Below are 115343 nucleotides of genomic sequence, written 5' to 3' on the forward strand. Positions count from 1 at the left end.
CACCCGCACCATAACCAACTCAACCCCCGCTAATGCACGTAACCCGCTTGCTGATCACGAATATCCGTTTGTTTGGCGGCCGTTTGCCGTGTTTACCCGAAAACTTTAGTTTACTATTAGCCAACTTTCATTCTCTATCCCCGTTTCCACCATTCTTCCGCCTTGAAGACGGATTCCTTGTCAACCTGACCCCAGTCCCCGAACGGCATAACTGCTGGATGCAGTCCGAAAAAGTCGGACTGCAAGGCCGCTTATAGGCGGAGTATGCTCCCTAGTCCGAAAAAGTCGGACTCCCGCGCGCCTATTCGCCTGGAAAAGCTCTGTAGTCCGAATCGGCCGAATTAGAGCGGCGTTTTCCAGAGGGAGCGTGCGGAAACAGCTCCGCAAATGGGAAAATTCGGACTAGAGACCGCTTCCCCCTCCGCTCCCGACACACAGTCCGAAAAAGTCGGACTAGAGCGTATACTGCCTTTTCATGTGCTCTATAAGAAACCCGGATCGGAACAATCACCGGTCCATTAATGTTACGGAACCACCCGCCGAGCCCTACCTGCCTTCACATGCTTCAGCTGAGCGACGATGATGACGCTGATGATGATCAATAAGAACCAAGAGCTGATTTTCCCGAAGCTCACCCAATGCCACGTTTGGTTCTGGTTCGGGTATTGCCAGGCGTTGAAGAACGTCGCGATATTTTCGGCCAGCCAAATAAAAAATCCTACGAGAAAAAAGGCAAGCGTAAGCGGCATCCGATATGTGACTCCCCGCACCCGATAAAGGATCCATGTTTTCCAGAACACCGCCAGAACAAGAGCCTTCAGCCACCAGCGAAAATCCGGAATAAAATGATGGGTGAAGAAGTTCAAATAAATCGCGCCTCCGAGCATCCACACGAAAGCGGGTCCCGGCCAGCCCGTCATATCCATCTTCAGCCGCCGCCATACTTGACACATGTAGCTGGCCACACTGGCATACATGAACCCGCTGTAGAGCGGAACGCCGAACAGCTTCGTCCACCCGGGCTCCGGATACGACCAGGACCCCATGTGCACCTTATACATCTCCAGCAGCAGTCCGATGAGGTGGAATACGCCGATGACCTTGAGCTCATCTGTCGTTTCCAGCCCGCTGCGGTACATCATAAGCTGGACAATGAGCAGGATCAGCAAAATGGCGTCATACCGATGGAGGAACGGGAAATCGAATAGATTCGAAAGCGCCAGCGTCCCGAATATCGCAACAGGGAAAATGCAGCTCATCGCCTGATGGCAGCCGAAATGCAGCAGCTGTACGAGCGGTTTCCTCACGGATCGCTTCATGACCGCACTAGGACGCCACATCTCGGCGCGTGAACATGAGCCAAGAAACAAGGTTGAAGGCCACGAAGTAAACCGCAAGCACGCAGATCGAGAAGGTTAGCGTCATTCCCTCCTGATACGGGGTCCCCCTCAAGTACTGTGTAAGATCCGTATTCGTGAACCAGAGATACTTGCTCCAGCTGAACCGATGCAGCGCCTCCTGCAGCATAAAGCCCCCGAACAGCGCAACGATCGAAAGCGCAATGGCCATCGTGCTGCTGCGGAACGCGGATGAGATCATAAACGCCATGGTGACATACAAAACCGTGGATACCCCGTTCAGCAAATACGTTTTCCATAGATTGAGCGCCATGCTCTTCTCCACGATAAATCCGTCATTCGTCACTTCGATTAAAGGCAAATTCAAATCCCCAAACCCATGTAATATCCCATTTATGATAACCGATACGAGGAAAAGCGCAATCAACAGAAGAGCGCTGAAAATCAACGTAGAGATGTATTTGGCGATCAGAATCTTAAGCCTACTAGCCGGCCTGATGAGCAGCAGCTTGATCGTACCGGCCGAAAATTCGCCAGCCATAATATCGCCCGCAACAATAATGGTGAGAATCGTAATCAAGGGCACCATACCGGCCGAATCGTTGATCCCATCCCACATCGTGCCGTCTTCCGTCGGAATGTTCCGCTCCATGTGATAATCGATGAGGGCGATGCGTTGGATGAGATATGTACGCGTCTCCTCGCTTAAATCGGTTCTTTTCAAAGTTTCGATTCGTTCGGCCTTCTCCTGCCGCAGCTCCGCCTGCCAGCCTTCGCTTTGCTGGTTTCTGTCGCTATTCCAATCCACGATATTGATGAATAACACCAAGGCGACCAGAAATCCGACCAGAAACAACGTTCTCGCCCGCCGGTATATTTTCATGTTTTCATTCAGCACCAAGTTAACCAATCTGCTTCCCTCCCGACCCCGTTATCTCCAAGAAACGATCCTCGAGCGACAGCCGAACCGTTTCAACGCCATAAAGTCGAACCCGATTGTGCATTAACTGCTCCAATATGTCCGGTACACGCTCTCGATCGGTAGTGAACTGGATTCGGCCGTCCTCGACAGCCTGGAGCTCTTGGATGCCTTCCATTTGACTCAGAATCCCCAGTGCCTGTGCTGCAGGCTGCGCTTCAATACGATAGGTCGGAGCCTGCTCGCTTCCTTGGGTGAAATGCTGGATCGGCTTCACGTCTACCAGCTTGCCTTGCTGCAGGATGGCGACCCGGTCGCACATGAGCTCCATCTCGGACAACAAGTGGCTTGACACGATAACCGTGATGCCCTCCGTTCGAGTCAACAGCCGCAAATAGTCGCGCAGCTCGCGGATCCCGGCGGGATCGAGACCGTTCGTCGGCTCATCCAGGATCAAGAGAGACGGCCGGTGCAGCAACGCTTGGGCCACTCCGAGCCTCTGACGCATGCCGAGCGAATACTTCTTTACTTTATCGTGAATGCGGTTCTCCAGCTTGACCAACTTCACCACTTCGTCGATCCGTTCCTTACTCACACCTGGCACCATGCGCGCGTAATGAACGAGATTCAAGTAGCCGCTCAAAAACTTGTACATTTCCGGATTTTCCACGATAGCGCCAACATGTCGGATGGCTTGCTCGAATTCGGTTTTGATGTTTTTCCCTTTGATAACAATTTGTCCTCGGGTCATCGCCATTAAGCCGACGATCATGCGGATCGTAGTTGTTTTCCCGGCCCCGTTCGGTCCGAGGAAGCCGAATATTTCGCCCTGCGGCACATCGAACGTGAGATCGTCGATAATCGTGTTCCGGCCGATTCGTTTCGTCACATTTTGCAAACGGATGATGGGTTCGCTGTTCATGATCGGACTCCTCTCATTTAGGTCAGATTGAATTTAGCATAATATTTATCGAATTACAATAAGTTTGTATTGAATTCACTTGCATATACGTTGTTTTGGTGATGGCCCGCCGGCCAATCGAAGTATACCCCCGGACCTAGCCAAGTGAAGCTGCGAGGAGACCAAAGAGAAGTACAGAACGACGACCCGCATCTACGTCGTTGCTATGACTTGACTTCGGAAACATTTTTCAGGATACTGCTATAAAACCGGTTCGGCATCCGTCTTATAGGCGAAAGGAGGACGGCGGCACTATGGAGGTAAACGCACCAGTACCTGAGCTGTTCCAGCAATTGTTCCGGGAGCATTATCCCGGGGTGGCGCGGAAGCTCTATGCGTTGACCGGCGATTATGCGGCGGCGGAAGATTTGGCCCAGGAAGTGTTCCTGAGGCTCTATCGGAGTCCTCCGGACCGTCTGGAGGCGGTTGGCGCTTGGCTACACCGGGTGTTGATCCGAGTGGGCTACGATTATTTGAGACAACGGTCTTCGAGCAAGACCTTGTTGGAGAAAGAATCCGCTCGAGTGGCGGCATGGTCGGATAGCGCAGCCCCATCGGGTGAGACCGAAGTGATTCGCGAATGGGAAATCGACGTAGTCCGGAAGGTGCTTCAGAAGCTGTCGGACCGCGACCGGACCGCCCTCCTGCTTCGGGAGGAAGGGTACAGCTACGAAGAGATCGCTCACAAGCTTGAGGTGAATCCGAAAATTGTCGGTACGCTGCTGGCCCGGGCGGAGGAACGGCTCAAGAAGAAATACGGGCAGGAGGAGGAGCAGCATGGCGGACGAACAGAAACGGACCGGAAAGGAACCGGTTTTTGATACGGATCGAGCATGGAAACGATTCGAAAAAATGACTGCCGGCGAGCCGGTGGCGGATTATTGGAAGCAGTCGGCGGAAGGCAAGCAGGTGAGCGAACATTTAGAAGAGACAAGCTTGACTGTTGATGTGAAATACCAAAATGAGAATGGCGGGATGGAAATGAAACAACCGGTTGCAGCCCAAGAAACTGGGAAAACCGCTGAAGTCATAACGAAAGACTTCGGGGAGGACGGCGTATGGCGCACCGAACGTCCGGTTAGTCGCAGGATCCGGAGGCTGACAACCGGTATCGCGGCCGCCGTCATCGTGGTCAGTCTGTTCACCACTTCCCTCGGGGACCGGGTAATGGCGGCCATGCAGCAAACGTTCCGCATCCAGCATATGGTTGGAGTTGAGATAACGGCGGACGACTTGGCGACGATCTCAAGCTTGCTGGATCGCGGCTCTCCTGAAGGAAGCCGAAGCTTCAGTCTAGCCCAATACGGATCTTTGACCCAATCCGAAGGAGGGCCCGCTCGGACGCTCACTTGGAATGAAGCGGAGAAGAGAATGGGCGGTTCGCTGCTCCAGCTGGGGAACTCTTCGGAGCCTTCCTATCAGCCGGCTACCTCCCTTACGCTTCAATTGAATGTGGGTGCGGTCAATAAGCTGCTCACCCGTCTAGGCGGAGCCACTACTCTCCCTTCCGAAGCGGATGGCAAAGCGATCCAGCTGCAAATCCCCGATGCCATCGCGAGCGTGGGAACGTTGGCGGGCAAGCCGGCAAGACTGCTCCAATTCGGCAAGCCCGAGCTGACCGTCGACGGCGGCATCGATGTGGCAAAAGTCCGCGACGCTATCCTGGGATTGCCCGTGCTGCCGGACAGCCTGCGCACCAAGCTCGCCGCCATAGCCGATTGGCAGAGCACGCTGCCGATCCCGACACGAGACGGCGTAACGACCAACCTCCGGCTGAATGGCCATGACGCGATCATGACGAGAGACGGCAAACATCGCCTCCTCATGTGGCTGAACGGAAACCGGATGGGTCTGCTACGCGTGGATCTGAAAGATTTCCCGACGGAAGCCGCCTTCCGACAGGCAGCGGAGGAGCTTGTTCGGCCATGATGATGATTGACACCGAACAGTTGACGAAAACTTTCAATGGCCGCGGCGGTTGCCGCGGCATTACGCTGCAAGTGCCGAAGGGCTCCATCTTCGGCCTGCTCGGTCCGAACGGCGCCGGCAAAAGCACGTTCGTGAAAATGCTGGCCGGCCTCCACCGTCCCGACTTCGGTCGGGCCACGATGCTGGGGCTGCCTCTAGGCCGGCCGGAAGCAAGGCGCAAGCTCGGGTATTTGCCCGAGCTGTTCCGCTTCCAGGAGTGGCTGACCCCGACGGAGGTGCTCCGTTTCCATGGTCAGCTCGGCGGTCTGGGACCTCAGGAAACGCGGTCCCCCGCCTTTCGCAGCCGGGTCCGGGACACGCTGGAGCTGGTCGGCTTGTCCGCGGCGGCGGATCGCCGGATCGCCGGCTTCTCCAAGGGCATGCAGCAGCGGCTCGGCCTCGCATCGGCCCTGCTCCTGGAGCCGGAGCTCCTGATCCTGGACGAACCGGCTTCCGCGCTCGATCCCGTCGGCCGCTACGAAATCCGCATGCTGATGAAGCGCCTCCAGAGCAAGGGCGTAACGATCTTCCTCAACACCCATCTGTTGGAGGATGTGGAGGAGCTGTGCGATGAAGCCGCCTTCCTGTTCGAAGGCAAGCTTCTCGCTTCGGGGCCGTTGCACCGGCTGCTCGGCGCAAGCGGGGGCAGCAACGCCAATTGGCGCTTCCGGCTCGGCGGCTGGCTCCCGGAGACGTGGTCGGAGCTGCTCGAGGTCGAGGGCGATTCCCTCTCCTCCCTCTTGCACCTCGTCGAGACGGACGAGAGCGGGAACGCCTTGCTGTCCGCCCAAGTAACCGACCGCGAGCAAGCCGGTTATTTGGCCGCGCTGTTTGTCCGCAGCGGCTTGACGCTCTACGAGTCCGCCCCGGAGTCGAACAGCCTGGAGGCGTGGTTTCTGGAGATGGCCGGCTCCCGCCAAGGAGGGTTGTCCCGATGAGTATGTATATAGCCGCTACTTTCAAGGAGCTGACCCGCAAAAGGGTATTCCTCGTCACCTTGATCGTAACGCTCGCGTTCTTGATTTTGTTCGCGTTCGGTGTCCATGCCATGGCTCTAATGTCCGAACGGAGCGGGAGCTCCCCTGCCGAATGGCTGCTGAGCAGCATGGTCATGATGGTGTTGGCCTTGTTCTTCGCTCAGTTCCTGACGTCGTTCTTCGTGCTGTTCTCCGCGATGGGGACCGTTACAGGCGAGCAGGAAAGCGGACTGCTGCTCGCCGTCGCCGCCCGTCCGATCCCGCGATGGAAGCTTTACCTGGCCAAGTGGCTCGGCCATGCCGTCTGGATCGCCGTGTACGGGGCCGTCTTGTATGCGTCCATCAGCTGGATCATTCATTCGCAAGCCGGTCTTCCCCTGCTGCTGGATGAGTTTCTGCGAGGACTGGTGCTGTTTCTATGGATGCCCCTCGTCTTGCTTTCGCTTACGATGTTAGGCTCCATCTATTTGCCTATGCTGGGCAACGGCATTTGCTCCGCCCTGCTGTACGGGTTTTCGCTCTTCTGCGGGCTGGTGGAAGGAATTGCAAGCTATGGGAACGTACCTCCCTCAATCGAAAAATTCTTCTTCCTGATCGGGTTGCTCATCCCGACGGACTCGATTTACAAGCGAAGCCTCTACGAAGTGATGGGCGGTGCGGACTGGGCGGGCATGTCGATCTCGGATATGGGGCCTTTCTCCGTCTCGGCGGTCCCTTCGAATGCGTTTCTTTTGTACACGGTGGTCTATGCAGCCATTGTGCTCTGGCTCGGATGCTGGGCGTTTAGCCGAAAAGATCTTTAGCTTCATAAACGAGCAGCGGCAGGAGGGTTGCTTCTCCGTCCTTAGTTGCCGCTGCGTACGCTTGGCAACAAAAACCTGACCGGAAGCTCTCCCTCCAGTCAGGTCACCCGCCAAATCCGCCATCACTACCTTCAAATCCCCCTGCGTTTCCGCACGACTCGGCGTTTCTTCACCACTCGGCACGTCCGGGTCCGCTTGGTCTTCCGCACAACCTTGCACTTCCGAATCACCTTGCAGCTTGCAATTGTTTTGCACACGATTTTTCCGCGCCGTTTCACGATTTTCCGCTTCTTCTTGCAGATGAAGTGAGGTTTGCCGCAGCGGCTGCAGTCCACTACATGCGCAATGAACGTAGAGCGGTTGTTCGTACCCGCAGGATCCGATGTCGTCGAAGCGACCGTTGCCGTGTTCACGATGTCGCCGCTGGCGGAAGGTTGAACAGTGCCTCGGATAAAGATCGTAAGCGAAGAGCCTACGGTTACGGTTCCCAAACTCGTGGAACCGGTCCACGGCTTGAACGTTACGCCCCCATCCGTTGAAAATTGCACGTCGGTCAATTGGCCGGGAGCCGGGTCGGTGATCGATACATTTTCAGCTGAGGACGGCCCGGCATTGGTCACCACAATCGTATACGTGAGCGATTCTCCAGGCAGCGGATGAGCGGGATTTCCCGTCTTCACAATCGAGAGATCGGCCGAAGGCTGTACCGGTGTGGTTGTGGTAGAAGTATTGTTGGACGGATCGGGATCCGGCGTGGTGGATACGACCGTCGCCGTATTCGAAAGGGTCCCGGTTGCCGACGGAATAACCGATCCGCGCAGCAAAACGATCTGCGATGCGCCAGCCCCGAGCGTGCCCAAGGAAAGCATTCCGGTCCAGGGGCTAAAGGTGACGCCGCCATCCGTCGAGTACTCTACCTCTGTCAACGCGCTTGGAACTATATCCGTAAGCATGATGTTCTCGGCATCGTTCGGCCCTTCATTCGTTACCACCACCATATACGTGAGCGGCTGGCCCGGGGAAGCCGGATTCGGGCTGCTCGTTTTGACAACGGAGATATCGGCCGAAACCTGAACCGGTGTCGTCGTGGTGGAGGTGTTGTTGTTAGGGTCCGGATCCGAAGTTGTGGAGGTCACAATCGCCGTGTTGATGATCGAGCCAGTTGCCGATGCGCTTACCGTACCCCGCAGCAGCACGGTTTGCGACTCCCCATCCTCCAATCTGCCAATATTGACGGTACCGGTCCACGGGTTGAACGTAACGCCGCCGTCTGTAGAAAACTCCACTTCGATCAGTTGACTGGGAACCGGATCCGTAATCGTAACATTTTCCGCATCGTCAGGCCCGTCATTGGTGACTTCAATCGTATAGGTGACCTGCCCGCCCGGGGCGGTTGGATTCGGACTGCCCGTTTTCACAATCGAGAGATCGGCGGAATCCCCTACCGGAGTCGTGATGGTGGAGGTGTTGTTGGACGGATCCGGATCCGGTGTGCTCGAGCTGACGCTAGCCGTGTTCGTAATCGGTCCTACGGCGGAAGGATTCAATACTCCCCGCACCAACAGGAGACGAGTGGCGCCGTTAGCCAATGTTCCAAGATTGATGGAGCCGGTCCAAGGCCGATAAGTGTCTCCGTCGTCCGTAGAATATTCCGCTTCGATCAGTTGGTCGGGAATGAGATCGGTGAGCGTCACATCTACCGCTTCGGTCGGACCGGCATTGGATACGACGATCGTATAAGTGAGCAATTGGCCGAGGAGCGCAGGATTCGGACTCGCTAATTTGACAACCGACACATCGGCAGACTTCTCAAGTGGCGTCTCGATGGAAGATTCGTTGTTCTCCAGGTTCGGATCCGGTATTGACGATTGCACGACCGCGGTGTTGGCAATGGACCCTACTGCGGATGCACTCACTGTACCGCGGATCAGCAGCGTGATGGAGTCTCCGCTGGAGATCGTGCCGGCATTGTAAGGGTTCACCCATGGGTTGAACGTGCTTCCCCCATCCGTCGAGAGCTGTACATTCGTCAACGAGCTTGGAACAGCGTCGACTACGGTCACATCCAAGGCATCGGACGGCCCGTTGTTCGTGATCACGAGCGAGTATGTCAATTGTTCACCCGGGTTCGCCGGGTCCGGGCTGGCCAATTTCACAATCGACAAATCGGCGGTCGTCTCAATCGGCGTTTCTACCGTGGAAGTATTGTTATCGGGATCCGGATCGGGAGTTGAGGAGCCTACGGTTGCAGTATTCGTGATCTCCTCCGTTGCGGAAGAATCCACGGTTCCTCGAATGAGTACAATCTCCGAGACGCCGTCCGCCAATGTGCCCAGATTCAGCGTGCCGGTCCAAGGACTGTAGGTTACTCCCCCATCAGTGGAAAATTCCGCATTAAGCAACTCGCCCGGCACCGCATCGGTCAACGTAACGTTTTGCGCCGTATCAGGTCCTGCATTCGAGACTACGATCGTATAGGTCAGTGTCGCCCCTGCGGTAACAGGCGTGGGGATCGAGATTTTCACAATCGATAGATCCGCCGACGTATTGATCGGGGTGAGCACGGTCGAAGAATTGTTGGACGGATCCGGATCGGGAGTTTCGGAAGCAACGGTCGCCGTATTCGAGATGACCCCGCTCGCCCCCGCATCGACCGTTCCTCGAATCAGGACCGTTTGTGTCGCGCCACTAAGCAGAGTCCCTAAACCAAGCGATCCGGTCCATGGACTATACGTCACTCCGCCATTCGTAGAGTACTCCACTCCCGTCAACGAATTCGGTACCGCATCCGTTAGGGTCACATTCAAAGCGGAGTCAGGTCCGGCATTGGCAACAACTACCGAATAAGTCAACATACCTCCAGAGGCAACCGGACTTGGACTCGCCGTCTTGATAACGGAAAGATCGGCGGATGTGTTGATCGGGGTAATCTCGGTAGAGGTATTGTTCGTTGGATCCGGATCGGGAGTCGTGCTTGTTACGACGGCGGTATTCGTGATGATACCCGTAGCGGAGGGATTAACCGTGCCCCTGATAAGGACCGTTTCGGAATTGCTAGCCGCAATTGTACCCAACGAAAGAGAGCCGGTCCATGGGGCGAATGTAGAGCCGCCGTCCGTCGAGAATTCAACAGCAGAGAGCACACTTGGAACTGTATCGATCAACGTCACATTTTGCGCGTCCGCCGGACCCGCATTGCTCACCAGGATGGTGAAGGTCAGCAAGCCGCCGGCCGGCACAGGGCTAGGTGCCCCCACTTTGACGACGGAGACGTCGGCCGATGTGTCGAGAGGAATGATGGACGTAGACGTATTGTTCGACGGATCCGGGTCAGGTGTGGTCGAGATGGCAGTTGCTTGATTCGTGATGCTTCCGGTTGCGGAGACGCTTATGGTGCCTCGTAAAAGGATCGAAACCGACTCGGCAACGTCCAAGGTGCCTAACCCAAGGAGGCCGAGCCATGGCGAGAAGCTTGTGCCGCCGTTCGTCGAATACTCCACCCCGGTCAGCGTGCTCGGCACAACATCCGTCAATGTTACATTGTCGGCAGTCGATGGCCCTGCATTGGACACTGTAATGGTGTATGTTAGCTCTTGGCCGACTTCGGCAGGATCGGGGCTTCCTGTTTTGACCACTGAGATATCCGCCGACTCTTCGACAGGCGTTACCGTTGTGGAGGTGTTGTTGTCCGGATCGGGATCCGGGGTCGAGGAGTTGACGATAGCCGTATTCGTAATTGAGCCTGTGACTGCTGCGCCTACTATCCCTCGAATCAAGATCGTTTGCGTGGCGCCGTCGGCCAGTGTCCCCAAGTTCAGAGATCCCGTCCACGGTTGAAACGTTACGCCTCCGTTTGTCGAATACTCCGCAGCATTCAACTCGCTAGGGACCGAATCGATCAACGTGACATTGCTTGCAGGAGACGGTCCTCCATTGAAGACGGTAAGGGAATAAGTCAGCGATTCTCCCGCTACTGCAGGCGATGGAATCGCGGTTTTGACGATCGCTACGTCTGCGGCTTCATTGATCGGAGCGATGGACGTCGAGGTATTATTCGATGGATCCGGATCTGCAGTCGAGCTGCTTACGGTTGCCGTGTTCGTGATCGTCTCTGTAGCGGACACACTGACTAATCCCCGGATGAGTATCGTTGCCGTCTCGCCTTGAAGAAATGTGCCCAGCTCCAAGCTTCCCGTCCAAGGTTGAAAAGTACCGCCACCATCCAAGCTATACGCCGGATTCAATACCTCTTGCGGGATGCTGTCCTCCAGCACGACTTCTTGAGCGGCGTCCGGCCCGTTGTTCACAACTACGATCGTGTAGGTGAGCTGTTGTCCGACCATGACAGGAGTAGGTGCGTTCGTTTTCTCAACTTGCAAGTCAGCTATAGCATTCACTTGCAAAATATAGTCCTCGACCTCGCCGTCCGACGCCGCCCCCAGACTCCTCGTATCCACGGCGGTCGGGCTTGCATTCTGGTTGACCAGATTGTCGGTCGTCAGTCTAAGTCTTACAAACGTTTGACCTGGCGTTAACATTACCCCGGCTGGTACTGTGAAATTCAGTGTAACCGTCTGCGTCCCTAACTGGGAAGCCACTACCCGAACAGGCGCCGCCTCGTTGCCTTGGAACACTCCGTTCTCATTGAAGTCGATCCATCCGTACAGGTTGGCCGGATCGCCGGTTTCGTTCGTGACCGACACATTCAAGGAGTACGTCGCGGCACTGATGGACAAAATCGGCAGAGGCACAGCAAGACCGTCATCCTGAATCCCTTTTGTGAGATCATCGCCTGTTGCGGTCGGATTCTGGTAGGCGTCCTCCTCGGCCGTCACTTGAGTGCCCAGCATCAGCTCGCTGATCAATTGATGCCGGGGGCCGTTTTTGGCAAGCGTAGTGGAGTAGTTGTTCGGACCATTGCCGATCGCGCTATCGGGAGCATCGCCGAAATCCACCTCGATGAAGGCATTCGGGCACATGGTGGCATCATTGAACGAGGTCGTGACCGTATTCGAGAACAACGAAGCGGTAGCCGTGTTGCCGGAGACGGTGTACCGGTAGATGTTGCCGCTGCTGTTGGATATGGCGTAAATGTTGTCGGATGCGTCGATAGCGATCGCGCCGAACGGTCCCGTATGCATGGGAGTCGTCGTCAAGTTGGTGATCGTCCCGGTTGTAGGTGCAATTCTCCTCATTGTGCCGGTCGGATTAATCCCGTATAAATAGGAATCGGCGCTCCGGAACACCCAGTCGCTGACATTCAAAGTATTGCTTAGTGGCACGCCAAAGTTGCTCGTCTGCTCCGAATAACCGGTTGCCGGATTCACGAGCTTCAGGAAGGTGGCTGAATTGGGTCGCACATCCACAACATAGAAGCGGCTGGCATCATTGACCGCCATATAGAAGAAGCCGTTCAAGTCAAATGTACCGACATTATACCCGGCAACAGGCAAACCCGGAGGCAACGGAAACAGGAATGTTAAATTCCCGTTCGGATCGACACGGACAATGCGGTTGTTTACCTGATCGTACCCATAAATATAGTTATCCAGTATATTATAAGCGATTGCATTGACCTCGACGGGCGGAGAGAGATTGCCTTGAGTAGATGTCGCTCCCGTGACAACATTGATGTTGTACCAGACGGTAGGCGCTCCAGCGAATTGAATCATTGTAGTGTTGCAGCTAAACGGGTTGTCCGTCGTGTCATGGCTAAAGTTTTGGTTCGAAATAGTAGCGTTGTTGTTGATCTGGGTTTGCGTTACCGTGACGGTTAGCTTCCGGGGACCATTCGACATCGTAAACCCTTCCGGCTGCGTGAAAACGGTCGGAGGACATGCTGCAGGACTAGCTACTGTCTCATAAATGGAATAGGTTCCCGCTACCGTGACGGAGAAGCTGTAGATACCGCTTGCATTCGTTTGAGTCGAGACGCAAGTTGCCCCTGCATGGCTGAATAGAACTACATATACATTGGCTATTCCCGGATCGCCGGGAGACAATTGACCGTCATGATTGAGATCTTGAAACACCGTCCCTGTTATTGTGGCTGGCATGCTGCAGTTAAACGCTCCCTTCTGGTGATGGCTTCGATCGAATGGAGATGGCTTTCCCTTGGCGCCGAAATAGCTCTCTTCAATTCCCTCCCTTCCTCGCAAAGCTGTATGATGACTCAAAGTCAGGCTATTGTATGATTGTTATTCGCCCTTGGTGAGGGTGGTTGTCTATGAAACTAGGTGCTTATCCCATCTGAGCTCAGAAATAGTCCTCTATTCCCGCCTATTGCGGCTTCCGGGTAATTTAGTTACAATTTATACATCCCCGGCCAAGCTCGCCGCGAACGGAGGAGAACCGAAGGTGAAACCGGAATATTGCACGTCCTCCCAGCACCCGAAGTGGTTCGGTCTGGCCGTACAAGCATTGATCCTGTTGTCCCAAGAAAAGATGAACACCACTTGCCCCAGCAACGAGCTCGCGGGGTATTTGCAATCCGAGCCCTCTCTTCTGCGTCGCATTCTTGCCGTTCTGGCCAAGGAAGGGTTTATCGGCACACGCGAAGGCCGTGACGGCGGCTACCATTTGAAGAAACCGGCCGAGTCGATTCGGTTGGTTGAGATATATGATGCATTCCGGGCAGGCAGCAAGCTGTGTTTCGGCATTAATGAATCAGCAGGCACCCACCCCCTCGGGCAACGATTGAAGTCGACCCTCGAGGATATTACGGGCGAGATGGACGCCAGCATGCGTGAAGTGTTGAGCAAATACACGATCGCCGATCTAGTCCTGCAGGTCGAAACAAATGTATAATCTGAGCTTCAAAAGTTAACAGTTGACAGCCGTTTTTGATCGGATTATACTGTGCAATATACGTAACAGTTAACAGTCGCGGAGACGGCGTTTATTGTCCGATATACTGTGGTTCTATTCGCACAGTAAGCGGAGGTCGGCGTTTACCTTTTCTTTTTTTGCGCCTTTAACTGTGCGATTCATTCAACAGTAACCATTTTAAGGAGGACTATCATGTCTACTCTAATCCAAACCGAAACACAATCTCCCCTCTTCTCCGAGGTCATCCGTGGACGCCGCTCCGTGCGTCAATATGACAAGTCGGTTCGACTGTCCCGCGAGCAGATCAAGGAGCTGCTGAGTGAAGCGACGCTGGCGCCTTCCTCCTCCAATATCCAGCCGTGGCGTTTCCTTATCATCGACACCGAGGAGCTCAAGGAGCAATTGCAGCCGATCGCCTACAACCAAAGTCAGATCTCGGAAGCGGCGGCGGTGATCGTTGTACTCGGCGATACCGAAGGGTATTATAAAGCGGATCAGATCTACGGCGAAGCGGCGGTGCGCGGCTATATGCCGGAGGAGACAGCCAAGACGTTTGCCGAACGGACAAAGAGCATTTACGGCTCCCTCCCGAAAGAAGCGCTGCACAAAATCATTTATACGGACGGAGGTCTCGTCTCCCAACAGCTTATGCTGGTAGCACGAGCTCACGGCTACGACACAGTCCCCATGGGCGGCTATGACGCGGCCAAGTTGCAAGCGGCTTTCGAGATTTCCGAGCGGTATATTCCAATTATGCTCATCGCCCTTGGCAAAGCAGCAAAGCCGGGCCATCCGACCACGCGTTTGCCGATCGACGATATTGCCTATTTCAATGAAATGCCGGCTGCCGAGTAAAAATAATTAGACCTCCGGATCGAAACTCGACAGTCGATGACGGAGGTCTTGCTACATTCTCTCCTTCCTTCCACATAATTCATGAGCCGACAACCCATATTAGGTAAAGGTATCGGCACATCATGTTATTGGGCAAAGGGGGAGCCACTTGCGAACGAAATTGGTTTGGGTACTGCTTTTTTCACTGACCGGCTGTATGCTATTGACCGCATTTTCCAGTCCGCAGAAGCACGATCGACGTTATTACGAAAGCCGCGGCGAAGTCGTATGGGACGTTCCGATGTCGGAGAAATTAATCGCCTTCACGTTCGATGACGGCCCGAATCCGGAAACTACGCCGCAGGTATTGGAATTGCTGAAGCAGTATGAGGCGAAGGCTACTTTTTTCGTCATCGGCTATCGCATCGACAAGTATCCGGATATCGTGAGGCGCGAAATCGCCGAAGGCCACGAAGTCGCGAACCATACGGACAACCACATCTACTTTACCCGCAACGTTTCCGAGAAAACGATCGCACAGGAAATCGGGAACGTCCAGCAAAAGCTCAAACAGGTAACAGGGCAAGCTTGTCCTTGGTTTCGTCCGCCGGGCGGCTTTTATAACGACAAGGTCATCCGGATCGCCAAACAGTACGGCTATAAGGTCATTCTCTGGTCGTGGCACCAGGATTCGAAGGATTGGAAATCTCCGGGTGTCAACCATATCGCGAACAAAGTGTTGAAAAACGCGCGCAATGGCGACATCGTCCTGCTGCATGATCATGTGGAAGGCTCGAGCCAGACGGTTGAAGCTCTGAAAATCATTCTGCCTGAGTTGATAGAGCGGGGCTTCCGCATCGTGACGGTGTCGGAACTGATGGCGCATAAGGTCGGTCAGACCGGACATAATCCGAATTCTTTTTTGTACCAGGAGAAGTAAAAGTACATAATCATCGGCATACGCAGCCAGCTTCAGGTGTACATTTAGCAATGACTACATCTTGACGATCGATCGGGGAGGGCGTTTCATGGGAGCGAAGCGTTTATCCAGGTTTAACGATGGGCTGGAATGGGGCATGTTCGGGCTGGCGGCCCTTTGTTTGGTCTACTACTCCTTTGAGCAGGAATGGGCCAAAATATTGGAGGCTGTCTTGATCTTGGCTGTGCTGCTCGGGATTCGACTTGTTGTTAAAGTGACGAAAGCCGTTCTGTTCCCGTTGCTGCGCCTCTCCATCCTGCTGTTCATTACGCTGACGATGTTTATCGCCAACATGTTCGGCATGTACGGGGTTATCCCGCATTTGGACGACGTCGAGCATCTGGCTTCGGGCATCATCCTTGGATTCGTCGGGCTTCTGGTGTTCCGGCAGGTGTCCAAAGAGGCGTCGCCCTTGAATGGTCGTTTCGGGCTATTGCCGGTCTGGTTCTCCTGGTTTTTCGCCATTGCCATGGCGGGTTTCTGGGAAATATACGAATTTACGACGGACGCTCTGCTCGGGATGAACTCCCAAGGCGGCGGTCTGGACGATACGATGATCGATATGATTTGCGGATCGATCGGGGCCTCTATTGCTGCGGTTTACTTGAGAACACAAGCGAAACGCGACAAGCTGCCGCCTCGCTCCTGACCCGTGGATTCAGGCTATAACATCGCTTATCTGCTACAACGGGGATATGGCTCCCTCCCGTATATCCGCTTCCCTTCCCTCATATGCTGAAACGACACATTAGGCGTAGGAGGCGAAGCTTGGCATGGATAAAGATTTGCAAGCGGCGAACGCCGCCCAAGGGATCCCGCAGCCAATCCGGAAAAGCGACGGCATGGGAGCGACAGACTTAGGACCGAGGGATGTGATGCGGGACATTGAAAATCCCGATATGCTCGTCCCCCCGGTTACGGACAACGGGCTCGTACCGAATTTGAGATTTTCTTACTCCGACACGCACATGACGCTGAGCCACGGAGGCTGGTCGCGAGAGATCACCGTCCGGGAGCTGCCGATTGCGACAACTTTGGCCGGTGTGAACATGCGGCTGACGCCAGGCGGCGTGCGAGAACTGCACTGGCATCAACAAGCCGAATGGGCGTTCATGATCTACGGGCATGCGCGCATCTCGGCGGTCGATCAAGACGGACGCAACTTCATCGCCGACTTGGGACAAGGCGATCTATGGTACTTTCCTCCCGGCATCCCGCATTCGATTCAAGGGCTGGAGGACGGCTGCGAGTTTCTGCTTGTATTCGATGACGGCAGCTTCTCCGACCTGAACACGCTCTCGATCTCGGATTGGTTCGCGCACACGCCCAAGGAAGTGCTATCCGCCAATTTCGGCGTACCGGTCGATGCGTTCGCCGATGTCCCGCACAAGCAGCGCTACATTTTCCAAGACGAGCTCCCAGGCTCCCTCGCCTCTCAAACCGTCCCCGATCCGAACGGTACCGTTCCGCTCAGCATGACGCATCGACTGCTCGCGCAGACGCCGATCAAGACGCCGGGCGGTTCGGTGCGCATCGTGGACTCCCTCAACTTCCCGATCTCCGTCCGCATCGCCGCCGCCCTGGTCGAAGTTGAACCGGGCGCCATGCGGGAGCTGCACTGGCATCCGAATAACGACGAATGGCAATACTATTTGACCGGCCAAGGCCGCATGACCGTGTTCACAGGCAATGGAAACGCACGCACATTCGATGTCCGGGCAGGCGATGTCGGCTATGTGCCGTTCGCAACCGGCCACTACGTGCAGAACACCGGCACCGAGACGCTATGGTTCCTCGAGATGTTCCAGAGCGACCGATTCGCAGACGTGTCGCTCAACCAGTGGATGGCCCTTTCGCCGCAGCAGCTGGTCAAGGACAACATCCATGCAACCGATCAATTGATGGACGCCCTCCGGAAAGAAAAATGGCCCGTTGTCCGTTATCCGGGCATTCCTCCTGTAATCGAAGACACCGACTAACCCCGTTTCCATTTTTTGTGTCCGATTTTGTTTATTTTTACCGGGAATAGCAAACGATAAGTCTATCCTGTCTTAAGCATCGAGGTGACTTATCGTGAATTCATCGCCGCAGCCTACAAAAGAGCCGACGAAACTGCATCTCGACTTGGAGTCGAACATCCAGACGATTCTCCTTGCGCTCGGGTACAGCCGCGATATCTTCGTGCGCCGCATCCATATCGAAACGCTCGAAGCGGGGATTGACGGTGCACTTCTGCATGTGGAAGGGTTGTCAAACCTGCATTTCGTGCTGGAATCTTTGCTCAGCGACCGTGCGGTGGCCGAGAAACCATTCGAATCGATCGGGCAGCTGCTCGACCACTTCAAGACATCCGTCATCACGGAAGGTGCCGTATACGATGTCGAGAAGATGGAACAGCTGCTCGGTTTGTTGCTGACCGGAAACGGCATCCTGCTGCTCGACGGCAGCGACCGCAGCTTGGCGATCGGCACCCAAGAGCTGAAGGCTCGGGCGGTAGAAGAGCCAAACGTCCAGTCAGTCGTACGAGGCCCCCGCGAAGGATTCACGGAAGTGATTAGCTGGAACACCGCAATGGTTCGCCGCAAAATAACGAGTCCGCATTTGTGGATGGAACAAATGAAAATCGGGGAATCGACTAAAACCGATGTGGCGATAGTCTATATGCAAAATATAGTGGCGCCAGAGCTGTTGAACGAGGTACGGGAGCGATTATCGAAAATCGAGATCGATGCGATTCTGGAGAGCAACTACATCGAGGAGCATATCCAGGACAAACAAATCACCTTGTTCCCGACAACATTCAACTCTGAGAGACCCGATGTGGTTGCCGCGGCACTGCTCGAAGGTCGGATCGCCATTCTGGTGGACGGAACGCCGTTCGTGCTGATTGTTCCTACGGTATTCATGCAATTTTTCCAATCCAGCGAGGATTACTATCAGCGCTTCGATTTCGCGACGCTCATCCGCCTGCTGCGGTTTTTCTCGTTTTTCCTGGCCACGTTGACACCGTCCTTCTATGTAGCGATTTCTACGTTCCATCAAGAGATGCTGCCTACGACACTGCTGTACAATCTGGCAGCCCAACGAGAAGGCGTCCCTTTCCCTGCGTTTATCGAGGCGTTCATCATGGAAGTGATGTTCGAGATCTTGCGCGAAGCCAGTGTGCGCATGCCGCGAACCGTCGGCCAATCCATCTCGATCGTGGGCACGCTCGTTATCGGACAAGCCGCTGTAGAAGCGGGGCTCGTCAGCGCAGCTATGGTCATCGTAGTCTCGATCACCGCGATCTCCAACTTCGTCATCCCGGCCTTCAATCTCGGAATCGCCGCGCGGATCGTGAGGTTTTCCCTAATGATAATGGCAGCTACATTCGGATTGTTCGGCATCTTCGTCGGTATTATTCTGATCGTGCTGCACCTGTGCAGCCTCACCTCGTTCGGAATAAGCTATATGTCGCCACTGGCGCCGTTCAACATGGACGATCAGAAGGACAACCTGGTCCGAATTCCGATTCCCAAATGGATCACCCGCCCTAACTTCATGAGACCCAAAGATCTCGTGCGGCAAAAACGGCGATGAAGGCAGGGACATGAAGCCTATGCGAAACTATTTAACTCCATTAATCAAAATTACAGCATTGATTTTTCTCGCCTCCTTCCTGCTGGCCGGCTGCTGGAGCCGCAAAGAATTGAATGAGCTGAGCATTGTAGTTGGACTCGGCCTCGAAAAGACGGAAGAGGGGTTTACCGTTTCCGTTCAAATTGTGAATCCGGGCCAGGTTTTGACGAAGCGTTCCGCCGGCAGTGCCCAGAGCCCTGTAGTCGTGTTTAAGGAAAAAGGCGCTACAATCCCGGAAGCTCTTGCGCGAATGACTACCCAAGTGCCCCGTCGATTGTACTTCGCCCATTTGCGGATCGTGATCTTTGGCGAGAAGCTGGCCCATTCGGGCCTCAGCCATGCAATCGACTATATGTCCCGGAATCGCGAGATGCGATCGGATTTTTATTTGGTGGTGACGCATGGAACAACTCCTTTCGAGGTTCTCACGATGTTTAGCGCCATCGACCCGATTCCAGCCAACAACATGTTCTCGAAGCTGCAGACGTCCGACGAGCAGTGGGCGGCGACCGGCAAGCTTACTGTCGACCAGTTGATGAAGGGTTTGACGAGCTCGGGTAAAAACCCGGCAATGACCGGAATAGAGATTATAGGTAATGCGGGTAAAGGGGACAAGCCGATTGATTCGACAGCTCCGGCGGCCATCATGCGATATTACGGTATGGCTGCCTTCAATCGTGACCGGATGGTCGGTTGGTTGGATGAAAATGAGACAAAAGCGCTCAACTATATCCAAAATTCCACTCATCAGACCATTGGTTTTATCGAATGCCCCAGAGGAAAAGAAAAAGCAAATGAAAAAGCACATGAAAAATCAAATGAAAAATCAAATGAAAAAGCAAATGGAAAAACAAATGGAAATGGAAAAATATCGGTTCAAGTAATGAAATCACATACCACTATCAAAGCCCATCTGAAGGGCGACGTTCCATCGTTCGATGTATACACTCGGCTGGAGCAAGACATAGCGGATATCGAATGCGATGCCGATGTGCTGGATCCCTCCTTCCTGGAGGAGCTGAATCGGAAATCGGAGCAAAAAGTAGAAGAGCTTCTCGCTAAAGCCATTCATAAAGCTCAGCATCAACTGCACTCCGATATATTCGGCTTTGGCCAAGTGCTGCATAGGCGTTACCCCAAGTTCTGGAAGACTGTCGAGGAATGGGACAATTTATTCGCGCAATCTGAAATCCGGGTTCATGTCGAATTCAATACTCATCGCTTCGGCACCATCATGCAGTCCATCAATCACGAAACGAGGTGAATTCGATGTGGATTTTAGTTGGCGTAGCCGGCACGCTTATTTGGGTAAGCATCGTGGATATTCCTTCTTTATTAAAGACCAAGCGGAGAACACCGGTTTGGGCTGTAGGATGTTTAACCCTGTTCATATGCTCCCTATGCCTGATGTACGCTCTGCATATCCCGATGCCGAACCCGCTTGACTGGGTAACTGCCGCGATGCGACCCATTCAATTCAACAAATTTGGCTAACACCGAAGGAGACCAGGGAATGAACGATTCAAGTCCGATCATCAGCAGCCGTTCGTTTGCCGTTCTTGTCACTTTTTTCATGGTTGGCACATCGATTCTGATTGCCCCGGCACCCATCGCCGCAGATGCGAAGCAGGATGCATGGTTGGCCTGCTTTTTCGGAGTGTTGCTCAATTTGGTACTAGTCCTGATGTATATCTGGCTAGGCGGAAGACAAGGGCGAAATACATTGACCGGCTATTGCGAGCAAGTGCTCGGACGATGGTTCGGCAAAGCGGTCGCTCTTCTCTTTGTGGCGTTTTTTTTCCTGCTTGCCGCTCTGATGATTGGGGATTTGGGCCAGTTTTTGACCAGTCAAAGCTACCCGGAAACGCCTATAGAAGTGCTGATGTTGTTTTTCGCCTCCGCTATTGTGATAGCGGTACGAGCGGGACTACCGGTATTTACGCGTGCTTCCGAGGTCTTTTTCCCTTGGATGATTATATTATTTTTACTCCTGGTGATCCCTATATTCCCGAAAATCGACACAGACTATTTGAGACCGATGTTGGAGAACGGCTTCCTCCCTGTATTGGGAGGAGCTTATAATTTCTACGGATTGCAGGAGCTTGTCGTCATGCTGATGATCTACCCGCATGTCCGTGAGGCTCATAAGAAGGGGAAAGCATTTGTGGTTGGCGTACTAGTCGGAGGAACCATGCTGCTATTGACTACGATTGGGAGTATAGTCTTGATCGGACCTGCTCTCTCCGCCAACGAAATGTTTCCAGCCTACTCCATGGCGAAAAATACGAACATCGGTCATTTCTTCCAGCGAATCGAAGGCATCATGATGATGATCTGGGTATTGTCGATTTTCTTTAAGGTTTCGATCACCTTCTACGCCGCCATGACCGGATTCGCCCAAGCATTCGATATAAAGGACAATAAGTCCTACGTCGTGCCTATGGGGCTTGGTTTGGTCATTCTGGCGCTGCTGTGCTACCCGAATCCGATCTACGTACAGTTGTTTTTGGACCGCACCTGGCCTCCTCTGGCGCTGGTGTTCTCACTGCTTTTGCCGGCGTTCTTGCTAGGCGCTTCCTACATGCCTTGGGTGAGGAAAAAGCAAAAAGCCAATCGGCAGAAGGCCAATTGACCTGGATGGGACGCGCAAATGGATTGGAACGAGGTTTTGTTTATGCTTCTTCGATGGCCAGGCAGTCAAGGGCTTGTTTGGAGCGTGTACGAGCTTCTTCGACTGTCGAAGCCGAGGACAGCGCGACCGCCATGCGACGGCCTACCTTCGTCACCGGCTTGCCGAAGACGCGCACTTGCGTGTAAGGCACGGCCAACGCATCCGCGACGCCGGCGATCTTGTACGTCTCGAGTTCCTGATCCGCCTTAAGAGGACGACTCGCTCCCGGTGTGATCAGCGCGATTTCCGGAATCGGAAAGCCCAATATGGCGCGCACATGCAAGGCGAATTCGGACAAGTTCTGCGTGACGAGCGTGACCAAACCGGTGTCATGCGGTCTGGGAGAAACTTCGCTGAAATACACTCTATCCTTCGCCAGGAATAGCTCTACGCCAAACAAACCATAGCCGCCGAGCTCATCCGTAATCGTCTTCGCGATATGCTTCGCTTCCTCGAGCTGCTGCTCCGACATCGCATGCGGCTGCCACGACTCGATATAGTCGCCGCTCTCCTGGATATGCCCGATCGGAGCGCAGAAGCTTGTCCCATTAACCGAACGAATGGTGAGCAGCGTAATCTCGGACTCGAAGCGGATGAACTCCTCAATAATGACCCGACCGTTCTGAACGCGTCCGCCTTCCATCGCGATCGTCCAGCATTTCTCGATGTCGGCAGCGCTGCGGCAGACGCTTTGGCCTTTGCCCGAGGAGCTCATTAGCGGCTTGATCACGCATGGATAGCCGGTTTCCTGGACTGCTTGGGTGAATTCCTCGTACGTATCGGCAAACTTGTAGCCGGCCGTAGGCAATTCCAGCGTCTCGGAAGCGAGCCGGCGAATGCCCTCGCGGTCCATCGTCAGCTTAGCTGCTCTAGCGGTTGGGATGACCCGGAATCCTTCCTCCTCCAGCTTCACCAGCTCCGCTGTCGCGAGCGCTTCGATCTCGGGCACGATCAGATCCGGCTTCTCCCGTTCGATCAGCTCGCGCAGCTTCTCCGCATCGAGCATGTTGATCACATAGCTGCGATCCGCCACATGCATCGCAGGAGCATCCGCATAGCGGTCAACGGCGATCGTCTCTACACCCAGGCGCTGCGCCTCAATGATCACTTCCTTGCCGAGCTCGCCGGAGCCGAGCAGCATCAACTTCTTAGTTACGTACATTTTGTTCTCCCTCCGTCAGGTTCATTCGCTTTTCGCCGCGATTTCGCCCACTTGTCAGCACGATCATACAGGTTTCGTCGGCGAATTGCAATGGGCTCCAAGTCGATTGTTCCGGAAAAGCGGCTCGTACTATTCTACTATGGAAGCTGTACCCACTGATGCGGGGTCAGACCGGCACGATGGCCGTACTCGAGAATCGTCATAATCGCGATCGTCTCCGCGGAATCGACCTTGATTTTCTTGGTTTCGAAGAATGATGCCAGATCGCGAATAAACAGCTGGAAAAAGTTCGATTCCGGCTTCAACACCGCCGCTTGACCGGCCTGATAGTTCACGGTGAGCCCGAACGGACATTCCCAGCCGAAATGGTTGACAGTCGCTTGACGTCCGTCGGCGAATCCGATCAGCAGGGCAGGCGAGTGAGACGTTCCCGTGAACATGACGCGCTTCACATCCGTCCCCATCAGCGACACAATCGGCTCGACCTGATGAATCGCATAGTTGTCGAAGCGCCCCGGCCCTACGCTGAGGATCGTCTCGATGCCCTCGCGATTCGCCTCCCTATACTCGCTTGCGAAACGCAGCGCAGAGGATGAGAACATCGGCGTCGCGTGTTTGTCGGCGAGCTCGAACAGACGCAGCGCAGTCGCCCGGTCCGGCGCGAACGTTTTATCGATGTAAGTCGGTTTCCCGGATTTCAGAGGCAGCTGCGCCAGCCGCTCATGGTATTCCGGATGATCCGGCGACAGCACGATCAAGTAATCGCTTCGCTCCACCACATCCTCGATGGTCGTCAGCAGCTCGATGCCCTTTTCCCCGCACCAAGCGGCGTTCGTCTTGCCGGTCGGCGAGTCGCTCAACCCGTAGGCATATGCTACCTTCATTGCGCCGTTTGTCGCTTCTTCGATCCAGCCGGGATATTTTAGCGCGTGCCATTCGTCCAAATAATAATCGATGAATCCAATTTTCTTCATGCAGGTCCCTTCCGTTCCGGAGATATGTGTGTCCACTCATTCCCTCAGCCACATTGTAACATCGGAGAAGCGGAGCGGGTACCCGATTCTCAAGTCCAAAGCTATAAATTTGATTGCTTTATGGTAAAATGGAGAACGGAAGCGACAGATCGGAGGATTGTGCGAGTTGGATTATATTATATTGGATATCGAGTTCAACGGGCGGAAGTTTGCCAGTGAATTGCCCATGGAAGTGCTGGAGATCGGCGCCGTCCGGCTGGACGAACAGCTGCGTGTTGTCGACGAGTTTTCTTGTCTGATCCGCCCCCTTTATTTTGCCAAGCTGAACAGCTTCATTAAGAAAAAGACCGGCATCCCCCAAGAAGGCATCGACCGGGCCGAACGTTTCCCGAAGGTCATCCAGGCATTCATCGACTGGCTCTCTCGCAGCGACAAGTACATGCTCGTCACTTGGGGCGGCGAGGATATGAAACGGATCGTGCAGGACACGCGGCTGCATAAGCTCGACGATACCCTCTGGCTGCAGGCCGACTATTACGATTTGTTGAAAGGCTATCTGCGGTTCAAGCAGTTGAAAAACGACGTCAGCGTCGAAGCCGCGATGCTCGAGCTTGGCATTGAGTCCGACGGCACCGCCCATCGGGCGCTCGAGGATGCGAAGATGACGGCGGAGGTGTTCCGGCGCGTCTTCCCTTCACTCCACTTCGAGGAGGCGCAGCGTTATAGGGACGTGTTCTCGAACGCCAAGGAACGGCGCCTGGTCAAGATGGCGATCCGCACCCTCACGATGCACAAAAAAACACCGACCTGGGAGCTGGTGTACGAGAAATATTTGAAGGACAAAATTCCTCTGGACGATCCGCGTAAGGTAGAGGAGCTGCGTCAATATTGCGAGGAGGCGCTGGCGAAGCCGGTTCGGATTGGCGGCAATGTGCTGAACGGGGATGCAGCCGGGGGCGGATCGGAAGACTTGAGCGCGGACGACGCTGGCGATGAGGAGTAAATTGCAGAAAGTGCGGGGCAGCGAACGGCTCCGCACTTTTTTTTGAGCACATAACGCCTGGGGCTATACGGATCTAATCCATCTCATAAATCGACCCCGGCCGGCTGGCATAAAACTCCGTGTACACTTTCTCCGCATACGCATCCGTCATCCCGGCGATATAGTCGGCCACCATACGCTGCCACGTCCACTTGCCCTTCTGCTGCTCGTAGGTGTCGATCCAGTCCCGGGGCAAAATAAGTCGGCCATGCGCTTCGTCCTTGAAGCTGTCCCACAGCCGATGAATCATGATCTCGCTTCGTTTATGCAGCCGTTGCACCCGGAAGTCCTTAATCAGAGTAACCCACGCCAGCTTTTTCAGAATCTCCATCGTGCGCAGCAAATCCAGGTCCTGCTGGCCGTCGCGCGTCAGCGTCACTCGTTTCCACCCCGTGCTCGGATCGTCGATGATGCCGACTTGGTTGGCGAACCGCCGCACCCAGCGGGCTTTCAGCTCGCGGCGCGTACGGGAAGGCTCGCGGTTGCACTCCATGTAGATCGCTTCCCACTCTTGGAGAAATTGCACGAGCACCTGTTTAACCATAAGCGGCAAATCGATGGCGCCCCATTGCATTTTATCGTGGCCGGGATCCTCCTCGATCTCCTTAACCACGTCGTCCACCATCCGGTCGTCCTCGAACAGCGTGCGGTTCATCTGAATTTTGCCGGCGCGAATCCCGTCCTCGATGTCGTGCGTGGAGTAAGCGATGTCGTCGCACAGGTCCATAAGCTGGGCTTCCAGCGTGGCGCAGCCTTCCGGCATCCCCCATTGCTGGCGCAGCTGATGGATCGACTCCCACTCGCTCCGGTACATCCCTTTCACGCGCCCCGGCTCATCGATGCAATAAGGATACTTATTGATCGCGAGCAGCACCGCCGCCGTCAGATCTAGCCCGCTGTCGCTGCCGGCCCGTTTCTCGAGAAACATCAGAATCCGGTAATTTTGCGCGTTGCCCTCGTACTTCAGGCCGTGTTCCTGGGTCAGCAGCTCATTCAGCACCTCTTCCCCCTTGTGGCCGAACGGCGGATGCCCAAGATCATGAGCGAGCGATGCACACTCCACAACCTCCGGCTCGATGAGCAGCCCGGGATGTTCTCGTTTGGCGAGAAACGGATAGCTGTTCCCGAGTCTGCGCGCCACCTCCCGAGCAATTTGCGACACTTCTATCGAATGAGTGAGCCTTGTCCGGTAATAATCCCCCGTGCCAGCGCCGAAAACCTGCGATTTCCCCTGCAGCCTGCGGAACGCCGGCGATTGGATTAACCGCGCGTAATCCTTCTCATACTCGTCCCGGTTTTCGCTGGAATGGAGATGGTCGAAATCGTGAAGCCTTAGCTTTCTGATGTTCATCTAGTACACCCTCCGAACTTTCACGTACGATCCTACTGCTAACATATGATAGCAAACGTGACATTGCGAAAACAAGCGGGAGCCGGCTTGTATCCGCATTTTGATCCTCTGCCCTGTAACACTCGAGCTTTTCGGAAGACGCAGGGTATTTTTACCGGCAGCCAAGCTTTATAATGGAAAGGGATCCAGATCGGACAGATTTGCCTTTGGAGGTGTATCGCCGTATGAACGTTATCAAGCTGAAAGACCGGCAGGAGCTGGACAAGAAGGTGCCTTCCATGCCGTGGTACGTCGAGAAATTTATCAATTACAAGCTGCCCGACCTCTCTCCTTCCTCCCTTCTGGAATATGTGCGCGACTACGAAACGTTTTTCTCCTGGCTGCTGGCCGAAGGGTTAAGCGACGCCCAGGCGATTCGCGCCATACCGATCGAGGTGCTGGAGCGGCTCCGGATGGACGAGATCGATCACTATAAGATGTTCCTCGCCACGCGCAAAGAGCAAGCCAACTCGAGAACGACGATTTCACGGAAGCTCTCTTCGTTGCGGTCCCTCTTCCACTACTTGAGTCAAATCGCCGAGGATGAGAATTATTATCCGCTGCTCAAGCGCAACATTATGGCGAAGGTGGAAATCAAACGCACGCACAAGCCGAAGGATACAGCCGCCAAACTCGAGGGCAAGCTGTTGCAGGAAGCTGAGATTCTGGAGTTTATCGAATATGTGAAACAAGGCTACCCAGGCGCCGTCGCGAACAATAAGCAAGCTGCTTATTCCTATGAACGCAATCGGGTTCGGGATATTTGTATCATCAGTCTCATCCTGAACTCGGGGCTACGGGTGTCGGAGCTGGTCAATTTGAACGTGGACGATCTGGATTTGAAAAAAAAGCTGGTGCATGTGTACCGAAAAGGGAAAAACGACGAGACGTTCAAAACGCCTGTGTACTTCCGCCAGGATGCGATAGAGGAGCTGCAAGCCTATCTGGAGCTAAGAGCGTTGCGCTACACCCCGGAGAAACGTGAAAAAGCCTTGTTCCTGGCCGTAGCGAACGGCTCGAAGCAAGGCAAACGAATGACGAAACGCGCCATCCAGGAGCTTGTAATCAAGTACGCAAAGTATTTCGGCAAGCCGTTCCTGTCCGTCCACAAGCTGCGCCACTCGTTCGCGACCGACTATTACTTGCGGAACGACTTGTACAAAACCCAGGAGCAGCTCGGCCACGCCTCGCCGGAGACGACGCAAATCTATGCGCATCTGACGGACAAGACGATGGCCGAAGCAATTGACAAGCGCGGGGAGTGAGCGTGTGAGCTGACTCGCGTGTCGGTTAACCTTCCAGCAGCAGCGACTCCGGATCCTCCAGCAGCTGCTTGAGCGTGACGAGGAACCGCACCGCTTCCGCACCGTCGACGATTCGATGGTCATAAGAGAGCGCCACGTACATCATTTGGCGGTTCTCCATACGTTCCGCGTCGATCGCGACTGGCCGCAGTTGAATTTTGTGCATCCCGAGGATGCCGACCTGCGGCGCGTTCAAGATCGGTGTCGACAAGAGCGAGCCGAATACGCCGCCGTTCGTAATCGTGAACGTGCCGCCTTGCAGATCGGCGAGCCCAAGCGAATTCGAGCGCGCTTTCTCGGCGAGCTCGGCGATCCGCTTCTCGATGCCGGCGAAGCTCAGCCGGTCCGCGTCGCGCACGACCGGTACGACGAGCCCTTCCTTGGCGGAGACGGCGATGCCGATGTCGTAGTAGTTTTTCACGACGATCTCGTCCCCTTGGATTTCCGCGTTAAGCAGCGGGAATGCTTTCAAGGCGCCGATGACGGCCTTCGTGAAGAACGACATGAAGCCCAGGCCGATGTCGTGTTTCTCGAGGAACGACTGCTTGCGTCGTTTGCGGATGTCGAGAATCGCGGTCATGTCGATCTCGTTGAAGGTTGTCAGCATCGCCGCCGTGCGCTGCGCCTCGACGAGGCGCGTGGCGATCGTTTGGCGGCGGCGGGTCATTTTGCGCCGCTCCTCCGGCTTGCCGGATGGAGCGACTATTGGTGCGGCGGCGGCAGGCGTTGCTGCAGCCGCGCGGGGTTGGGCCGGCGGCGGCGCGATGGACGGCGCCGCGAAGGTGTTGATCTCGCCCTGGCGGATGCGACCCATCGGGTCGTTCGGCTGCACGGCGGCCAGGTCGATGCCTTTCTCCCGAGCGAGCTTGCGAGCGCCGGGAGAGGCCAGCACGCTGCCGCCGGCAGTGGCGGCGGCAGCCGCGGCCGGAGCTGACGGCGCAGGAGGCGCGTCGCTCGGCGGCTCCGGCTGTATCGCCTCACTTGCCGTGGCGGAGTTGCCGGCCGCTACTGCAGTGCCGTTGGCCGACGTAGCCGGGCTCGCCGCACCGCCGGCGTTAGCGCCGGCCTCAGCTACAGCTACAGCTCCTGCGCCGATTCGGCCGATCGTTTCACCTACTTGCACGGTGTCGCCTTCCTGGCGCAGGATTTGATCAATCGTCCCCGCTACCTCGGCGTTGATCTCTATGTTCACTTTATCCGTCTCCAGTTCTGCGAGCATGGCCCCTACTTGAACGGAGTCGCCTTCCTTCACCAGCCACTTCGTGATCGTGCCTTCGACGATCGATTCGCCCATCTCGGGTACTCGAATGTCACTCATGGTCGTGATCCCCCTTCTCCTTCTCAATCGTCATTCCGTCGCTACGGCTCAATGCAGTTGTAACGATCCGCTTCTGCTCCGCATTATGCACATGCTGGAAGCCGCTGGCCGGGCTCGACCGTTTCGGACGGCCGACGTACCGCACTTCCACATGCTCGCCGACCCGGGAGAGTATACGAGGCTCGACATAGTTCCACGCCCCCATGTTCTGAGGCTCTTCTTGAACCCAGTACACTTCCTTCAAGTTCGGGAATCGGCTGATCAGCCGTTCGATATCGCTTTTCGGGAACGGGTACAACTGCTCTATCCGAGCGATATGCAGCCAGCTCCAATCCGGCTTGTCCGCGGATTCGTCCAGCGCAGTCGCCAGATCGATCGCCACTTTGCCCGTGCACAGCACCAACCGTTCCACTAGCTCCGGCTCATCGCCAAGCCCTGGCTGCTCCAGCACCATCTGAAATACGCCCTCGCTCAGCTCAACCGGGTCGGACGCTACATAGGCGTTGCGGATCAAGCTCTTCGGCGACATGACAATCAGCGGGCGCAGTTCTTCCCCCGGAGGGATCGCTGCCTGACGGCGCAGCAGATGAAAGTACTGTGCCGCCGACGTCAAGTTGGCGATCGTCATGTTGTCCTCGGCAGCCAAGGTGAGGAATCGTTCCAGCCTGGCGCTGGAGTGCTCCGGTCCTTGTCCCTCATAACCGTGAGGGAGCAGCATGACGACACCCGAATGCTGCTGCCATTTGCCGCGTCCCGCCGAGATGAACTGATCGATGATGACTTGCGCCGCGTTGGCGAAATCGCCGTACTGCGCTTCCCAGATGACGAGCGTCTCCGGGGCGTACACATTATAGCCGTAGTCGAAGCCTAGCACGGACGCCTCAGCAAGGGGGCTGTTATAGATCGCGAACGAAGCTCGCGCTTCCGGAAGGGTGTGCAGCGGACAGAAGCCTTCGCCCGTCACCGCATCGTGCAGCACTAGATTCCGGTGAGCGAACGTCGCTCGTTCGGTGTCCTGCCCGCTAAGCCGGATCGGCTTGCCGTCCGCCAGAATCGTTGCGAACGCCAGCGTCTCCGCCAAGCCCCAATCCACCTTGCCGCCCGGCTGCAGCGCTTCGGCCCGTCGCTTTAAGATGCGCTCAAGCTTGTTGTAGATGGTGAACGGTTCCGGCCATTTCAACAAATTGGCGTTGATCGTCTGAAGCCGATCGAGCGGTACGGACGTGACATGCTCCTCCATCGGACTTCTTCTAGCTCCAGCCTTTTCCTCCGTATGCGGTTGATGCTCCTTTTTCTCGTCCTCCTTGACCGTATCCAGGGCACTTTGCAGAACTGCAAGATTGTCATTCCGCATCGTTTGTAGCCGATCCGCCGTTACAAGCCCTTTACCCTGAAGCGAATCGGCATAAAGCGTTGCGACACGAGGGTGTTTGTTAATCGTCATATATTGAAGCGGCTGGGTCGTTCCCGGATCATCCGTCTCGTTGTGGCCGAATCGCCGGTAGCCGATCAGATCGATCAAGAAGTCTTTGCGGAAACGGGTCCGGTACTCGCAAGCGATTCGAACGGCGGCAATACAGGCTTCAGGATCGTCGGCATTAACATGGACGATCGGGATTTCGTATCCTTTCGCCAAATCACTTGCATAATGCGTGGAACGCGAATCGTCGCTGTCGGTCGTAAAGCCGATCCGATTGTTCACGATGATGTGGATCGTCCCTCCGCTCTCATAGCCGATCAGCTTCTTGAAGTTCAACGTTTCGGCGACGATGCCCTCTCCGGCAAAAGCGGCGTCGCCATGCATCAGCACAGCCGCTGCGCTGCCGAAATCCGCCTTCGGATAACCTGCCTTCGTGCGGTCGTCCTGGGCTGCGCGGGCGAAGCCTTGCACAACCGGGTTCACGTACTCCAGGTGGCTAGGGTTGTTCGCCAGCGTCAATCTCGTCTCTACTGTCTCTCCCGATTTGACCGAACGATGCGCCCCCAAATGGTATTTCACGTCGCCTGTCCACCCGAAGTTGATGCCGAGCGAACCTTCGGACGGAAACAAATCTTTATTAGGCGCGTGGTGGAACTCGGAGAAAATATGGCTGTACGGCTTGCCCAGCACATGCGCGAGCACGTTGAGCCGCCCCCGATGGGCCATCCCCATCAGAATGTTGTTGGCGCCGTCATGCGCCAGCTCACGGACGATCTCGTCCAGCATCGGCACGAGCATATCCGTTCCTTCGATGGAGAAGCGCTTTTGCCCGACGAAAGCCCGCTGCAAAAACGTCTCGAACTGCTCGACCTCGATCAGTCGATTCAGCAAGACAGTGCGCTCCTTCGTCTGCAGCGGCTTCGCCGCCATCCCCGACTCGACTTGACGAAGCAGCCACAACCGCTCGTCCTCCGCATGGATATGCGCGAACTCGAAGCCGATCGATTGCGTATAAATGTCGCGCAGCCTGCCGATCACCTCCCACCCGTTGCGAACCGTTTCCGGCGCCTCCTCCCAGATGAGGGAGGCCGGGATCGCCTTCAAGTCGGCTTCGCTGAGCCTATACATCTCGGGCTCCATGTAGCGGGAATCCGTCGAGACAGAGATGCCAAGCGTATCGGTTCGTGCGGCCAAGTGGCCGTAAGTTCTGATATTACGGACGAGCTTGCCGGCGTCTACGATTTTTTTCAAATAGACGGGGTCGTTCGCTTGTGGACCTGTCGACAGGATAGTCGTCTCGGGAGCCCCTCCCTTCCTTTCCGGAAGAGAGAAGGCAGTAGGGACACTCGGCGGCCCCCATTGCTCGAACAGCTCGCGGAACGCGGCATCGACCGTTTCCGGCTGCTCGAGGTAGCGGTCATACATATCCAGGACATAGCCCAGATTCGGTCCATAATAATGCTGCCAGGGAGAAGAAATGGACGACTGTTCAGTCGGCATGAAACATACCTCCGAATCGTTCTGTATAATAATAGGAGCTTATCAGTTACTTACCCTTTCCATCCTTAGCCATCCCAATGCGCGCCGAGGAAAAATAGGGTTCTTGCTCCCATATTACCCCAATCAATCGTTCTCGAATAATATTTGTTTCGTAATGGAATGATCTATTTTCGAGAACGATAAGACGCAAACAACCGTTTCGCCGCAACAGTGCCGGAACGGCGAACTAGCGTTATGCGGGAGACTGTCGATTAATTGGTAAATCAAGGCGCCAAACGATACTCAACGACTAATGACCTGACCGGGAACTTCCGGTCAGGTTATTCTTATGCTCGGCAGGCTGACGATGAGATCTGATGGTTACTTGGAGTTCCCTACCGCGTTGTGCATTTTGCGTAACTCTCAGCTCAAACCTTTGCGTTAGCAGCACACCCTCCCGTTCCCGACCAAGTAACCTTGCCTTTCTAGTCCGGTCTGAACCAAACTTCGCTCCGTATGAACCATTTTTCGCAAGCCTGCTCCGAAATTCCCCAACTATGAACTCAAGTACATAACTCGAGAAGCCAGCTTCCCGAGTTATGTACTTAGGTTCATAGAACGCCCTGCTGCACGCTGGAGTCGGAAATCGGTTCACAGCCTCTGAACCTGGATTCATAAGGGCCGCTCCGGTTGGGGCGAGATATAGTTTGACTTGATTGCGGAGTGGTCGGTTGGGTAGGGAAAGCGCTCCGCGTTCGGATCAGATGTACAACCATTCTACATCTGAAGCTCAAAATGCCCCCAATTCGGCTGCAGTTGTAGAGGATTTGTACAACTGCACCCAAAAGCGGGCTGTTTTCGCAGTCCAAGTATAATAAATAGACATCTGAATCGCTTAAATCAGTGTCAGCTGTACAAATCTTGTACATCTGAGTCCTGAGAAAGCCAATTTCGGTTCCTAGTTGTACAAATCTTCTACACCTAGGAGGTGGGACGCTCGCCCTGCGGGCGACGTAGGGAATGGTTCCCTGGAGAGCGGAGATTAGGGAATAGAGCAAGACCTTATCCCCAATCCTCAGCGCGCTCGATCTTGACGGCGCACAGCTTGAACTCCGGCATCCGGCTCGTCGGGTCGAGCGCGTCGCTCGTGAGCTGATTCACCGACAGCTGCTCGCCCAGTGGAACGGCATGAACACGGTCTCTCATTTTCGATGAGTCGATAGCCCGGGAGCTGATCCGCCTACTGTCTATGCTCGCAGCCGCCTTGGCTGTTCGCTTGCCCGGTAACGGCGCCGTAGCTGCAGCCCGCCCGGCCGATTTTCCCCGTCACCAGAGAAAGGTTAATGTAGTTAAGTGATTTCTCGACGCCGTTTACTTGCTACACCAACAGTTCCCGACTGCCGCCGCCGAAACCGACGCAGACGATGAAGCCGGGCTCATGACGAGCGCCCGACCGGCCGAAGCATACGACATTTTGCGGAAGCAGGCGATGAATGAGCGCAAACGGATGGCCGATGTCGCCACCTCGATCGTCAAAGTGTATCAGCTGCTGCAAGAAGAAAACAAAGGGGCCGCAAACGATGATCGCTTTGTTGAAGGAAGTGGGACGGGGAACGGGGAGCGCGGGATTTGACTTACGAGGAAGCGAGGTTTGCGGCGGACAGCATCTTGAACGGTACCGCGACTCCGGTGTAAATCGGCGCCATTCTCGTCGCGGAACGAATTAAGATGGAATCGCCGGAGGAGATCCTGGCGTTCATCGATTCACTGAAGCCTCATCGGCGAAGCTATCCGATGCCGGACAGCCTCGATTGCGCGGGACCTTATGACGGACGGCTCCGCTCCTTCTTCGCCACCTTGCCCTGCGCGTTCGTTCTATCGGCTTGCGACTTGCCGCCGCCGAGCAAAGCGGATTCCTCTTCGTTCCGACCGAGAGCTGGTGTCCTCCTCTTGGCGCTCTTCGCGAAACGAGACGCCAGCTTGGGCTTCGCACCGTGTACAACACCGTAGAGAAGCTGCTTCGTTTCGGCGAGTCGCCCTACATGGCTTGGATGTCTAAAAGCGATGGCGATACGGGCTGGCTGATCCTCCTTCACACATCAACCCCCAGGCAGCAATTCTACACGGAGCGTTTTTTCAACGCAGCCAATAGCGCCCATCGCCGCTCCGATTTGCGCTTATACTTCGGGAGGCTGCGGTAGATGTTCCCCGTCTCGCGGAACGCTTCCGCCGCCTCTTGTTTGCGTCCGAGCCGCTCGTACAAGACGCCGATCCGGAAGTAAGCCTCGCATGAGGAAGATTGCACGCTGCGGAATTGCTGCAGATCCTGTACCGCTTGCTCCGGCTTCGAAGTGGCGAACGCCTCGCCCAGCTTCAAGTATGGCTCCCCATATTTCAATCTGGGGTTACGCTCCAGACTGTCGCGGATCAGCTTCTCCCCTTCTGCCGTCTCTCCGAGCATTAGCTTGCACAAGCCCAGCTCATATCGAATTTCTGCGGAATCCTCCATGATCGGCAGCACTTGCTCCAACATCCCGTGCGCTTCGGCGAACTTCTTTTTCTCGATCAGCAGTCGAGCAGCCTCCACCTTGCTCCTGGAATCATGCGGATTAGCGGCTAATTCGTTTCTAAGCTGCGACAGTCGGCGATTTCGGCGGAACGGCTTCGTGAGACTCGGCGTCAGCCCGATAAATCGGCGATCGATCAAATACAACACGACCAACAAAACTAGCAGCGCAAGAAACGGATTGCCCAAAAAACGCCAGAGCAAAAAGAACACCAATATTTTCCCCATAGGTTCCCCTCCTGCTAATGGGTGCGATGCCGCTCCACTTTCAAGTAAGCCTTTTGAATAATTATTAACGAGGTAAACTATTTAGTGAAGCCTGCACCAATTGATCAAATGCTTCGTCATCTTCCTCCAGCCAATCTTCTACGGCTGTAATCTGCTCCTCGTTGCCGGATTCGTTCAGGAACAGAAGAGCATATTCCCACTCTTGCCCTTTTTTGCTGAACAAAGTAATCTCGTAGGGCTTGGCATGGGTTTCCACAGTGAAATGAACCCGTCCCAAATACCCTTCTCCCTTCGAATACGTCATTGCCGCTTGCACGATCGATAGCTTCATCGCCTACGCCTCAATTCATTAATGTCATTAAATATTTCCAAACTGCATCCATCGTCCGTTCCAGATTCGTCTGCCCTGCCGAGCTCCTAAACCGCTCGCCGCTGCGAAAGTAGTCCGGATGTCCTCCCATCAACCGGAGCTCCTCAACTACGCTTGGTGCATGAAGCTGTGGATCCCATACCGGTATCCCCGATCTCAACCGGCGCCATCCGCCCCAATGGCCGATTCTCGTGACGGGATCTCTCGATTTACTTGTGGAATCAACCCCATAGTAATAGGCGGTTGTCGCCTTCAAGTGCGGTGGAACGGCCAGCTTAGGCGCTCCGATCTGGATAATAATCGGCGGCCTGATTACCCTTCTGTTCAACACCGCTGCCGTATGGATCGCAGCCAGAGCACCCGCACTATGGCCGATCAACACCAGCACACGATCCTGGTCCCCGGTTTGCTCTTGCCCTTCAAGCAGCTGATCCGCCAGAGCTCGGCCTCGAACGGATGCCCCCGCATGAAGCGCACGGCGAGACATGTCTCGCCGTGCCTCCGCCACCTGGCGCCAGAGCGGGCGATTCCAATCTCCATACGGATGCAGCAATTGAACGCGAGTCTCCAGGCCAGCGTCGCGGAATCGAGCTTCTAGGACTTCCTTCAGCGGCAACATGAAGCTCCACTCTGTCGCCACGCCTGACAACAAAACGACCTCCACCCTGGACAAGCTCATTGGTGTGTAGGTAGTGTCAGCCCCAGCTGCCGCAGCATTCGACCGAATTGACCCGGAGGCAACGATTCAAACTTGCGGCCGTCCGGCATGACGATTTTCCAAGCATGCAGCAGTTGATGATTTACATCCGCCACCTCTCGGCCGCCGTATTTGATATCGCCTAACAACGGGTGGCCGATGCTCTGGAAATGCGTCCGAATTTGGTGCGTGCGACCGCTGATCAGCTCGACCTCGACAAGCGTGTACCCGTTCGCTGTATGGAGCGGCCGGAATTTCGTCACCGCTTCCTTCTCCGTTTCCTTCTCTTCTGCGGTCGTGGCGATCGCCGTTCGGTTTTCTTTCTCTATCCGCGTTAGGGGCTTCGCAATCGTCGATTCTCTCGCAAGCTTGCCTTCCACGATCGTCACATAATATTTCTCCATCTCGCGGCGTTGAATCCACTGGTTCAGCTGATGCAGCATGCCGGCCGTTTTGCCGATCAAGACCAACCCGCTCGTATTGCGGTCCAACCGGTTAGCCGTCGCCGGCAGGAAGTAGGCGCTGTCCAGCTCGCCTTTTTTGTACAAATACGCATGCACCCGATTGATCAGCGTGTCGCGCTGTTCGGCTTGATCCGGATGGGTCAGCAGCCCGACAGGTTTGTTCGCGACCAGCAGCTCCGTGTCCTCGTATACTACGTCGATCTGCGTGCTGATTCCTGCAAATTTCGGCTTTTTGACCGCCTTGTCGCCTCCGCCGCTTGCTTGCTGATACGACTCTTCCTCCATATAAATGTGGAGCTCGTCGCCGGCCGCCATTTCGTAGTTTTGATTTTTGCGCTTGCCGTTCACCCGCACCTTGCCTTGATCGATCATCTTATAGATTTGTCCGAGCGGGATGTTCGGCAATAGATTGCGCAAATACCGGTGCAGCCGCTTGCCTCCCTCGGAATGGGTCACCGTACGGGTTATCATGCTTGGAACACTCCTGTCTCTACCTTCGCTTATCAGCATGATCATACCTTACCGGGTGCTCCGATTCAAGCCAAGCCTATGCATATTATGGAGGAAACAGAAGATACTGACGGTAATATCAACCAGAATTCCATATTAGACCAGAAAGGCGGATTACGCCATGTTCACCAGACTCTCCTTGCAAGCCGAGCCGCAGCAGCTCGCCGATCGTTTCTCCATTGATCCAGTTGTGCTGAGTTACGCCAAAGGCGATCTGCAATCCCGACAACCGATTCCCGTCCTGTTCGCCGATGAGAACCAGCTGAAGCTTGACCGCTACACATGGGGCATCTTCCCGTTCTGGGCCAAAGACTCGATCAATGCGGCCAGCGAGACGATTCACGAGAAACGAGGCTACAAACGGAATTTGGCCAAATGCCGCTGCGTCATCCCGAGCGATGCTTTCTACAGCGAGGTGCAGGAAGGCAAAACAAGCAAGACGATCGAGTACAAATTTCCGGATCAGCGGCTGTTCGGGATTGCCGGCTTGTATGATGTGTGGGATTTCCCGGACGGCAGCGAGTACCGCAGCGCGACGATTCTGACCACTTGGTCGAGCAGGTCCGTCTCGCCCTACTCCGAGCGGATGCCGGCCATTCTGGACGAATCCGGAATCAACCGTTGGCTGGATGGAAAGGTGACCGATACCGAAGAGCTGCTGCCGCTGCTGCGCGCCTATGAATCGGAATCACTGGCGGTTGTTGTGCATTAGCAGGAGCTTGACAAGCCTGGAGGCATCCTTATACGCTACTCCTATAAAGGTTGATGGGGGTAACGGTGCAGATGCTGTTCAAACAACGGATCGCGGAAGGCATTGCGGAAGGCCGAATCACACTGGCGTTTCGCAGGTGGGAGCAACTGCGAGTGAAACCGGGCAGTCGCGTTATGACGGTTGCAGGTGTTGTTGAGATCGTGATGGTGGCGCGGGTTGAGGCGGGGGAAATACGCGTCGAGGAAGCCGAGCTGGCGGGATATTCGTCGGTGGAAGCGCTGATGAAAGAAGTCGACTCCTTCAGCACCGAAGGGACGATCTATCGAATGGCGGTGCGGCTAGTCGGCGCCGATCCCCGCGAGCGGCTTCGCGAGCAAGACCGGTTGGATCTCGGCGAAGGAGACGAGCTAGTCCGCAAGCTGGATCGGCTCGACCGGGCGAGCCCGCGCGGCGCCTGGACCCGTGAGACGCTGCTCGTCGTGAGCCGGAATCCCGGCGTCCGGGCGGCGGAGCTCGCCGAGCAGGTAGGGATGGAGACGGAGCCGTTCAAGCTGAACGTACGCAAGCTCAAGAACTTGGGCTTGACGATCAGCCTCGGAACCGGCTACCGCATTTCGCCGCGCGGCGAAGCGATGATGAAGCTGCTCGGCTTGAGCTAGAGCGGCTCTTTGGCTTGCACGGACTGAGCTAACTCAACTCACTTCCACCGGCCAATTGTATTCGAATATCCGTATTCAATTGGAGATCAAACCGGCTTCACCAGCCAGTTCGTGCTAAGCCATGCGTGGCGCACCAAAAGCAGGGACGCTGGATATTCAGCGTCCCCTTCTTGGCGTGCGACCCTGACGAGCGCCGCGGCTTGGCTTGGAGGAAGAGGAGGGCTGATGCCGTGATCCTCCCGTCCCGCCGCTCGTGCCTCTCTTTGCTCCTTCATCGGTTCGTCCAACTTCCGCTCGGCGATCCCGACCAACTCGAGCTCTGCTATCCGCAGCTCCTGTGTACCCGGCATCAGATCGCCGGTTCCTGCCGCTCCCGTCTTTGTTTCCACCAGCACCCGAGTAACCCGTCGCCGAGAGGCCGCGGTCCCTGCTTCGGTTCCCGGGTCCCTGACTGCCTTCCCGTTTGCCGCCGTTTCCCTCGCGTGCAATAGGCGGCCTGCCTTGCTCAGTCTTGGCGACGCCGAGCCGCCTGGCGTCGCCGGACGTTTGCCGCGGCTGCCGCCTCTCGCCCGGATAGCCGCCACGCCCGGCATTTCGCCCGGTACCGCCAGCGCCACCTGCCTCCCGATTCTCGCCGTTGCCAGCCCCGGTTCCCCGCTCGCGCTCCAGTGCAAACCCAAGCTCCTTCTCGATCTGCGTGAGGTACATCGCATCCCGCGGCGCCGCGAGCGTGATAGCCGTCCCCTTCTGCCCCGCCCTCGCGGTCCGGCCGATGCGATGAATGTAGCTCTCCGCGTCATGCGGGATGTCGTAATTGAACACATGCGTGACGCCTTCCACGTCGAGTCCCCGCGCGGCAACATCGGTCGCCACCAGGATCTGCAGCTCCGCTTCCCGAAATCGCTTCATCACTTGCTCCCGCTTTGCTTGCGTCAGATCGCCGTGCAGCTCATCCACATTGAGCCCATACCCGAGCAGCGCCTCGGCCAGCTTTTTCGCGCGAATCTTCGTCCGACAGAAGACGACGGCCAAATAAGGCCGGCACTTCTCAATCATACTCACCAATGTGGATTGTTTCGCCCGGTCGGTCGTTTCAACCACCACCTGCCGAATCCCTTCTACGGTAATCCGCTTCCCAAGCACGCGTATATCCTGCGGGTTCCTCATGTAGTCGGCGGCCAGTTGGCGCACATGATCCGGCATCGTAGCCGAGAACAGCATCGTCTGCCGTACGACCGGAGTCTGCTCGATTATCGCCTCTACTTCGGGCAAATAGCCGATATGAAGCATCTGATCCGCTTCATCCAGCACCAGCATCGACAGCCGATCCAGTCGAATCGACTCCCGGCGAAGATGGTCGAGCAGCCGACCCGGCGTCGCTACGATCAGATGCGGCGCCTCCTTCAGCTTCAACAGCTGCGCCGTCACATCTTGCCCGCCGTACGCGGCCAACACCGTCACCCCGACGGCACCGCTCAGCTTCTTCACTTCATCCGTAATCTGGATCGCCAGCTCCCGCGTCGGGGTTACGATCAGCCCTTGCACATGCGGCAGCTCGGGGTTCACTCGCTCCAGCAGCGGAAGCACGAAAGCGAGCGTCTTGCCGGTTCCGGTCTGCGCCTGGACGATAACATCGTTCCCTGCCAACGCTACCGGCAATGTACGCTCTTGCACCGGCGTCGGCTGGACAAGTCCGTTTCGCCGCAGCGCCTCCGTCAGTTCATGCCGCAAGCCAAGCTTGGAAAATGCAGTAGTGGTCATACGTTCGGCTCCTTCATGCAGGTCAAACTTCTTGCCTGCTCTCAGTAACCCAGTGTACCCTACTTTCCCCCGAAACGTAAACAGCCGCTTCTACGATCAATCTTCTTCCTTCAAAACGTACTTCTTATAATAGCGCCCCCAGTGCGGTCTCGTCCCATCGCGATCGACGAAATCGTATTCCTCGGACAGTCCCCATGTGCTGAGCACCCTCCCCGTTTTTTCCCCGACATTAGGGTCCGCAGCCAGTGCGGCAACTGCCCGCCCGATATATCCCGGCGTCTCCGACGCAATGAAATGCGGATCCCGGAGCGCGCCGTCCCGCCAATTGTCCTCGGTCACGCCGAACAGCTCCAGCATCATCTCCGACCGTAAAAATCCCGGGGTTAGCGCAACGACCGTCACATGATGCTCTCGCAAATCGGCCGCCATCGCTTCCGCCAAATGGATATTCGAAATTTTCACCAAGCTGTAAAACAAATTGCCGCGATACGCGTAATCCGTGCCATCCGTTATCTCGATAACTAAGCCTTGGTTGCGCTCCACCATGAGCGGGACGCCGTAATGGCTCGTTATAATATGAGAATGTATGCAATTCCGCTGCATAAGCAGCCCGTTTTCAAGCGAATGCTCCCAGAACTTCTGGCCCCACACCGTCAGCGGATCGCCGCCCCATACGTCGTTGACCAAAATGTCCAGTCGACCGCCCTGCTCCTCGCGCACCCGCTCGAACAATCGCTTGACATCCTCCTCCACGGTATGATCGACACGTATAGGAATGCCTACACCCCCGGCTTGCGTCACCAGCTCCGCCGTCTCGTCGATCGTCTCCGCGCGCCCTTCTATCGCCGGCTTGCCGCCGCGAACGCTTCGCCCCGTCACATATACCGTCGCGCCTTCAGCTCCCAAGGCAACGGCGATACCCCGCCCGGCTCCCCGTGTAGCTCCCGCAACTACGGCCACTTTTCCTTTCAACCTTCCGCTCATCCCTAGCACCCTCCATCCAATCTCAACTTCTTTCCCTTACAAACTTAGAGTATCCTAGATATACGACAACCCCTGTCATATTCATCTGCTAAACTAGAAATACTGAGCGGAGGAGGCATACCAAGGATGAGAGCGGATCGTTTGTTGTCAATTTTGATGCTGCTGGAGGTTCACCGGAAAATGACGGCGGACGAATTGGCCCGCCGGCTGGAAGTGTCCGAGCGGACCATTCATCGCGACATGGAGGCGTTAAGCGCCGCCGGCATTCCGGTTTATGCGGAACGAGGCGCGCATGGAGGCTGGGTGCTGCAGGAACATTATCATTTCCGGCTCAATGGCTTGAAGCAGGACGAGCTGTTCAGCTTGTTCGTCCCATTGTCGGCACGGATGCTCGGCGAGCTTGGTATGGAGCCGGCATCGGAGGCTGCGCTGCGCAAGCTGTCCGCTGCACTGTCGCCTTCGCTGCGACGAGACGCCGATTTCGCAAGGGAGCGGCTGCATATTGACGGTGCCGGCTGGAGCGGCCGCCGCGAAGAGGTTCCTTCCCTGCAGCTGCTGCATACGGCGGTTTGGGAGGAGCGTCAAGTCGCCTTCCATTATCGCAAACCCGGCGAAGCCGGCCACGCCGCTCCAGCCGGCAACACGAACAAGACCAAACGGATCGTTCATCCGCTTGGCCTTGTTGCGAAAGGACAAACCTGGTACCTGGTCGCCGCAGAACCAGACAGCGCGACGATCAAATCGTTCCGAATATCCAGGATCGAAGCGGCGGAGCTCCTTCCCCAGCCGATTCATCGGCCGGAAGGATTCGAGCTCGCCCACTACTGGGAGCAATTCAAGCAAGAGCTGCAATCGTCTCTGCCTAAATATATGACGACCTTGCGAATCAACCAACCGGCACTAAACAAACTGAAACACACGATGTTCGTACGGATAGAGAACGAGACCGCCGACAACGATTATTTCCTGGTCACCGCCGACTTCCAATCGCTCTCCTACGCCATCCAGTTTCTCGCCGGTTATGGCGCCGGGATTCAGGTTTTGGAGCCGGAAGAGCTCCGTCTCGCGGTAATTCGCCACACATCAGCGATACTTGCCATGTACGAAAGTCCTGCTTCCGCCCCTCTCCCCCGACCGGAGCCGCAGTAACCGTCCAGGCCCGCCGCACTAGCGCTCGCGCCAATCGACAGCACCTGGCACGGCCTGCCAGTAACATGGCGGTTCTTAGCGATTAGTGCGCTTGCCTGGGAAATAAACACGGTGCCGAGTGTTATTTCCCGCTTTTCTTCGCTCTAACCACAGCTGTTTCAATTGACTGAACTTTCTAATTTCACTTTCTATGTGTTCACGATTATCCTGTGTTTCGGCCAACGGTTCGCAGAGAAGCCAGCTGTCCCCGTTTCTTATGTATAGCTTCATTTCCGGCAGCTCCACATAAATCGGAATTTGCCAGCTGCCTTCGCCTTCTCGTCCAGCCTGTTCAAACCATTGTTCCCGAACCGCGAGCGCCAGCGAATAGCGCCTTCCCCAGCATACGATGCCGGACGCCGTCACCGTCGCCGTACCGGCTTGCACTCTAGATCCCAACCGACTCCCTCCCCTTCCGCTCGATGGGCTACTAGTGCATCTTACCAGTTCCAGTCGATGTTGCAAGAGGGAATATTTGGGCTTTCCGGTTCATATGAATTTATGAAATATCCTTGGACAAGGAGGGGCTCGAATGCGCAGGCTTCAGCGTTTGGCGGCGATCGTCGCAGGCAGCATGCTGCTGGCGATCGGAATCAATTTTTTCCTCGTCCCCTTCGAGGTGCTCGATGGCGGGATCATCGGCATGGCGCTGATGGTCAGCTATTTGACGGACATGAAAGTCGGTCTCGCCAGCGTCATATGCAGCATCCCGTTTTTCATCCTTAGCTGGTTCAAGCACCGGGCTTTGTTCTTCAGCAGCCTGCAGGGACTGATCATCTCCTGGCTACTGATCGATCTAGCCCAGCCCTTCCAATATTACTTCATCTATTTGGTGGAGCTGTCTCCTCCTGTAAGCTCGATGATCGGCGGCGGTTTGATCGGCACCGGCTTCGGCATTATGCTCCGCTACAACCTGAGCACCGGCGGGACGGACTTGCTCGCTCATTTCGTTTCCCGTTCGTCACGCTTCAACGTTGGATTTATATTGTTCGGACTCGATGTCGTCATCGTGACGATCGGGGGCTTTCTTTTCTCCGCAGAAACGTTCCTGCTCTCGGTCATGTCAATCTCCGCAGGCGGAATGGCCACCGGCTTGTGCACCTGGAAGCCTCCGTCCCAATACGCCCGCTATCATCGATAACGTCAGTTTTTCACGTCGGGTTTAGGCTTGTCCAGCTTATCGTCATAGAGGTCGAAATGAATTTTACCGCTGCCATCGACTTGCGCGAGATACACTTGCTCCTGTCGGAGCCCTTTTTTCTCCAGCTGAACGGTTAGCCACTTCCGGTTCTTCCCAGCCGTTGCAAGAGCATCGTCCAGTACATCTCCGTCGCTGATCACCACAAGCGGTTCTCGCTGAGCACGCGGTCTTTTGCCCAGATCCTTCAATGTGATCGGCTGGTGCTCATCCTTAAGCAACACATTGATCTCCCCGCTCGTCTCCATGATGGCGAATTCTACATCGGCGATCTTGAACGCGCTTTTAAGTCGCAGCTGTTCCATCAGCTCATCGGCCGTAAGCCGCTCTTTCTTCAAATTGTCCTCCAGCACTTTGCCGTTCCGAATCAGCACGGTCGCCCGACTGTCCACGAAGTCCCGGACCCGCTTGCTCTTCAGCTGCAGCCATTCGATGCCGAACGATACCCCCGACCAAACGATAAGCGAGACAAGCCCAAGATGCCACTCCGATTCCAAATCGAGCGAAATATACGCCGCCAAGCTGCCGATCGTAATCCCCGTGATGTACTCGAACAAGGACAACTGCGACACTTGCCGTTTGCCGAGCAACTTCGTCAGGAAGAACAGTACCGACACCGCTACCAACGTGCGTACTGCGACTTCCAACCAATCCGCCATACGAACCAACCTCCGTTTAAACATTTCATCAAAAGTCTATAAAAGGAGGGTTGGCAAAAACTGAAAGGAATATGTATCGAAAAAAGAACCCGAAAGCATATCCGCGGCCGGACAGCTCCGAGTTCTTGTTTGAACTACTTCAACATGCCTTTGTAGATGCCGGGCACCGAACCTTCGATCGGAATCGCACCTAACGTCTTGCGGTAAAATTCGACCGGGCCTGCTCCGCCAATAATGCCGTACGCGTACCCAAGCTCCCGAAGACCGTGCATGCTCGCGATCAGCAGAGCGCCGCCGACGCCTTTGCCGCGAGCTTCGACACCAACGCCGGTTGGGCCGAAATAAGCTTTGCAGGTCGATTCGTAGCAGGCGAAGCCTATCAGCTTGTCCTCTTCGATTGCAATATAGCACGACACCGGATGGTTGGAAAATGCAACTTCCGTCTCGCTCGCCCACCCTTCGCCAAAATGCTCCCGCACCCAGTTTACGACCACATGCTTCTCTGGCGCGATCGGACGGCGAATTTCCACGCCTCTATCCGCCACTTGTTTCAACGCAGGCGCTGCCTCAGGCAGCTCGTACAGCTTGACCAACATATCCGGCATTTTCCGGTGCCTCCTTCATCTCTCTGACTCTGATCTGTACCACGGAACCAAATGTTTCAAATCTTGCGCCGTTCCGATTGCGATAGCCGTCCGACAGTCCGGATCCATCCATTGCAGCAGCTCCCGGACGACTTCCATCGGCACGGTCACGCAGCCAGCCGACGAAGAGTCGGGGCCGCCCCATACGTGAAGGAAGATCGCGCTGCCTTGTCCCGCAACGATCGGATGCTCGTTGTATCGAATGACGGCAGCATAAGCATACGGTTCGATTGCCAATCGCTCGTACGAGCTCCACCTCTGTGTCGGCTCACTCTCGCAGCGCACCCATTGATTATAATCCGACGATTCCGGATCGTCCACCCAATAATCGTGCTCGTCCACAACGGTATAGGGCAAGCCTCTCGACGGCATTGGGGCAGGTAAAGTCCCGAACCCTTCCCCCATGGAGAACAGGCCGATTGGCGTACAGTCGTCTCCTTCCCGCTTGTTCGCAGTGATGCCCCGCCTCCCCAGCGCCGCAGCGGACCTCCCGGCCTCCCGCCATTTACCGATGCGAGTGTCCCATTGATACCACCGGAGCACGGCTCGAGCTAATCGAGCGTCTGCGCTATCCACGATCAGCAGCTGCGACCGATCTTCAACTTTGTTCTCGTTCATGCAGCATCTCTCCAGAGGTTCTTGCGATTAGTATACAATAGTGGATGGGGCTTGCTTGGCCTTACGGCTCAATTAGCACAATGGAACTATGCGAATCCCGCACCCCAGCTTCGGTCGCTCGCGACCCAATCACATCCAAGGAGGATCTAACGACAATGACCCGACACATGAAAGCCGATATCGTCATTCTTGGCGGAGGCACCGGAGGCTGCTCCGCTGCGCTGGCGGCGGCCAAACGCGGCAAACGCGTGATCCTGACGGAAGAAACCGACTGGATCGGCGGTCAGCTCACGAGTCAAGCCGTCCCGCCGGACGAGCACAAATGGATCGAGCAGTTCGGCTGCACGCGCAGCTACCGTCAGTTCCGCGACGGAGTGCGCGCCTATTACCGCGACCACTTCCCGCTGACTGCCGAAGCGAGAGCCAATGCGAGGCTGAACCCGGGCGGCGGCGGCGTCAGCCGTCTGTGCCACGAGCCGCGCACGGCGCTAGCCGTGCTGCAGCAAATGCTCGCGCCTTATATTCATAGCGGCCGATTGACTGTGCTCACTCGCCATCTGCTGGTCGATGCGCGCTCCGAAGGCGACACCGTCGTCTCCGCCACGGTGCGTAGCCTGGATTCGGGCGAGCTCGTCGAGTTCGCCGCCCTATACTTCATCGACGCCACCGAATGCGGCGACGTCCTCCCGATGGCCGGCGTCGAATACGTCACCGGCGCGGAATCCAAGGCGCAGACCGGCGAGCCTAACGCATTGGACGGCGAAGCCGATCCGAATGATATGCAAGGCTTCACCTACTGCTTCGCGATGGATTACATCGAGGGCGAAGATCACACGATTGAGAAGCCGGAGCGGTACGACTTCTGGCGTGAGTACAAAGCAAGCTTCTGGCCGGACAAGCTGCTCAGCTGGACCGGTGTTCGTCCGCATACGCTCGAGGAAGTGAAGTACGAGTTGTTTCCCGGCACCGATCGCTATTCTTTATTTTATTACCGGCAAATCGTCGATAAGAACCATTTCGTCCCCGGTACATTACACAGCAGCGTGACGCTCGTCAACTGGCCGCAAAACGATTATTGGCTGGAATCGATCATTGACGTGACGCCGGAGGAGCGCCAAACACGCCTGCAAGACGCCAAGCAGCTCAGCTTCTCCCTGCTCTACTGGCTGCAGACGGAAGCGCCGCGTCCGGACGGAGGCTTCGGCTATCCGGGCCTTCGCTTGCGCAAGGATATCGTCGGCACTGAGGACGGCATGGCGAAATACCCATACATCCGCGAGTCGCGCCGGATCAAGGCGGAATTCACCGTGCTGGAGCAGCATGTCGCGGCGGCGAGCCGACCAAGCGGGGTAGCGGAAGACTTCTTCGATTCCGTAGGCATCGGCTGTTACCGGATCGACTTGCATCCGAGCACGGCGAACCGGCACTATATCGACGTCTCTTCCCTGCCGTTCCAAATTCCGCTCGGCAGCTTGATTCCGATCCGTGTGAACAATCTGCTGCCAGCCTGTAAAAATTTAGGGGTCACCCATATTACGAACGGGTGTTATCGCCTCCATCCGGTCGAGTGGAATATCGGCGAAGCGGCCGGTTATCTTGCCGCTTATTGCCTCGAACACGGCCTCCAGCCGCGGGAGGTTCGCCATACGCCGGAGCATCTTCAGCATTTTCAAAAAATGCTTACGGACGAAGGAATAGAACTAGCTTGGCCTTCCGTACATGCGGTATAATGGTCCCTGATACAAGGAAGCTCTAATTAAAACAATCGGATGAGGTGCTGGACAAATGAGTACATCTATCGTACGTATCGGCGTTGTAGGAGCCGGATCGATCTCCGAAAGCCACCTGAACGCTTACAAAAACAACAATGATGTGCAGCTCGTAGCGATCTGTGATCTGAATGAAGAACGCGCTAAAGCGAAAGCCGAGAAATACGGCATCGCGAACGTGTACACCGACTATCAGGAGATGCTCGCTAATCCGGACATCGACGCGATCAGTGTCTGTACCTGGAACAACTCTCACGCCGCCATCAGCATCGCCGCCCTCCGCGCAGGCAAAAACGTGCTATGCGAGAAGCCGCTCTGCAAGACGGTTGAAGAGGCATACGAAGTGGAGAAAGCGGTTCGTGAATCCGGCAAACAGCTGCAAGTCGGCTTCGTCCGCCGCTATGCATCCAACACTCGCATCGTGAAGCAATTCCTCGACAATGGCGATCTGGGCGAAATCTATTATGCCAAAGCATCCTGCATCCGAAAGCTCGGCAATCCGGGCGGCTGGTTCTCCGACATTGAGCGCTCCGGCGGCGGTCCACTGATCGACGTTGGCGTTCACGTCATCGACCTGTGCTGGTACTTGATGGGCCGTCCGAAGGTGAAATCCGTCAGCGGCAACGCCTACTACAAGCTCGGCAACCGCTCCAACGTGCAAAATCTGAAGTTCTACAAAGCCGCCGACTACAATGCGGAAATTAACACCGTTGAAGATATGGCGAATGCGCTCATCCGTTTCGAGAACGGCGCTTCCATTCTGGTCGATGTGAGCTTCACCCTGCATGCCAAGAAGGATGAGCTGACCGTCAAGCTATACGGCGACAAGGGCGGCGTCGAGCTCGAGCCCGAGCTGGCGCTCGTAACGGAGAAGTACGATACGATCTTGAACTGCACGCCTCAAATCAACAACCTCTCCTTCGACTTCGTAGCCGGCTTCCAGGATGAAGTGGATCATTTCATCGGCGTTTGCCAAGGCGTCAAGGAAACGCTCAGCCCGGTCGAAGACGGCGTAGAAATGATGAAAATCCTTTGCGGCATTTACGAGTCTGCGGCTTCGGGCAAAGAAATTCAGTTCTAATTCGAGATCAACTCTCTCTCCCCTCCTGCACCTGTTTTCAGGGCGGAGGGGTTTTAATTGATTGCGTCTAAATTGGCCTTACCCCTGCGGATTCGGTATACTGGTAGAGTTGGCAAGGAAGTTCTCCGAGATGAGAGGAGCGGATCGGACATATGTTGAGAATTCCTTTCGAAGATGTGAAACACCGTCTGGAGACGGTATTGCTGCAAGAAGGCTTTACTCCCGAGCGGGCGGCCCGCTGTGCGCTTATGTTCACCCAAACGAGCTGCGACGGCGTTTATTCGCACGGCTTGAATCGGTTTCCGGCCTTCGTCGGGTTCATCCGCAAAGGCATTATCGAAGTGAACGCGGAGCCGGTGCTGACGGATGCGCTGGGGGCTATCGAGCGGTGGGACGGGCAGTGCGGACCCGGAAACTTGAACGCGACCTTCGCCATGGACCGTGCGATCGCCCTGTCCAAGCAGTACGGCCTGGGAGCCGTAGCGTTGCGTCGAACGAACCACTGGATGCGAGCCGGCACCTATGGCTGGCAAGCGGCGGAGGCTGGCTGCATCGGAATATGCTGGACGAATACGATGCCTAATATGCCGCCTTGGGGAGGCCGCGAGAGCAAGCTTGGCAACAATCCTCTCGTACTCGCCGTACCCCGTGAAGAAGGCCCGGTTGTGCTCGATATCGCAATGACGCAATATTCCTATGGCAAGCTGAGTACATACGTATTGAGCGGGGACTCCCTCCCTTACGACGGGGGATACGACGAGGACGGGCAATTGACGCGCGACCCGGCGGCTATCGCCAAATCGAGACGTCCGCTGCCGATCGGCTATTGGAAAGGCTCAGGCCTTGCGCTGATGCTCGATCTAATCGCCGTTATGTTAAGCGGCGGCCTCTCCACCCAAGACATCGGCAAGCTGGAGAACGAGCATTCCGTCTCGCAAATTTTCTTAGCCTTTGATTACGAAAAACTGCCGGAGCACAGTGCGCTCCAGCAGCGGGTAAACGGTATATTGAACGATATGAAGTCCAGCTTGCCCATCGAGGAAAGCGGACGCATCCGCTATCCGGGTGAGTCGATCCTCACGACTCGCGAGACGAATCGACGCCTGGGCATCCCGGTTGACGAGACAATCTGGGACAAAATCGCGGCGCTCTAATTACAGGAACGACTTCGCTACTTTGCTTACGGCCTCTGCAACATCGTCGATCGCTTGGCTGTCCGAGAGCAGGACGTTCTGGGTCAGCCACAGCACTTCGTCGGCACACATGCTCTCGCATACCGGGCACTCGTATACAGTTCTGGTGCCGGTCCAGGCTTCCGTTGCATCGAGCACGGCAACGTTGCGATTGAGCGGCACATAGCCGGCCGAGACCGGGATACCTTCCGCTTGGATACGCTTGATGAACTCGTCCTTCACATTCCGCTTCGCGAGCTCAGGGCCGAGCTTGAACATATACAGATGGTAAGCATGTCGGGACACGCGGGCATCCTGCTTCAACAGCTTGACCCCTTCGATTTGTGCGAGAGCTGCCTCGAGTCGAGCCGCGTTTTGCTCCCTCAGCTGCATCTGTTGCTCCAGCCGCGTCATCTGGGCGAGCACGAGCGCTGCTTGGAATTCGGTCATCCGGTAGTTTTGCCCGAGCTTCTCATGCTGGTACCAGCCGCCGTTCGGGATGCGGCCTACGTTACAGATCGACCAGGCGTTTTGCCATAAATCCGTATTGTTCGTCGTGATGATGCCGCCTTCGCCGGCGTTCAGGTTTTTGCTGGATTGCAGGCTGAACGTGCCTAGATCGCCGATAGAGCCGACGCCTTGGCCGTCCCAGGAAGCGCCTACCGCTTGCGCGGCATCTTCAATGACGACAAGGCCGTGCTTGCTCGCGATCTCGTTGATCCGCGTCATGTTAGCCGGTGCGCCGGCAATGTGAACGGCGATAATCGCTTTGGTCTTCGGCGTGATGAGCGCCTCGATTTTCTCAGGATCGATCAGGAGCGTATCCTCTTCGATGTCCGCGAACACGGGAATAACCCCGTAAGCGAGCGCGGCAGTCGCTGTCGCAATGAACGTATAAGGCGGGATGATCACCTCATCGCCGGATCTGACGCCTGCGGCTTGCAGCGCGACTGTAATTGCCACGGTGCCGTTGACGACGCTAACCGCGTGCTTCGCGCCGTGCAGTTGAGCGAATTGCTCTTCCATCTGCGGCAGCTTCGGCTTGTAGCCTGCTTTGCCGGAGCCGCCTGCGCCGCCCCATTTGCCCGATTCCAGCACTTCCTTGAGCAGGTTCAGCTCCAAATCATCATATATCGGCCAAGTCGCGAATCCGGTCGTGCGGACCGGCGTTCCTCCTTGAACGGCAAGGGTGGATGTACTCATGTGTCGTTCTCCTCTCGGAATGTCCTAGTTTGGGTTCCGTGCCTGTTGGCTTGGAATTCACCCTAATCTTAGTACAGTTTCCAAGAGGGGATATGTCATTTTGCGTTACGGAGCGGACAATTTATGACGGAAACCAAAAAAGCGCCTCGTCTCCGAAACGCTTCCTGATCGCTACAACGACTGCTGTCCCAGCTGCAGCTTGGCCATCCGAATCATTTCGCGGACCATCGCTCCACCGATTTCACCACCGACTTTACCGGCCGCTTCCGTCGTTAATTGACCGTTGTCACCTTCATGCAGCGGGATGCCGAGCGAATCGGCGACCTTGAATTTCACGTCGTTCGGCCTTGCCGGATCGACAGCATAGCCTTCCAATTTCATGACATGCACTTTGAACCGGTCCAGCGATTGCCGGGCTTCCGGCACGACCAGACTGCGATTTCTTCTGCGAGCCATCGTCATCACCTCGGTGCTAGTGTGCCCTGCTGCCTAGCGGCTCATGCGATACAGGCGGCAACCAAAATTGTCAGCGAGCAACCGATTTTCCATTAACAAAACAGCAACATTGCATCAAAACACGTTATAATGGATAAGGAACAATTGAGAGTTGGATCGGATTTTTAGAAAGAGGTGATAAAATCATAATGAATATTGCGTTTTTCTTAGTACCGAAGAAGGATGTCATCTGCTTGACCGAGCAATCTACATTGCGCCAAGCGCTGGAGCGGATGGAGTATCATCGATATACGGCGGTGCCGATTTTGAGTGAAGACGGCCGTTATGTGGGGACGATGACGGAAGGCGATTTGCTGTGGTTTATGAAAAATTCCGAGGAAATCTCGTTCGATAACGCGCACCGGGTGCTTGTATCCGAAGTGCCGATGCGCATCACGAATACCCCTGTGCATATCAACGCGAATATGAGCGATTTGATTACGAAAGCAAAGGTGCAAAATTTCGTACCGGTCATGGACGACATGGAGCGATTCATCGGCATCGTGCGGCGGAGCGACATCATCGAGTATTGTGCCCAGCAGCTGTTTACGCTATCCGGCGAAAACTCGGCGGTGTAAAGGGTTTAATTGGTTGGAAAGGAGCCCTAAGGGGGCTTCTTTTTTGTATGCTGATTAGGGTCGCCCTTGTATGATAAATCGTACAAGTTGACCAGAGGCAAGGATTGAGTTGACTTAGCTTCTACACTCCCTCCTCCTGCCCTCTTCGCTCCTCCTTTCATTCATCGCGTTACGTTTTTTCATCCTTCACTCTCGTCACCCAGTCCGGAAAAGTCGGACTAGAGCGTATAATGGCCCTTTTCTTTCCGATATGTCAAAAAACCGCCAGCTTCGAGAGCTGACGGTTCAGATCATAAATTAACCAGTAAACTCTTGCACCCACTCGCCGTTGTAGTAAGCTACGCCGATCTTCTTGAAGTTCGGGTTCAAGATGTTCTCGCGGTGACCTTGGCTGTTCATCCAAGCGGTCATCACTTCTTGAGGCGTGCGTTGGCCTTTGGCAATGTTCTCGCCCGCATAGCTGAACGGGATGTTGTACGACTTCATCATGTCGAATGGAGACCCGTACGTCGGAGAAACATGGTCAAAGTAGTTGCGATTGTACATATCCTTCGCCTTGTCCATCGCCATGTTCGCCAAGGCGGCATCGCTAGTCAATGCGCGAAGTCCGGCTTTGGCGCGTTCTTGGTTCACCAGCGTCACAACTTGCTGCGCAAATGTGGAATCCTGCGTGCCAGGCTGCGTCGGGGACGGTGTCGGCGTTGGTGCAGGAACTGGCGTTGGCTTCGGTGTCGGAATCGGTGTCGGCGTTGGTGCAGGAACTGGTGCCGGTGTTGTTGGTGTCGGTGTTGGATTTGGCTTCACGACCGGAGGCGTTGGCGGCTTGACAGGAGTCGTCTGACCTGGCCACTGGATCATAGCGCCTGGGAACAGCTGCTGCAGCTTTTTCGTCCAATCGATATTGCCTTGAAGAAAGTCTTGCAAATTTACTTGCTGAACGCTGTAATACACTTTCACATTCGAGTTGCCTGTATAGTTAGAGTCCGGCGATGCTGCGGAAGCCGAACCGGCTGCTGCTCCGCCGATCACGCCGACTGCCAATACGCCTGCCATCAACTGCTTGTTGAACTTTTTCAAAATACTCCACTCTCCTTATCGGCCTGCGAGGTTAGCTGACGGATTCGGGTCAAAGAGTAATCACCCGGCCGCATCGACTGCGGCTTCACCCCAAAAGTGGTTCCCCCGTGCTTAGTAGCTTCGGCCTTGTTTTGTTTGGTACCTGAACATTGTAGCATGGTTCTATTCGAGAATTCATGCCGCAATGTATGGCAGTCAAACCTGAAAGTGGATATATCCGAGCGAAATGCCGTGATTATTTAAAGGCATTAATAAAATCGACCGCTTTGCGAATATCGACTTCCGGTTGATCCCCGACTTCACGCTCAATAGTCAGGTAGCCGGTATAACCGATGTCCTGCAGCGCTTTGAAGTAATTCACGAAATCGACTTTGCCTTCGCCGAGCGGCACTTCGCGGAACACTTCTCCGGAACGGACCATTTCGGCAATTTTGCCGTGATCCATCGGCGCGTAGCCCAGCGAACCGTAAATTTCTCGAGGATCGACTTCTTTATAGCGAATGCCGTCCTTCACATGCGTATGAACGATATAATCCTTCAGCGTGTACACCCCTTGCACCGGATCGTCGCCGGTTACCATCACCTGATTGGCCGGATCGAAGTTGACGGACACGCCGCGGCTGCTTAGCGTATCGAGGAAGCTCTTAAGATGAACTGCCGTCTCAGGTCCGGTCTCAATAGCGAAAAAACCGCCCATATTGGTGGCATACTGGCTGAGCTCTTCGCAGGCTGCATGCATGGCAGCGAATACCGATCCGTTCTTATCGTGAGGCACAACGCCGATATGCGTCGTCACGATATTCGTGCCGAGATCTTGAGCCAGATCCAGAATACGTTTGGATTTCTCTACCTTCGCCGGGTTCGCATCCACGTCCTGGAAGCCATGACCGCCAAGGTCGCCGCAAAGTGCCGATATTTCCAGACCAAGCGAATCGATATAGGCCTTCAGTTCTTTCCGCTGCGCGGCATCCAAGTTCGCCGGATCCATCTCGCCTGCAATCGCATAAATCTGCACACCCTGGGCGCCGACTTCCTTCGCTTTTTTCAAACCCTCGCGTACGCCGATGCCAAAGCTGTCTACGATAACTCCGATTTTGTTGGTCAGTTTCATAGTTCTCCTCATCCTTCTTTATTGCAAGTATAGTTAATCCCATTAAATAGCTACGGCGACAATCCTTCCAGCAAATAAAGCTGAAACAACTCGTATATTTGCTCCTTACTAAGCGGCTCATGCGTCAGATCCCACTCATAAATAAAGGCGATATACAGCTTCAACATGACAAATGCCGTAATTTTCGGATCGCAGGGCCGCAAATAGCCCTGATCGACTGCCTCCTGCACCTTGCGGGTAATAAATCCGAGCACCGCCGATTCGATCTCGCGGATCGCTTCTTGCGCTTGCGGCGTCCCCATATCGCGCACTTCATGCGTTAGCTTGAGCGTTAACTCATGCGACCGTCGAAAATCGAGCAGCGCATAAAGCGCCGCCTGCAAATTTTCGATAAACGTCTTGTCCGGGTGAAGCACCCGTTCGGCTACCGCCTTCATCTCCGCGATCAGCTTGCGCAATATTTCATCGAACAGCTCTTCTTTATTTTTGAAAAACGTGTAAATCGTGCCTTTGCCAACATTGGCGATTTTAGCCACCTGATCCATCGTCGTCGCCTTGTAACCGAACAGCGTAAACGATTTTTCCGCCGCCTCCAGCACACTTGCCTTGCGATCCACCGACATCCCCTGCTTTCTTGCTCTAGAGCGACTTGACCATCCCGCCGTCGACCAACAACGCCTGTCCGGTCACATATGTATTGGCGAACGAGCCCAGGAATACGGCATATCGTGCGAATTCCTCGGGTGTCCCATAACGGCCGACCGGGATTTGGGTTAGAAACGCCGCTTCTACCTCTTCCGGAGACAGCTGCTTAAGCTGAGCGACCCGAGCGTCCAGCTGCCGAATCCGGTCCGTCAAAATGCGTCCTGGCGCTACAGTGTTGACGAGAATTTGATCCTTCGCCAGCTCGGTAGCCAAGCTTTTCGTCAGCGCGTAGACACCTGCCCGGAATACATTGGACAGCATCAAGTCCTGGATCGGCTGTTTGATAGAGATCGAGCTCAGATTGACGATTCTGCCTTCTCCTGCAGCCCGCATATGCGGCAACGACGCGCGAATAAGCCGAATAACGCTCATCAAATTGTTGTCGAACGCGCTCTGCCATACGTTGTCGTCGAATTGCTCGAACGATCCACCGGGAGGACCTCCAGCGTTGGTCACCAGAACATCCAACCCGCCGTGAGCGTCGACAGCCGACTGAACAGCCGCTTCAATCAGCTCCGGACTTGCCACATCGAGCGTCACCGGATGCACATATTGTCCGGTAGCTTCCCGAATTTCAGCAACCGCTTCATCCAGATGCTCGGCGCTTCGGCTCGCGATCGTAACCTTGGCGCCTTCTCTTGCATATTCCAACGCAGTGGCTCGTCCCAGCCCTTTGCTCGCTGCCGTGACTAACACCGATTTTCCATCCAGCCGTAAATCCATCGAGGGTTCCCCATCCCTTCCCCTAACTTGTGATGCAGCTTGTCTTAAGACTGGAATATCAAATTTTTCTCATATTGCGTCAATCGGCGTGCCGGGATATCCAACACGATGCGGCCCCTGGCCAATCCCCAGATGCGGGTAGCAAAGCGTTCGGCCAAATCCAAGTTCTGCATGCTGCAGATCGCTACCAGCTCTTGGCGTTGACAAAGCGACTTGAAATCTTGCATGACCCGGTCGGCCGACTGCGGATCCAGTCCCTTGATCGGTTCGTCCGCGACGATAACCTTCGCGCCTTGTGCGAGCGCCCGCGCTATCGCTACCCGCTGGGATTCGCCTCCGCTTAGCTTGCTCGCTTTCTCATGCGCCTTATCCAGCAGTCCGACCTTCTCGAGGTAGTCCATTCCGAGCACGTGCTCGTCTGTCGAGACGGTGCCCGTCAGCTTGCGCCAGAGCGGTGTATAGAAGAAACGGCCGCCCAGCACAACCTTAAGCGCGCTGAGATTCGGATTCATCATAGGCTTCTCATCGAGAAACGCCCATTCCTTGCGAAGCTTGATTCTATCGGTCCACTTCGGCGTGGTTAAGTCTGTGCCGTTATATATCAGCTGCCCTTCCGTCCACTTATCTTTGAGGGCAACGCATTTGAGCAGCGTCGTCTTCCCGCTGCCGCTGCCGCCTACAACCGCAATCAGCTCGCCCCGATCCGCCTGGAAGCTGATCTTAGACAATATTTCGGTCCCATCCACGAGCTGCTTCGATAAATTTCTGACGATGATCATCCAACGATTCCCCCTAGGCTAGCCTTGCCTGTCCTTGAGCCATTATACCATAATCCGGCATCAAATCACGAAGCAAATAGCCGAAGACGAACCGACTCGAATTGGAATCGGCACGTTCCGGCTGCGGTGGACGAAGCTTTAATTGTCCTTGCTGTGCGCCTTCGTAGGAAGCTGCTGATCCGGCTTCTTGCCGCCGAACCGTCTGCGGTTACGTTCATCGTTCGCTTGCTTCTTGTGAAGCTTGGCCAACCATTGCTCGAGGCTTTCCATCGTCGCTGTCCCCCCTTGGCCATTAGCTTGCCCCGTGAGGAAACGATTCACTCCGGAACCGCGTCAGTAAAGCTTGTCCAGCACCGACTTGGCCGTCTTCTCCAGCGCTGCGAATGCCGAATCCTGCAGCCTCAGAGCCAGAATAGTAGAGAGCACGTCAATCGCGTGCAGCTGCGACAGCTTCGCCGAGAAGGAGCCTCCCGCCAGCGGAGCTTCCTTGGAAGCGGTCAGCAGGACGACATCCGAGACGCGAGTGATCGGCGATTTGGCATGTCCGGTCAAGCAGACCGTCCTGACTCCGTTCGACTTCGCCAGTTGGAGCGCATCAACCAGATCTCGCGTGCTCCCGGACACAGAGAGACCTACGACGACATCCTGCGGAGTCGCCATAGCCGCCTGCATCTTCATCAGATGCGTATCCGTCTCGGCCTGCACGTGAATGCCCAGCCGCAGCAACCGATGTTTGGCATCCAGTGCGCTAAGACCGGACGTGCCGATGCCGAGGAACCAAATCGTTCTGGCCGCGAGCAGCATGTCCGCCGCTTGTTGAACCGCACCGAGGTCGATCAGCGCCGCGCTGTCTTGAATCGCCTGAGCGTTGATCGCCGTAAGTTTGCTCAGCACATCCTCAGCACTGTCGCTCTCCTCGATCTCCCCCAGCACCTGAAACGCAGGTGAAGATAGATGCTGAGCGACCGATAGCTTGAATTCCTGATACCCCTGGAACCCCAGCTTGCGGCAAAAACGAAGGACGGAAGTTTCTCCAACTCCCGCCTTCTCCGCCATATCGGTGATTGACGTGTAGACCGCGGCTTCCGGGTCATGCAGCACCGTCTCGGCTACCCGCTTCTCCGATTTGGTGAACGACCCAAGATGGCTAGTGATCGAGAGCAAGGTTGGATTCCCCGCTCCGGCTACAGAACCGGTTACAGAACCAGCTGTAGCTCCTGCCCCAGACCTGGCTTCAGATTCCGTTCGCTCGATGCCTGCGCTTAAGCTTCCGCCCACAGCCGCTTGATGTTGTTCAGACCGGTCACGATGCCCCATTTGCACTCTTCTTTCCCTTCGAACTCCAGCGAAAGATAGCCGTCATAGCCGGATGCCTTGATGACGCGGACCATCTCCGGCATATCGATGTCTCCTTGACCGACGATCGCTCCGCGCAAGTAAGTGCCGTGCGCTGATGGGAACCAGCCGTCGCCAGGATTGCGGTAAGACGGACGAATGTAGAAATCTTTGAAATGCACCATCGAGGCGTGCGGCAAGCTCTTCTTCACTGCGGCGATCGGATTTTCGTCTACGCACAGGAAGTTGCCCACGTCAAGCGTTGTCCGGAAATTGGCGCGGTCCACCACATGAACAAGACGCAGCACACGCTCGCTGTTTTGCACGAAGTAGCCGTGGTTCTCGATGCTCGTCGTAATCCCGAATTGGGAGGCATAATCGGCGACAGCGCGGCAAGCTTCCACTAGTGATGGGAAGTCGCGGTCGAATTGAGCCGGCGTCGTATCCGGAATCGGACGGGATGCGATGTCGTGCCGCATTTTTTTGGCCCCGAGACGGTGCACGACATCAACGTGACGCTTCACTCGCTCAATCTCCGCTTCGAACTGCTCGCGCGTTTCCGTAATGAAGTTCGCGCCGATTGCATAGTTGGATATTTCAATACCGGCTTCTTTCGCCTTCGCTACAATTTGATCGGTTAATTCAGGGTTGTCCACAAGGGAAAAATCGATCGGCACGATTTCGATATGCGCCCCGCCATTGTCGGCTACCCATTGGATCGCGCCCAGGATGTCCATTTCATTTTTGCGCATCGCGCCTAACAAGCTGTAAGAGCTGACTCCCAATTTCATCGCGGTACGGTCTCCTTCTCCACGGTTAGGTTTGCTAGTTGTAGGTTGCTAAAGTGTTTCGCTTACAGTAACTTTTCAGTTGCGCTGACGAGGGATTCGTCCTCCGGCGTCACTTTCGGGCCGAACCGAACGGAGATATTCCCCTCCCGGTCGATCAGAAACTTCTCGAAATTCCACATCACCGGTTCTTCCGGTCGGTCCGAATGAGTCGTGAGCCAAGTATAGAGCGGATGGCGCTCGTCCCCGATGGCATGAACCTTCTCGAACAGAGGGAATGTCACATCGTAGTTCAAGGAGCAAAATTCCATGATCTCTTCCATCGTACCCGGCTCTTGGCCGGCGAAATCATTGGATGGGAACGCCAAGATGCGGAATCCACGATCCTTATACTTGCGGTAAAGCGCCTCCAGCCCTGCATATTGAGGGGTCAAGCCGCATTGGGAAGCCACGTTGACGATCAGCAGCACTTCGCCCTTGTAGGCGGATAGCGTACCGGATTGTCCCTTGGCATCATTCACTGGAACATCGAACAAGGAGCTCATAGACATTATCCCTCCATTCTCTTTTCATTCCATAGTATAGCACTCGCTTGACCGTTGGAAAAGGATGAGAGCGCCAAGCTAAGCGGGTTCGAGAAAAGAGATCATGGTTCGTAAAAGAGATCATTGCTTCTCCTGACGGGGTATGATAAAATAGTGATCTTTTCAATCGGATTCTCACCACAAGGAATGGAAGGTGACGAGCGTAGTGGACACCGAAGTGAAAGTCGCGTATGAGGAAGAGCTGGAGAAGCTGAATCGGACCACAAGCTGGATCGACGCCAAGCTGAAGGAGCTGCAATCGATTCCTCGTTATTACGGCAACGATTACACCGAACAGGCGCTCGATGCCATCCGTGAGCAAGCGCGGCGTCAGATGGGCAAGGCGACGGATGAACCGTATTTCGGCCGCATGGACTTCCAAGAGAGCGGGACGGCCAAGGTCAAGCCGCTCTACATCGGCAAGTTCGGCGTCGAGAACGACGACACGAGCGAGCCGCTGATCATCGATTGGCGCGCTCCGATCGCGAGCCTCTTCTATTCGTTCACCGGAGGCGAAGATCCGGCGGCCTATGATTCTCCCGACGGGATCATCGACGGACTCGTCTATTTGAAGCGAAATCTCGTCATCCGCAAGCAGCTGCTGCAGCGTGTGGTGGATACGTACGCTCGCGGCGGGGATCAAGTGGCCGTGAACGACGAGTTTCTGTTGTACCGGCTCGGCGAGAACAAGGACAACAAGCTGCGGGATATCGTCTCAACGATTCAGGCCGAGCAGGACCGGATCATCCGTTCCGCCCGCCAGACGGCGATGGTCATTCAAGGCGTTGCCGGCAGCGGCAAAACGACGGTTGCGCTTCATCGACTCGCTTTCCTGCTCTATCAATACCGGGACATTGTGAAGGCGGAGCGGATGATCATCTTCGCGCCGAACCAGATGTTCCTGGACTATATCTCGTCCGTGCTGCCTGAGCTTGGTGTAGGCAGCATCCAGCAGACGACATTTGCGGATTGGGCGTTCGAGGTGCTCGAGGAGGATAAGCTGAAGCTGGCCGATCCGACGGATACGCTCGCCAATTGGTTCGCACCGGGAGCGGCACGTCCGGAGATCGACGATTATACGCCGGGGCGGTTCAAAGGCTGGATCGGCTTCCAATCGATCCTCGACGAGGCGCTCGATCGGTATGAAGCCCACTTCATGCCGGAAGGCGATTTCGAGCCTTGGCCGATGGCAAGGCTGCGGACGTCGACCATTCGGGAGTGGTTCACGACCGAGTATCGCCACTATCCTTTATATAAACGCAAGGAACGAGTCCACGCCCGGATCAAACGTTGGATCGAGATGGAGCTCGATCTCGTGCGCGACCCCGGCAGGCGCAAAGAGTTCAAGAGCAAGGCATCGGTCAAGCTGCGCACATATATGAAGACATGGCCGGATCATACGCCGTTCCGCTTCTATGCCGATTGGCTCGGTGGCAAGCTGTCCGCAGGCCCTGGATCGATGCCATCGCCGCTGCCTGCATCGATCTCCGCCGTCTCGCTTAAAGGGCTTGCGAAGAAGATCGTGCAACCGGAAGATCTAGCTCCGCTTCTGCATGTGCACGACCGCTTCTACGGCATCGACAGCGACCGCATCTTCGATCATATCGTCATCGACGAAGCGCAGGATTTCTCGCCGTTCCAGGTTGCGCTTCTGAATCGCCATGTGAAGAGCGGCTCGTTCACGATTTTGGGCGATCTGTCGCAGGGCATTCACGCGTATCAAGGTGTGCTGGACTGGAACGAGATGCTCGGCCTGTTCCCGGCCGGCACCACCGCCTTCCACCAGCTCGAGCGGAGCTATCGGTCGACGATGGAGATTATCCGGTTCGCTAACGTCGTGCTGGAGCGCAGCGTGCCGGCCGCCGTCCCGGCGATCCCGGTGTTCCGCAGCGGCGAGAAGGTGCGGCTGCTGCCGACGCCGGCGGCGGCGCGCATCGGCGCCATCGCCGACGCGGTTGCGCGGTCCCGGGCCGGCGAGGCGACGACGGTCGCCGTCATCGGCCGCACCGAGCGCGAGTGCGAGGCGCTGCACAGAGCGTTGCTTAGCGTCGGCATCGAGGCGACGCTGATCGGCGCAGGCGAGCGACGCTACAGCGGCGGCGTCTCCGTCCTGGCGGTGTACCTCGCCAAGGGGCTCGAGTTCGACGCGGTCATCCTCGTCGACGTGGATGAGACCCGCTACAGCGCGAACGTGCAGGACGGCAAGCTGCTGTACGTCGGCTGTACGCGCGCGCTCCATCAACTGTGGATCCACTACGAAGGACGCGTCTCCCCGCTCGTGGAGACGGAGGACACCGAGCTCGTCGAGGACGTTTCGTCGACCTAGGCGACCTAGGCGACCTAGGCGACCTAGGCACGAGTTCCCCAGTTTCTCCTCACCGGAGCGGGGCTCCGTGATTGTTCATTTATTTTTTGAGGGCGGATACCCCATCATTTTTTTGAACACGCGGTTGAAATGCGCCTGGTCGCTGTAGCCGAGATAGTCGGCCACCTCGCCGATCGTCAGCTTCGTGTTGAGGATCAGATCGCGCGCGGAGTGCACCCGCACCTGGTGCAGGTAAGTAATCGGCGTCATCCCGGTTACTTCCTTGAACGATTGGGTGACATAGTTCGGAGCCCGATCCACGAGCTCGGCAAGCTCCTGAATGCGGATCGACTCGCGGTAATGCTCCACAATGTAATCCTGCACCTTTCGCATCAGCCGCAGCTTGATCGAAGCGAAACCCTCTTCCGCGAGCGCTTGGACAAAATAACCGAGCAGCTCGATCGCAATCCCCGTGCACACCACCTCGTCGTGCTTCTTGCGCCGGAACCAGTGCTGGATCAGCAGCATGAACCTCTGCTTCATGTAATCGAAATTGCGTGTCCCTACCTTCTTGTAAGCGGAAGGAACCACGTCGGAGAACGGGCCGTCCGGCTGCAGGAGGAAATGCACGGAATACTTCTGATGCGGCCCTTCCGGGGCGTTGTGTCCCGATCGCAGGGCGCCTTTCGGAATGTACAGCAAATCTCCCTTCTCCAGCAAAACCGTCTCCCCTTCAATCACGTAGACGGCCCTTCCCTGAACGGTCAGGATCAAAATATCCGTCAGCGTGGCGGCCTCTTCCTTGTGCCAATCGGGGGTCATATCGTCCAAATATACCGATACGAGCTCAAACATGCGCAGTCCCTCCTTTCTCCCCATTATACTTGGAAAACCTTAGAATCATACAAATAAAAGTTGTTTTCACAATAGCAATCCACCTTCGCTTCCCCCTACAATGAAGACAGACTTACAAAGAGAGGAGCTGGATTTCATGGCCGTATACCCTATCGCCGCCGCCGAGGACATCCCGCCCGGCACATTCCGAATCGTACAAGCGGAAGGACGCTCCATCGGCGTGTACAACGTGAAGGGCGAATACTACGCCGTTCACAATTACTGCCCGCATCAAGGCGCGGAATTATGCAAAGGGCCGATCTGCGGCACAACGCTGGAATCGCAGGTGCATGAGTACATTTACGGACGCGACCAGGAAATACTGCGCTGTCCGTGGCATGGCTGGGAGTTCGATTTGAAAACCGGCAAGTCGCTGTTCAGCGGCAAGGTCCGGGTGCGCACATACCCGGTCGTAGTGGTGCAAGGAACAATCAGTCTGGTCATCGGCGCGAAGGAGGCGACTCACTCATGAAACCCCAAACGACGGAACGATTGCCGATTATCGACTGCGACGTCCATAACCAAACTCGCAGCGGATACGATCTGATCCCCTACCTGGATGAGCCGTGGCGCAGCTACGCGCTCCGCTCCGGCATCCCGAACGCCGGGCTGCCTTATTCAAGCCCGATCGGGAACAAGCGGAAGGATGCCGATCCGCCCAGCGGTTTGCCCGTCGGGTCAGACCCCGAGTACATGCTGCAGCATTTCCTGGAGCCGTTCAACGTCGAATATGCCATGCTGTGCTCCGACACGATCATTTCCAGCTCCGCCTTTGCCGATATCGATTATGTTGCGGCGATCTGCCGCGCGTACAATGACTACCTGCTCGCGGAATGGATCCCCAAGAGCCCGCGATTCAAGGGCTACATGTGCATCCCGAGCCAGCACCCCGAGGAAGCGGTCCGCGAGATCGACCGGATCGGGCCGCATCCGGACATCGTCGCCGTCTGCGTGTCGGGCGGGTCGCAGATGCCGTACGGGCATCGGTACTACCATCCGATTTATGAAGCGTGCGCGCGTCATGGCCTGCCGTTCCTGCTCCATCCGGGCAGCGAGGGCTCCGGCATTTACAGCGCGCCGACCGCCGCCGGTTACGTCTCGAACTACCTGCAATGGCACACCTGCCTGCCGCAGACGTTTATGGCCCACCTCGTCAGCTTCGTGTGCGAGGGCGTATTCGAGAAATACCCCGACTTCAAAGTCATCCTTTGCGAGGGAGGCGTCTCTTGGCTTCCTCCGCTGCTGTGGCGGCTGGACAAAAACTTCAAGGCGCTGCGGGCTACCGCACCTTGGCTGAAGCGGCTGCCCAGCGAATATGCCCGGGACCATGTCTATTTCACGACGCAGCCGATCGAGGAGCCGGATAACCCGAAGCACCTCGAGGCGATGTTCGAAATGTTCGATGCAGAGCACATGCTGCTGTTCTCGAGCGACTACCCGCACTGGGACTTCGACGATCCGACGAAAATCCTGTCGCGCCTGCCGATCGAGAAGAAACGGCGAATCTTCAGCGAGAACGCGCGCCAGTTGTTTGGGCTGCCGTAAGAGAGCGACCGGGTTCCACCTAGGCGCGCCTGCAAACCTCCAGGTTCCAGCTCGTACCATGCCATAGGTCCAGTAGCGAAACGATGGCAAATACGGTACGATAAAGGAAGAAGAACCGCATGGACCGATTTCATTCGATCAATCCTTGCTGACAATCGGGAGGTATCGCAGTCAAAATGACCTATTCCCTTCGCGAAGAGATCGCCAACGCCATCAGCCACGGCATCGGAGCTGTGCTGAGCATCGCCGCGCTCGTGTTGCTTATCGTCTATTCCAGCTTGTTCGGAACCGCCTGGCATATCGTCAGCTTTACAATTTTCGGCGTGACGATGGTGCTGCTGTATACGTTCTCGACGTTGCTCCATAGCTTCCCGCAGCATCGGAGGGTGAAGAAAGTATTCGAGATTCTCGACCATTCCGCCATCTACCTGCTGATAGCCGGCACGTATACGCCTTTTCTGCTCGTTGCACTGCGGGGACCGCTTGGTTGGACACTTTTCGGCATCGTCTGGGGGTTAGCCGTCTTCGGCATCGCCTTCAAAGCGTTTTTCGTCGACCGGTTCACCGTCCTCTCCACCCTATTCTATATCGCCATGGGCTGGCTCATTATCATCGCCATCAAACCATTGTACGAGAGCATCCCGTTCGGCGGCCTGTTCTGGCTGATGCTAGGTGGAGTTCTCTATACGGTGGGAACGGTGTTCTACATTTGGCGCCGCATCCCCTACCATCATGCGATTTGGCATACGTTCGTCATAGGCGGCACCAGCTGCCACTTTTTCGCCGTCCTCCTCTATCTATTGCCTGTCAGCAACGTTTGACCTTCTAGAAAGAAATCGGACCTGTCGGCCTCGAAAGAGCGCAGCAGGTTTTTTTCGTTATAGTAAAATAATCCATCCCAAACATTCGTTCCTGTGCTATAGTAGATCATATTCTATCGAATGGATCGGATTTTTCCACATTGCATGCTCGTTTCACTCTCGCTCAGGAAGGTTGGTTCTGCGCCGATGGCCGTTTTTTTCGAATTTGTCCGCAAGTCGTTCCAGCAGCGTTTCGTGTACCGGATGAACTCCTATGTGGCGATTATCAGCACTTGGCTCGGGTTGTTCATTATGATCAGCGTATGGCAGGCCTTGTTCAGAGGCAAAGAAGCCGTAAACGGAGTTACGTTCGAAGACATATTGAATCTGGTCGTCATCAACACGGTTGTCGGGTCGCTGCTTCGTTCTCGTATGGGACAAAAAATCGGTGAACGCGTCGCTGACGGTACGATCAGCATCGATCTAATTCGTCCTTATTCATTCAAAAGCTATTATGTGGCGGACTCGCTCGGGGACAATTTGTTCGGCTTCCTGTTCAGCACGATTCCCGCTACAGCTTTGGCTGTCGTCATTTGGGGCTTTCGCCTGCCCGACGATCCGGCGCGGATCGGTTTGTTCCTGCTTAGCCTGCTCGGCGGCCTGCTCCTTATGTTCCAGATCAACTACATGTTCGGGCTGATCGCCATTTGGCTCAAGACGTCCTGGATCGTCAATGCGGTAACTGACGCCGCTTTCGATCTGTTCGCCGGCATCTTCGTGCCGCTCTGGTTTTATCCGCAATGGCTGTATGCGATCGCTCAATGTTTGCCGTTCCACTTGGTTACGTTTCGTCCGATCTCGATCTTTCTCGGCAAAACGACGATCGCCGGCGCTTGGCTGATCATCGGCGCGCAGGCGGTGTGGATGCTCGTCCTGCTCGTCATCGAACGTTGGATGTGGCGCCGGGCGCAAGTCAAATTCGACGTATTCGGAGGCTGACCAACGATGAGCTATTTTCCACTGTATTGGGCGTTCGTCCGAATCAAGCTGAAAAGCATGACCGAATATCGCAGCTCCTTCCTGCTCGTCACGGTGTCCAAGACGATCATGATCGGCGCCGAGCTTGCGCTTGTATGGCTGCTCGTTTATCGGTTCCAGACGATCGCGGGCTGGAGCACCTACGAGATCATGCTGCTTTTCGGCCTGAATATGGCTTCTTACGCGCTGGCGGGTTTCTTTTTCTATCATCCATTCGTTTATTTGCCGAGGCGTATTCAAACAGGCGAGTTCGACGAAATATTGACGAAGCCTCTTAATCCATTCTTGTACTTGCTCAGCCGAGAATTTAGCACCGGGTATTTCAGCAATTTGACCGTCGCGTTCGTTGCGGTGACGATTGCCTTCGTGAAGCTCGGAGTATCGCTCGGTCCGCTCGACCTGCTGTTTCTCGTTTTGGTGTTGATCGGCGGGGCTCTCATTCAAGCGTCGGCATTCGTGTATACGGCCGTTCCCGCCTTCTGGGTCATTCAGAGCGGGAACCTGAGTCGGCTTATGTTCGATTTCAAAGGTTTCGTCCGTTACCCGCTGACCGCTTACAACGGTGTTATCCAAGTGCTGCTAACGCTGATCATTCCGTTCGCCTTCATCAACTTTTATCCGGCTCAATATTTTCTCGGCAAAGACGACTTCCTCATGTTTCACCCGTTCTTTCAATATTTGACACCGCTTGTCGGCCTGGCGATGTTCGCGCTCGCCTATTGGTTCTGGACCGTCGGCATCCGACATTATCGCAGCACAGGCTCATAAGGAGGCGGTTACAAGTTATGGCGCTTATTGAAGTAAGCCATCTGACCAAGCAATTTCAAATTTTCAAACGCGAGCCGGGCTTCTGGAACACGCTCCGCTCCTTCGTCAGCCGAGAATACGAGACGAAAACCGCGGTCGCCGGCATCTCCTTTTCGATTGAGGCCGGCGAGCTAGTCGGCTACATCGGCCCCAACGGAGCGGGCAAGTCGACCACGATCAAGACGCTGTCAGGCATTCTAACGCCAACCTACGGATCTGTCGTTGTGGATGGCCGGGTACCGCACGAGAACCGCCGCGAGAACGCCAAGCAGATCGGCGTCGTCTTCGGCCAGCGCTCGCAGCTGTATTGGGATTTGCCGATGCTCGACACATTCGACCTGTACCGCAAAATGTTCAAGATTGAGTCGGCTACCTTCAAGCGCAACGTCGACTTTTTCATCGAGCTTCTTGAGATGCAGGAGTTTCTATCGCGTCCAGTCCGTCAGCTCAGCCTAGGGCAAAAAATGCGCGCCGAGCTAGCCGTTGCCTTACTGCACGATCCGAAGATCGTCTATCTGGACGAGCCTACGATCGGGCTGGACGTGCTGGCCAAAAGCCGCATTCGAACGTTCATCCGCGAGGTGAACAAGGAAAAAGGCACGACGGTCATCCTGACCACGCACGATATGGACGATATCGAACAAATTTGCAGCCGGTTGATCATGATCGATCGCGGGACCGTCATCTATGACGGGGCTTTGAGTCGATTCAAATCGGAGTATAGCCCGGGACACTTGCTGTCCGTGGAATTCGTCGAGGAGCGGGTGCAGCTGGAGGAGCCGCGCCTTCAGATCATCCATGAGGAAGGGCCGCGCAAACAAATTTTGTTCCGGCACGACGAAATCTCGGTCGCCGACGCCATCTCCTACGTGACCCGCCACTTCAACATTCTGGACCTGCAGCTGAAGGAGCCGAAGATTGAGGATATTTTGAAGGATATTTATAGTCGGAAGTAATTGATTCTATAATCATGGTTGTCTTATCGGTGCACGATATTCGCCGTATCGTGCGCTTTTTTTGTGTAAACAAAAATCGAACCTTTTCTCGCACTCGACAGTTTATAGATCAGATAGAACCGGGAGGTGACCCAACCTAGTGACCGATCGCGAACTGTTTGAAGCTTATCGCTTGGATGTATACCGGCTTTGTTTGTCTCTGCTCGCGAACCGTTCCGATGCCGAGGATGCGTGCCAAGACACGTTTGTCAAAGCGCTGCGCCACAATCGTGAACAGATCGATTATTTGAAGCCGTGGCTGCTGCGCATCGCCATCCACACATGCCGCGATCTCCTCCGAAGACGATGGAAGGAGCAATGGCTGGCCAAGCTGGAGCGTCCTTCTGCCAATGCTGATCTGCCATCCGACAAGCTGGCCGAAGCCAAAGAAAACATCGACGAACTAGCCGCACTGCTTAATCAACTGCCGGATCGACTGCGCGCCGTGATCATTCTCAAGTACATCAATGAGATGAAAATTCAGGAGATTTCCGAAATTCTCAGGATTCCTGAAGGAACGGTTAAATCCAGATTGAACAGCGGATTGAAGCGATTGTCGAAACGTATGCTGCTGCAACAACATCTCAACCAACTCCAAGGAGGGGAACGCCTTGAACGAAGCCATAGAACGAAGCATTCTCCGGAATGCTGAGCGGCAATTGGACCCAATTCCTGATTTTGACAGCATGTGGGCTCGAATACAAGATCGGTTGCTGCTCCCAGTAGCCGGAGACAAACGCATCAGTAAAAAGCCGTATCTCATTGCGGCAACCGCCGCTTCCCTGCTCCTCTCCGTTCCGGCGATGGCCAGCCCGCAGCTGTGGGATTGGATGAAACAGATGCAAAGATCCGGCATAACTGCTGCATGGGACGCTGGATACGGGCAGTCTGTCGAACGCAAGGCGGAAGCGAACGGAGTTACGCTCACTGTCCACCAGGCACTGGCGGACAGCAACCGGATTGCCTTGACATTCAGCTTGCTTACTGAAGCGGTGAAATCGGAAAGTGGTATCCGAACGGCGATGTTCGATCGTTTATCTTTGACAGACGAGAACGAACAACTGCTAGCCACTGGCGCAGGTGCCACTTGGGATGAGCACGACCGGCGATTGAAAGGCTATGTGGAAGGAAATCGTCTTCCGGAGGGGGAACGGAGCCAGCTGACATTGACTGCGGAAAACTTGATTTTGCTTCGTGAAGCGCTCAAACCACTTCCCTTGAACGCTAGAACGGATTCCGGCGCTCCACTAATCGCGACGGATCTGTCGCAAGAACTGCGGTCTCTCAAGGTTGAATCCATGCATCAGGAACAAAATCGTTTGACTGTGGAATATACCGTCTCGATGACGGATAGCAAATGGAGCTCGTTGAATCCATCGCTTCGTCTCATCTCGTCGGGGCAGCCGATTGCCGCCAGTTTTGCGAATGTCCTGCCATCCGATAATCCGCTTGAGCTGAAGAGGAAAGATATTTTCCTGCTGGACGACCCTCGGGTCCAAGATGCGGATTTCGCGTTGCAATATCTCGAGCCTGTGCGATCGTACATCGGGCAATGGAACATTCCGTTCGAACTGAATATGAAGCAAGCGAACCAAACTTCGATTACTCGCCAGCTACAAGGAGATATTCCCGTAGCAGGCGGCATGCACCAACTGGACAAGCTGGTAGTCAGCCCTTCCCAGATTCGGGTCACAACGAAAGCATACCCCTTTGACCCTCAGTGGAAAGAGTTGATCACCTACCGGAAGCTAGGGCTGCGGGTTGGAGAGGAGACGATTACAGGCAGCCTGTTCGGCGAGTCGGCCGGGGTCAGCTTCCGATTTGAGACGCATCCGGACGGCGAAATCTCCAAGAAGCCGATGCACTTGATCATGAGCGATGCCTCGATTCAGAAACGAGCTGGAAGTCAGTATCAAGTAACCCTGATCCAGCCTCAAGCAGCACGCAAAACCGTCTCCGCGAAGCTTGATCGTTTTACTATCAACTATACGTACTACAAGCAGGGCAGCGATTTGGTTGTGGAGACTTCAAGCGACGATCCGGCTTTTGGCGGTATTGTTCGGTTGTTCCTGCCTCAGGATGGACGGGACTTGCTCGCCGACGAGAAGTTCTCCGGCGATCCTTTCCACAGAACGAACGGCACACGTACGGAAATATTCCGCAAAATCAAAGATGGCGACGTTGTGCTGTATCCCTTCACTTACGTAGTTCTCGAGCCGGAACGGAAGCAAGTGATTCCTCTCCAGTAATAGTAACGTTATGAAATCCACTAGCGTTGCATCAATGTTGAAGCAAAAAAGATAGTTTCAATAATTAACTACGTAACATACACAATTTTCAGGTCATTCGTCAATGCTTTTCTTATATTTCGGACGAACAGTTCCGTCTTCCCTTCTGGGACTACCGAAAACAGAAGGTCACGGCCTTAAACTACCACCTGCTCAAAGCAGGTGGTAGTTTAAGTGGATATATATATCTTTCTCGCCTTAATCGCGTACGCTATCGTCCAACTCATTCAGTACGAGACGAAAACCAAGTTGAGTTTATGGCATGTCCTCCAAGTGCTCAGAAGCTGCTGGTACAAAGAATGGAGCATTGTCGAAACGGAGCTTCACCCAACCCCTACACGAACTTCGAGTGGGCGACAGCGAGTAGAAGGTGCTGAGAAACCACCGCCGCAAATCTCCAGCGTCCCAATCAGGTGAATTATATATATAGGGGGAGTATCTTGTGCAGTTTTATCCATTCGTCAGCATACCTCGGGTCCGGGATTATAGCCACGATGTAATAAAGGATAGGGATGATACAGAGAAGCACAATGGTTCTAACATTCCTAGCCTGAAACTGCACTATAGCGACCTTTACCAAAATAAAGAGACATCCCACCGACGCCAAGCCCTTTAGAAGCAACCAAAACAGATCCATCCACAAATAAGTTACCCCAAGAAAGTATTCGTTCCAGTAAGTCACTGTGTTTACAATTTCAATAAATACCGCTGCAAAATACACGGGTAACCCGGCATACAACATTCCGGTGCGCGCCTGCCTGTAGGTTGCTTTTCCTCCTGCCAGTTTCACGCCGATCCAGAATAAAGCGCCCTTCAAGTAGTAGCCGATCCCCCCGACAACTAACCCAACAAGCAACAAGAAACTCCAGAGCATTCCCCATTCCCTGAAGCTGTCCGAGTACCCCTCTAGCCTAAAATAGGTTGACTCCACAACATAGATGCCTAGCGATATTCCGGAAAGCCATATCAACAAAAATTTGGGCGGATGTTGCTCCCCTGTAATTCCAGCCATTATCCAGTCCATCGTCCACCTATACCTTAAAGCTACCACCCCGTTCTCCTCCAATACGCTCTTATATTTCTACTAGTATACCTTACACTAGAAATTTCAGGTATTTTTTTGGCCAGTCCCCTATCCTCACTCCACCTTTACACAGCCCCAACACAACGTCCCAAACCGCTTAACATTCGACCGCTATACTAATACCCACTACACACCATCCTCCCCGGTCAAGCGGTAAGCCCCTGCTGCTTAACTTTTTGGCCAGCTGGTGCGAGCCTTGCAAAAACGAAATGCTCGTGCTGGAGCAGCTGTATGCGCAGTACGAGGAGCAGGTCGACGTTGTCACTATCAAATTAACCGGAAAAGACCAGCTTGCCGAGGTCAACCGCTTTATCGCCGAATACCGCCTAACCTTGCCCGTCCTGCTCGGCAATACTATCGCAGCCGCCGAAACGTACCGTATCATCCAAGTGCCGACCACCTACTTCATCGACAGAAAAGGGTTCATCGCTCATTGAGTCCTAGTTGCTCGCACCTGACTCTCAGGCCAGAAATAACGCTACCGCATCATCTTATTTCGCTCCCGGAAGGTGTGAATCGTCCAAGCCCGGGCAAATAGCGCTATGGTATCTGCCAAACGCCCGCAAAAAAACCACGCATTCGAGTGATTTTCCCCATCACCGAACGCGTGGCTCTTCGAATTACTCAGAAGATAAGCTGCTTTCCTTCAATATAACGTCGTGAGCGCCGCCTTCGACCAAGCTGGTTGCGGAGACGAGCGTAATTCTGGCTTTGTTCTGCAGCTCCGGAATCGTGAGGGAGCCGCAGTTGCATAGGGTCGATTTGATTTTGCCAAGCGTCTTGTCGAGGTTCTCGCGCAAGCTGCCGGCGTAAGGCACATACGAGTCGACGCCTTCCTCGAACAGTAGCTCGGACTTGCCTCCCGTGTCGTACCGCTCCCAGTTGCGCGCGCGGTTCGAGCCTTCGCCCCAGAACTCCTTCACGAAGTTGTTGCCGACCTTCAGCTTCTTCGTCGGACTCTCGTCGAATCGGGCGAAATAGCGGCCCATCATCAGAAAGTCCGCGCCCATCGCGAGCGCCAGCGTCATATGGTAGTCGTGCACGATACCGCCGTCCGAACAAATCGGCACGTAGATGCCTGTTTTCTTGAAGTATTCGTCGCGCGCTTCCGCCACTTCCATGACTGCCGAAGCTTGCCCGCGGCCGATCCCCTTCTGCTCGCGCGTGATGCAGATCGAGCCGCCGCCGATCCCCACCTTCACGAAATCCGCACCGGCTTCCACCAGGTACAAGAATCCTTCCCGATCCACCACATTCCCAGCGCCGATCTTGACGTCGAAATTCGACTTCACGTATCTCAGTGTATCGGCTTGCCATTCGCTGAAGCCATCCGAGGAATCAATGACGAGGATGTCCACACCGGCTTCTACTAGGGCAGGCACCCGAGTCTGGTAGTCCTTTGAATTGATCCCGCCACCAACGATATAGCTCTTGTTCATATCGAGCAGCTCGTTAGGGTTTTGCTTGTGCGCATCATAGTCCTTGCGGAAAACGAGGTAGTCCAGCTGCTGGTCCTCCCCGACGATCGGCAAGCAATTCAGCTTGTGCTCCCAGATCAGGTCGTTCGCTTCCGACAGCGAGATGCCGCTCTTTCCATAGATCAAGGAGGAGAACGGCGTCATGAACTCTTCCACCTGCTTGTCCAGCGGATCGCGGCTAAGGCGATAATCCCGGCTCGTTACGATGCCGAGCAGCTTGCCCGAAGGGCTGCCGTCGTCCGTTACCGCCACGGTGGAGTGGCCGGTCTTCTGCTTCAACGCCAAAACGTCCCGCAGCGTATGCTGAGGGGTCAGATTCGAGCGGCTTACGACGAAGCCCGCTTTATAGCTTTTCACTTTGCGGACCATGGCCGCTTGGCTTTCCACCGATTGGGAGCCGAAGATGAAGGAGATGCCGCCGCACCGCGCGAGCGCCACTGCCATCCCGTCATCGGAGACGGACTGCATGACGGCCGAGGAGAATGGAATATTGAGCGAGATCGCAGGCTTCTCATCCTTGGCGAACTTGGTGATCGGCGTGCGCAGGCTGACATTTCCCGGGTTGCATTCTTTGGTCGTCAGATTCGGCAGCAACAAAAATTCACTGAACGTGCGGGATGGTTCCATGTAATACGTAGCCACTGTGCTTTTATCCTCCTACTTGGACTCGGGGTAAATTTTTACAAGCATACCACCGATCCGCAAAGGAAGTCAATTGAAAATTTTTCATACTTGTTTTCATACAAATAAACAGCGAACCCCTTAGCGAGGTCCGCTATCTACCGTTGTGAACGGATCAACCATACTTATAAGTGATCCCGTACCCGCCCTTCGGATACACCCAATGGATGTTGTCCGAGGGGCATGCGATTCGGCATGTGCCGCATTCGATGCAGTTCTCGTAAGCGACCGTGGTAATCTTCAGCTTCTTCTCCCATTCATACACATCGGACGGGCAAAAGTAGTTGCAGTCTTTGGTCGTACATTTCAGACATGTGTCGGCTTCCTTAATAATGAGATGGGATTGATCGTCGCATTTGTACCGGATCGTGAACAGCCTGTCGGAAACGCCGCACTGGCTCTGACTCATCCGTTCATCGCCCTCCATCCTTTGTACCCGAGCTTGAGCAGGTTCATCGTGCCGCCCGCCGCATCCCGCAGCAGCTTGATTCCTTGCTTCTGCTTCTCGCCCTTCGGCACTCCGTCGACGGAGAGAAACTGGAAAGCAGCGGCATTCAAAGCGCGGGGCAGCTTGTCGAACAGCAGCTCGGGATCTTCGTCCTTCAACAGCTGATGCATGCCTTTATACTTCTTCAAATCTTTGTGCACGAACGATTCGCGTACTTTCCGATCGTAACGCTTCAGCGAGGCAGCTGTCGAAATATCCTCTCCAGCCTGCTTCGCCTCGATGATCGCTTCGGCCGCCAGCCGGCCGGACGTCATCGCGAGATTGGTCCCCTCGCGGTGGACGAAGTTGACGAGCTGGGCGGCATCGCCAGCCACGCACCATCCGGCCCCCGACAACGGCGGAATCGAGTTGTAGCCGCCCTCCGGGATAAGATGCCCGGAGTATTCCTTCGTCTCGCCGCCTTGGATGAGCTTGCGAATCATCGGGTGCTGCTTCACTGCATCGAGAATGGCATACGGCTTCACTTTTTTGTCTCGCAGATGGTTCACCATAACTCCGACGCCGAGCGAAATCGTTTCCTTGTTCGTGTACAGGAACCCCATCCCGGCCATGCCGAGCGACGTCTCTCCCATGAATTCGATCGTCACGCCTTCGTCGCCTTCGAGCCCGAATCGGTCCTCGATCTTCTCCTTGGGCAGTGCGATTACTTCCTTCACCGCAAGCGACACTTCATCCGGTTTCCACTCGCGATGGATGCCCATCGCCTTGCCGAGCAGCGAGTTGACCCCATCCGCGATGATCACGACATCGGCGTACAAGTCGCCATGCTCGCGATCGGTTCGCACGCCGACGACACGATCGCTTTCACGCAACACTTCGGTCGCCACCGTCTCGTAGATAGGCAATGCTCCCGCTTGCACCGCTTTGTCCGCGAACCACGGATCGAACTTCACCCGCAGCCCGGTAAAGCAGTTGAACGGCTCCTTGAACGCTTCATTGCGGTGGCCGAGCGTCACCATCGATTCCTTGCCCATCATCCATAGCCGCTGCTCGACAATATGGCGCTCGACCGGCGCGTTTCGCTCCTTCCAGAACTCCGGGACGAGCTCCTCGATCTGCTTGCGATATAATACGCCGCCGAACAAATTTTTGGCACCCGGAAACTCGCCTCGCTCCAGCATGACGACGGACAATCCAGCCCGAGCCATTGTCAACGCGGCAGCGGCTCCGGCCGGACCGGCGCCTACGATAATCGCATCGAATTTTTCGTTCACGTTCGGTTCGCTCCTCTCTATCCCGATTGCGTCGCCAGGAGACCGGGCAATCCTCGTCGACTTCGCACCGCTTCGGTAAGCGCCGGCACGATTTGGAACAGATCGCCTACGATCCCATAGTGCGCAAACTGGAAGATGGGAGCCTCCGGATCCCGGTTAATCGCGACAACGACGTCGGAATGGCTCATCCCTACCGTATGCTGTACCGCGCCGGAAATGCCGATGGCGAAATATAATTTCGGCCGTACCGTCGAGCCGGTTTGTCCGACTTGATGCTCGTGTTTGATCCAGCCCGCATCCACAGCCGCTCTTGAGGCGCCGACGGTGCCGCCAAGCGCATCTGCGAGCTCCTTCAGCATCGCGAACGGCTCGGGACCGCCTAGGCCGCGTCCGCCGGCCACGATCACTTCCGCTTCCTCGAGGTTCACATGATCCGTCTCGGCGATGAAATCAAGCACCTGCGCCGCGATATCCGCCTCCTGCATTTCGCAGGAAATCTCGATGATCTCCGCTTCGCGGGCGTCGTCGCGCGGGGCCGCCTCGAACACGCCGGCGCGAGCCGTCGCCATCTGCGGCCTATACTGCTTGCAGAGAATCGTCGCCATCATCTTCTCCGAGAAGGCGGGGCGGCTCGCGAGCAGCAGCCGCGACGGAGGCGGCTCCACATCGAGCTCCGTCGTATCGGCGGTCAGCCCGGTCGGCAAATGCGTGCCGATCGCTCCCGCCAAGTCCCGCCCCGTCGCCGTGGCGCCGAACAGCACGATCTCGGGCTTCGCATCCTCGATCAGCTTCAGCACGACCCGGCTGTAAGGTCGGGTCCGATACGTCTTCAACACCGCGGCATCGCATATGTACACTTTGTCCGCGCCATAGGCGACAGCCTCCTTAGCGAGTTGGCCGACTTCATGGCCCATCACGAGCGCCAGCAGCGGCACGTCCAATTTCGCGGCAAGCTTGCGGCCTTCGCCAAGCAGCTGCCAGGATACCGACTTGGCCGCACCGTCTCGCTGCTCCACTACGATCAGGACGCCGCGATATGCCGACCAGTCGGGCATTTGCTCTTCGTTTCGTTCCTTCGACATGGCGCTACACCCCTTCTCCGGAATTTTGCGCGACGGCCGACTCTATTTGATTAATGGCATTAACAGTTCCTGCTCCAGGCTTCAACCAGCCTAACCGATCTGCGATCGGGCTGCTCCACAGCTGCTCGATCAGCTTCTCGGCCATGTCGCCGGAGCTCGCGCCTTCGATTTTAACGGACTTGACTGCTTTAGCTTCCGGTACCCAAGTTTTGGCGACGATCGTCGGGGAGCCTTTGAGCCCAATTTTCGACCGATCCAAACCCGGAAAATCCGCCGTCGTCCACACCACCGGCTTGTATCTAGCCGCACGGATCATACCGGGGAGTGACGCGCGCCTTACTTTGTTCAGCTCCTTCAGAGCGGTAATCAGCACCGGCATCGCCGTCTCGACCACTTCAATGCCGTCCTCCAAGTGCCGCTGAACCGTAACGCGACGCGTTTGCTCGTCTACTCGCACCACTTTGTTCACATACGTCAATTGCTCCGTATCCAGCCTGCAGGCGACGCCTGGCCCCACTTGTCCCGTATCGCCGTCCAGCGTCTGTTTGCCGCAAAAAATAATATCGACCGGCCCCCAAAGCTCTTCCACCTTGCGAATCGTCTCCGCAACCACGTACGAGGTTGCCAGCGTATCCGCCCCCGCGAAGCCGCGGTCCGTGACGAGCACCGCTTCATCGGCGCCTAACGAGATGCATTCCTTGAGCCCCTTCTCCGCCGGCGGGGGCCCCATCGTCACGACCGTCACCCTTGCCCCCTGCTCGTCCTTGATGCGGAGCGCCTCTTCCAGACCGTGCATGTCATAGAAGTTGACGATGCTCGGAACGCCTTGACGGATGAGCGTGTTCGTTTTCGGATCGATCCGGATTTCGCGGCTGTCGGGCACTTGCTTGACACATACGACAATATGCAGCATGAACTGTTACCTCCTACCCTGTCTCCCTTGTTTCCATTGACCGTACCAGCATCATGAAGCGCTTCCTCATGACTCAAACTCCATGTCCTTGCGGGTCATCGTCGTCCCTTTCCACACCGTCTGAAAATCCAGGTCGACCGTATCTTTTTGCAGCCCCAAATAGAGCAAATAAGCCAAGCCTCCGAACACGACAAGCAGGCCTCCCGTCAACAACAGAAACGCTACCATCCCGGACCCTCTCCTTCCTTGCTCGGCTCTTTTCCCCGATACGATTGACCGTTGACACAACCCTAGCTTGCTACCATATATATGTCCGAGAACGAAAAAAAGCACCTAAAAGGCGCTCTTTTCAAAAAGATAGAGAGATTGTGAGGGTTCGTGGGCAGATGCCGCTACATAGATCGCAATTTCTGAAGTCTCTCCTCGCGGTCCGTTTCTTTCAGGCGGGGGCATGTATAGCAATATTGGCCTTCCCCCGTTTTGTAATAGAGGCAGCAGGCGTTTTTCATCCGGATTTGTTTCGTGCAATCCTTCGGATCCTCGAGCCATCGCACCTTCACATCCAACGGATTTTTTACTCGTCCGAAAACGTCGGCGCTTAGCTGCTTCACAATCGAATAGTCTTGATTCAAACGGTCGAGCTGAGCTTGATAGTACGATGCCTGCTCCGGCTCCCGTTCCCCCGATTGCTGCAGCTCTTGCTGCAGGGCGGAGATGTAATAATTGAACCGTGTAGGAAATTGGCCCCAAAGCTGTCCCAGATCGTAGCCGCTAACTTCGCTAATCGTGGCAAGCAACGGGTAGGCGGTGTCGCGGTAGTAAGTGCGCAGCGTATCCTTGCACCAATTATGGCGGGCATTCTCTTCTTCAGGACCGATCGTCTCCTTCGGAGACTGAACCACGATTACAAGCTTATAATAAGCTCCGGCGGTGCAGAGCTGTATCGTTATCGCATCCAGAGGCAGCTCCAGCCCCCGATTCCAAAGCGAAATCGAACCCTGAAGCGTAATCGCTACCATCGAGAAATAAGCGGCCAAATAAGCGGCAGGCGCCGAGATGTCCGTTGCTTTAAGCAGGTCGCCGTATGTAGTCAGAAATTCCTGCATCCGTTCGCGACGTGACAGCTCGTCTGCACGAATTGTGAAGATGGACTCCTCCATCGGTGTTGTGCGAAAGCCGAATTTTTGCTCCAGCCATTCATAGTCGATCTTCGTAGCCAACGCTTGCATGGTATCGCATCCCTTGTAAGTATCGGTTTGGCATTGAACGTGATAGTGATAATCATTTTCATTATAGTAGCTGATTGGCGATTTGTCTAGATTGAGTTGCCAAAAAGACCTCCCCGAAAGTCGGAAGGTCTTCTCTGCTCGCAGGTTCGCGTATTCAACTAAGAGGCATACTTCAAATTGAACAGCTTGATCGTGTTGCCGCTGTAGATGAGGCTGCGTTCCTCCTCAGTCAGGTCCGCTTCCTCCACTTGGCCGAAGTTCGTGATGTACGAGCAGCCCGGCATATCGGAGCCGAACAGGATGCGTTCCGCACCGAGCATCTTGACTGCGTAGTCCACTTCCTCGCGGCGGAAAATCGAGCCGGAAAAGTCCGTCACGACGTTCGGATAGTCGCGGATCGCCTTGAGCCCGTGATAGTGGTTGCCCCCAAAATGCGCCATAATGAGCTTCGCCTGCGGGTAACGCTGCGCCAGCTCGGCCACATGAGGTCCTGTCGTCTCATCCGGGAGCTGGTTGATCGCCTTGTAAAACGCGTGCAGCAAAATCGGAATATCGTACTCGATGCATTTCTCGATCAACGGGAAAACACTTTGATGAGTGCAATAGGTGGCGATCCACAGCTTGAGCCCGATCATGCCCGTCTCCTCGATGCCGCGGCGCAGTACGTCCATAGCGTCGTCATGCGTCGGATTCACATACACATATCCTTCCGCCACATCCCGGTGCTCTTTGAGGAAACGGGCTACGTCAGCATTTTGCCCCTTCACTTGTTCCTTGGTCGAATACTGCGTCTGCAAGCCGGATACGAACACTTTGTCGATTCCGTATCGCTCGCAATTCGTCACCAAGTCCCGTGCGTGCTGCTCGTAACGCCCGTGCCAAATATGCGTATGCATGTCGATAATCACAGGGGCCCCTCCTCTTCGTGCTACGATTTGTGAAATACCTGCTTGATGCTGAGCTCGTGCGCACCCTGACGAACCGCTTGAACCGCTGTATCCCAGGCTCGTTCCTCCACACGGGACACCGGAATCGAGACGCTCATCGACGCCACGATCTGACCGGAAGCATCGGTAATCGGCGCAGCGACACAGCGTATCCCTTGCACCGCTTCCCCGCTGCTGAACGACAGCCCTTCTCGGCGGATCAGAGCCAGCTGCTCGAGCAGCTCGTCCAAGCTCGACAGCGTCGAATCCGTCAGCTTGCCAAGCTCGCCATCCGGGTACAGGCATCGCACCTCGTCGTCGGACAACCCGCTAAGCAGCATTTTGCCCATCGCCGTCGCATGCAGCGGCAGCATCATCCCCAGATGGGAGACGAAACGAACCGGATGCGTGCTCTGCTTCTCCGCGATGTAGAGCACTTTGTCTCCATTGCGAATGGAAAGAAATACCGATTCATTAATGTCATTAACTATCCGCTGAGCCACATGCTGGAACTCGGTTGCATAGTCCGTGTTGCGGGACACTTTGCTGCCGATCTCGAACAGCTTGAATCCAAGCCGGAACGACTTGCCGGATTTGTCGGTCTCGAGATAGCCCCTGTTCAGCAAGTTCTGCAGCAGCTTGTAGGCGCTCGAGGTCGGCATCCCCAGCTTGCGCGAGATGTCCGTCAAGCTGAGCGTGTCCTGCTCCTCGGCGAACAGCTCGAAAATGTCCAGCACCCGGTCGGCCGACTTAACCGTGGAGGCCTGGCGTTCCGTAGCTTGCTCGTCGATCGTGTCGTTGTCGGGATCGTTCATCATGTGTCGACCTGTTCCTTTCCTCGCCTCAATAAGAAGCAGCTAAGCCAGCTTGATCAATTGACCGCCGTCGATCACGAGCGTCTGGCCGGTCATATACCGAGATTCGTCGGACGCCAGGAAAACAGCGCCGGAGGCGATCTCATCCGGTTGGCCTACACGCGCCATCGGAATCGAGCTTAGAATCGAACCGATATGCGGTCCATCAATCGCCGGTTTCGTGAGGCGGGTCTCGATAAAGCCCGGGCAAAGCGAATTGACGCGAATGCCGAGCGGCGCCAGTTCCAGAGCCATCGACATGCCCATATTTATCATAGCACTTTTTGTCGCATTATAGTGAACTTGATCCGCTTCGGCGGCAAGCCCATTAACGCTGGACATATGAATAATGGACCCTCTAACCCCACGCTCAACCATAAAGCGGGCAACGCCCTGGCTGACCAGAAACGTGCCCTTCACGTTGATATCCATATGGCGGTCCCATTGCTCTTCCGTAATGGCAAGAAACGGTGCGGGATCGCAAATGCCGGCATTGTTGACGAGGATGTCGATCGTCCCCCATTGCTCCTGGACGCCTGCGATCATCCGATCCACTTGCGCCTTGTCGCTGACGTTCGCCTCGAACGCCGAGGCTGTGCCGCCTTCGGCTGCGATCTGGCGGACCGTCTCTTCGAGCGCTTGCCGGCCACGCCCGCAAATCGCCACCTTGGCGCCTTCACGGGCGTACAGCAGGGCGACCGCTTGGCCTATGCCAAGCGAGCCTCCCGTGACGAGCGCTACTTTACCGGCGAGTCTCATCGGACGGCCTCCTTCAAGCGTGAGAGCACGTTGTCGATCGCCGCGAGCGTAGCGTCAATATGCGACTGTTCATGGACGGTGGACAAATACCATAGTCCATTCGGGCGAACGAGCACGCCTTCCTCCAGCATCTGCTCTGCGAACTTCGCGTACAGTCCGGCGTTGCGCTGCTGGAACTCATCGAAGTGGGTCACCTCGTCGCGATCGATGAACATCATATGGAACACAGGACCGATTTGGTTGACTACACCGCGGATGCCATGCTTCCGGAATGCGGCGCGGATGCCTTCGACCAGCGTAACCGCCAGCCCTTCCATTTGCCCGTACACTGCGCCGTTGTCTCGGCCCATAATATCGAGAATGGCCAATGCCGCCGCCGTCGAAACCGTATTGCCGTTCAATGTGCCGAGATGGCTCACTTGCTCGGAGTCGATCAGCGCCATCAGCTCCTTGCGGCCTGCTACTCCGCTAACCGCAATGCCGCCGCCGAGCGCCTTGCCTACTGTCACGAGGTCCGGCTTGATCCCGAATCGACCGTGAGCCCCGGACAAGCCCAGACGGAAGCCGGTAATGACTTCATCGAGAATGAGCACGACGTTGTGCTGCTCCGTCAGCTCCCGCATCCGCTCCAAGTAGCCGGCACGCGGCATAATACAGCCGGAGTTGCACATAACCGGCTCGGAGATGACCGCTGCGATTTCATGCCCGTGCTGCTCCAATGTCGCTTGCAGCACGTCGGAATCGTTCCAAGGCAACAGGATGATGTCGGAGAGGCTGCTCTCGCTTTGGCCGTTCGTGCCGGGAGGCACGGCGTTCGCGCCGCCTTCGGTCGCCTTCTGCATCATATCCGGGCTTGGGAACGAGGTGAAGATCGAGTCCGACCAGCCGTGGTAATGGCCGTGGAAGCGGATAACCTTGCGTTTACCGGTATAGGCGCGCGACAGCCTCAAAGCGAGCATGACCGCTTCGGTGCCGGAGCCGCTCAGCACGACCTTGTCCGCGCAAGGCAGGATCGAAACGAGCTTGCTTGCCAGCTCGATCTCGCCGTCATGCTGCAAGCCGTACGTGTAGCCGCGCGTCAAAGCGCCGTGAATTCGCTCCGTCAGCTCCGGATTCGCATGGCCCAAGATCGACGGACCGTAAGCGAGCAAATAGTCGATATATTCATTGCCGTCCACGTCGCGTACGATTACGCCGGACGCCGACTCGGCATATAGCGGGGTAGGCTTCATTGACCCGCGCAGCGTGCTCGCGACGCCGCCCGCCAATACTTGCTTCGCTTGCTGGAGACGTTCTTTGGATTTCGAATAAGTTCTCATCGCATGCTTCCTCCTGGATCGAGCGGATAAATAGGACGTTTCAACTGTCGGTAGGGGAACAGATGCAGGTTCGCGCCGCAACACCCCGGCGTATCAACGTCGATGGCGAGCTTCGCCACGTCGCCGAAGGCCGTTTTCCAAGCGAGCGCGGACTTGACCACGATCATGTGGAAGTCGGTCGGCTGCAAGCCGACGGACAGCACATGCCCCGGGTCCCAAGGGGCGACGCGTCCCGAGGTCAGCACGATCGTGACCGGGCCGGCCTGCACGACGGCCGTCAGCCCCATCCTGGCGCGCGCCCCCGTCATGTAGCGCCCGATATGGGTGTAGTCGCCGTCGAACAGCAGGCGAACACGCCCTTCGATCGGCACGGGTTCGCCGTGCCAGCCGTCGGACTTGCCGCCGACCGAGGCGCGCAGCACGCCGCCGATGCCGGCTTCCGCTGCGAGTCGAGCCGCCTCGGCGTCGCGCAGCACGAGCAAGCTCGGCTTGCTCGCGCGCAGCAGGTGCGGCAGCATGTGGGTGCCGTCCGCCGGGGAGCCGCCTCCGACGTTGTCGGAGCCCTCCACGAGGACGACCGGCCCCGCCGGCTGCCGCTCCGCGAGCGCGACGGCATCCGCCGGCGTCACGAGGCGCACGGCGAATTCATCGCGGATCGACCATGCGAACGAGGTCAGCTCATGCGCGCACCGCTCGGCCAGCGCAGCGTCGCCGTCCGCGGTCACGATGAAGCACATGCCGGCGTCCGGCACATCGCTGTACGGGAAACCGCCGATGACTGTGACGTTCAAGATTCCGGGCTGCCTCTCCCAGTCGAACGCCAAGTCCATAACGCGCTTGAACGGACCTGCATCGGTCAGCATGCCTTGCGGCGCCACGAGCAATCCGGTATGGCGCAGCACGCGCACCGGCTTCACTTCGCCGGCTGCCAAACGATGCAGCAGCCCTACCGCCTCAACCGCACGCTCGTACACATCGACGTGCGGGTACGTGTCATAGCCGACGATCAGGTCCGCATCGTCCACCATCGCCTGCGTCGGATTCGCATGCAGGTCGAGCGTCACGGCGATCGGCAGCTCGCGCCCGACCCTCTCGCGCACCCTGCGCACGATGGCGCCTTCCGCATCGGGCTCGGACACGCTCACCATCGCGCCGTGCAGAATAATGACAGCCCCGTCCGCCGACGGGTCGATCGAACCCGCGATGGCGTTCGCGATCGTCTCGAACGCCTCATCGGTCACCATGCCGCTCGGCACGGCTTGGGTGTAGAACCCCGGCGAGAGCGACAAGCCTCGCTCGCGGCATGCATCGATCACCCCGCCCATCGACGTGCGGGTGCCGGTATAGCGGGCGAGAAACGCCTCCTCGCCCTCAAACCAGTCATTCGCGAAGTGGGTCAAATCGGTCAATCCCGGCGCGAACGTATTCGTTTCGTGGACGCAGCCGGCGACCGCGATCCTGTAAGTCAGGCTCATTGCGCTTCGCCTCCCGCATCCTCCGCCATGCCGCACCAGTCCGCGATAATATGCGCATACCAGCGGATCAACTCGGAGTAGCTGGCCAAGTTCATGTATTCGTCAGGGGCATGCGCATTTTCCCCGGCCGGACCGAGCACAAGCGCAGGCGTAGAGCTATATACGTTGAACATAAAGCCGTCGCAGGCGAACGGAGTGCCAACCGCCGGACCTGGATCCCGCCCCAGTGCCGCATGACCGGTACGTCCGACGATATCGAGGAACTGCTTGACCGATTCGCTGTCGCCCATCTCGCTGGCCAACAAGTAGCGGATTTTTGGCGTGATGATCGGCCTGCACACTTTAAGCTCGGGGATAGCGTCCAACTGCTCTTCGTAAAACTTCCACAGCTCTTCGATGATCTGCTTGCCCGTCATGCCCGGATACCCTTCGATCCAGAAGTTCATCTCCGCCGTGGCCGGCACCTTCTCTTGGAACTCGCGCGTCGTATCGCCGGAGAGCATTGTCAGCGCAACCACCGTCAGACGGCGATCGGCGCTCCACCATATCGGCGGCGTATACAGCTCGTTCAACCGAACTTCGAATCGGCGCAACAGACCCGCGAATTGCACCATCGCCTCCAGTGCGCTCACCAGCACCTCGCCATTGAACGAAATGCCGCTCTTGCCGGCGAATTCCGCCTTCCAGATCCCCCCGCCGAGATGCGCCGGATTGATGCGCAAATTCGTCGGCTCCGGGATGATCGCCATATCGGCGTGCGGACCATACAACCGGCCGGCGAGCGTCCCGTTGGCGCCGCCATGCTCTTCGTCGATCACGCTTTCGACGAACACATCGCCCTTCAGCTTCACGCCAAGCTCCTGCAAACATTGCACGGCGCAAATCGCCGCCGCCATACCGCCCTTCATGTCATACGAGCCGCGGCCATACAGCTTGCCGTCTACAATCTCGCCGGAAAATGGACCATAAGTCCACTGCTCCGTCCCACGGTATACCGTATCGGCATGGCCGGAAAACACGAGCGAACGCCCGCCGCCCTTGCCGGCGAAACGGCCGTACACGTTGGGGCGCCCCTCATAATTCCGGCCGGCCATATACGAGACATGCGAGGTCAGCCCTTCCACTTCGCTCAGCTCATAGACATGCACCTCTGCCCCGATGCCTGCCATGTATTCGGCATAGTACGCCTGTACGGCCGCCTCATCGCCTGACGGCGGATGATTTTCGCTCGGAATGCGCACCAGCTGCTGAGCCAATCCCACAGCGGCAGCCTCGCGCCGAACCGTCCAGTCCTGTATGCGCTGCGTTAACGAACTCATTGTCGGTTGCGCCTCCGTCCGTCTATTACGCTTCGCCGCGTTTGCTCTTCACGTAAGCAATCGCTTCGATCTCGATCAAATAGCTGCCGATGCCGACTTGTACGCTCGAGCGTGTCGGGTATGGCGCAGAAAACACTTGCTCGTAAGCTTTGTTGTAGGCCGGGAAATCGCTCAAATTCGTTACAAAAGACGTTACCTTAATAACATGCTCCAGCGTCAGTCCGTCCGCCGCCAAAATCGTCTCGATGTTGCGCAAGCATTGGATCGTTTGCTCTTCAACCGTGTCGCCTACTACTTCGCGGGTAACCGGATCGACGCCGACTTGACCGGACACGTAGACGAAATCGCCGGCACGAATGCCGTGGGAGAATGGAAGCGGAAACTGTGGAGCTTTAGGCGCATGGATTGGAGTAGACATAGTTGGTCAACAACCTTTCTCATAATGGATTTTAGAAAATCGTCTTTATTGCACTTTCCCGCGGCCATCGACTTGGATCCACTTTTCCACCATACCGTCTCGCACACCGACCAGCCGATCATGCAAATTCGTAACGGTACAGCAATGGTTAGGCACGATGTAAACCGCGTCGCCGATCCGGAACTCGGCATTGTCCGGCACCAGAATGTTGCCGTGCTCTTCGCTCAATCGCTCGACGATAGCCGACTCGTGCCCGACCACCATACCGTAGCCTTTGCGATGCGCATTGACATCCGTTGTAATCGTCTTCGACCCTGCATCCACGATAATCGTGCCCGCCCGCGGCATGCTCACGACCGTCGCTTTCACCTTCATAGCGAAGTCCGACGCCTCGATCAAGCCGATCGCATATTGGCTAATATCGCCGAAAACATAAGCGCCAGGCCGCATCTCGGTAACGCCTGCTACGCCAAGCTCCCCGATAAACTTCGAGGTTGGGGTCGAGCCGACGCTCACTTCCTCGATCGGAATACCGGCATCGCCCAGCATTGCAGAGGTAAGGACCAGACTTTCCGCCTCATTCCGCGCTACCGCCAAAATATCATCACGCCCGGTTTTGCCATAGGCGTGGCCGGCATGCGTCATAATGCCTCGGATGTGAACCCCTGGCAGGTCCGCCATCCGCTTGACCAGCTCCACCGTCTCAGCCCCAGGCTCACCCCCGCAGCGACCTAAGCCCGTATTAATGTCCACGTATAACGGCACGCGAAAACCGGCACGCACGCCCATATCCGACAACCCTTTCGCCACTTCCACATTGTCGGTGCTGACCGTAATGCGGGCCAGGCTCATCAGCCGCTCCAACCGGTCGAGCTTGCTTGCGCCTACAATCGGAAAAGCGATCAGAATATCCTCGATGCCGCCCTCAGCCATCACTTCCGCTTCGCCCAGCTTCGCGACAGTAATGCCGCAAGCGCCGTAGCGAATTTGCTCCTTGGCGATCCAGACGCTCTTATGCGTCTTCGTATGCGGACGAAGCTTCACACCCGCCTTGGAAGCGAGCTCCGCCGTCTTGCGCAAGTTCCGATCCAGCACATCCAGATCGATCATTACCGATGGGGTGTCCAGCTGCTCAATCGTCGTCATGCTCTCTCCACATCCTCCTTGGCCTGTAAGAATGAAAGCGCTAGAGCTTCATTCCTCGTTCGATTCCCCTTGATGGTAACATCGAAACGATTTTCCATCAAGAAAAACATTTCACAAACAGAAAAAACACCCCGAAGGATGCTTTTCCGTTGTTTTTAAACGAAAGGAGGAGCCTGCGCCCCTCCCCGTTCCTGTTACCCTTTGATCGAACCGATCAGCATCCCTTTTACAAAGTACTTCTGCAAAAACGGATAGATGATCAGAATCGGTATGATCGCTACAACGACCGTCGCCATCTTGACTGTCTCAGGCGGCAGCTGCTGCATATCCTGGCTCGTGACGTTCAGCTCCTGGCTGACGCTCGGCGAGATGATCATATTCCGCAAGACGACCTGAATCGGCATCATATCCTTGTCCGTCAAGTACATAACCCCTGCGAAGTATGCGTTCCAGTGACCCACACCGTAGAATAGACCGAGCGTTGCGATAATCGGCATCGAGAGCGGCAATACGATCCGCAACAGCGTCTGCATGTCGCTGCAGCCGTCCACCTTCGCCGCTTCCTCAATCTCAGCCGGCAAATTCTCGAAGTACGTTTTCATAATCAGCATGTTAAACGAAGATACCAGGCCCGGAATAATGAGCGCCCAGATCGTATTCAGCATGTGAGTGGCGCGAACGACCAAGTACAGCGGGATCAGACCGCCGGAGAACAGCATCGTGAATACGATCCCCATCAGCACATAGTTGCGGCCCGGCAAAAACTTCTTGGACAGCGGATACGCCAGCAGCATCGTCACCATGATGTTCAGGAACGTACCGACCGATGTTACGATAATCGTAATCTTCAAAGCGTTCGGAACGCGATTGCTTGAGAAGATGAATTTATAAGCTTCCAGCGTGGTTTTCTCAGGAATTACCACGAATCCGCCGTTACGCAGCACCTCGGTAATCGGTGTAATCGACATGACTACAACGTAATAGAGAGGAAACAACGTAGCCAGTCCAAACAGAACCATTGATGTGTACAGAATAACGTCGACGAAGCGATCCGATTTCGTTTTTTGCAATAAGAATGACATAGTTTCTCTCCTCCCCTACCAGATTCCCGAGCCGCCGAGTTTTTTGGCTATCTTGTTTGCCGAGATGACCAGAACGAAGCCAATGACCGACTTGAAAAATCCGACAGCCGCAGCGACGCTGAAATCCAGCTGCTCGATACCTCGTCGGAAGACCCATGTGTCGATGATATCCCCGACATCGTACACCCGCGCATTGAGGAAGATATAAATCTGCTCGAACCCGGCGTCCAGAATGTGGCCGATTCGGAGAATGAGAAGCAGGACGAATACTTCGCGGATGCCCGGCAGCGTAATGTGCCAGATCTGCCTCCAACGTCCCGCGCCATCCACGACCGCCGCCTCGTACAATTCCGTGTTGATCGTAGCGAGAGCAGCCAAGTAGATGATGGCACCGAAGCCCGTATTTTTCCAAATATCCGTCAAAATGATAAGTGGTCGGAACCAATCCTTGTCGGTCAATAGATTGAGCGTCTCTCCCGTATGGTCTCTCCACCAAGTGGAGATCAGACCGGCATCCGGAGCAAGGAACGAGAACGTCAAGCCGTAAACGATGATCCAGGAAAGGAAATACGGACCGTAAGTGACTGTTTGTACAGCTTGTTTAAACCATTTGACGCGAATTTCGTTCAGGATCAAGGCAAGCAACACGTCTGGAAGCATATTGAACAAAATCCGGTAAACACTAATAACGAGCGTATTGCGAATCAATTTCAGAAAATCGGGCGAGTCGAACATGACCTTGAAGTTGTCGAACCCGACCCATTCGCTTCCCCAGATTCCTTTAACCAGGTTGTACTTCTTGAAAGCGATCATGAGACCGCCCATCGGGACATAATGGAAAATAATGTAATATAAAACTCCAGGCACCATCATCAAATAAAGCCAGCGATAACGGATGAATTGTTTCCAAAGCGAAACTCCTTCTTTTTGGGGAGTCTTTGGGGGTGTCATCGTATCTGCCGCAGTATGTTGCATGCTCACTGTTAGCACTCCTCCGTATGAAATTTCGGCTGTCTTGCTTGCGTTCCGTAACGAGTACATTCCGGGCAGCGAAACGTGTCGGAGGAACCAGTAAATCAAAAGACAGGTAAAGCGTTTTCATGCGCAACACTAATAATTATCATAATTCAAAAACATAAAGTAATACAAGTAATAGAACTGTGCTGAAACTGTCTTTAATTAGTCTTTTTTTATAGTTTTTTTGTGCAAAGCTCTAAAATTGGTTCTTAACTTGGTCTCCTTCCCTGCTCTTGTTGAACATATCCAATTCCAATACCTGTATCGTTACATGTATTATTTCTCACCAAATCGTATCACAGGCTGCTATTTCCGCGCAATCATAAAAATCGACACAAATCGCGATGGACAACGTGGGCAGAAAGAAAAGAAAACCTGCCGGGTGGCAGGCTTCCTCAGGGTCGATCAAGCGTCTCTGCGAGAGGTTGGAAATGAACTGTACAGGCTGGAATCCTGGCAATCCGGGCATTGCGTGACATAACACTCGTTCTGCTCCTCCAAGGGATTGCCGCACTTGTCGCATTGCTTAACAGGTAAATTGTCGAAAAAATCTTTGGCGGGGATTAACATCGCGGACCTCCTCCAGGTCGGAATGAACAGCTAAACAGGCGCTTCGCAATTTGTACTAATACAGATTTTGAGATGTGTTTTTATTATATAACACACATTTCGAATTGGCTATCGCAATTTTCAGATTATTTGACAATCGCATGCCCATTCCTCACAATGGTGAAAATGGTGAAAAGAAGGGATCGATCTACCGTATGGACGGACAGCTTAGAAGCCGGATCACACCCGGGATGGAAGTCAATATCGTCTTGAAGCAAGACCAGGGCACCGGTAAATTAACCCGCGGCGTCGTTCAGCGACTGCTGACGAAATCGCCGACTCATCCGCATGGCATTAAGGTGCGATTGACGGACGGACAAGTCGGCCGGGTCAAAGAAATTATCGAAGCCCCTCGGTAACTTGCTGACCGAAGGGCTTCTTCACTATTGCACCTTATAGGAGCCGGTCCCCCACGATCCGAGCCGGCCTTCCGCATCGCGAATTTCTCCTTGCGTCGTAATGATGCTGCGGCTTTGGTGGATGATCGTGCCGGTTACGGTGACGAGACCCAGCTCGAGAGGAACGAGGTAGTGCATGTTCAGATTCGTCGTGACGATTTTAATGCCCGGTCTGGCGAACATAGCCGCCAGACCCATCGCGTTGTCGAGCAGCGACGCGTGAACGCCGCCGTGCAAAATCCCGATCGTATTCAAGTGCCTCTTCTCCGCTTCCATCGTCACTTTCACATAGCCGACTCCTGCCTCATGCAGCTCGCAGCCGAGCAGCTCCCAGAACGTCCCGCTGGCCGATTCCAGCAGCTTCTCCAGAAATCCGTCCGGCAGCTGTAAAGGCGTACTCATAGTATGACGTACCCTTCGTTCGAGATAACCCGCTTGGCGATCGTCCTGCGCAGCGCGATGCCGTTGTCCGGCGTACGGCGGGACAGCTTCTTCACGATCGACAGCTGGATGCGCTGCATATCGCCCGATTGCATCGAAGCAACGGCTGCTTCCGTCCATTCCGCCACTCGGGCGAAAGCATCTTGTACGAACGCTTGTGTCATAGTGACGGGGAGTGCCGCCTTCGTTTCCCCTCGGGTCGACATAAGCTTCCTCGTCCTCAGCACCGCGCTCTCCATCGCATAAATCTGGATCATCGTATCCGCCAGCAGCGCCAGCGTCTCCTGCTCCCGCTCCAGCTTCGTCCCGTACTTCTGCACGGCGATTCCGCCCGCCATCAGGAACAGCTTCTTCGCATTTTCAGTCAAATACGCTTCCTTGTCGAGCGGAGCTTCGAATTCCTGCTGCGGCATGAAAGAGATCAGCTCCTGCTGCAGCGCTTCAACCTGTTCCATCAGGGGCAGCTCGCCCTTGAGCGCCTTTTTCAGCAGCGTACCCGGGATGAGCAGCCGATTGATTTCGTTGGTCCCTTCGAAAATGCGGTTGATGCGCGAATCCCGGTAAATGCGTTCGATCTTATATTCCTGAATATAGCCGTAGCCGCCGTGAATCTGAACGCCTTCGTCCGCCGTGAAATCGAGCGCTTCGGTACCGAATACTTTGATGATTGAGCACTCCAGCGCATATTCCGCGATACCTCTCGCTGCCGCCTCTCCGGCATTGTCTGCCGTCGGGTCGAGCGACTGGAGCGCGGCGTCGATCAGTCCCGCCGTCCGATACACCATACTCTCCAGCACATACGTGACGATATTCATATCGGCGAGCTTCTGGCCGATGAGCGGGAACGAAGAGATCGGCTGGCCGAATTGGGTTCGCTGGTTGGCATATGCAGTTGCTAGCCCAATCGATTCTTTCGCGCCTCCCAGACAGCCCGCCCCCAGCTTGAAACGGCCGATATTCAGGATGTTGAAAGCGATAATATGGCCTTTGCCCGGCTCGCCTAGCAAGTTCCCGACCGGTACATGGACATTGTCGAGGATGACCGGGCGGGTCGAGGAGCCCTTGATGCCCATCTTCTTCTCTTCCGGCCCGAAGCTGACCCCCTTCATCGTACGCTCCACGATGAAGGCGCTGAACTGCTGCCCGTCGATCTTCGCATAGACGATGAAGATGTCGGCGAAGCCGGCGTTCGTGATGTACTGCTTGGCGCCGTTCAGCACGTAGTGCGAGCCGTCGGCCGTGAGCTTCGCCGCCGTCCTGGCGCCTAGCGCGTCGGAGCCGGAAGACGGCTCCGTCAGGCAATAGGCGGCGATTTTCTCGCCGGTGGCGAGCTCCGGCAAGTACTTCTCCTTCTGCGCGCGCGAGCCGAAGAAGACGATCGGCAGCGTGCCGATGCCGACATGCGCGCCGACGGAGAGCGCGAAGGAAGAAGCCTTCGCCAGCTTCTCGCTGATGACCGTCGAGCTGACCTTGTCGAGGCCGAGGCCGCCATAGGCTTCCGGCACATCCACGCCGAGCAGGCCAAGCTCCCCGGCTTGCCGCATCAGCTTGACGGTCAGCTCGTAGTTCAGCTTCTCCAGCTCCTCGTCGTGCGGCAGGACGGAACCGTCCACGAACTCCGCCGTCGTGTCCCCGATCATTCGCTGCTCCTCGGTCAAATCCTCCGGCGTCATGATCGCCGGCGCCGCCGGCTGCGCCAGCACGAAGCTGCCTCCTGCAATTCGAGTTGCCATCGTTCGCGTTCGCCTCCTCTGTTAGTTGCCCGGCTCGCCGCCGCCGTAAACCTCGAACACCCCCGCCGCTCCCATGCCGCCGCCGATGCACATCGTCACGACGCCATAGCCGCCGCCCCGTCGCCGCAGCTCTTGCACAAGCGAGACGCTCAGCTTCGTGCCGGTACAGCCTAGCGGATGGCCGAGGGCAATCGCTCCGCCATTCACGTTGACGCGCTCTTCCGGGATCGCCAGCTCGCGGATGATAGCAAGACATTGCGAGGCGAATGCCTCGTTGATCTCGAACAGCGAGACATCGTCTTGAGTGATGCCGGCCAGCCGCAGCGCCTTCGGGATCGCCTCAACCGGGCCGATGCCCATCACTTCGGGCGGGACGCCGGCCAAGGCGAAGGAGCGGAAGGCGGCGAGCGGCTCGAGGCCGCGCCGGTCCGCCTCCTCGCGGCTCATGAGCAGTACGGCCGCAGCGCCGTCGCTGACCGGCGAGGCGTTGCCCGCCGTGACTGTGCCGCCAGCCGCGAACGACGGCGGCAGCTTCGCCAGCGCCTCGAGCGACGTGTCCTCGCGGACGCATTCGTCGCGGGCGAATACGCGCGGCTGTGCCCTCAGCTTGCCGGCAAAGGCAGGGACCGGAAGCGCGACCGGGACGATCTCGTCGTCGAACTTCCCCGCCGCTGCGGCTGCGGCGGCCTTGCGATGCGACGACAGCGCGAACCGGTCCTGGTCCTCCCGGCTGATGCCGTATTGGCGGGCGACGTTCTCTGCGGTATGGCCCATGCCGATGTAGATTTCCGGCTGCTTCTCGAGAATGCCGGGATGCGGCGACAGCTTGAAGCCGCTCATCGGCACATGGCTCATGCTCTCTACTCCGCCGGCGATCACCGCCGCCGCCTCGCCCAGCCGGATGCGGTCGGCGGCATAAGCGATCGCCTGCAGGCCGGACGAGCAGAAGCGGTTCACCGTGATCGCGGGTACGGTGACGGGAAATCCGGCGTACAGCGCCATGATGCGGGCGAAGTTCAAGCCCTGCTCGCCCTCCGGCATCGCACAGCCGATGACGATGTCCTCGACCGCGTCGGCCGTGAAGCCGGGCGTGCGTTCGACGACCGCTTGCAGCACCGCGCGGCCGAGATCCTCGGCCCGCGTCTCCGCAAGCGAGCCCCGTTTGCCGCGGCCGACTGCGGTGCGGGCGACCGCGACGATCACCGCATCGCGCGGATTCGCCGCCGATGTTCCATGTTTAGCGCCTGGCAATGGCATTCGCCTCCTTTCGTTAGTTGCGCAGCGGCTTGCCGGTGGACAGCATATGCTGCATGCGCTGCTGGGTCTTCGGCTCGCCGCACAGGCTCAGGAACGCTTCGCGCTCGAGATCGAGCATATGCTGCTCGCTGACGAGCGTACCCGCTGGCAAGTCGCCGCCGGCTAGCACATGCGCAAGCTTGCGGGCGATCTTGTAATCGTGGTCGCTGATATAGCGACCTTGCCGCAGCGTGTAGGCGCCGAGCTCGAGCACCGCCTTGCCCGGCGCGCCCGCCACGCGGATGCGGTTCGCCGCAGGCGGCGTCTTGCGAGCGCCTTCCGCGGCCAACGCGAGCGCCGAGCGCTTCGCCTCGTACAACAGCCGCTCCGGCTGCAGGACGATCCGGTCCGTCGGCCTCAGCAGGCCGAGGCGGGCGGCTTCATGCGCGCTGCCCGATACCTTGGCCATCCCGACCGTCTCGAACGCCTTGTTCAGGAGCGGCTGCACATCAAGCTCCGGGGCGTTCCAGACGTGCCACGCCTCGCTGATCCGCAGCGCCAGCTCCTTGCAGCCGCCGCCGGCCGGAATGAGGCCAACCCCAGCCTCTACGAGGCCGTAGTACGTCTCCGCTGCGGCGACTACTCGGTCGGCAGGCATACAGGCCTCTACCCCGCCGCCCAGCGTCATTCGGTGAGGCGCGGCGACGACCGGCTTGCCGAGCCCTTTCAGCCTCATCATCGAATCCTGGAACGTCCGGATGATGCGATCGACTTCGTCCCAAGCCTCGTCCTGCGCCTCCATCAGCAGCAGCATGAGATTTGCGCCTACGCAGAAGTTGCGGCCCTCGTTCGCGATGACCAGCGCGTTATAGTTCGCCTTCACCACGTCGACGCTGCGGCTGATCATCGCGAGAATGTCCGCTCCGATCGCATTGCTCTTGGAGTGGAACTCCAGGCAGGCGATGCCGTCGCCCAGATCGATCAGACTGGCGCCCGCGTTACCTGTGATGACGCCGCCCCGCTCTTTGATCCGGTGAAGCGACAAAAACTCCGGATTGTCCTTCAGCTCCCGGTAAACGGGTCCGGCGCTTGTCGCAGCCGCCACCCACCGCCTGCCGTCGCGAGTCTCGTCATAGAACGACGTTCGCCCTACTTTCAGCCAGCTGTGCAGCCAATCGGGGAGTACGAGTCCTTCCTGCTCCATCCGGGCGACCGTCTCGAGCAACCCAGCGGCGTCCCACGCCTCGAACGGCCCCAGCTCCCAGTTGAAGCCCCTCTTCATTGCCTGATCGATATCCGGAATCGAGTCGGCGATTTCACCTAGCCGTTCCGCCGCATAAAGCCAGACGCGCTTCATGATATTCCAAGCAAGCTGTGCATAACGGTCGTCGGCGTCGCCATGGATCAACGCTCTTGTTTTCGCCGCCGCTCCCTTCGCCGCTTTGGCCTCTTCCATCGCGGGCGAGCTTATCTTCCCGGCCGGCCCAGGTCGGTATTCAAGCGTCTCCGGATTTAACGAAACAATTACGCGCCCTGACGGACCTGTCGTTTTCTTGTAAAAGCCTTGCCCCGCTTTCTCGCCGATCCAGCCTCGCTTCACCAGCGCTTCGAGCAGAGGAGGCGTCTGGAACACCGCTTTCTCCGCGATCGAATCCGATCGTTGGAACACATTATCCGCGACATGAAGGAATGTATCCAGACCGACCAGATCCAATGTGCGGAACGTGGCGCTTTTCGGGCGACCGAGCGCCGGTCCGGTCACGGCATCCACTTCCTCGACCGAATAACCGCCTTGCAGCATCTCGTCCAGCGTCACGAGCAAACCGTACGTCCCGATCCGGTTGGCGATGAAGTTCGGCGTGTCCTTGGCGACAACGACGCCTTTGCCCAGCACTTTTTCGATAAACCTCTTCATCCCGCCCACAAGTCCGGGCGACGTATCCGGCCCCGGAATCACTTCGACGAGCGGCATATAACGGGGCGGATTGAAGAAATGGGTTCCCATAAAATGCTGGCGAAGCTCCTCCCCGCAGGGGGCGGCAATCGCTTCGATGGAGATGCCCGAAGTATTCGACGACACGATGATTCCGGGCTTCCACACTTGTTCGATGAACGCCATGACGCTTCGTTTCACATCCAGCCGCTCCGTCACGACCTCTATGATCCAGTCGACATCCGCCAGCTGCGGCAGGTCATCCTCCAAATTGCCGGGACGGATCCGCTCCGCAAAGCGCTCGTCGTAGAGCGGCGCCGGATTCGTCTTCTTGAGTTTCGCAATCGCATCCGTCGCCAGCCGGTTGCGGACAGCCGGATGGCTCAGGCTGTACCCGGCGGCCGTCTCCTGCGGCGTCAGCACGCCCGGCGGCAAGTCCAGCAGCAGGCAGGTCAAGCCGGCATTGGCCAAATGCGCGGCGATGCCGGACCCCATCACGCCCGAGCCGATCACCGCCGCTTTGTTGATCGTTCTCATCGAATCGCCTCCCCTCCGAATACCGATTCCGCCAGCAGCTCGGCCACGTCGCGGGCTTTCACCCGTTCCTCGGCTTCCAGCTGCTTCGTGCCGTCTTCCATCATCGTCAAGCAATACGGACAGGCGCTCCCGATCACGTCGGGCTTTACGGCGAGCGCCTGGCTTACGCGCGCCACATTCACGCGGGTGCCGGTGTCGTCCTCCATCCACATACGGCCGCCGCCCGCCCCGCAGCATAACCCATGCTCCCGTGAAGCGGCCATCTCCACCGCTTCCACACCCGGGATTGCCCGCAGAATTTCCCTCGGCGGATCAAATGCGCCGTTGTAGCGCCCCAGGTAGCAGGAATCGTGATAGGTCACTCGCGCCTCGACCGCAAACGTCGGCTTGAGCCTTCCTTCCCGCAGCAGCGCGGCGAGCAGCTCCGTATGATGCAGCACTTCGGCCTGCAAGCCGAAATCCGGATATTCGTTTTTCAAAATATTGTACGTATGCGGACATGCAGTCACGATGCGGCGCACGCCATATTTCTCGAAGGTCGCGATATTGTCCGCCGCCAGCTGCTGGAACAGCATTTCGTTGCCGAGTCTGCGCGGCGTATCGCCGGAGTTGCGCTCTTCATTGCCCAGTGCGGCGACGTTGACCCCAGCTTCCGCCAGCAGTCGGACAAGCGCGCGCATCACCTTCTGGGTCCGGCGGTCATATGCGCCCATCGAACCCACGAACAGCAAATAGTCGAAGCTCGGATTTTGCTTCACCGTCGGCAGCCGCTCCGCCTCCAGCCATTTGGCCCGGTCGTTACGGTTCAGCCCCCATGGATTCCCTTGCCGTTCGATGTTCGTCATGGCGCGCTGGCCGTCCGTCGGCAGGCTTCCCTCCATCAAGACGAGGTGGCGGCGCATGTCCACCAGCTTATCGACGTGGCTGTTGCCGACCGGGCAATGCTCCTCACAGCTGCGGCATGTGGTGCAGGCCCATATTTCGTCCTCTGTCATTACGTCGCCTACTAAAGCAGCTTCTGCGGCGGAAGCCCCCTCAGCCTGTTGCCAGCCTAACTTCTGACGCAGCATCGTCGGAGCAATGTCTAATGCTGTACCATCACCCTTATCCATAGCCGTATCCTCTGTGTGAAACCGGTGGCTGCCGCTCACTCCATTGCCGAAGGCGAGAGCCGGCATCCAAGGTGAACGCGATGTAATTGCAGCGCCTTTCTCCGTCAGATGGTCGCGAAGCTTAACGATCAGATGCATGGGGGACAGCAGCTTGCCGGTGGAGGCGGCGGGGCACACATTCGTACAGCGGCCGCATTCGACACAGGCGTACAGATCAAGCAGCTGCTTGCGAGTAAAATCTTCGACCCGACCGACTCCGAACGTGTCAACGTCCTCCGCTTCCAGGTCGAGCGCCTCCAGCTTTCCCCGTTTGTCGTTCCTTTTCCACCATAGATTGACCGGAGCGGTGATTAGGTGAAAATGTTTGGATTGCGGGATATAAACAAGGAAACTCAACAAGATGATCAGATGCAGCCACCAAAAAGTGTAATAAGCCGATGAAACCACCCATTTCGGCCAAGCGGCCAGCCCATACGCGATTGCGGAAGCGATCGGCGCTTTCCATGTATAGCTCGATTGCTGCTCCAGCAGCCTGTCGAACGCGAGCGTGAACAGGATGGCTATCATCAAACCGCCGATGAAGAGCAGCACCAGCGATGGCTTCCAGCCACGTTTCAACCGTTTCAATTGCTCGACATACCTGCGGTACCCTGCGTAAATCACCGACAGCAGCACAATCACAACCGTCAGCTCCTGGCTGAACAGAAACCACTCGTACGCCGGAAATGGCAGCGCGTGACCTGTAAGCCCTTTCCAAATCATATCAACCGCCCCAAGCTGGAGTGCCAGAAAGCCGTAAAACAGCAGCAGATGCATCAGCCCGCTCCGCCAATCGTGAAGCAGCTTGCGATGCCCCAGCACTTGCCTCAGCCAGTCGCGGACGCCTCCACCGCTCGTTTCTCCGGATTCCGGGCTTTTTCCGTCGGGACCAAGCGGAGCCGAATTCGTCCTCCCTCCCGAGGACTCTCGCCCCAGCTTCATATACAACATGCGATGATACGCCGCCTTGACGAACAGAACGAACCCCGCTCCCGCTACCGCGCCCGCAAGCACCGCGTTCAGCCCTTTCCACAGCATGCCTGCGCTTCCCCTCCTCCCGGTTCTCTCCGACTCGAGCCTGTCTGTTTCTATTCCCCGGCTCCGGGTCATACACATATACCGAAGATCGACTGAATGAGCGTTCATTCATCGTAGTAGAAACTTATGAGGCGTAAGGGTGGTCCCATGACTGGAAAAATGAAGGATAAATCCGAGCTCATCCTGGAAGCCGCGCTGCAAGTATTCGCCGAGCTCGGCTACCACCGCGCCCCCGTCTCCCGGATCGCCAAGGCGGCGGGCGTAGCAGACGGCACGATTTACTTGTACTTCAAGAGCAAGGAAGACATCCTGATCACCCTGATCCGGGGCAAGCTGGGCGAGCTCGTGGACAAATTCCGCGAAAGCGTCAGCCAGTCGGACCATCCGCGCGACGCAATCCGGACGATGTGCCGCATCCATTATACGGAGCTGGAACGCAATCGGGCGCTGGCGATGGTGACGCAGATCGAGCTGCGGCAGAGCGACCTGGAGCTGCGACGGGCGATCGGCCATGCGGTGAAGCCGTACATTCGGCTGATCGAGCAGGTGCTGCTGAAAGGAATGGAAATGAAAGTGTTCCGGGACGATCTGGACGTAAAGCTGATCCGGCATTTGCTGTTCGGCGCGATGGATGAGGTCGTGACGACGTGGCTGATCGCGGAGCGGCCCTACTCGCTGTCGGCGCAGGTGGACGGCACTGTCGATTTTTTCTTGCTCGCGATCGAGCGTTGAAGAAGCCTCATTGGGGAAAGGAGCATGGAATTATGCAAATTGCGGTTTTATTGAAAATGACGTTTGATACGGAGGAAAAAATCAAGCTGACCGCCGGGAAAATCGAGGAGGACGGGGTCAAATTCATCATCAACCCGTACGACGAATATGCCGTCGAAGAAGCGATCCGGCTGCGCGATGCCCATGGCGGCAAGGTGACGGTCATCTCCGTCGGCCCCGAACGAGCCGCCGAGGCGCTTCGCACCGCGCTCGCGATGGGGGCGGACGAAGCCGTCCGCATCGAGCCGCCTGCCGGGCGGACGGCTGACGAGGCCGTCCTCGCCGCGTTGCTCTTCGCGCAGCTGCAAGCCGACAAACCCGACCTCGTGCTGGGCGGCTTCTTCTCGATCGACCAGGGCGGCGGACAAGTGGCGATCCGCGTAGCGGCCCGACTTGGCATTCCGCACGTGACGGCGATTACGAAGCTCGAGGTGCAGGGCGGCGGCGAGGTCGCCGTAGCGGAGCGCGATGTCGAAGGCGCGACCGAGACGCTCGAGGTGCGCATCCCCGCGCTCTTCACCGCGCAGCAAGGCTTGAACGAGCCGCGGTATCCTTCCTTGCCGGGCATTATGAAGGCGAAGAAAAAGCCGTTTCGCGTCATTGCCGCAGATGAACTCGGATTGGCGTCTACCGAGCTGGAGGCTGCGACTCGAACAGTCGCCGTCGCTCTCCCCCCTTCACGCCAAGCGGGGAAGCTGCTGCAAGGAGAGCTGGATGAGCAGGTGCGGCAGCTGGCGGAGCTGTTGAAGGTGCACGCGAAGCTCGGCGACTAATGATACGATCATAGCCGCTTCCAATCCGAATTGGTGCAAAAATGGACTAATTCGATTACAACCTGCCGCTTCGACCATTTTGGAGTCATTCGCACTAATCTCTTGATTATCGGGTGTGAGAATTAGCAAGGAGGAACGAAACATATGGGAATGAACACTAACCGATTGCTTGTCATATCCGAGCTGCGTGACGGCATGCTGCGCAAGGTTGCGTTGGAGACATTGTCGGCGGCAAGAAGCTGTGCGGCTGGCGACGCTGTAGTCGAGGCCGCCATCGTATGCGGTGCCGGCCTGGAGAGCGAGCTGCAGGCCGCTGCGGCGCAGCTTGCCGGTTATGGCGCCTCCCGCGTCTACGCAGTAGCGCACGATGATCTTGCGCAGCCGACCGCGGAGCAGTATATCGCCGCGCTGAAGCCGCTCGTCGACCGGCTCTCGCCGGGCGTCGTCCTGTTCGGACACACCCCGGTCGGCCGCGACGCCGCCCCGGCGATCGCCGAATTTCTGGGCGCCGGCACCGGGCAAATCTCCGACATCGTAGCCGTAGAGCGGCGCGGCGACGAAGTCCTGTTCACCCGACCGATCTATGCCGGCAAAGCAATGGAAACCCGGACCGCCGCGGCAGGGCCGCTCGTAGTCACCGTCCGGCCGAACAACATCGCGGCCGAACCGCTGGAGCAAACGCTCCACGCCGAGCTGGAGCTTGTCCCCTACGCGCCGCCAGCCGAGCCGCGCGTCCGCGTGCTGCACCGCTCGCAGAAGCCGGCCGGGCGCGCCGATCTGTCCGAGGCGGGCGTCATCGTCTCCGGCGGCCGCGGCGTGAAGAGCGCCGAAGGGTTCCGGCCGCTCTACGAGCTCGCTGAGGCGCTCTGTGGCGCGGTCGGTGCTTCGCGCGGCGCCTGCGATGCCGGCTACTGCGACTATGCGCTGCAGATCGGGCAGACCGGCAAAGTCGTCACGCCGGACGTCTACATCGCCTGCGGTATAAGCGGCGCCATTCAGCACTTGGCCGGGATGAGCGCCTCCAAGGTGATCGTCGCGGTCAACAAAGACCCGGAAGCGCCTATCTTCCAAGTAGCCGATTACGGCATCGTAGCCGATTTGTTCGATGTCGTCCCGAAGCTGACGGCTCTGCTTCGAGAAGCTTCTGCCGGATAGTCTACTCCTCCAGCAGCGGATCATAGCCGAGCCGGTGCGTCTCGTCGGCCAGTAGCCTGTAGCCGTCGGCATTCGGATGGAACTGATCGTCTGAGAGCAGCTCCTCCTCGCGTGTCAGAAACGCGCTATAGACGTCCACCGCTTGAACCGGCTCCTTGGCGAGCCGGTTCAAATGCTTATTGAACCGCTGCACCCAAAAAACCGCATCATCAAATTCAGGCAGCGGGTTGTAAAGTCCGATCAACCGAATCAAATAGGGCTTGGAGCTGACCGCCTTAAGCCGCTTCACCTCTCGCACCAGCTGGCGCATATGCGTGCTGTATTCGATCAGGGCCGCCTTCAGATGGCCGGTCTCTCCGTCGAGATAAAACCGCTTGGCCGCCTGGATCAAGTTGTTCCCCCCGCACGTAACCGTTATCAAATCGGCGAGCTCCAACTTTTCCCGTAATGCCTGGTCTTGTTGCACCAGCTCCAGCGTCTCCCCCGCCGTCGCTCCCGTCACACCTGCGTTGTAGAAATGAACTTTGCACCCAAGCTCCCGTTCTGCCAGCTCATGGAGCTTTGCGGCGAAGCCTTGCTCGGGCAGCACTCCGAATCCCGCGGTAAGCGAATCTCCGATAGCGGCATAATGATACTCCTGCTGCTTCATTCCATCGTTCCTCCTATCCGCCAGCATCTTGTTACAGTTTATGTAACGAAGGAGCAATTGGGCATTCTCTAGGCGAAATTTAAGAGGAGCGTTCCCGAAATTGGCCCTTGCCGACGGTTTGGTATACAATGAAAGGAGTGAACCTTAACGGCGAGGAGTGCCGAATCATGAGCATGAGAGACGAGATAATTAACCGCATTAACAATCAAGCGGACCGCTTCATCGCGATCTCGCTATTCATCGGCGAGCATCCCGAGCTTGGGCATCAAGAGTTTCTGGCCTTCGAGAAGCTGACCGGCGAGCTGCGCGCGCAAGGCTTCGAGGTCGAAGCTCCGGTGCTGGGCCTCGAGACTGCCTTCATCGGCACGTATCGGGCGGCTAAGCCGGGTCCGACCGTCGCTTTCCTGTGCGAGTATGACGCGCTTCCGGAGCTCGGGCATGCATGCGGCCATCATCTGATCTGCTCGATGAGCATGCTGGCGGCCGTAGGTCTGAAGGCGGTCATCGAACGGGTAGGCGGCGAAATCCGCGTTTATGGTACCCCGGCAGAGGAGACGAAAGGCGCCAAAGTACCGATGGCGGACGCCGGCTTATTCGACGATGTGGACATCGCGCTGATGGGTCATCCCTATTATCGTCACGAGAAGTCGGGCAGCTCGCTGGCGATGGACGCCCTACGCTTCGAATATTTCGGCAAACCGGCCCATGCCGCCGCCAGCCCGCATGAGGGCATCAATGCGCTCGACGCGATGCTGCTGCTCTTTGGCGGAATCAATGCTCTGCGGCAGCAATTGGCTTCTCATGTACGAATTCACGGCGTCATTAAAGAGGGCGGCAAGGCGCCTAACATTATACCGGACTACACATCGGCCGACTTCTACATCCGTTCCGCTAATCGGCCTCATACCGACGAAGTCGTGCAGAAGGTGCTGCGTGTAGCGGAAGGCGCTGCGCTGGCTACAGGCTGTACTCTCCGGACCTCAAACTACGAATACGCTTACGATGAGCTGATTACGAACGAGCCTCTCTCGGAGCTGTTCAGCGCGAATCTGCTGGCGCTCGGCGTCGAGGAAGGTCAAATCTACAGCGGCAAGGACAACGGCTCGCTCGATCTCGGCAACGTCTCCAGGCGATGCCCGTCGATTCACCCGTTCGTGCAGATCATCGACGAGCGTCATTTGCTGCACACGAAAGAATTCCGCGATCAGGCGATGTCGGCACGCGCGATGCAGGGGATGGTGCTGGCGGCACAAGCGCTCGCCCTTACCGCGTTCGACGCCGTTTCGGATCCGGAAGCATTGGCCCGCATCCGCGAGCGTTTCTTGCAATCTACCGCTGACTAGCGTACAACTTGAATATCCGCTGGTCCGAAGTCGAAGCCGCTTTGTTCCTGGGCGAGCGACTGTCGGCCTCGCAGCTCGGCTCCGCCGTGCTGCTGCTCATCGGCGCCGGGATCTTCCTGCGTTCGGAGCGCAAGAGCGAAGTTACGGCGTCATCGGCTCCATAATATAAGCGAGCAGCAGCACCGCTGTGTTCATGATCGCGTCGGCATGCGTCCGCTCCATGCCGTGCGAGGCGTGCACGCCCGGTCCGACCAGCGCGGCGCGAATGTTGCTGCCTCCGCGGAGCGCCGCCGAAGCGTCCGAGCCGTATTGCGGGTAAATGTCGACCGCATAAGGCAGCCCTTCCCGCTTCGCCAGCTCGATGAGCCGCGATGTCATGTTGTAGTCGTAGGGCCCGGACGAATCCTTCGCGCAGATGGAGACGTCCAGCTCCGTTCCGGACAGGTCGTCGCCCAGCGCTCCCATGTCGACGGCGATCATCTCGAAGATATCCGCTGGAATGAAGGACGACCCATGCCCCACTTCCTCGTACGTCGAGATGATTACTTTTACCGTCCTCTGCGGCTTCCGCCCTTCCCGCTTCAGCCATTCCAGCAGCCCGAACAAACCGGCCATACTGGCCTTGTCGTCCAAGTGCCTCGACTTGACCCAGCCGTTCGGCAGCAGCCTCGTCCTCGGGTCCCAGGAGATGTAGTCGCCAACCCCTATGCCGAGTGCTTCCACCCCGGCTTTATCCTTCACGAGCTCGTCGATTCGCACTTCCATGTTCGCTTCTTCCCGCTTGAAGTCTCTCGCATCGGGGTACACATGCACGGACGGCTTCGTCGAGAGGACCGTTCCCTCGTAGGTCCGCCCGCTGCGAGTATGAATCCGGCAGTATTCTCCCTCCACGGTCTGCATGGCGTAGCCTCCGATCGGCGTCATGCGCAGCATGCCGTTCGGTTTGATGGCCCTCACCATCGCGCCGAGCGTATCGACATGCGCCGTCAGCCTGATCGTTTCCCCTTCCTGTTCCCCCGGGACCGTAATGATCGCGTTGCCTTTCGGCGTCATTTCCACCGCATACCCCAGCTTCTGGGCTTCCGCGCGAATCAGCATCATGATTTCCATGCAAAATCCGCTAGGACTCGGCGTGTTCAACAGCTTCTCCAGCAGCTCCAATATGTAAGTCCGGTTCAGTTCCGGTTTCAGCGCACTTATCATCTCTTTTTTCTCCTTCGGAAATGTTATTCCCCCCGAGTATATACGAATTGCATCCGGAAATACACTTTCCACCCGAGGTATGATTCTCCAGCCAATTGGCAAACGCTATAAGGGTTCGAACGACAAGGAGGTGAGCACCACGATGAATGGGCGCAACAACAAACCGGACAACGACGGCGGCATCGCCGGGCATCCTTCCCGGATCGACCAGTACCGGAACGAATTTTCGTCGGATATGCAGCAATCGCTCGGGGAGCAAGATCGGACCCGGGACGAATTCGACGCTTATGACGAGGAGCTTCCGGAGTAAACCAAATAAAACCGTTGGAGCCATACGGAGCTCCAGCGGTTTTATTTTCCATCAAAACTATTTCCCTGCTGCCGGCAACCAGTCCAACACCCGACTTATTTTCATATCCCAATAAGCCCAATTATGCGCTCCGGCTTCTTCCTCGTAAGCAAGCGGCAATCCGAGCTCTCGAGCATGCCCCAGGAACCTCTGGTTGTCTGCGTACAAATAATCTTCCGTTCCGCACGCCTGGAACAAGCTCGGCATCGGCGCACCTGAGGCGACCGCCTGGCTGGCCAAATGGAACACGTCATGTTTGCTTCCCTCGAGCTGGTCCGCCTGCTCCCCGAAGATGTTTCTGTAGTCCTTCGTAAAATGGGCCGCTCTGGCGACGATATCGAGCGCACCGGACAAGCTGGCCGCGGCGGCGTACCGATCCGGATGCGTCAATGCCAACTTGAACGCTCCGTACCCGCCCATCGACAATCCTGCTACGAAATTATCCTCTCGTTTGTCTGACAACGGAAAATACGATCGAGCCGTCGCCGGCAGCTCCTCGCTCACAAACGTCCAATAAGCAGCTCCGTACTCCATGTCGGTATAAAAGCTGCGATTGACCGCCGGCATGAGGATGGCGATATTTCTCCCGGCGGCATACCGCTCGATTGACGTGCGTCGCACCCACGCCGAGTGATCGTCAGACAGCCCGTGCAGGAGAAGCAAAGTCGGCAGCTTGCGGTTCGGATCCGAAGCGATCTCAGGCTGCGGATCAGGCAAGATAACCTCCATCGACGCAGCGATGCCTAGTGCGGGTGAAGGGAAATGTACATGCAGTAAAGCCATTGATGTCCATCCTCTCGAGTATATAATTAATTACTTCTAAGCAATCTGTACTTCCTATTGTGCCATTCTTATTGTCGAATTTCTACTCTTATTCAAAAACTGCATATTGCCTATGCTTGTATCTAACTTGTACAATGTACCTATCAAGTACTGCAATCACTAGAGACGATGGGAGACGATTTGATGATTATCGACGCGCACAACCACCCGGATTGGTACGGATACAATGTGGAGCGGTTTCTGGAAAACATGGCGAAATACAACATCGACAAAACGTGGCTGATCAGTTGGGAATGTCCGGAGGACGAGTACGATCCTCATTACAAACGCGTCGTGCCCGATATCGGGGAACACGGTCCGATTTCCTTTGCCCGCTGCGCTGCGTACGCCCGACAGTATCCCGATAAGTTCATCCTCGGGTATGCGCCCGACCCACGGCGTCCCGATGCCATCGACAAGCTGGACTATGCGATCAGCATGTTCGGCGTACGCATCTATGGCGAGATCAAGCTCCGCATGATGTACGACAATCCCGACGCGATCCGAATGTTCCGGTTCTGCGGTCAGAAGGGACTCCCGGTTATCGTGCATATCGACTATGAATTCGATACCGGGCGGAAATATCCGCGGCCGAATTGGTGGTACGGCGGCGGAATCGGGTCGTTCGAGCGTGCAGTCGCGGCTTGCCCCGAAACGATCTTCCTCGGCCATGCTCCGGGCTTCTGGGCGCATATTTCGGGAGACGATCAGTTCGACAAGCTCTCCTATCCGAAAGGCCCTGTGCTGCCAGGAGGCAAAGTAACCGAGATGCTTCGCAATTACCCGAACTTGTACTGCGACATCTCTGCAGGCTCCGGGGCGAATGCGTTCCGTCGCGATCTCGGCTTCGCCAGGGAATTCATGCTGGAATTCCAAGACCGCATCCTGTATGCCCGCGATTACTTCGATAATGTCCATCAAGAGGTGCTTGGCGAACTTGACCTGCCGCAAGACGTCTTGAACAAAATTTACTCCGGCAACGCCTTGAAGCTCGTTCCGCTCGACGTGCCCGTACATGCCTAATATTTGGACGCACTTCCTGTTCGGCGAACAGCTGCTACAGCAAGTGGCGCCAGATGTCGCGGTCGAGCTGAGCGATCGCAAGCTGAGAAATCTGTTCCGGGTCGGCTGCCAGGGTCCCGATCTGCTGTTCTATCATCGCTTCCTTCCCTTGCAGCGAGGGCTGGGCATGCCGGCGCTAGGCGGTGCGATGCACAGCTCGCAATGCGGGCCGGTGCTGAGCTATATGGTCCGTTCCGTCACAGGCCGTCCGGCAACAGATCCAGCGCTGATCTATGTACTTGGCTTCCTGACGCACCATGTGCTGGATCGCAACATGCATCCATATGTCTTCTATCGCTCCGGCTTCCGGAAGTGGGATCATCAGCGATTCGAGATTCTGATGGATACGCTGATTGTGAGACAGAGGCTGGGGCTCGAAACGTGGCGGACGCCGGTCTGGCGCGAGCTGGATGCGGGTCCTCGGCTGCCGGAAAGCGTCACCTCGCTATTATTGGCGGTGACGGGTCATTATTTCCCAACCCTCGCCGAACCGCTCGGCGCTCAAGACTGGAACGACGCTTACCGCGACATGCTGCGGGGGCAAAGGCTGTTTCATGATCCTTACGGCTGGAAGCGCGCCCTTACCGGAGGTTACATCCGCAAGCTGGTGGCCGAGAAAAATCCGCCGGCGATCGATATTATGAACGAAGCTCGAGCTGTCTGGCATCATCCCGCCGTACCGGAGGAGACGTTTACGGAGAGCGTGTGGGATATGTGGGAGCTGGCGCTGGAAGACGGCAGCCGCTTGCTGGAAGCCGCTATGCGCTGTGTGAGAGCTTCTGCCCCGCAAGAGAAGGAGCAAGGCTGGCAATCTTTTATCCCCGCTCTCGGCAACATCTCTTACGAAACCGGGAAGCCTTGCGACAGCGGGCTTGAGGTTTGGTTTGTGGACCCGGTGTTCTGACTTTCAGCTGAATGCCAAAAGCCTCCCTCCCGTCAACACCGGGAAGGAGGCTTTTAAATTACGCATTACCCGTGAAAATCCATACCGTCGCGAACTTCCTTGACATAGCCTGCGCGAATGCAGAAATCGCCGAAATGCTCGCCGTCTTCCCGCTCCTTCGCAAACCGGTTCAGGATCAGCTTCAGTTCGCTCAAAATCTCGGTTTCGCCGATATTTTCACGATACAGCTTGTTAAGCCGCTGACCGGCATAGCCGCCGCCTAAATACAAGTTGTACTTGCCTGGCGCTTTCCCGATAAAGGATACTTCAGCCAGCATCGGACGGGCGCAGCCGTTCGGGCAGCCGGTCATCCGGATGACAATCTCCTCTTGGCGAAGTCCCGCTTCGTCCAGGATCAGCTCCAGCTTATCGATCAAGGTTGGGAGATAGCGCTCCGATTCCGCCATGGCCAGTCCGCAAGTAGGCAAGGCAACGCAAGCAAGCGAATTTCTGCGCATCCCGGACAATGCCGAACCGTCTGTCAAGCCGTAGGTTTCGATCAATTGCTCGATCTTTTTCTTCTTCTGCGAGCTGACGTTGCCTATGATTAGATTCTGGTTCGGCGTCAGACGGAAGTCGCCGTTATGCACCTTGGCGATTTCGCGCAGGCCGGTCAGCAGCTGAAGCTCCGCATCGTCCTTCACGCGGCCGTTCTGGATGAACATCGTGAAGTGCCATTTGTTGTTGCTGCCCTTCACCCAACCATAACGATCGCCGTTATGATCGAATGTGTACGGACGGGCTTCCTCCAGCTTCCAGCCGAGGCGCTGCTGCAGCTCTTCAATGAACCACTCGAGACCGCGGTCGTCGATCGTATATTTGAACCGCGCATGCTTCCGCACCGCCCGGTCTCCGTAGTCGCGCTGAATCATAACCGTCTTCTCGCCAAGCTCGATCATCTGCTCCGGCTTGATGAAGCCTATCGTCCGCGCCACCTGCGGATACGTCTTCGGATCGCCGTGCGACATGCCCATCCCGCCGCCAACGACGACGTTGAAGCCGAGGAGCTTGCCGTTTTCGTGAATGGCGATATAGCCCAAGTCCTGGGAGAACACGTCCACCTCGTTGGCCGGAGGAACGGCGATCCCGATCTTGAATTTACGCGGGAGGTAGACCGGTCCGTAGATCGGCTCCTGCTCCACTCCTGCGAGGCTGTCTATCACTTTCTCTTCATCGAGCCAAATCTCATGGTAGGCGCGAGTATGCGGGTCGAGGTGGTTGCTCAGCTTAACCGCCCACTCGTACACTTGCTCATGTACTTCCGACTGATAAGGGTTCGGATTGCACATGACGTTGCGGTTGACGTCGCCGCAGGCCGCCAGCGTAGTGAGCAGATCTTCGTTCACCTGCTGGATGACGGTTTTCATGCTCCACTTGATGACCCCGTGCAGCTGGAACGATTGACGCGTCGTCAATCGAATCGTGCCATTCGCATATTGCTGTGCGACCCGATCCATCATGAGCCATTGCTCCGGCGTCACGATGCCCCCGGCTGCGCGAACGCGCACCATGAATTGGAAGGCGGGCTCCAGCTTCTGCTTGTTCCGCTCGTTGCGCACGTCCCGGTCGTCCTGCATATAGCTGCCATGGAATTTCATCAAACGGTTGTCGTCTTCCGAGATCGAACCGGTAATCGGATCGACCAGCGACTCCGTCAATGTACCGCGCAAATAGTCGCTTCTCTTTTTGATCGCCTCGACATCGCTATGCGGCGCGCTATTAGGCGATAGTAAGTTGTTGTCAGACATGCCTCTGCCTCCTTGCTCCTGAGTTCCTTATTAGTAAACGTCCCGTTGGTAACGTTTGTCCTGCTGCATCTTTGTCATGTAGGCTGCCGCCTCTTCCTCGTTCAGGCCGCCTTCTTGACGCAAAATGGCGAGGAGCGCCGCATGCACGTCATGCGCCATCTTCTTCTCGTCTCCGCAGACGTAGACGACCGCGCCTTGCTGCAGCCAGTCGTACAGCTCCCGGCTTTTCTCCAGCATCCGATGCTGGACATAGATTTTCCGATCGGTATCTCGGGAGAAGGCCACATCCATACGTGTCAGGACGCCGTCCTTCAACCAGCGTTGCCATTCGATTTGATATAGGAAGTCAGAAGCGAAATGCTGATCCCCATAGAACAACCAGCTCTTGCCTTCCGCACCCGCCTCCTCGCGTTCGCCCAGGAAAGCGCGGAACGGAGCGACGCCGGTCCCCGGCCCGATCATGATGATCGGCGTGGCTGAATCGGCAGGCAGCTTGAAGTTCGGATTTTCCTGAATAAACACGGGAACCGATTGACCGGGCTTCAACCGCTCGGACACATGGGTCGAGCAGACGCCGTACCGGTAACGGCCGTTGGCTTCGTACGCCACTTTGCGGATCGTCAGATGGGCTTCGCCCGGATAAGCCTTCGGGCTGCTGGCGATTGAATAAAGCCGCGGCGGCAGTTTTCTCAGGACGGCGACGAACAATTGCGCCGACACTCCGGCGAGATCGAAGTCCTGCACCAGATCCAGCAGGTCTCTTCCTTTGAGATAGTCCCTCAGCTCCTGCTCCCGGCCCGGGGCGAAGAGCTCTTGCAGGCTGCTGTGCGGGGCGAGGGCGGCGGCTTGCTCGAGCAGCGGCTTCGTCAGCACGGTAATCTCGTAATAATTGGTAAGCGCCTCCTTGAGAGACACTTCTTGCGTGCTTTTCGGCAACGGCACCAGCTCGTCCGCGCTCCAATCCATCGCCGCGATGATTTCCTCGACGAGGCGCGGGTGGTTTTGCGGATAAATGCCCAGGCTGTCGCCGGCTTCATACTGGAGATTGGAATCCTCCAGTGAAATTTCCAAGTGACGGGTTTCGCGGTCGGAGCCGCGTCCGTTCAGGTTCAAGTTCTCGAGCACGACGGCTTGCAGCGGATTCGAACGCGAATATTCCGTGGCGGCTGCAGGTTGAACAGAGGTGCCGCCTCCGACAGGAACGCTCGCTTGCGCGCCGGCTCCCGCTTCGCTGAGCGAAGCTGCGACGTTGTCGATCCATTGATTCGCCAGCTCGTCGAAGTCTACGTCGCAATCGACGCGCGGTACGAGACGTTTGCCACCCAGCTCTTCCAGACGAGTGTCGAAGTCTTTGCCCGTTTTGCAGAAAAACTCGTAAGAGGTATCGCCCAGTGCCAGCACTGAAAATGACATGCCTTCTACCTGAGGCGCCCGCTTGCTATGCAGAAATTCGTGGAACGACAAAGCATTGTCCGGCGGATCGCCTTCGCCGTGGGTGCTGACGATCACGAATAGGTTCTGAACTTTTTTCAGCGTGTTGGCTTTGAAGTCGATCATCGAAGAAACGCTGACCTGGAATTGTTGCCCCTGCAGCTTGCCCGCCAGCTTCTTCGCCAGCTTCTGGCTGTTGCCGGTCTGCGAGCCGAAGAGCACGGTCACTTCGCGGGATACGGCCGGGGCTGCGGATACCGGAGCGGCTGCTTGAGGAGCAGGAGCCCCTGCCACAGTTGTTGCATTGTGAAGCGCGGACAAATAGCCGCTTAACCAAATTTTTTGTCCTTCCGTAAGCGTCGGCAGCAAGCGGTTAAGCAAATCTACTTGATCTTGCTGAAACGGACTGTTCGTTACTTGAAGCATGAATCCTACACACCTCGCTCGATTGTCGTGAGAAATCCGATCATTCTGATAAAATTAGAGCTATTAACCCTAATACCGTACCACGCTTAGGCTCGCGGAACAAGACAAATGATCTTATTGGATTCATAAGCAATCGTGATAAATCGACAAAAGCCGTCTCAAGTATCCAAATCAGCCTTGGAGATGTCTATGCTGAGGTCCACCTGGAAGAAGCCATTCTCATCGGGCACCGAGGTGAAGCCGAACGAAGCTCGCTGGATATCGGCGAAAGCCCAGTGGGTATAGTCCAAGTCATTGTAAAGGCTGGGGTAGCCTTGCACGTTGTACCTCGCGTCTCGTCCGATAAACCGATTCACCATTGTAATGTATTCCGCTCTTGTGATCAGTCCGTCAGGTTGGATCGTACCGTCCGGATATCCTTGCAGCAACCCGTAATTCACAATCATATTGACATAGTCGAAATAATAGTGCGACGCCGGCAAATCGGGGAACTGCACGATGCTGGCCTTGTCGGTCATTTTATGCGACATCGCTATGATCTTCGCCATCTCTCCTCTGGTCACAGGCTCAGTCGGCCTCACGGTAACTCCCTTGGGAATCGCCCCGATGCTGACCATATACTCGATCGCTGCAAACGACCATCGGTCCGTCTCCAAATCCGTGAAATCCGACACGGTCGGCTTCATATACCCATCAGTAGTACCCGCTTGCTTGAAAATGCGGTAAAGCGAGGCGGCTACTTGCTCTCGTGTCAGAGGATCGCCCACCCCTACCGCGCCAGTGTCATACCCATTAATGTAGCCGTACGGGAACTCAATTCTGGCCGGTTCGTCCCCAGGCGGAGGTGTAGGCGATGGCGAAGTTGCGGGCGTTGGCGTAGGTGAAGGAGAACCGGTTGGAGTAGACGCCGGCGTTGAAGTTGGCTTTGCCGTAGGAGTCGGTGAAACGGTTGGAGAAGGCGATGGTGTCGGGGTTGGTTTGGGAGTTGCGGTAGGGGTTGGGGAACCCGTCGGTGTTGGAGTTACAGTAGGACTCGGGAAAGGCGTAGCATTGTCGTCATTCGTTACGATAACCGTTTTGACCGAACCCGGTGATAAGGTGACCGTCCCGTTCGTGTTCAGATTCCCGCTGTAGCTGACCGTGTATCCGGGAGCCGGAGCTTCACTGACCCGATAAACGCCGGCTGCCAGCGTATATTTTTTGCCGGGAGACTCCACGCCCGAAGCAGGACTGCCTACAACATCTTTGCCGCCCGTATCCTGCACATGAAGCTTGAAGTCGCTTGCAATAGCCGTGCCTCCATTATTATTGATTACCTTCTTGATGACATAAAGCGTCGCAAGGGAACCTCCCTCGTATTCCAAATCATCGTTGATCACAACGACCGTCTTGTTGTCGCCCGCGTTCAAGGTTACGACATTTCCGCCGCTATGATCAAAATCTCCGCTGTAGCTGACCGAATACACGGTACTGAGCTCTTCGCTGACTACATAGGTGCCGGCAGGCAAAATATATGTAGTGCCGGGAGAGGCAGCGCCGGGTGCAGGACTTCCTGGTACATCGTTGCCGTTACTGTCCTTCACATGCAAGGTAAAGATGCCCGGAGTTCCCAAACTTCCGTTATCATTGATGACTTGCTTGATCACATGGAGCGTGGCCATAAGCGGCGGCGCTACAGCAAGACCGGGTGCAGGCGCGATTAACGGAGCTAGCAATAGTGCAGACAGCAGGACGAGGATGCATCGTATCTTTCGGAGTGTGAACATAGCTTCCAATCATTCCCCTTTTCGGTGATTTTAATAACATTAGGATAGCATATCGCCGCGATGAATAGTTCTACGGAACTACTTATTATACAAAAAAGTTCAATAGTCGAGTTTCACTTTCAAACCCGCGCCACAAAAGAAAAAATAAAGTTTTGTAAATCCATAATTCGACATTTTACGCTCTTGCATGCTGTAAATTAAGCGCTTACAATAATAGTACTTTGTTACTAGGAGGTGAGTGCTATGAGCCAAGAAGAAGATGTAGTCGAAGTGATCGTGGAAGAGAGCGACGCTGCCGCTGAAGAAGCGGTCGCAGAGGAAGTCGTCGCGGAAGAAGCTGTCGATGAGGTTGCCGACGCCCAAGAAGCGGAGGTCGAGGAAGCCGCAGCGGAAGCTGCCGCAACCGTGGAAGAGGAAGCAGGGGAACAACCTGCCGCCGAGGAAAGCGAATCGGAATAATCCCTGTTCAAGCAGTCGTTCGTTTGGAAGGGCTGTGGCACAGGTTCTCATAAGAAACGCCCCCTTCAGCCGGTGAAGGGGGCTTTATTTAGGCCTAAGAGACAACTACCGCTTCCCTCTCGCCTTTCTCGAGATTAACCCTGGTGAGCATGTATATCCCGAGGATGAAGAACACCACAAGCGCCAAGATGCCAAACCGGCTGGAGCCGGTGGCGAGCCCGACGACCGAGAACGCGAACGGACCGAGAATGGCGCTGAACTTGCTCGATACCGTAAGAAAGCCGAAAAACTCAGCCGACCGCCCCGCCGGAATGAGCCGCGAGAAAATCGATCGCGCAATCGCCTGGCTGCCCCCTTGCACAAATCCGACCATCACGGCCAGCACGTAGAAATGTAGCGCCGATGTCATGAAGTAGCCGAGCACGACGATGACCACATAGATGCTGAGCGATATATACAACGATTGTTTGGAGCCGAGCCGCTCGGCGATTTTGCCGAATGCCAGCGTACATGGGATGCCGACGAATTGGGTGATGACCAGAGCGGCGATCAAATCAGTCGTTCCAATACCGATCTCTTTGCCGTATACGGTAGCCATCGTAATGATCGTGCTGATCCCGTCATTGAAAAACCAGAAGGCGATCAAATATTTGACCAGCTCGGGGTAATGCAGGATTTGTTTGAACGTCGCCGCGACTCTGCGGAAGCCGACCGAAGCATAGTAGCCCAGCGGACGTCCGGACAATTTGCCCGTATCCTTGACTCGGCGGAACAACGGTATGGAGAACACGAGCCACCAAATCGCGACGGATGCGAAGGATACATAAGTGCCCGCAAGCGTACTGGGCAGGCCGAACCAAGCCGGTTTCTGTATCATCAACAAATTGATCACGAGCAGAATGCCCCCGCCGATATACCCCGTCATAAATCCTTGAGAGGACACATAGTCCCTTCGTTTGGCCTCCACCAAGTCCGGCAGCAGCGCATCATAGAAAGCGTTTCCACCCGAAAATCCGATCGTCCCGAAAATAAACAAAACGGATGCTAAAATGTAGTCGCCGTTACCCACGAACACGAAACCTGCGGAAGCAAGGACGCCAATGTAAGTAAACGTGCGGAGAAACGTCATCTTGGCTCCCGTATCGTCGGCGATCGCGCCCAGAATCGGTGCCAGCACCGCCACGATCAGCATGGCGATCGTCTGCGTGAGTCCCCAATACGAGGCGGCCAAGTGGTCCTCGGCCAATGTCGAAGCCGCGACATCGCTGTAGAAGATCGGCAGCACCGCCGCCATCATCGTCGTGGCAAACGCGGAATTCGCCCAATCGTACATGAGCCAGGCTCTAATTTTGATGCGGTCTTCCATGGGAGTCCCCCTCATGAGTATGTCGGAATAAGTGCGGCTGACATTCCCATTCTAACATCGAATCCGGATCGATAGAAGACGTCGGATGTAAAGGTTTTCTATGGACGGCAAAAAGCGAGAACCTGCACCAGGTCCCCGCCATATCGCGCTCAACTCCTATTCGCCGCTTCCTTGCCGATGCTGCTCCTGCAGCACGCGGCGCAGCACCTTGCCGACCATGCTCTTAGGCAGCTCTTCGCGAAATTCGTAATACCTCGGCACCTTGTACGCCGCCAGCTTGCTTCTGCAATACGTATTTAACTCTTCCTCCGTCACGGTCAACTCCGGCTTCAGCACCACATACGCTTTTACCGTCTCGCCGCGATAGTCGTCCGGCACTCCAATCACCGTCGCCTCGAGCACGGACGGATGGTCGAACAGCACTTCTTCCAACTCGCGGGGGAATATTTTGTAGCCGCCGGCGATGATCAAGTCCTTCTTGCGGTCCACGATGTAGAAATAGCCGTCCTCATCCATATAGCCCATGTCTCCGGTGCGCAACCAACCGTCCCTCAGCACCTCCGCCGTCTCTTCTGGCCGATTCCAGTACCCTTTCATCACCTGCGGCCCTTTGATCTCCATCTCGCCTACCTCACCTACCGGCAGGATCGCTCCAGTGTCCGGGTCGGCAATCCGACAATCGGTTCCGGGCCACGGCAACCCGATGCTGCCGATCTTGCTCCTCTCCCAGATCGGATTCGCATGGGTTACAGGCGAGCACTCCGACAAACCGTATCCTTCGACCAGCCTTCCGCCGCTTAGCGACTGAAACCGCTGCTGGACCTCGAGCGGCAATGGCGCCGATCCGCTGATGCAGCATTGAATCGAGGAGATGTCGAATTTTTTCGCTGTCTGCGGATGGTGGTTGATCGCAATGTACATCGTCGGCGCACCGGGGAAAATAGTAGGCTTCTCGGCATGAATCGTCTTGAGCAGCGTATCGATCTCGAACCGCGGGAGCAGCACAAGCTTGCCGCCGACCGCCATGGCGAAATTCAGGCAGACCGTCATTCCGTAGACGTGAAACATCGGCACCGCCGCCAGCACCGTTTCTTTGCCCAGCGCCGCCCGGTACATCCATTGCTTCGCTTGCTCGACATTCGCAACGAGATTGTAATGGGTAAGCATGACCCCTTTCGCCGTTCCGGTCGTGCCGCCGGTATATTGCAGCACCGCCACATCCTCAAGCACATTTACCTGAAAAGCGGGGATCGGCTCGGCTGACGATTGACGAAGCAGCGGCTTCAGCCGGAATATTTGCTCCTTTTGGTCGTTGATCTCAACCGGATTGACTCCTTTGCGTTTTTGGGCGATCGGATACAGGATGTTTTTCGGAAAAGGGAGATAGTCGGGAATGGCGGTCACGATAACGCGCTTCAGCTTGACTTTGTCACGAATGGAGCGAATGCGGGGAAACAGCAAATCCAGGCAGACGATCGTATCCGCCCCGGAATCATTCAGATGATAGACGAGCTCACGCTCTACATACAAAGGATTCGTCTGCACGACGACGGCGCCAAGCAGCAATGTCCCATAGTAGCAGATTACATATTGCGGCAAATTGGGCAGCATGAGCGCCACCCGGTCACCACGCCCTACGCCAAGATGGCTGAGCGCATTCGCGAATCGGTATGCCTCCTGCAGCAGCTCGCGATAGCTCATCTTGCCGCCGAAGAACGAGACCGCCGTATGCGAAGGATACAGCTTGACCGCTTCCTTCAAATAATGGGTGAGCGGTACCGGGGGCACGTCTTGCTTCGGTTGGACTTCCTTCGGATAATTCGCAAACCAAGGTCTTTGATCCAAGCTCCTCCACCTACCTCGATGAAAGCGTTTATTGCCGGTAGTAGATAGGTATGGAGGAGTGCCTGGTCAAAATGTCAAAGGAAAGCTCAATTTGGCTTGATTTTCTAGTTAGGCTGTCCGGCGATGGCGAATTTCTCCGCTTGGAACCGCCGGTAGCCTTCCAGCGAGAATGGCGATGTCGGCTCAGCCCATGGGGTGCCAAACTCCGACAGCAGCTTGCAGGATTCGAAAGCTTCCCTCAGCGTAGCTTCGATGTCCACAATCCAAGTGGACGTATCGCCGGAATCATTAACATGCTTAACTAAATGCTCGGAAGC

At 56.2% G+C, this 115343-nt stretch carries 109 protein-coding genes, 1 pseudogene and 1 riboswitch (1 of these 111 running past the window's edge); of the genes and pseudogenes, 43 read left to right on the forward strand and 67 right to left on the reverse strand.

Features of this window, described 5'->3' with window-relative positions:
• Positions 1–524: 524 nt before the first annotated feature.
• From PKO02S_RS01075 to PKO02S_RS01085, 3 genes are read right to left on the reverse strand one after another with little or no spacing between them, the layout of a single operon-like run.
• A complete protein-coding gene (locus tag PKO02S_RS01075; RefSeq protein WP_127579150.1) occupies positions 525–1319 on the reverse strand; it encodes a DUF817 domain-containing protein in 795 nt (264 codons plus the stop codon).
• A 7-nt stretch (positions 1320–1326) separates the two neighbouring features.
• Positions 1327–2268 (reverse strand): ABC transporter permease, encoded by a 942-nt coding sequence (locus PKO02S_RS01080; RefSeq protein ID WP_127579152.1) that lies wholly within the window; start codon positions 2266–2268, stop codon positions 1327–1329.
• On the reverse strand, positions 2261–3199 hold the full coding sequence (locus PKO02S_RS01085; RefSeq protein ID WP_127579154.1) for an ABC transporter ATP-binding protein: 939 nt from the start codon (positions 3197–3199) through the stop codon (positions 2261–2263). Before PKO02S_RS01085 ends, PKO02S_RS01080 begins: the two co-directional genes overlap by 8 nt.
• A 293-nt stretch (positions 3200–3492) precedes the next feature.
• On the opposite strand from PKO02S_RS01085, the gene PKO02S_RS01090 reads away from it, so the two are divergent.
• The 4 genes from PKO02S_RS01090 to PKO02S_RS01105 are packed head-to-tail and all read left to right on the forward strand — an operon-like array spanning position 3493 to position 6986.
• A complete protein-coding gene (locus PKO02S_RS01090) occupies positions 3493–4059 on the forward strand; it encodes a sigma-70 family RNA polymerase sigma factor (protein WP_127579156.1) in 567 nt (188 codons plus the stop codon).
• On the forward strand, positions 4016–5167 hold the full coding sequence (locus PKO02S_RS01095) for a hypothetical protein (RefSeq protein WP_127579158.1): 1152 nt from the start codon (positions 4016–4018) through the stop codon (positions 5165–5167). Before PKO02S_RS01090 ends, PKO02S_RS01095 begins: the two co-directional genes overlap by 44 nt.
• Entirely contained in the window at positions 5164–6144 is a 981-nt protein-coding gene (locus PKO02S_RS01100) for an ABC transporter ATP-binding protein (protein WP_127579160.1), read from the forward strand. The genes PKO02S_RS01095 and PKO02S_RS01100 overlap by 4 nt, the downstream gene beginning before the upstream one ends.
• Positions 6141–6986 carry an ABC transporter permease gene (locus PKO02S_RS01105; protein WP_127579162.1) on the forward strand — a complete coding sequence of 282 codons (846 nt, stop codon included), beginning with the start codon at positions 6141–6143 and terminating at the stop codon, positions 6984–6986. The genes PKO02S_RS01100 and PKO02S_RS01105 overlap by 4 nt, the downstream gene beginning before the upstream one ends.
• 131 nt (positions 6987–7117) lie before the next feature.
• Here the strand turns inward: PKO02S_RS01105 and PKO02S_RS01110 are convergent, their stop codons facing one another.
• Entirely contained in the window at positions 7118–13042 is a 5925-nt protein-coding gene (locus PKO02S_RS01110; RefSeq protein WP_127579164.1) for a DUF6923 family protein, read from the reverse strand.
• 301 nt (positions 13043–13343) lie between these two features.
• Between PKO02S_RS01110 and PKO02S_RS01115 the strand changes: the two genes are divergently transcribed.
• From PKO02S_RS01115 to PKO02S_RS01150, 8 genes are all read left to right on the forward strand, one after another.
• The gene (locus tag PKO02S_RS01115; RefSeq protein WP_127579166.1) at positions 13344–13793 is read left to right on the forward strand and encodes an RrF2 family transcriptional regulator; all 450 of its coding nucleotides are present in this window, start codon (positions 13344–13346) and stop codon (positions 13791–13793) included.
• A gap of 213 nt (positions 13794–14006) precedes the next feature.
• Complete coding sequence (locus PKO02S_RS01120; protein WP_127579168.1) at positions 14007–14669, forward strand: nitroreductase family protein; 663 nt, start codon at positions 14007–14009, stop codon at positions 14667–14669.
• A gap of 148 nt (positions 14670–14817) precedes the next feature.
• Complete coding sequence (locus PKO02S_RS01125) at positions 14818–15588, forward strand: polysaccharide deacetylase family protein (RefSeq protein WP_246066780.1); 771 nt, start codon at positions 14818–14820, stop codon at positions 15586–15588.
• Between the two features lie 88 nt (positions 15589–15676).
• A complete protein-coding gene (locus PKO02S_RS01130; protein ID WP_127579170.1) occupies positions 15677–16276 on the forward strand; it encodes a DUF2238 domain-containing protein in 600 nt (199 codons plus the stop codon).
• Positions 16277–16400: 124 nt separating this feature from the next.
• Positions 16401–17606, forward strand: a complete 1206-nt coding sequence (locus PKO02S_RS01135; RefSeq protein WP_127579172.1) for an oxalate decarboxylase family bicupin — start codon at positions 16401–16403, stop codon at positions 17604–17606.
• Between the two features lie 94 nt (positions 17607–17700).
• Positions 17701–19206, forward strand: coding sequence for a spore germination protein (locus PKO02S_RS01140; protein WP_246066781.1), 1506 nt, complete (start codon positions 17701–17703; stop codon positions 19204–19206).
• A gap of 10 nt (positions 19207–19216) precedes the next feature.
• The gene (locus PKO02S_RS01145; RefSeq protein WP_127579176.1) at positions 19217–20509 is read left to right on the forward strand and encodes a Ger(x)C family spore germination protein; all 1293 of its coding nucleotides are present in this window, start codon (positions 19217–19219) and stop codon (positions 20507–20509) included.
• 249 nt (positions 20510–20758) lie between these two features.
• Positions 20759–21877 carry a GerAB/ArcD/ProY family transporter gene (locus PKO02S_RS01150; RefSeq protein ID WP_127579178.1) on the forward strand — a complete coding sequence of 373 codons (1119 nt, stop codon included), beginning with the start codon at positions 20759–20761 and terminating at the stop codon, positions 21875–21877.
• Between the two features lie 40 nt (positions 21878–21917).
• Here the strand turns inward: PKO02S_RS01150 and purT are convergent, their stop codons facing one another.
• Together purT and PKO02S_RS01160 are read right to left on the reverse strand one after the other, a co-directional pair.
• Positions 21918–23078 carry a phosphoribosylglycinamide formyltransferase 2 gene (gene purT / locus PKO02S_RS01155; protein WP_127579180.1) on the reverse strand — a complete coding sequence of 387 codons (1161 nt, stop codon included), beginning with the start codon at positions 23076–23078 and terminating at the stop codon, positions 21918–21920.
• A gap of 137 nt (positions 23079–23215) precedes the next feature.
• Positions 23216–24052 (reverse strand): Gfo/Idh/MocA family oxidoreductase, encoded by an 837-nt coding sequence (locus PKO02S_RS01160; protein ID WP_127579182.1) that lies wholly within the window; start codon positions 24050–24052, stop codon positions 23216–23218.
• Between the two features lie 166 nt (positions 24053–24218).
• Here PKO02S_RS01160 and PKO02S_RS01165 point away from each other — a divergent pair, with 166 nt between their 5' ends.
• Positions 24219–25055, forward strand: a complete 837-nt coding sequence (locus tag PKO02S_RS01165) for a 3'-5' exonuclease (RefSeq protein ID WP_127579184.1) — start codon at positions 24219–24221, stop codon at positions 25053–25055.
• 73 nt (positions 25056–25128) lie between these two features.
• On the opposite strand, the gene PKO02S_RS01170 is transcribed toward PKO02S_RS01165, so the two are convergent.
• Positions 25129–26445, reverse strand: coding sequence for a deoxyguanosinetriphosphate triphosphohydrolase family protein (locus PKO02S_RS01170; RefSeq protein WP_127579186.1), 1317 nt, complete (start codon positions 26443–26445; stop codon positions 25129–25131).
• 224 nt (positions 26446–26669) lie between these two features.
• On the opposite strand from PKO02S_RS01170, the gene xerS reads away from it, so the two are divergent.
• The gene (xerS, locus tag PKO02S_RS01175) at positions 26670–27749 is read left to right on the forward strand and encodes a tyrosine recombinase XerS (protein ID WP_127579188.1); all 1080 of its coding nucleotides are present in this window, start codon (positions 26670–26672) and stop codon (positions 27747–27749) included.
• A gap of 25 nt (positions 27750–27774) precedes the next feature.
• Here the strand turns inward: xerS and odhB are convergent, their stop codons facing one another.
• The 3 genes from odhB to PKO02S_RS32180 form a co-directional block, all read right to left on the reverse strand.
• Positions 27775–29106, reverse strand: coding sequence for a 2-oxoglutarate dehydrogenase complex dihydrolipoyllysine-residue succinyltransferase (gene odhB / locus PKO02S_RS01180; RefSeq protein ID WP_127579190.1), 1332 nt, complete (start codon positions 29104–29106; stop codon positions 27775–27777).
• Positions 29099–32026: a 2-oxoglutarate dehydrogenase E1 component gene (locus tag PKO02S_RS01185; RefSeq protein ID WP_127579192.1), complete on the reverse strand. Its 2928-nt coding sequence runs from the start codon at positions 32024–32026 to the stop codon at positions 29099–29101. The genes odhB and PKO02S_RS01185 overlap by 8 nt, the downstream gene beginning before the upstream one ends.
• 1041 nt (positions 32027–33067) lie before the next feature.
• Positions 33068–33211: a hypothetical protein gene (locus PKO02S_RS32180; protein ID WP_164821229.1), complete on the reverse strand. Its 144-nt coding sequence runs from the start codon at positions 33209–33211 to the stop codon at positions 33068–33070.
• Positions 33212–33461: 250 nt separating this feature from the next.
• On the opposite strand from PKO02S_RS32180, the pseudogene PKO02S_RS01190 reads away from it, so the two are divergent.
• Positions 33462–33638, forward strand: a pseudogene (locus PKO02S_RS01190) (ANTAR domain-containing protein); the annotation flags it as partial.
• Between the two features lies 1 nt (position 33639).
• Here the strand turns inward: PKO02S_RS01190 and PKO02S_RS33565 are convergent.
• The 6 genes from PKO02S_RS33565 to PKO02S_RS01220 form a co-directional block, all read right to left on the reverse strand.
• Entirely contained in the window at positions 33640–33765 is a 126-nt protein-coding gene (locus PKO02S_RS33565; RefSeq protein WP_281280394.1) for a hypothetical protein, read from the reverse strand.
• 63 nt (positions 33766–33828) lie between these two features.
• A complete protein-coding gene (locus PKO02S_RS01200) occupies positions 33829–34101 on the reverse strand; it encodes a hypothetical protein (protein WP_127579193.1) in 273 nt (90 codons plus the stop codon).
• 23 nt (positions 34102–34124) lie between these two features.
• A complete protein-coding gene (locus PKO02S_RS01205) occupies positions 34125–34799 on the reverse strand; it encodes a tetratricopeptide repeat protein (protein WP_127579195.1) in 675 nt (224 codons plus the stop codon).
• 64 nt (positions 34800–34863) lie between these two features.
• Positions 34864–35130 carry a hypothetical protein gene (locus PKO02S_RS01210; RefSeq protein WP_127579197.1) on the reverse strand — a complete coding sequence of 89 codons (267 nt, stop codon included), beginning with the start codon at positions 35128–35130 and terminating at the stop codon, positions 34864–34866.
• Between the two features lie 10 nt (positions 35131–35140).
• Positions 35141–35818 carry a hypothetical protein gene (locus tag PKO02S_RS01215; RefSeq protein ID WP_127579199.1) on the reverse strand — a complete coding sequence of 226 codons (678 nt, stop codon included), beginning with the start codon at positions 35816–35818 and terminating at the stop codon, positions 35141–35143.
• Between the two features lie 26 nt (positions 35819–35844).
• Positions 35845–36801 carry an RluA family pseudouridine synthase gene (locus PKO02S_RS01220; RefSeq protein WP_164821230.1) on the reverse strand — a complete coding sequence of 319 codons (957 nt, stop codon included), beginning with the start codon at positions 36799–36801 and terminating at the stop codon, positions 35845–35847.
• A gap of 160 nt (positions 36802–36961) precedes the next feature.
• On the opposite strand from PKO02S_RS01220, the gene PKO02S_RS01225 reads away from it, so the two are divergent.
• Both PKO02S_RS01225 and PKO02S_RS01230 read left to right on the forward strand, forming a co-directional pair.
• The gene (locus PKO02S_RS01225) at positions 36962–37552 is read left to right on the forward strand and encodes an SOS response-associated peptidase (RefSeq protein WP_127579204.1); all 591 of its coding nucleotides are present in this window, start codon (positions 36962–36964) and stop codon (positions 37550–37552) included.
• Positions 37553–37623: 71 nt separating this feature from the next.
• The gene (locus tag PKO02S_RS01230) at positions 37624–38211 is read left to right on the forward strand and encodes an ASCH domain-containing protein (RefSeq protein ID WP_127579206.1); all 588 of its coding nucleotides are present in this window, start codon (positions 37624–37626) and stop codon (positions 38209–38211) included.
• 156 nt (positions 38212–38367) lie between these two features.
• Here PKO02S_RS01230 and PKO02S_RS01235 read toward each other — a convergent pair whose 3' ends face one another.
• Both PKO02S_RS01235 and PKO02S_RS01240 read right to left on the reverse strand, forming a co-directional pair.
• The gene (locus PKO02S_RS01235) at positions 38368–39972 is read right to left on the reverse strand and encodes a DEAD/DEAH box helicase (RefSeq protein WP_127579208.1); all 1605 of its coding nucleotides are present in this window, start codon (positions 39970–39972) and stop codon (positions 38368–38370) included.
• Between the two features lie 96 nt (positions 39973–40068).
• Positions 40069–40956, reverse strand: a complete 888-nt coding sequence (locus PKO02S_RS01240) for an SDR family oxidoreductase (RefSeq protein WP_127579210.1) — start codon at positions 40954–40956, stop codon at positions 40069–40071.
• Between the two features lie 126 nt (positions 40957–41082).
• Between PKO02S_RS01240 and PKO02S_RS01245 the strand changes: the two genes are divergently transcribed.
• Positions 41083–42105: a helix-turn-helix transcriptional regulator gene (locus PKO02S_RS01245; protein WP_127579212.1), complete on the forward strand. Its 1023-nt coding sequence runs from the start codon at positions 41083–41085 to the stop codon at positions 42103–42105.
• Between the two features lie 75 nt (positions 42106–42180).
• Here the strand turns inward: PKO02S_RS01245 and PKO02S_RS01250 are convergent, their stop codons facing one another.
• Complete coding sequence (locus PKO02S_RS01250) at positions 42181–42543, reverse strand: hypothetical protein (RefSeq protein ID WP_127579214.1); 363 nt, start codon at positions 42541–42543, stop codon at positions 42181–42183.
• A 133-nt stretch (positions 42544–42676) separates the two neighbouring features.
• Here PKO02S_RS01250 and PKO02S_RS01255 point away from each other — a divergent pair, with 133 nt between their 5' ends.
• A complete protein-coding gene (locus PKO02S_RS01255; protein ID WP_127579216.1) occupies positions 42677–43285 on the forward strand; it encodes a YitT family protein in 609 nt (202 codons plus the stop codon).
• A 2-nt stretch (positions 43286–43287) separates the two neighbouring features.
• Here the strand turns inward: PKO02S_RS01255 and PKO02S_RS01260 are convergent, their stop codons facing one another.
• From PKO02S_RS01260 to PKO02S_RS01270, 3 genes are all read right to left on the reverse strand, one after another.
• Positions 43288–44001: a DUF421 domain-containing protein gene (locus PKO02S_RS01260; protein WP_127579218.1), complete on the reverse strand. Its 714-nt coding sequence runs from the start codon at positions 43999–44001 to the stop codon at positions 43288–43290.
• 134 nt (positions 44002–44135) lie between these two features.
• Complete coding sequence (locus PKO02S_RS01265) at positions 44136–44606, reverse strand: GNAT family N-acetyltransferase (protein ID WP_127579220.1); 471 nt, start codon at positions 44604–44606, stop codon at positions 44136–44138.
• A gap of 15 nt (positions 44607–44621) precedes the next feature.
• Entirely contained in the window at positions 44622–45263 is a 642-nt protein-coding gene (locus PKO02S_RS01270) for a L,D-transpeptidase family protein (protein ID WP_127579222.1), read from the reverse strand.
• A 155-nt stretch (positions 45264–45418) separates the two neighbouring features.
• Between PKO02S_RS01270 and PKO02S_RS01275 the strand changes: the two genes are divergently transcribed.
• The 3 genes from PKO02S_RS01275 (at position 45419) to yiaK (ending at position 49267) form a co-directional block, all read left to right on the forward strand.
• Positions 45419–46993 (forward strand): FAD-dependent oxidoreductase, encoded by a 1575-nt coding sequence (locus tag PKO02S_RS01275; RefSeq protein ID WP_127579224.1) that lies wholly within the window; start codon positions 45419–45421, stop codon positions 46991–46993.
• 55 nt (positions 46994–47048) lie between these two features.
• The gene (locus PKO02S_RS01280) at positions 47049–48113 is read left to right on the forward strand and encodes a Gfo/Idh/MocA family protein (protein WP_127579226.1); all 1065 of its coding nucleotides are present in this window, start codon (positions 47049–47051) and stop codon (positions 48111–48113) included.
• 152 nt (positions 48114–48265) lie between these two features.
• On the forward strand, positions 48266–49267 hold the full coding sequence (yiaK, locus tag PKO02S_RS01285) for a 3-dehydro-L-gulonate 2-dehydrogenase (protein WP_174819864.1): 1002 nt from the start codon (positions 48266–48268) through the stop codon (positions 49265–49267).
• Here yiaK and PKO02S_RS01290 read toward each other — a convergent pair whose 3' ends face one another.
• Complete coding sequence (locus tag PKO02S_RS01290) at positions 49268–50488, reverse strand: DegT/DnrJ/EryC1/StrS family aminotransferase (protein ID WP_127579228.1); 1221 nt, start codon at positions 50486–50488, stop codon at positions 49268–49270.
• 171 nt (positions 50489–50659) lie between these two features.
• Positions 50660–50944: an alpha/beta-type small acid-soluble spore protein gene (locus PKO02S_RS01295; protein ID WP_127579230.1), complete on the reverse strand. Its 285-nt coding sequence runs from the start codon at positions 50942–50944 to the stop codon at positions 50660–50662.
• Between the two features lie 188 nt (positions 50945–51132).
• Between PKO02S_RS01295 and PKO02S_RS01300 the strand changes: the two genes are divergently transcribed.
• Entirely contained in the window at positions 51133–51561 is a 429-nt protein-coding gene (locus PKO02S_RS01300) for a CBS domain-containing protein (RefSeq protein ID WP_127579232.1), read from the forward strand.
• Positions 51562–51858: 297 nt separating this feature from the next.
• Here the strand turns inward: PKO02S_RS01300 and PKO02S_RS01305 are convergent, their stop codons facing one another.
• The 9 genes from PKO02S_RS01305 to PKO02S_RS01345 form a co-directional block, all read right to left on the reverse strand.
• Positions 51859–52641: a CAP domain-containing protein gene (locus PKO02S_RS01305; RefSeq protein ID WP_444980881.1), complete on the reverse strand. Its 783-nt coding sequence runs from the start codon at positions 52639–52641 to the stop codon at positions 51859–51861.
• 1 nt (position 52642) lies between these two features.
• Positions 52643–52774: riboswitch (cyclic di-AMP (ydaO/yuaA leader) on the reverse strand.
• 99 nt (positions 52775–52873) lie between these two features.
• Positions 52874–53749 (reverse strand): sugar phosphate isomerase/epimerase family protein, encoded by an 876-nt coding sequence (locus PKO02S_RS01310; RefSeq protein WP_127579234.1) that lies wholly within the window; start codon positions 53747–53749, stop codon positions 52874–52876.
• A gap of 50 nt (positions 53750–53799) precedes the next feature.
• Entirely contained in the window at positions 53800–54372 is a 573-nt protein-coding gene (locus tag PKO02S_RS01315) for a TetR/AcrR family transcriptional regulator (RefSeq protein ID WP_127579236.1), read from the reverse strand.
• 16 nt (positions 54373–54388) lie between these two features.
• Positions 54389–55177, reverse strand: a complete 789-nt coding sequence (locus PKO02S_RS01320; protein WP_127579238.1) for an SDR family oxidoreductase — start codon at positions 55175–55177, stop codon at positions 54389–54391.
• A 44-nt stretch (positions 55178–55221) separates the two neighbouring features.
• On the reverse strand, positions 55222–55956 hold the full coding sequence (locus PKO02S_RS01325; protein ID WP_127579240.1) for a phosphonate ABC transporter ATP-binding protein: 735 nt from the start codon (positions 55954–55956) through the stop codon (positions 55222–55224).
• 138 nt (positions 55957–56094) lie between these two features.
• Positions 56095–56226, reverse strand: coding sequence for a DUF4023 family protein (locus PKO02S_RS01330; RefSeq protein ID WP_127579242.1), 132 nt, complete (start codon positions 56224–56226; stop codon positions 56095–56097).
• 63 nt (positions 56227–56289) lie between these two features.
• Positions 56290–57273, reverse strand: coding sequence for a MurR/RpiR family transcriptional regulator (locus PKO02S_RS01335; RefSeq protein ID WP_127579245.1), 984 nt, complete (start codon positions 57271–57273; stop codon positions 56290–56292).
• Positions 57219–58082 carry a sugar phosphate isomerase/epimerase family protein gene (locus PKO02S_RS01340; RefSeq protein ID WP_127579247.1) on the reverse strand — a complete coding sequence of 288 codons (864 nt, stop codon included), beginning with the start codon at positions 58080–58082 and terminating at the stop codon, positions 57219–57221. The genes PKO02S_RS01335 and PKO02S_RS01340 overlap by 55 nt, the downstream gene beginning before the upstream one ends.
• Before the next feature lie 62 nt (positions 58083–58144).
• Positions 58145–58624 (reverse strand): glutathione peroxidase, encoded by a 480-nt coding sequence (locus PKO02S_RS01345; RefSeq protein WP_127579249.1) that lies wholly within the window; start codon positions 58622–58624, stop codon positions 58145–58147.
• Positions 58625–58829: 205 nt separating this feature from the next.
• Between PKO02S_RS01345 and PKO02S_RS01350 the strand changes: the two genes are divergently transcribed.
• Complete coding sequence (locus PKO02S_RS01350) at positions 58830–60989, forward strand: HelD family protein (RefSeq protein ID WP_127579357.1); 2160 nt, start codon at positions 58830–58832, stop codon at positions 60987–60989.
• 75 nt (positions 60990–61064) lie between these two features.
• Here PKO02S_RS01350 and PKO02S_RS01355 read toward each other — a convergent pair whose 3' ends face one another.
• Positions 61065–61823 carry an AraC family transcriptional regulator gene (locus tag PKO02S_RS01355; RefSeq protein ID WP_164821231.1) on the reverse strand — a complete coding sequence of 253 codons (759 nt, stop codon included), beginning with the start codon at positions 61821–61823 and terminating at the stop codon, positions 61065–61067.
• Positions 61824–61959: 136 nt separating this feature from the next.
• Between PKO02S_RS01355 and PKO02S_RS01360 the strand changes: the two genes are divergently transcribed.
• The 8 genes from PKO02S_RS01360 to PKO02S_RS01395 all read left to right on the forward strand — a co-directional run bounded on the left by PKO02S_RS01360 (position 61960) and on the right by PKO02S_RS01395 (position 69296).
• Positions 61960–62334 (forward strand): Rieske (2Fe-2S) protein, encoded by a 375-nt coding sequence (locus tag PKO02S_RS01360; RefSeq protein ID WP_127579254.1) that lies wholly within the window; start codon positions 61960–61962, stop codon positions 62332–62334.
• Positions 62331–63407, forward strand: a complete 1077-nt coding sequence (locus PKO02S_RS01365; protein WP_127579256.1) for an amidohydrolase family protein — start codon at positions 62331–62333, stop codon at positions 63405–63407. Before PKO02S_RS01360 ends, PKO02S_RS01365 begins: the two co-directional genes overlap by 4 nt.
• A gap of 176 nt (positions 63408–63583) precedes the next feature.
• On the forward strand, positions 63584–64228 hold the full coding sequence (gene trhA / locus PKO02S_RS01370; RefSeq protein ID WP_127579258.1) for a PAQR family membrane homeostasis protein TrhA: 645 nt from the start codon (positions 63584–63586) through the stop codon (positions 64226–64228).
• 186 nt (positions 64229–64414) lie between these two features.
• Positions 64415–65206, forward strand: coding sequence for an ABC transporter permease (locus tag PKO02S_RS01375; RefSeq protein ID WP_164821232.1), 792 nt, complete (start codon positions 64415–64417; stop codon positions 65204–65206).
• Between the two features lie 6 nt (positions 65207–65212).
• A complete protein-coding gene (locus PKO02S_RS01380) occupies positions 65213–66013 on the forward strand; it encodes an ABC transporter permease (RefSeq protein ID WP_127579262.1) in 801 nt (266 codons plus the stop codon).
• A 17-nt stretch (positions 66014–66030) separates the two neighbouring features.
• Positions 66031–67008, forward strand: coding sequence for an ABC transporter ATP-binding protein (locus tag PKO02S_RS01385; protein ID WP_127579264.1), 978 nt, complete (start codon positions 66031–66033; stop codon positions 67006–67008).
• Positions 67009–67147: 139 nt separating this feature from the next.
• On the forward strand, positions 67148–67699 hold the full coding sequence (locus tag PKO02S_RS01390; RefSeq protein WP_127579266.1) for an RNA polymerase sigma factor: 552 nt from the start codon (positions 67148–67150) through the stop codon (positions 67697–67699).
• On the forward strand, positions 67659–69296 hold the full coding sequence (locus tag PKO02S_RS01395) for a DUF4179 domain-containing protein (protein WP_127579268.1): 1638 nt from the start codon (positions 67659–67661) through the stop codon (positions 69294–69296). The genes PKO02S_RS01390 and PKO02S_RS01395 overlap by 41 nt, the downstream gene beginning before the upstream one ends.
• Positions 69297–69753: 457 nt before the next feature.
• On the opposite strand, the gene PKO02S_RS01400 is transcribed toward PKO02S_RS01395, so the two are convergent.
• Positions 69754–70386, reverse strand: coding sequence for a hypothetical protein (locus tag PKO02S_RS01400; protein ID WP_127579270.1), 633 nt, complete (start codon positions 70384–70386; stop codon positions 69754–69756).
• 194 nt (positions 70387–70580) lie between these two features.
• Between PKO02S_RS01400 and PKO02S_RS01405 the strand changes: the two genes are divergently transcribed.
• Positions 70581–70856, forward strand: a complete 276-nt coding sequence (locus tag PKO02S_RS01405) for a TlpA disulfide reductase family protein (protein ID WP_281280395.1) — start codon at positions 70581–70583, stop codon at positions 70854–70856.
• Positions 70857–71039: 183 nt separating this feature from the next.
• Here PKO02S_RS01405 and PKO02S_RS01410 read toward each other — a convergent pair whose 3' ends face one another.
• The 18 genes from PKO02S_RS01410 to yhfH form a co-directional block, all read right to left on the reverse strand.
• Positions 71040–72539, reverse strand: a complete 1500-nt coding sequence (locus PKO02S_RS01410) for an IMP dehydrogenase (RefSeq protein ID WP_127579274.1) — start codon at positions 72537–72539, stop codon at positions 71040–71042.
• A 154-nt stretch (positions 72540–72693) separates the two neighbouring features.
• Positions 72694–72987, reverse strand: a complete 294-nt coding sequence (locus PKO02S_RS01415) for a ferredoxin family protein (protein ID WP_127579276.1) — start codon at positions 72985–72987, stop codon at positions 72694–72696.
• Positions 72984–74300 (reverse strand): FAD-dependent oxidoreductase, encoded by a 1317-nt coding sequence (locus PKO02S_RS01420; RefSeq protein ID WP_127579278.1) that lies wholly within the window; start codon positions 74298–74300, stop codon positions 72984–72986. The genes PKO02S_RS01415 and PKO02S_RS01420 overlap by 4 nt, the downstream gene beginning before the upstream one ends.
• Before the next feature lie 17 nt (positions 74301–74317).
• Entirely contained in the window at positions 74318–75382 is a 1065-nt protein-coding gene (locus PKO02S_RS01425) for an electron transfer flavoprotein subunit alpha/FixB family protein (protein WP_127579280.1), read from the reverse strand.
• Between the two features lie 4 nt (positions 75383–75386).
• Positions 75387–76295: an electron transfer flavoprotein subunit beta/FixA family protein gene (locus PKO02S_RS01430; RefSeq protein ID WP_127579283.1), complete on the reverse strand. Its 909-nt coding sequence runs from the start codon at positions 76293–76295 to the stop codon at positions 75387–75389.
• Positions 76296–76361: 66 nt separating this feature from the next.
• On the reverse strand, positions 76362–76523 hold the full coding sequence (locus PKO02S_RS32185; protein ID WP_164821234.1) for a hypothetical protein: 162 nt from the start codon (positions 76521–76523) through the stop codon (positions 76362–76364).
• Positions 76524–76687: 164 nt separating this feature from the next.
• The gene (locus PKO02S_RS01435; protein ID WP_127579285.1) at positions 76688–77524 is read right to left on the reverse strand and encodes a (2Fe-2S)-binding protein; all 837 of its coding nucleotides are present in this window, start codon (positions 77522–77524) and stop codon (positions 76688–76690) included.
• A gap of 158 nt (positions 77525–77682) precedes the next feature.
• Positions 77683–78432, reverse strand: coding sequence for an amidohydrolase family protein (locus PKO02S_RS01440; protein WP_127579287.1), 750 nt, complete (start codon positions 78430–78432; stop codon positions 77683–77685).
• Positions 78433–78452: 20 nt separating this feature from the next.
• Positions 78453–79268 carry an IclR family transcriptional regulator gene (locus tag PKO02S_RS01445; protein WP_246066783.1) on the reverse strand — a complete coding sequence of 272 codons (816 nt, stop codon included), beginning with the start codon at positions 79266–79268 and terminating at the stop codon, positions 78453–78455.
• 39 nt (positions 79269–79307) lie between these two features.
• Complete coding sequence (locus PKO02S_RS01450) at positions 79308–80063, reverse strand: SDR family NAD(P)-dependent oxidoreductase (RefSeq protein ID WP_127579289.1); 756 nt, start codon at positions 80061–80063, stop codon at positions 79308–79310.
• Positions 80060–81382, reverse strand: coding sequence for an aspartate aminotransferase family protein (locus tag PKO02S_RS01455; protein WP_127579291.1), 1323 nt, complete (start codon positions 81380–81382; stop codon positions 80060–80062). The genes PKO02S_RS01450 and PKO02S_RS01455 overlap by 4 nt, the downstream gene beginning before the upstream one ends.
• Complete coding sequence (locus PKO02S_RS01460) at positions 81379–82857, reverse strand: M81 family metallopeptidase (RefSeq protein ID WP_127579293.1); 1479 nt, start codon at positions 82855–82857, stop codon at positions 81379–81381. The genes PKO02S_RS01455 and PKO02S_RS01460 overlap by 4 nt, the downstream gene beginning before the upstream one ends.
• On the reverse strand, positions 82854–84176 hold the full coding sequence (locus PKO02S_RS01465; protein ID WP_127579295.1) for a M20 family metallopeptidase: 1323 nt from the start codon (positions 84174–84176) through the stop codon (positions 82854–82856). Before PKO02S_RS01465 ends, PKO02S_RS01460 begins: the two co-directional genes overlap by 4 nt.
• Before the next feature lie 25 nt (positions 84177–84201).
• Positions 84202–84594 (reverse strand): RidA family protein, encoded by a 393-nt coding sequence (locus PKO02S_RS01470; RefSeq protein WP_127579298.1) that lies wholly within the window; start codon positions 84592–84594, stop codon positions 84202–84204.
• A 45-nt stretch (positions 84595–84639) separates the two neighbouring features.
• Entirely contained in the window at positions 84640–85740 is a 1101-nt protein-coding gene (locus tag PKO02S_RS01475; protein WP_127579300.1) for an alanine racemase, read from the reverse strand.
• A 194-nt stretch (positions 85741–85934) separates the two neighbouring features.
• Entirely contained in the window at positions 85935–86822 is an 888-nt protein-coding gene (locus PKO02S_RS01480; protein ID WP_127579302.1) for a carbohydrate ABC transporter permease, read from the reverse strand.
• Positions 86823–86837: 15 nt separating this feature from the next.
• On the reverse strand, positions 86838–87797 hold the full coding sequence (locus tag PKO02S_RS01485) for an ABC transporter permease (RefSeq protein ID WP_246066785.1): 960 nt from the start codon (positions 87795–87797) through the stop codon (positions 86838–86840).
• Positions 87798–88244: 447 nt separating this feature from the next.
• Positions 88245–88409: a protein YhfH gene (gene yhfH / locus PKO02S_RS01490; protein WP_127579304.1), complete on the reverse strand. Its 165-nt coding sequence runs from the start codon at positions 88407–88409 to the stop codon at positions 88245–88247.
• 194 nt (positions 88410–88603) lie between these two features.
• Between yhfH and PKO02S_RS01495 the strand changes: the two genes are divergently transcribed.
• Complete coding sequence (locus tag PKO02S_RS01495) at positions 88604–88807, forward strand: YwbE family protein (RefSeq protein ID WP_127579306.1); 204 nt, start codon at positions 88604–88606, stop codon at positions 88805–88807.
• 24 nt (positions 88808–88831) lie between these two features.
• On the opposite strand, the gene PKO02S_RS01500 is transcribed toward PKO02S_RS01495, so the two are convergent.
• From PKO02S_RS01500 to PKO02S_RS01520, 5 genes are read right to left on the reverse strand one after another with little or no spacing between them, the layout of a single operon-like run.
• Positions 88832–89248 carry a PaaI family thioesterase gene (locus PKO02S_RS01500; protein ID WP_127579308.1) on the reverse strand — a complete coding sequence of 139 codons (417 nt, stop codon included), beginning with the start codon at positions 89246–89248 and terminating at the stop codon, positions 88832–88834.
• Complete coding sequence (locus tag PKO02S_RS01505; RefSeq protein ID WP_127579310.1) at positions 89245–91020, reverse strand: acyl-CoA dehydrogenase FadE; 1776 nt, start codon at positions 91018–91020, stop codon at positions 89245–89247. Before PKO02S_RS01505 ends, PKO02S_RS01500 begins: the two co-directional genes overlap by 4 nt.
• A 21-nt stretch (positions 91021–91041) precedes the next feature.
• Positions 91042–92277, reverse strand: a complete 1236-nt coding sequence (locus PKO02S_RS01510; protein ID WP_127579312.1) for an acetyl-CoA C-acyltransferase — start codon at positions 92275–92277, stop codon at positions 91042–91044.
• A 13-nt stretch (positions 92278–92290) separates the two neighbouring features.
• On the reverse strand, positions 92291–94726 hold the full coding sequence (locus PKO02S_RS01515) for a 3-hydroxyacyl-CoA dehydrogenase/enoyl-CoA hydratase family protein (protein ID WP_127579314.1): 2436 nt from the start codon (positions 94724–94726) through the stop codon (positions 92291–92293).
• Positions 94723–96915 (reverse strand): heterodisulfide reductase-related iron-sulfur binding cluster, encoded by a 2193-nt coding sequence (locus PKO02S_RS01520; RefSeq protein ID WP_127579316.1) that lies wholly within the window; start codon positions 96913–96915, stop codon positions 94723–94725. The genes PKO02S_RS01515 and PKO02S_RS01520 overlap by 4 nt, the downstream gene beginning before the upstream one ends.
• A 147-nt stretch (positions 96916–97062) precedes the next feature.
• On the opposite strand from PKO02S_RS01520, the gene fadR reads away from it, so the two are divergent.
• The 3 genes from fadR (at position 97063) to PKO02S_RS01535 (ending at position 99614) form a co-directional block, all read left to right on the forward strand.
• Positions 97063–97647, forward strand: coding sequence for a fatty acid metabolism transcriptional regulator FadR (gene fadR, locus PKO02S_RS01525; RefSeq protein WP_127579317.1), 585 nt, complete (start codon positions 97063–97065; stop codon positions 97645–97647).
• A 32-nt stretch (positions 97648–97679) separates the two neighbouring features.
• Positions 97680–98459 carry an electron transfer flavoprotein subunit beta/FixA family protein gene (locus PKO02S_RS01530; protein ID WP_127579318.1) on the forward strand — a complete coding sequence of 260 codons (780 nt, stop codon included), beginning with the start codon at positions 97680–97682 and terminating at the stop codon, positions 98457–98459.
• 144 nt (positions 98460–98603) lie between these two features.
• Positions 98604–99614, forward strand: coding sequence for an electron transfer flavoprotein subunit alpha/FixB family protein (locus PKO02S_RS01535; RefSeq protein WP_127579319.1), 1011 nt, complete (start codon positions 98604–98606; stop codon positions 99612–99614).
• A 1-nt stretch (position 99615) separates the two neighbouring features.
• Here PKO02S_RS01535 and PKO02S_RS01540 read toward each other — a convergent pair whose 3' ends face one another.
• Positions 99616–100263 carry a GDSL-type esterase/lipase family protein gene (locus PKO02S_RS01540; RefSeq protein ID WP_164821235.1) on the reverse strand — a complete coding sequence of 216 codons (648 nt, stop codon included), beginning with the start codon at positions 100261–100263 and terminating at the stop codon, positions 99616–99618.
• Between the two features lie 173 nt (positions 100264–100436).
• On the opposite strand from PKO02S_RS01540, the gene PKO02S_RS01545 reads away from it, so the two are divergent.
• Both PKO02S_RS01545 and PKO02S_RS32190 read left to right on the forward strand, forming a co-directional pair.
• Positions 100437–101606 carry a M20 family metallopeptidase gene (locus PKO02S_RS01545; protein ID WP_127579360.1) on the forward strand — a complete coding sequence of 390 codons (1170 nt, stop codon included), beginning with the start codon at positions 100437–100439 and terminating at the stop codon, positions 101604–101606.
• Positions 101607–101614: 8 nt separating this feature from the next.
• The gene (locus PKO02S_RS32190) at positions 101615–101770 is read left to right on the forward strand and encodes a hypothetical protein (RefSeq protein WP_164821236.1); all 156 of its coding nucleotides are present in this window, start codon (positions 101615–101617) and stop codon (positions 101768–101770) included.
• Here PKO02S_RS32190 and PKO02S_RS01550 read toward each other — a convergent pair.
• Positions 101748–102809: a M42 family metallopeptidase gene (locus PKO02S_RS01550; RefSeq protein WP_174819865.1), complete on the reverse strand. Its 1062-nt coding sequence runs from the start codon at positions 102807–102809 to the stop codon at positions 101748–101750. The genes PKO02S_RS32190 and PKO02S_RS01550 overlap by 23 nt on opposite strands.
• A gap of 142 nt (positions 102810–102951) precedes the next feature.
• On the opposite strand from PKO02S_RS01550, the gene PKO02S_RS32195 reads away from it, so the two are divergent.
• On the forward strand, positions 102952–103119 hold the full coding sequence (locus tag PKO02S_RS32195; RefSeq protein ID WP_164821228.1) for a hypothetical protein: 168 nt from the start codon (positions 102952–102954) through the stop codon (positions 103117–103119).
• A gap of 57 nt (positions 103120–103176) precedes the next feature.
• Here PKO02S_RS32195 and PKO02S_RS01555 read toward each other — a convergent pair whose 3' ends face one another.
• Entirely contained in the window at positions 103177–103941 is a 765-nt protein-coding gene (locus PKO02S_RS01555; RefSeq protein WP_127579321.1) for an alpha/beta hydrolase, read from the reverse strand.
• Positions 103942–104124: 183 nt separating this feature from the next.
• Here PKO02S_RS01555 and PKO02S_RS01560 point away from each other — a divergent pair, with 183 nt between their 5' ends.
• On the forward strand, positions 104125–105003 hold the full coding sequence (locus tag PKO02S_RS01560; RefSeq protein WP_164821237.1) for an amidohydrolase family protein: 879 nt from the start codon (positions 104125–104127) through the stop codon (positions 105001–105003).
• Positions 104996–105946 carry a zinc dependent phospholipase C family protein gene (locus PKO02S_RS01565; RefSeq protein WP_127579323.1) on the forward strand — a complete coding sequence of 317 codons (951 nt, stop codon included), beginning with the start codon at positions 104996–104998 and terminating at the stop codon, positions 105944–105946. Before PKO02S_RS01560 ends, PKO02S_RS01565 begins: the two co-directional genes overlap by 8 nt.
• 65 nt (positions 105947–106011) lie before the next feature.
• Here PKO02S_RS01565 and cysI read toward each other — a convergent pair whose 3' ends face one another.
• The 3 genes from cysI to PKO02S_RS01580 all read right to left on the reverse strand — a co-directional run bounded on the left by cysI (position 106012) and on the right by PKO02S_RS01580 (position 111356).
• Positions 106012–107733, reverse strand: a complete 1722-nt coding sequence (cysI, locus tag PKO02S_RS01570; protein WP_127579324.1) for an assimilatory sulfite reductase (NADPH) hemoprotein subunit — start codon at positions 107731–107733, stop codon at positions 106012–106014.
• 30 nt (positions 107734–107763) lie between these two features.
• A complete protein-coding gene (locus PKO02S_RS01575) occupies positions 107764–109590 on the reverse strand; it encodes an assimilatory sulfite reductase (NADPH) flavoprotein subunit (protein WP_127579325.1) in 1827 nt (608 codons plus the stop codon).
• 158 nt (positions 109591–109748) lie between these two features.
• Positions 109749–111356, reverse strand: coding sequence for an S-layer homology domain-containing protein (locus PKO02S_RS01580; protein WP_127579326.1), 1608 nt, complete (start codon positions 111354–111356; stop codon positions 109749–109751).
• Between the two features lie 243 nt (positions 111357–111599).
• Here PKO02S_RS01580 and PKO02S_RS01585 point away from each other — a divergent pair, with 243 nt between their 5' ends.
• A complete protein-coding gene (locus PKO02S_RS01585) occupies positions 111600–111815 on the forward strand; it encodes a hypothetical protein (RefSeq protein ID WP_127579327.1) in 216 nt (71 codons plus the stop codon).
• A gap of 94 nt (positions 111816–111909) precedes the next feature.
• On the opposite strand, the gene PKO02S_RS01590 is transcribed toward PKO02S_RS01585, so the two are convergent.
• The 3 genes from PKO02S_RS01590 to PKO02S_RS01600 form a co-directional block, all read right to left on the reverse strand.
• Entirely contained in the window at positions 111910–113181 is a 1272-nt protein-coding gene (locus tag PKO02S_RS01590) for an MFS transporter (RefSeq protein ID WP_127579328.1), read from the reverse strand.
• A gap of 156 nt (positions 113182–113337) precedes the next feature.
• A complete protein-coding gene (locus PKO02S_RS01595; protein WP_127579329.1) occupies positions 113338–115026 on the reverse strand; it encodes a long-chain-fatty-acid--CoA ligase in 1689 nt (562 codons plus the stop codon).
• A 104-nt stretch (positions 115027–115130) separates the two neighbouring features.
• Positions 115131–115343, reverse strand: the 3' end of a protein-coding gene (locus PKO02S_RS01600; RefSeq protein WP_164821238.1) for a Gfo/Idh/MocA family protein. 1056 nt of this gene lie beyond the right edge of the window; the window shows 213 of its 1269 coding nt (coding positions 1057–1269); the start codon falls outside the window, past its right edge — the gene reads right to left on this strand; the stop codon is at positions 115131–115133.

The sequence above is a fragment of the Paenibacillus koleovorans NBRC 103111 genome (assembly GCF_004000845.1).
Lineage (GTDB): Bacteria > Bacillota > Bacilli > Paenibacillales > NBRC-103111 > Paenibacillus_AA > Paenibacillus_AA koleovorans.

Excerpts from the sequence above, each read along its gene's own strand:
- PKO02S_RS01075 (WP_127579150.1), bottom strand. The coding sequence starts at position 1,319 with ATGAAGCGATCCGTGAGGAAACCGCTCGTACAGCTGCTGCATTTCGGC.
- PKO02S_RS01085 (WP_127579154.1), bottom strand. The coding sequence starts at position 3,199 with ATGAACAGCGAACCCATCATCCGTTTGCAAAATGTGACGAAACGAATC.
- PKO02S_RS01090 (WP_127579156.1), top strand. The coding sequence starts at position 3,493 with ATGGAGGTAAACGCACCAGTACCTGAGCTGTTCCAGCAATTGTTCCGG.
- PKO02S_RS01095 (WP_127579158.1), top strand. The coding sequence starts at position 4,016 with ATGGCGGACGAACAGAAACGGACCGGAAAGGAACCGGTTTTTGATACG.
- PKO02S_RS01100 (WP_127579160.1), top strand. The coding sequence starts at position 5,164 with ATGATGATGATTGACACCGAACAGTTGACGAAAACTTTCAATGGCCGC.
- PKO02S_RS01105 (WP_127579162.1), top strand. The coding sequence starts at position 6,141 with ATGAGTATGTATATAGCCGCTACTTTCAAGGAGCTGACCCGCAAAAGG.
- PKO02S_RS01110 (WP_127579164.1), bottom strand. The coding sequence starts at position 13,042 with ATGCCAGCCACAATAACAGGGACGGTGTTTCAAGATCTCAATCATGAC.
- PKO02S_RS01120 (WP_127579168.1), top strand. The coding sequence starts at position 14,007 with ATGTCTACTCTAATCCAAACCGAAACACAATCTCCCCTCTTCTCCGAG.
- PKO02S_RS01130 (WP_127579170.1), top strand. The coding sequence starts at position 15,677 with ATGGGAGCGAAGCGTTTATCCAGGTTTAACGATGGGCTGGAATGGGGC.
- PKO02S_RS01135 (WP_127579172.1), top strand. The coding sequence starts at position 16,401 with ATGGATAAAGATTTGCAAGCGGCGAACGCCGCCCAAGGGATCCCGCAG.
- PKO02S_RS01145 (WP_127579176.1), top strand. The coding sequence starts at position 19,217 with ATGAAGCCTATGCGAAACTATTTAACTCCATTAATCAAAATTACAGCA.
- PKO02S_RS01150 (WP_127579178.1), top strand. The coding sequence starts at position 20,759 with ATGAACGATTCAAGTCCGATCATCAGCAGCCGTTCGTTTGCCGTTCTT.
- purT (WP_127579180.1), bottom strand. The coding sequence starts at position 23,078 with ATGTACGTAACTAAGAAGTTGATGCTGCTCGGCTCCGGCGAGCTCGGC.
- PKO02S_RS01160 (WP_127579182.1), bottom strand. The coding sequence starts at position 24,052 with ATGAAGAAAATTGGATTCATCGATTATTATTTGGACGAATGGCACGCG.
- PKO02S_RS01170 (WP_127579186.1), bottom strand. The coding sequence starts at position 26,445 with ATGAACATCAGAAAGCTAAGGCTTCACGATTTCGACCATCTCCATTCC.
- xerS (WP_127579188.1), top strand. The coding sequence starts at position 26,670 with ATGAACGTTATCAAGCTGAAAGACCGGCAGGAGCTGGACAAGAAGGTG.
- odhB (WP_127579190.1), bottom strand. The coding sequence starts at position 29,106 with ATGAGTGACATTCGAGTACCCGAGATGGGCGAATCGATCGTCGAAGGC.
- PKO02S_RS01185 (WP_127579192.1), bottom strand. The coding sequence starts at position 32,026 with ATGCCGACTGAACAGTCGTCCATTTCTTCTCCCTGGCAGCATTATTAT.
- PKO02S_RS32180 (WP_164821229.1), bottom strand. The coding sequence starts at position 33,211 with ATGAGAGACCGTGTTCATGCCGTTCCACTGGGCGAGCAGCTGTCGGTG.
- PKO02S_RS33565 (WP_281280394.1), bottom strand. The coding sequence starts at position 33,765 with ATGAACGCCAGGATCTCCTCCGGCGATTCCATCTTAATTCGTTCCGCG.
- PKO02S_RS01205 (WP_127579195.1), bottom strand. The coding sequence starts at position 34,799 with ATGGGGAAAATATTGGTGTTCTTTTTGCTCTGGCGTTTTTTGGGCAAT.
- PKO02S_RS01210 (WP_127579197.1), bottom strand. The coding sequence starts at position 35,130 with ATGAAGCTATCGATCGTGCAAGCGGCAATGACGTATTCGAAGGGAGAA.
- PKO02S_RS01220 (WP_164821230.1), bottom strand. The coding sequence starts at position 36,801 with ATGATAACCCGTACGGTGACCCATTCCGAGGGAGGCAAGCGGCTGCAC.
- PKO02S_RS01225 (WP_127579204.1), top strand. The coding sequence starts at position 36,962 with ATGTTCACCAGACTCTCCTTGCAAGCCGAGCCGCAGCAGCTCGCCGAT.
- PKO02S_RS01230 (WP_127579206.1), top strand. The coding sequence starts at position 37,624 with ATGCTGTTCAAACAACGGATCGCGGAAGGCATTGCGGAAGGCCGAATC.
- PKO02S_RS01235 (WP_127579208.1), bottom strand. The coding sequence starts at position 39,972 with ATGACCACTACTGCATTTTCCAAGCTTGGCTTGCGGCATGAACTGACG.
- PKO02S_RS01240 (WP_127579210.1), bottom strand. The coding sequence starts at position 40,956 with ATGAGCGGAAGGTTGAAAGGAAAAGTGGCCGTAGTTGCGGGAGCTACA.
- PKO02S_RS01245 (WP_127579212.1), top strand. The coding sequence starts at position 41,083 with ATGAGAGCGGATCGTTTGTTGTCAATTTTGATGCTGCTGGAGGTTCAC.
- PKO02S_RS01255 (WP_127579216.1), top strand. The coding sequence starts at position 42,677 with ATGCGCAGGCTTCAGCGTTTGGCGGCGATCGTCGCAGGCAGCATGCTG.
- PKO02S_RS01260 (WP_127579218.1), bottom strand. The coding sequence starts at position 44,001 with ATGGCGGATTGGTTGGAAGTCGCAGTACGCACGTTGGTAGCGGTGTCG.
- PKO02S_RS01265 (WP_127579220.1), bottom strand. The coding sequence starts at position 44,606 with ATGCCGGATATGTTGGTCAAGCTGTACGAGCTGCCTGAGGCAGCGCCT.
- PKO02S_RS01270 (WP_127579222.1), bottom strand. The coding sequence starts at position 45,263 with ATGAACGAGAACAAAGTTGAAGATCGGTCGCAGCTGCTGATCGTGGAT.
- PKO02S_RS01275 (WP_127579224.1), top strand. The coding sequence starts at position 45,419 with ATGACCCGACACATGAAAGCCGATATCGTCATTCTTGGCGGAGGCACC.
- PKO02S_RS01280 (WP_127579226.1), top strand. The coding sequence starts at position 47,049 with ATGAGTACATCTATCGTACGTATCGGCGTTGTAGGAGCCGGATCGATC.
- yiaK (WP_174819864.1), top strand. The coding sequence starts at position 48,266 with ATGTTGAGAATTCCTTTCGAAGATGTGAAACACCGTCTGGAGACGGTA.
- PKO02S_RS01290 (WP_127579228.1), bottom strand. The coding sequence starts at position 50,488 with ATGAGTACATCCACCCTTGCCGTTCAAGGAGGAACGCCGGTCCGCACG.
- PKO02S_RS01295 (WP_127579230.1), bottom strand. The coding sequence starts at position 50,944 with ATGGCTCGCAGAAGAAATCGCAGTCTGGTCGTGCCGGAAGCCCGGCAA.
- PKO02S_RS01300 (WP_127579232.1), top strand. The coding sequence starts at position 51,133 with ATGAATATTGCGTTTTTCTTAGTACCGAAGAAGGATGTCATCTGCTTG.
- PKO02S_RS01310 (WP_127579234.1), bottom strand. The coding sequence starts at position 53,749 with ATGAAACTGACCAACAAAATCGGAGTTATCGTAGACAGCTTTGGCATC.
- PKO02S_RS01315 (WP_127579236.1), bottom strand. The coding sequence starts at position 54,372 with ATGTCGGTGGATCGCAAGGCAAGTGTGCTGGAGGCGGCGGAAAAATCG.
- PKO02S_RS01320 (WP_127579238.1), bottom strand. The coding sequence starts at position 55,177 with ATGGATTTACGGCTGGATGGAAAATCGGTGTTAGTCACGGCAGCGAGC.
- PKO02S_RS01325 (WP_127579240.1), bottom strand. The coding sequence starts at position 55,956 with ATGATCATCGTCAGAAATTTATCGAAGCAGCTCGTGGATGGGACCGAA.
- PKO02S_RS01330 (WP_127579242.1), bottom strand. The coding sequence starts at position 56,226 with ATGGAAAGCCTCGAGCAATGGTTGGCCAAGCTTCACAAGAAGCAAGCG.
- PKO02S_RS01335 (WP_127579245.1), bottom strand. The coding sequence starts at position 57,273 with ATGGGGCATCGTGACCGGTCTGAACAACATCAAGCGGCTGTGGGCGGA.
- PKO02S_RS01340 (WP_127579247.1), bottom strand. The coding sequence starts at position 58,082 with ATGAAATTGGGAGTCAGCTCTTACAGCTTGTTAGGCGCGATGCGCAAA.
- PKO02S_RS01345 (WP_127579249.1), bottom strand. The coding sequence starts at position 58,624 with ATGAGCTCCTTGTTCGATGTTCCAGTGAATGATGCCAAGGGACAATCC.
- PKO02S_RS01355 (WP_164821231.1), bottom strand. The coding sequence starts at position 61,823 with ATGTTTGAGCTCGTATCGGTATATTTGGACGATATGACCCCCGATTGG.
- PKO02S_RS01360 (WP_127579254.1), top strand. The coding sequence starts at position 61,960 with ATGGCCGTATACCCTATCGCCGCCGCCGAGGACATCCCGCCCGGCACA.
- PKO02S_RS01365 (WP_127579256.1), top strand. The coding sequence starts at position 62,331 with ATGAAACCCCAAACGACGGAACGATTGCCGATTATCGACTGCGACGTC.
- trhA (WP_127579258.1), top strand. The coding sequence starts at position 63,584 with ATGACCTATTCCCTTCGCGAAGAGATCGCCAACGCCATCAGCCACGGC.
- PKO02S_RS01375 (WP_164821232.1), top strand. The coding sequence starts at position 64,415 with ATGGCCGTTTTTTTCGAATTTGTCCGCAAGTCGTTCCAGCAGCGTTTC.
- PKO02S_RS01380 (WP_127579262.1), top strand. The coding sequence starts at position 65,213 with ATGAGCTATTTTCCACTGTATTGGGCGTTCGTCCGAATCAAGCTGAAA.
- PKO02S_RS01385 (WP_127579264.1), top strand. The coding sequence starts at position 66,031 with ATGGCGCTTATTGAAGTAAGCCATCTGACCAAGCAATTTCAAATTTTC.
- PKO02S_RS01415 (WP_127579276.1), bottom strand. The coding sequence starts at position 72,987 with ATGAGTCAGAGCCAGTGCGGCGTTTCCGACAGGCTGTTCACGATCCGG.
- PKO02S_RS01425 (WP_127579280.1), bottom strand. The coding sequence starts at position 75,382 with ATGTCGAAGGAACGAAACGAAGAGCAAATGCCCGACTGGTCGGCATAT.
- PKO02S_RS01430 (WP_127579283.1), bottom strand. The coding sequence starts at position 76,295 with ATGCTGCATATTGTCGTATGTGTCAAGCAAGTGCCCGACAGCCGCGAA.
- PKO02S_RS32185 (WP_164821234.1), bottom strand. The coding sequence starts at position 76,523 with ATGGTAGCGTTTCTGTTGTTGACGGGAGGCCTGCTTGTCGTGTTCGGA.
- PKO02S_RS01435 (WP_127579285.1), bottom strand. The coding sequence starts at position 77,524 with ATGCAAGCGTTGGCTACGAAGATCGACTATGAATGGCTGGAGCAAAAA.
- PKO02S_RS01445 (WP_246066783.1), bottom strand. The coding sequence starts at position 79,268 with ATGATGAACGATCCCGACAACGACACGATCGACGAGCAAGCTACGGAA.
- PKO02S_RS01450 (WP_127579289.1), bottom strand. The coding sequence starts at position 80,063 with ATGAGACTCGCCGGTAAAGTAGCGCTCGTCACGGGAGGCTCGCTTGGC.
- PKO02S_RS01455 (WP_127579291.1), bottom strand. The coding sequence starts at position 81,382 with ATGAGAACTTATTCGAAATCCAAAGAACGTCTCCAGCAAGCGAAGCAA.
- PKO02S_RS01460 (WP_127579293.1), bottom strand. The coding sequence starts at position 82,857 with ATGAGCCTGACTTACAGGATCGCGGTCGCCGGCTGCGTCCACGAAACG.
- PKO02S_RS01465 (WP_127579295.1), bottom strand. The coding sequence starts at position 84,176 with ATGAGTTCGTTAACGCAGCGCATACAGGACTGGACGGTTCGGCGCGAG.
- PKO02S_RS01470 (WP_127579298.1), bottom strand. The coding sequence starts at position 84,594 with ATGTCTACTCCAATCCATGCGCCTAAAGCTCCACAGTTTCCGCTTCCA.
- PKO02S_RS01475 (WP_127579300.1), bottom strand. The coding sequence starts at position 85,740 with ATGACGACGATTGAGCAGCTGGACACCCCATCGGTAATGATCGATCTG.
- PKO02S_RS01480 (WP_127579302.1), bottom strand. The coding sequence starts at position 86,822 with ATGTCATTCTTATTGCAAAAAACGAAATCGGATCGCTTCGTCGACGTT.
- PKO02S_RS01485 (WP_246066785.1), bottom strand. The coding sequence starts at position 87,797 with ATGCAACATACTGCGGCAGATACGATGACACCCCCAAAGACTCCCCAA.
- yhfH (WP_127579304.1), bottom strand. The coding sequence starts at position 88,409 with ATGTTAATCCCCGCCAAAGATTTTTTCGACAATTTACCTGTTAAGCAA.
- PKO02S_RS01495 (WP_127579306.1), top strand. The coding sequence starts at position 88,604 with ATGGACGGACAGCTTAGAAGCCGGATCACACCCGGGATGGAAGTCAAT.
- PKO02S_RS01500 (WP_127579308.1), bottom strand. The coding sequence starts at position 89,248 with ATGAGTACGCCTTTACAGCTGCCGGACGGATTTCTGGAGAAGCTGCTG.
- PKO02S_RS01505 (WP_127579310.1), bottom strand. The coding sequence starts at position 91,020 with ATGGCAACTCGAATTGCAGGAGGCAGCTTCGTGCTGGCGCAGCCGGCG.
- PKO02S_RS01510 (WP_127579312.1), bottom strand. The coding sequence starts at position 92,277 with ATGCCATTGCCAGGCGCTAAACATGGAACATCGGCGGCGAATCCGCGC.
- PKO02S_RS01515 (WP_127579314.1), bottom strand. The coding sequence starts at position 94,726 with ATGAGAACGATCAACAAAGCGGCGGTGATCGGCTCGGGCGTGATGGGG.
- PKO02S_RS01520 (WP_127579316.1), bottom strand. The coding sequence starts at position 96,915 with ATGCTGTGGAAAGGGCTGAACGCGGTGCTTGCGGGCGCGGTAGCGGGA.
- fadR (WP_127579317.1), top strand. The coding sequence starts at position 97,063 with ATGACTGGAAAAATGAAGGATAAATCCGAGCTCATCCTGGAAGCCGCG.
- PKO02S_RS01530 (WP_127579318.1), top strand. The coding sequence starts at position 97,680 with ATGCAAATTGCGGTTTTATTGAAAATGACGTTTGATACGGAGGAAAAA.
- PKO02S_RS01535 (WP_127579319.1), top strand. The coding sequence starts at position 98,604 with ATGGGAATGAACACTAACCGATTGCTTGTCATATCCGAGCTGCGTGAC.
- PKO02S_RS01540 (WP_164821235.1), bottom strand. The coding sequence starts at position 100,263 with ATGAAGCAGCAGGAGTATCATTATGCCGCTATCGGAGATTCGCTTACC.
- PKO02S_RS01545 (WP_127579360.1), top strand. The coding sequence starts at position 100,437 with ATGAGAGACGAGATAATTAACCGCATTAACAATCAAGCGGACCGCTTC.
- PKO02S_RS01550 (WP_174819865.1), bottom strand. The coding sequence starts at position 102,809 with ATGATAAGTGCGCTGAAACCGGAACTGAACCGGACTTACATATTGGAG.
- PKO02S_RS32195 (WP_164821228.1), top strand. The coding sequence starts at position 102,952 with ATGAATGGGCGCAACAACAAACCGGACAACGACGGCGGCATCGCCGGG.
- PKO02S_RS01555 (WP_127579321.1), bottom strand. The coding sequence starts at position 103,941 with ATGGCTTTACTGCATGTACATTTCCCTTCACCCGCACTAGGCATCGCT.
- PKO02S_RS01560 (WP_164821237.1), top strand. The coding sequence starts at position 104,125 with ATGATTATCGACGCGCACAACCACCCGGATTGGTACGGATACAATGTG.
- PKO02S_RS01565 (WP_127579323.1), top strand. The coding sequence starts at position 104,996 with ATGCCTAATATTTGGACGCACTTCCTGTTCGGCGAACAGCTGCTACAG.
- cysI (WP_127579324.1), bottom strand. The coding sequence starts at position 107,733 with ATGTCTGACAACAACTTACTATCGCCTAATAGCGCGCCGCATAGCGAT.
- PKO02S_RS01575 (WP_127579325.1), bottom strand. The coding sequence starts at position 109,590 with ATGCTTCAAGTAACGAACAGTCCGTTTCAGCAAGATCAAGTAGATTTG.
- PKO02S_RS01580 (WP_127579326.1), bottom strand. The coding sequence starts at position 111,356 with ATGTTCACACTCCGAAAGATACGATGCATCCTCGTCCTGCTGTCTGCA.
- PKO02S_RS01585 (WP_127579327.1), top strand. The coding sequence starts at position 111,600 with ATGAGCCAAGAAGAAGATGTAGTCGAAGTGATCGTGGAAGAGAGCGAC.
- PKO02S_RS01590 (WP_127579328.1), bottom strand. The coding sequence starts at position 113,181 with ATGGAAGACCGCATCAAAATTAGAGCCTGGCTCATGTACGATTGGGCG.